123 protein-coding genes, 1 tRNA gene and 3 riboswitches (1 of these 127 only partly in view) are annotated in these 115,343 nt (G+C 32.5%); of the genes, 49 read left to right on the forward strand and 75 right to left on the reverse strand.

The genetic code is table 11. From position 1 onward, the window contains the following. Positions 1 to 183, reverse strand: the start of a protein-coding gene (locus SYNTR_RS07855) for a zf-HC2 domain-containing protein (protein ID WP_156203994.1). It extends 918 nt beyond the left edge of the window; 183 of the gene's 1,101 nt are visible here — the first part of the coding sequence; the start codon lies at positions 181 to 183; the stop codon falls past the left edge of the window. Between the two features lie 33 nt (positions 184 to 216). Beyond that, positions 217 to 798, reverse strand: a complete 582-nt coding sequence (locus tag SYNTR_RS07860; protein WP_156203995.1) for an RNA polymerase sigma factor — start codon at positions 796 to 798, stop codon at positions 217 to 219. A gap of 607 nt (positions 799 to 1,405) precedes the next feature. On the opposite strand from SYNTR_RS07860, the gene SYNTR_RS07865 reads away from it, so the two are divergent. From SYNTR_RS07865 to SYNTR_RS07880, 4 genes are all read left to right on the forward strand, one after another. Further along, positions 1,406 to 1,489 (forward strand) — tRNA-Leu (locus SYNTR_RS07865). Positions 1,490 to 1,812: 323 nt separating this feature from the next. After that, complete coding sequence (locus SYNTR_RS07870) at positions 1,813 to 2,115, forward strand: TOBE domain-containing protein (protein ID WP_156203996.1); 303 nt, start codon at positions 1,813 to 1,815, stop codon at positions 2,113 to 2,115. Between the two features lie 84 nt (positions 2,116 to 2,199). After that, positions 2,200 to 2,604 carry a hypothetical protein gene (locus SYNTR_RS07875; protein ID WP_156203997.1) on the forward strand — a complete coding sequence of 135 codons (405 nt, stop codon included), beginning with the start codon at positions 2,200 to 2,202 and terminating at the stop codon, positions 2,602 to 2,604. 382 nt (positions 2,605 to 2,986) lie between these two features. Further along, complete coding sequence (locus SYNTR_RS07880; protein ID WP_156203998.1) at positions 2,987 to 3,784, forward strand: enoyl-CoA hydratase/isomerase family protein; 798 nt, start codon at positions 2,987 to 2,989, stop codon at positions 3,782 to 3,784. 92 nt (positions 3,785 to 3,876) lie between these two features. Here SYNTR_RS07880 and pyk read toward each other — a convergent pair whose 3' ends face one another. From pyk to SYNTR_RS07920, 8 genes are all read right to left on the reverse strand, one after another. After that, positions 3,877 to 5,625, reverse strand: a complete 1,749-nt coding sequence (gene pyk / locus SYNTR_RS07885) for a pyruvate kinase (protein WP_156203999.1) — start codon at positions 5,623 to 5,625, stop codon at positions 3,877 to 3,879. Between the two features lie 11 nt (positions 5,626 to 5,636). Continuing rightward, entirely contained in the window at positions 5,637 to 6,593 is a 957-nt protein-coding gene (pfkA, locus tag SYNTR_RS07890) for a 6-phosphofructokinase (protein ID WP_156204000.1), read from the reverse strand. Positions 6,594 to 6,628: 35 nt separating this feature from the next. After that, positions 6,629 to 6,874 (reverse strand): trp RNA-binding attenuation protein MtrB, encoded by a 246-nt coding sequence (gene mtrB / locus SYNTR_RS07895; RefSeq protein ID WP_156204001.1) that lies wholly within the window; start codon positions 6,872 to 6,874, stop codon positions 6,629 to 6,631. Between the two features lie 31 nt (positions 6,875 to 6,905). Further along, positions 6,906 to 10,298, reverse strand: coding sequence for a DNA polymerase III subunit alpha (locus SYNTR_RS07900; RefSeq protein ID WP_156204002.1), 3,393 nt, complete (start codon positions 10,296 to 10,298; stop codon positions 6,906 to 6,908). A gap of 15 nt (positions 10,299 to 10,313) precedes the next feature. Further along, positions 10,314 to 10,781 carry a YbaK/EbsC family protein gene (locus SYNTR_RS07905; RefSeq protein WP_156204003.1) on the reverse strand — a complete coding sequence of 156 codons (468 nt, stop codon included), beginning with the start codon at positions 10,779 to 10,781 and terminating at the stop codon, positions 10,314 to 10,316. Between the two features lie 220 nt (positions 10,782 to 11,001). Further along, a complete protein-coding gene (locus SYNTR_RS07910) occupies positions 11,002 to 11,157 on the reverse strand; it encodes an alpha/beta-type small acid-soluble spore protein (RefSeq protein ID WP_243140161.1) in 156 nt (51 codons plus the stop codon). A 117-nt stretch (positions 11,158 to 11,274) separates the two neighbouring features. Next, positions 11,275 to 11,997 (reverse strand): HAD family hydrolase, encoded by a 723-nt coding sequence (locus tag SYNTR_RS07915; RefSeq protein WP_197079059.1) that lies wholly within the window; start codon positions 11,995 to 11,997, stop codon positions 11,275 to 11,277. 13 nt (positions 11,998 to 12,010) lie between these two features. Beyond that, positions 12,011 to 12,310 (reverse strand): carboxymuconolactone decarboxylase family protein, encoded by a 300-nt coding sequence (locus SYNTR_RS07920; RefSeq protein WP_156204006.1) that lies wholly within the window; start codon positions 12,308 to 12,310, stop codon positions 12,011 to 12,013. 456 nt (positions 12,311 to 12,766) lie between these two features. Between SYNTR_RS07920 and SYNTR_RS07925 the strand changes: the two genes are divergently transcribed. Next, complete coding sequence (locus SYNTR_RS07925; RefSeq protein WP_156204007.1) at positions 12,767 to 13,951, forward strand: hypothetical protein; 1,185 nt, start codon at positions 12,767 to 12,769, stop codon at positions 13,949 to 13,951. Between the two features lie 29 nt (positions 13,952 to 13,980). Here the strand turns inward: SYNTR_RS07925 and SYNTR_RS07930 are convergent, their stop codons facing one another. From SYNTR_RS07930 to SYNTR_RS07940, 3 genes are all read right to left on the reverse strand, one after another. After that, positions 13,981 to 15,744, reverse strand: a complete 1,764-nt coding sequence (locus tag SYNTR_RS07930; RefSeq protein ID WP_156204008.1) for a hypothetical protein — start codon at positions 15,742 to 15,744, stop codon at positions 13,981 to 13,983. A 31-nt stretch (positions 15,745 to 15,775) separates the two neighbouring features. Beyond that, positions 15,776 to 16,570 (reverse strand): sulfite exporter TauE/SafE family protein, encoded by a 795-nt coding sequence (locus SYNTR_RS07935; protein WP_197079060.1) that lies wholly within the window; start codon positions 16,568 to 16,570, stop codon positions 15,776 to 15,778. Between the two features lie 126 nt (positions 16,571 to 16,696). Beyond that, positions 16,697 to 18,301, reverse strand: coding sequence for an aldehyde dehydrogenase family protein (locus SYNTR_RS07940; protein ID WP_156204732.1), 1,605 nt, complete (start codon positions 18,299 to 18,301; stop codon positions 16,697 to 16,699). Positions 18,302 to 18,638: 337 nt separating this feature from the next. Between SYNTR_RS07940 and SYNTR_RS07945 the strand changes: the two genes are divergently transcribed. The 6 genes from SYNTR_RS07945 (at position 18,639) to SYNTR_RS07970 (ending at position 24,107) form a co-directional block, all read left to right on the forward strand. Next, the gene (locus SYNTR_RS07945; protein WP_243140162.1) at positions 18,639 to 19,094 is read left to right on the forward strand and encodes a complex I 24 kDa subunit family protein; all 456 of its coding nucleotides are present in this window, start codon (positions 18,639 to 18,641) and stop codon (positions 19,092 to 19,094) included. Positions 19,095 to 19,133: 39 nt separating this feature from the next. Continuing rightward, positions 19,134 to 20,357, forward strand: a complete 1,224-nt coding sequence (gene nuoF / locus SYNTR_RS07950; RefSeq protein ID WP_156204011.1) for an NADH-quinone oxidoreductase subunit NuoF — start codon at positions 19,134 to 19,136, stop codon at positions 20,355 to 20,357. A 23-nt stretch (positions 20,358 to 20,380) separates the two neighbouring features. Beyond that, the gene (locus SYNTR_RS07955; RefSeq protein WP_156204012.1) at positions 20,381 to 22,108 is read left to right on the forward strand and encodes an NADH-dependent [FeFe] hydrogenase, group A6; all 1,728 of its coding nucleotides are present in this window, start codon (positions 20,381 to 20,383) and stop codon (positions 22,106 to 22,108) included. 152 nt (positions 22,109 to 22,260) lie between these two features. Then, positions 22,261 to 23,451 (forward strand): [FeFe] hydrogenase H-cluster maturation GTPase HydF, encoded by a 1,191-nt coding sequence (gene hydF, locus SYNTR_RS07960; protein WP_156204013.1) that lies wholly within the window; start codon positions 22,261 to 22,263, stop codon positions 23,449 to 23,451. A 150-nt stretch (positions 23,452 to 23,601) separates the two neighbouring features. After that, complete coding sequence (locus tag SYNTR_RS07965; RefSeq protein WP_156204014.1) at positions 23,602 to 23,805, forward strand: spore coat protein; 204 nt, start codon at positions 23,602 to 23,604, stop codon at positions 23,803 to 23,805. Positions 23,806 to 23,819: 14 nt separating this feature from the next. Continuing rightward, positions 23,820 to 24,107 (forward strand): spore coat protein, encoded by a 288-nt coding sequence (locus SYNTR_RS07970; RefSeq protein WP_156204015.1) that lies wholly within the window; start codon positions 23,820 to 23,822, stop codon positions 24,105 to 24,107. A 39-nt stretch (positions 24,108 to 24,146) separates the two neighbouring features. Here the strand turns inward: SYNTR_RS07970 and SYNTR_RS07975 are convergent, their stop codons facing one another. The 13 genes from SYNTR_RS07975 to SYNTR_RS08035 all read right to left on the reverse strand — a co-directional run bounded on the left by SYNTR_RS07975 (position 24,147) and on the right by SYNTR_RS08035 (position 34,146). Next, positions 24,147 to 24,998 carry an ATP-binding protein gene (locus tag SYNTR_RS07975; protein WP_156204016.1) on the reverse strand — a complete coding sequence of 284 codons (852 nt, stop codon included), beginning with the start codon at positions 24,996 to 24,998 and terminating at the stop codon, positions 24,147 to 24,149. After that, entirely contained in the window at positions 24,976 to 25,839 is an 864-nt protein-coding gene (locus SYNTR_RS07980; RefSeq protein ID WP_156204017.1) for a nucleotide-binding protein, read from the reverse strand. The genes SYNTR_RS07975 and SYNTR_RS07980 overlap by 23 nt, the downstream gene beginning before the upstream one ends. A gap of 17 nt (positions 25,840 to 25,856) precedes the next feature. Further along, positions 25,857 to 26,204 (reverse strand): NifB/NifX family molybdenum-iron cluster-binding protein, encoded by a 348-nt coding sequence (locus SYNTR_RS07985; protein WP_156204018.1) that lies wholly within the window; start codon positions 26,202 to 26,204, stop codon positions 25,857 to 25,859. A 13-nt stretch (positions 26,205 to 26,217) separates the two neighbouring features. Next, positions 26,218 to 26,568: a NifB/NifX family molybdenum-iron cluster-binding protein gene (locus SYNTR_RS07990; protein ID WP_156204019.1), complete on the reverse strand. Its 351-nt coding sequence runs from the start codon at positions 26,566 to 26,568 to the stop codon at positions 26,218 to 26,220. After that, positions 26,561 to 26,944: a DUF134 domain-containing protein gene (locus tag SYNTR_RS07995; protein WP_156204020.1), complete on the reverse strand. Its 384-nt coding sequence runs from the start codon at positions 26,942 to 26,944 to the stop codon at positions 26,561 to 26,563. Before SYNTR_RS07995 ends, SYNTR_RS07990 begins: the two co-directional genes overlap by 8 nt. A 380-nt stretch (positions 26,945 to 27,324) precedes the next feature. Further along, on the reverse strand, positions 27,325 to 27,720 hold the full coding sequence (locus SYNTR_RS08000; protein ID WP_156204021.1) for a hypothetical protein: 396 nt from the start codon (positions 27,718 to 27,720) through the stop codon (positions 27,325 to 27,327). A 180-nt stretch (positions 27,721 to 27,900) separates the two neighbouring features. Then, positions 27,901 to 28,473 carry a DUF4013 domain-containing protein gene (locus tag SYNTR_RS08005; RefSeq protein WP_197079062.1) on the reverse strand — a complete coding sequence of 191 codons (573 nt, stop codon included), beginning with the start codon at positions 28,471 to 28,473 and terminating at the stop codon, positions 27,901 to 27,903. Between the two features lie 69 nt (positions 28,474 to 28,542). After that, complete coding sequence (locus tag SYNTR_RS08010) at positions 28,543 to 28,821, reverse strand: hypothetical protein (RefSeq protein ID WP_156204023.1); 279 nt, start codon at positions 28,819 to 28,821, stop codon at positions 28,543 to 28,545. Between the two features lie 16 nt (positions 28,822 to 28,837). Continuing rightward, the gene (locus SYNTR_RS08015; protein ID WP_156204024.1) at positions 28,838 to 29,119 is read right to left on the reverse strand and encodes a hypothetical protein; all 282 of its coding nucleotides are present in this window, start codon (positions 29,117 to 29,119) and stop codon (positions 28,838 to 28,840) included. 78 nt (positions 29,120 to 29,197) lie between these two features. Next, entirely contained in the window at positions 29,198 to 29,455 is a 258-nt protein-coding gene (locus tag SYNTR_RS08020) for a GIY-YIG nuclease family protein (RefSeq protein WP_156204025.1), read from the reverse strand. Positions 29,456 to 29,707: 252 nt separating this feature from the next. After that, the gene (locus SYNTR_RS08025; RefSeq protein WP_156204026.1) at positions 29,708 to 30,535 is read right to left on the reverse strand and encodes a pyruvate, water dikinase regulatory protein; all 828 of its coding nucleotides are present in this window, start codon (positions 30,533 to 30,535) and stop codon (positions 29,708 to 29,710) included. Between the two features lie 173 nt (positions 30,536 to 30,708). Then, positions 30,709 to 31,815, reverse strand: a complete 1,107-nt coding sequence (locus SYNTR_RS08030) for a S8 family peptidase (RefSeq protein ID WP_156204027.1) — start codon at positions 31,813 to 31,815, stop codon at positions 30,709 to 30,711. Between the two features lie 255 nt (positions 31,816 to 32,070). Next, entirely contained in the window at positions 32,071 to 34,146 is a 2,076-nt protein-coding gene (locus tag SYNTR_RS08035) for a transglycosylase domain-containing protein (RefSeq protein WP_156204028.1), read from the reverse strand. A gap of 512 nt (positions 34,147 to 34,658) precedes the next feature. On the opposite strand from SYNTR_RS08035, the gene minD reads away from it, so the two are divergent. The 3 genes from minD to SYNTR_RS08050 are packed head-to-tail and all read left to right on the forward strand — an operon-like array spanning position 34,659 to position 36,355. Continuing rightward, positions 34,659 to 35,471, forward strand: a complete 813-nt coding sequence (minD, locus tag SYNTR_RS08040) for a septum site-determining protein MinD (protein WP_243140163.1) — start codon at positions 34,659 to 34,661, stop codon at positions 35,469 to 35,471. Positions 35,472 to 35,486: 15 nt separating this feature from the next. After that, complete coding sequence (gene minE / locus SYNTR_RS08045; RefSeq protein ID WP_156204029.1) at positions 35,487 to 35,735, forward strand: cell division topological specificity factor MinE; 249 nt, start codon at positions 35,487 to 35,489, stop codon at positions 35,733 to 35,735. Between the two features lie 5 nt (positions 35,736 to 35,740). Next, on the forward strand, positions 35,741 to 36,355 hold the full coding sequence (locus SYNTR_RS08050) for a septum site-determining protein MinC (protein WP_156204030.1): 615 nt from the start codon (positions 35,741 to 35,743) through the stop codon (positions 36,353 to 36,355). Between the two features lie 106 nt (positions 36,356 to 36,461). Here the strand turns inward: SYNTR_RS08050 and SYNTR_RS08055 are convergent, their stop codons facing one another. From SYNTR_RS08055 to SYNTR_RS08080, 6 genes are read right to left on the reverse strand one after another with little or no spacing between them, the layout of a single operon-like run. Next, positions 36,462 to 36,665 carry a DUF1657 domain-containing protein gene (locus SYNTR_RS08055; RefSeq protein WP_156204031.1) on the reverse strand — a complete coding sequence of 68 codons (204 nt, stop codon included), beginning with the start codon at positions 36,663 to 36,665 and terminating at the stop codon, positions 36,462 to 36,464. A 38-nt stretch (positions 36,666 to 36,703) separates the two neighbouring features. Beyond that, positions 36,704 to 37,057, reverse strand: a complete 354-nt coding sequence (gene spoVAE / locus SYNTR_RS08060; protein WP_156204032.1) for a stage V sporulation protein AE — start codon at positions 37,055 to 37,057, stop codon at positions 36,704 to 36,706. A 14-nt stretch (positions 37,058 to 37,071) separates the two neighbouring features. Further along, positions 37,072 to 38,073, reverse strand: coding sequence for a stage V sporulation protein AD (spoVAD, locus tag SYNTR_RS08065; RefSeq protein WP_156204033.1), 1,002 nt, complete (start codon positions 38,071 to 38,073; stop codon positions 37,072 to 37,074). After that, a complete protein-coding gene (gene spoVAC, locus SYNTR_RS08070) occupies positions 38,074 to 38,553 on the reverse strand; it encodes a stage V sporulation protein AC (protein WP_156204034.1) in 480 nt (159 codons plus the stop codon). A gap of 13 nt (positions 38,554 to 38,566) precedes the next feature. Continuing rightward, positions 38,567 to 39,424, reverse strand: coding sequence for a DUF421 domain-containing protein (locus tag SYNTR_RS08075; RefSeq protein WP_156204035.1), 858 nt, complete (start codon positions 39,422 to 39,424; stop codon positions 38,567 to 38,569). Positions 39,425 to 39,440: 16 nt separating this feature from the next. Next, complete coding sequence (locus SYNTR_RS08080) at positions 39,441 to 39,647, reverse strand: DUF1657 domain-containing protein (RefSeq protein ID WP_156204036.1); 207 nt, start codon at positions 39,645 to 39,647, stop codon at positions 39,441 to 39,443. Between the two features lie 164 nt (positions 39,648 to 39,811). Next, a riboswitch (SAM riboswitch) is annotated at positions 39,812 to 39,915 on the forward strand. Between the two features lie 76 nt (positions 39,916 to 39,991). On the opposite strand from SYNTR_RS08080, the gene SYNTR_RS08085 reads away from it, so the two are divergent. Beyond that, a complete protein-coding gene (locus SYNTR_RS08085) occupies positions 39,992 to 41,275 on the forward strand; it encodes an O-acetylhomoserine aminocarboxypropyltransferase/cysteine synthase family protein (RefSeq protein ID WP_156204037.1) in 1,284 nt (427 codons plus the stop codon). Between the two features lie 37 nt (positions 41,276 to 41,312). Continuing rightward, the gene (gene metA / locus SYNTR_RS08090; RefSeq protein ID WP_156204734.1) at positions 41,313 to 42,230 is read left to right on the forward strand and encodes a homoserine O-acetyltransferase MetA; all 918 of its coding nucleotides are present in this window, start codon (positions 41,313 to 41,315) and stop codon (positions 42,228 to 42,230) included. Positions 42,231 to 42,311: 81 nt separating this feature from the next. On the opposite strand, the gene SYNTR_RS08095 is transcribed toward metA, so the two are convergent. Beyond that, complete coding sequence (locus tag SYNTR_RS08095) at positions 42,312 to 43,274, reverse strand: MBL fold metallo-hydrolase (RefSeq protein ID WP_156204038.1); 963 nt, start codon at positions 43,272 to 43,274, stop codon at positions 42,312 to 42,314. 149 nt (positions 43,275 to 43,423) lie between these two features. Next, positions 43,424 to 43,603 carry an H-type small acid-soluble spore protein gene (locus tag SYNTR_RS08100; protein ID WP_156204039.1) on the reverse strand — a complete coding sequence of 60 codons (180 nt, stop codon included), beginning with the start codon at positions 43,601 to 43,603 and terminating at the stop codon, positions 43,424 to 43,426. 203 nt (positions 43,604 to 43,806) lie between these two features. Here SYNTR_RS08100 and SYNTR_RS08105 point away from each other — a divergent pair, with 203 nt between their 5' ends. Further along, positions 43,807 to 44,211, forward strand: coding sequence for a Fur family transcriptional regulator (locus SYNTR_RS08105; RefSeq protein WP_156204040.1), 405 nt, complete (start codon positions 43,807 to 43,809; stop codon positions 44,209 to 44,211). A 103-nt stretch (positions 44,212 to 44,314) separates the two neighbouring features. Here SYNTR_RS08105 and SYNTR_RS08110 read toward each other — a convergent pair whose 3' ends face one another. From SYNTR_RS08110 to SYNTR_RS08120, 3 genes are all read right to left on the reverse strand, one after another. Continuing rightward, on the reverse strand, positions 44,315 to 45,043 hold the full coding sequence (locus SYNTR_RS08110; protein WP_156204041.1) for a flagellar motor protein MotB: 729 nt from the start codon (positions 45,041 to 45,043) through the stop codon (positions 44,315 to 44,317). Next, the gene (gene motA, locus SYNTR_RS08115) at positions 45,036 to 45,824 is read right to left on the reverse strand and encodes a flagellar motor stator protein MotA (protein WP_156204042.1); all 789 of its coding nucleotides are present in this window, start codon (positions 45,822 to 45,824) and stop codon (positions 45,036 to 45,038) included. Before motA ends, SYNTR_RS08110 begins: the two co-directional genes overlap by 8 nt. Before the next feature lie 134 nt (positions 45,825 to 45,958). Continuing rightward, a complete protein-coding gene (locus SYNTR_RS08120) occupies positions 45,959 to 47,632 on the reverse strand; it encodes a Na/Pi cotransporter family protein (RefSeq protein WP_243140164.1) in 1,674 nt (557 codons plus the stop codon). Between the two features lie 310 nt (positions 47,633 to 47,942). Here SYNTR_RS08120 and SYNTR_RS08125 point away from each other — a divergent pair, with 310 nt between their 5' ends. The 3 genes from SYNTR_RS08125 (at position 47,943) to SYNTR_RS08135 (ending at position 50,373) form a co-directional block, all read left to right on the forward strand. Further along, positions 47,943 to 48,443, forward strand: a complete 501-nt coding sequence (locus tag SYNTR_RS08125; protein WP_156204043.1) for an RNA polymerase sigma factor — start codon at positions 47,943 to 47,945, stop codon at positions 48,441 to 48,443. Further along, the gene (locus tag SYNTR_RS08130; RefSeq protein WP_156204736.1) at positions 48,433 to 49,764 is read left to right on the forward strand and encodes an anti-sigma factor C-terminal domain-containing protein; all 1,332 of its coding nucleotides are present in this window, start codon (positions 48,433 to 48,435) and stop codon (positions 49,762 to 49,764) included. Before SYNTR_RS08125 ends, SYNTR_RS08130 begins: the two co-directional genes overlap by 11 nt. Positions 49,765 to 49,851: 87 nt before the next feature. Beyond that, the gene (locus SYNTR_RS08135; protein WP_156204044.1) at positions 49,852 to 50,373 is read left to right on the forward strand and encodes a DUF6623 family protein; all 522 of its coding nucleotides are present in this window, start codon (positions 49,852 to 49,854) and stop codon (positions 50,371 to 50,373) included. A 144-nt stretch (positions 50,374 to 50,517) separates the two neighbouring features. Here the strand turns inward: SYNTR_RS08135 and SYNTR_RS08140 are convergent, their stop codons facing one another. The 19 genes from SYNTR_RS08140 to cobT all read right to left on the reverse strand — a co-directional run bounded on the left by SYNTR_RS08140 (position 50,518) and on the right by cobT (position 67,453). After that, on the reverse strand, positions 50,518 to 51,600 hold the full coding sequence (locus tag SYNTR_RS08140; RefSeq protein WP_156204045.1) for a DUF362 domain-containing protein: 1,083 nt from the start codon (positions 51,598 to 51,600) through the stop codon (positions 50,518 to 50,520). Between the two features lie 71 nt (positions 51,601 to 51,671). Continuing rightward, positions 51,672 to 52,175, reverse strand: coding sequence for a nitroreductase family protein (locus tag SYNTR_RS08145; protein ID WP_156204046.1), 504 nt, complete (start codon positions 52,173 to 52,175; stop codon positions 51,672 to 51,674). Between the two features lie 87 nt (positions 52,176 to 52,262). Further along, positions 52,263 to 52,610 (reverse strand): GlpM family protein, encoded by a 348-nt coding sequence (locus SYNTR_RS08150; RefSeq protein ID WP_197079063.1) that lies wholly within the window; start codon positions 52,608 to 52,610, stop codon positions 52,263 to 52,265. 77 nt (positions 52,611 to 52,687) lie between these two features. Next, positions 52,688 to 53,851 carry an iron-containing alcohol dehydrogenase gene (locus SYNTR_RS08155; protein ID WP_156204048.1) on the reverse strand — a complete coding sequence of 388 codons (1,164 nt, stop codon included), beginning with the start codon at positions 53,849 to 53,851 and terminating at the stop codon, positions 52,688 to 52,690. A gap of 362 nt (positions 53,852 to 54,213) precedes the next feature. After that, on the reverse strand, positions 54,214 to 55,353 hold the full coding sequence (locus tag SYNTR_RS08160; protein WP_156204049.1) for a DUF362 domain-containing protein: 1,140 nt from the start codon (positions 55,351 to 55,353) through the stop codon (positions 54,214 to 54,216). A gap of 46 nt (positions 55,354 to 55,399) precedes the next feature. Further along, the gene (locus SYNTR_RS08165) at positions 55,400 to 56,695 is read right to left on the reverse strand and encodes an acetyl-CoA hydrolase/transferase family protein (RefSeq protein ID WP_156204050.1); all 1,296 of its coding nucleotides are present in this window, start codon (positions 56,693 to 56,695) and stop codon (positions 55,400 to 55,402) included. 151 nt (positions 56,696 to 56,846) lie between these two features. After that, positions 56,847 to 57,407, reverse strand: a complete 561-nt coding sequence (cobU, locus tag SYNTR_RS08170; protein ID WP_156204051.1) for a bifunctional adenosylcobinamide kinase/adenosylcobinamide-phosphate guanylyltransferase — start codon at positions 57,405 to 57,407, stop codon at positions 56,847 to 56,849. Further along, complete coding sequence (locus tag SYNTR_RS08175) at positions 57,400 to 58,035, reverse strand: precorrin-8X methylmutase (RefSeq protein WP_156204052.1); 636 nt, start codon at positions 58,033 to 58,035, stop codon at positions 57,400 to 57,402. The genes cobU and SYNTR_RS08175 overlap by 8 nt, the downstream gene beginning before the upstream one ends. 29 nt (positions 58,036 to 58,064) lie before the next feature. Beyond that, a complete protein-coding gene (locus SYNTR_RS08180; protein ID WP_197079064.1) occupies positions 58,065 to 58,436 on the reverse strand; it encodes a sirohydrochlorin chelatase in 372 nt (123 codons plus the stop codon). A 42-nt stretch (positions 58,437 to 58,478) separates the two neighbouring features. Further along, positions 58,479 to 59,240, reverse strand: a complete 762-nt coding sequence (cobK, locus tag SYNTR_RS08185) for a precorrin-6A reductase (RefSeq protein WP_156204054.1) — start codon at positions 59,238 to 59,240, stop codon at positions 58,479 to 58,481. After that, positions 59,240 to 59,944, reverse strand: a complete 705-nt coding sequence (cobJ, locus tag SYNTR_RS08190; RefSeq protein WP_243140165.1) for a precorrin-3B C(17)-methyltransferase — start codon at positions 59,942 to 59,944, stop codon at positions 59,240 to 59,242. Before cobJ ends, cobK begins: the two co-directional genes overlap by 1 nt. After that, positions 59,908 to 60,969 (reverse strand): cobalt-precorrin 5A hydrolase, encoded by a 1,062-nt coding sequence (locus SYNTR_RS08195; RefSeq protein ID WP_197079065.1) that lies wholly within the window; start codon positions 60,967 to 60,969, stop codon positions 59,908 to 59,910. Before SYNTR_RS08195 ends, cobJ begins: the two co-directional genes overlap by 37 nt. Before the next feature lie 19 nt (positions 60,970 to 60,988). Further along, positions 60,989 to 61,735, reverse strand: coding sequence for a precorrin-4 C(11)-methyltransferase (cobM, locus tag SYNTR_RS08200; RefSeq protein WP_156204057.1), 747 nt, complete (start codon positions 61,733 to 61,735; stop codon positions 60,989 to 60,991). A gap of 99 nt (positions 61,736 to 61,834) precedes the next feature. Beyond that, the gene (gene cobI, locus SYNTR_RS08205; protein ID WP_197079066.1) at positions 61,835 to 62,539 is read right to left on the reverse strand and encodes a precorrin-2 C(20)-methyltransferase; all 705 of its coding nucleotides are present in this window, start codon (positions 62,537 to 62,539) and stop codon (positions 61,835 to 61,837) included. A gap of 1 nt (position 62,540) precedes the next feature. Next, the gene (cbiT, locus tag SYNTR_RS08210) at positions 62,541 to 63,131 is read right to left on the reverse strand and encodes a precorrin-6Y C5,15-methyltransferase (decarboxylating) subunit CbiT (protein ID WP_156204059.1); all 591 of its coding nucleotides are present in this window, start codon (positions 63,129 to 63,131) and stop codon (positions 62,541 to 62,543) included. Further along, positions 63,124 to 63,753 (reverse strand): precorrin-6y C5,15-methyltransferase (decarboxylating) subunit CbiE, encoded by a 630-nt coding sequence (gene cbiE, locus SYNTR_RS08215; protein WP_197079067.1) that lies wholly within the window; start codon positions 63,751 to 63,753, stop codon positions 63,124 to 63,126. Before cbiE ends, cbiT begins: the two co-directional genes overlap by 8 nt. Then, positions 63,746 to 64,825, reverse strand: a complete 1,080-nt coding sequence (gene cbiD / locus SYNTR_RS08220) for a cobalt-precorrin-5B (C(1))-methyltransferase CbiD (protein WP_156204061.1) — start codon at positions 64,823 to 64,825, stop codon at positions 63,746 to 63,748. Before cbiD ends, cbiE begins: the two co-directional genes overlap by 8 nt. Before the next feature lie 41 nt (positions 64,826 to 64,866). Then, positions 64,867 to 66,216, reverse strand: coding sequence for a cobyrinic acid a,c-diamide synthase CobB (locus tag SYNTR_RS08225; protein ID WP_197079068.1), 1,350 nt, complete (start codon positions 66,214 to 66,216; stop codon positions 64,867 to 64,869). Between the two features lie 187 nt (positions 66,217 to 66,403). Next, positions 66,404 to 67,453 (reverse strand): nicotinate-nucleotide--dimethylbenzimidazole phosphoribosyltransferase, encoded by a 1,050-nt coding sequence (gene cobT / locus SYNTR_RS08230; RefSeq protein ID WP_156204063.1) that lies wholly within the window; start codon positions 67,451 to 67,453, stop codon positions 66,404 to 66,406. Positions 67,454 to 67,666: 213 nt separating this feature from the next. Between cobT and SYNTR_RS08235 the strand changes: the two genes are divergently transcribed. The 11 genes from SYNTR_RS08235 to SYNTR_RS08285 all read left to right on the forward strand — a co-directional run bounded on the left by SYNTR_RS08235 (position 67,667) and on the right by SYNTR_RS08285 (position 76,238). Next, positions 67,667 to 69,202, forward strand: a complete 1,536-nt coding sequence (locus SYNTR_RS08235; RefSeq protein ID WP_243140166.1) for a cobyric acid synthase — start codon at positions 67,667 to 67,669, stop codon at positions 69,200 to 69,202. After that, positions 69,199 to 70,164: an adenosylcobinamide-phosphate synthase CbiB gene (gene cbiB / locus SYNTR_RS08240; protein ID WP_243140167.1), complete on the forward strand. Its 966-nt coding sequence runs from the start codon at positions 69,199 to 69,201 to the stop codon at positions 70,162 to 70,164. Before SYNTR_RS08235 ends, cbiB begins: the two co-directional genes overlap by 4 nt. Positions 70,165 to 70,168: 4 nt before the next feature. Continuing rightward, positions 70,169 to 70,732, forward strand: coding sequence for a cob(I)yrinic acid a,c-diamide adenosyltransferase (locus tag SYNTR_RS08245; RefSeq protein ID WP_156204064.1), 564 nt, complete (start codon positions 70,169 to 70,171; stop codon positions 70,730 to 70,732). 37 nt (positions 70,733 to 70,769) lie between these two features. Beyond that, on the forward strand, positions 70,770 to 71,513 hold the full coding sequence (gene cobS / locus SYNTR_RS08250) for an adenosylcobinamide-GDP ribazoletransferase (protein ID WP_156204065.1): 744 nt from the start codon (positions 70,770 to 70,772) through the stop codon (positions 71,511 to 71,513). Positions 71,514 to 71,610: 97 nt separating this feature from the next. After that, positions 71,611 to 72,699 (forward strand): threonine-phosphate decarboxylase CobD, encoded by a 1,089-nt coding sequence (gene cobD, locus SYNTR_RS08255; protein ID WP_156204066.1) that lies wholly within the window; start codon positions 71,611 to 71,613, stop codon positions 72,697 to 72,699. Beyond that, positions 72,696 to 73,289 carry an alpha-ribazole phosphatase gene (gene cobC, locus SYNTR_RS08260; protein ID WP_156204067.1) on the forward strand — a complete coding sequence of 198 codons (594 nt, stop codon included), beginning with the start codon at positions 72,696 to 72,698 and terminating at the stop codon, positions 73,287 to 73,289. Before cobD ends, cobC begins: the two co-directional genes overlap by 4 nt. A gap of 42 nt (positions 73,290 to 73,331) precedes the next feature. Beyond that, positions 73,332 to 73,517: riboswitch (cobalamin riboswitch) on the forward strand. A gap of 111 nt (positions 73,518 to 73,628) precedes the next feature. Then, entirely contained in the window at positions 73,629 to 74,243 is a 615-nt protein-coding gene (locus SYNTR_RS08265; RefSeq protein ID WP_156204068.1) for a CbiM family transporter, read from the forward strand. A 34-nt stretch (positions 74,244 to 74,277) separates the two neighbouring features. Further along, the gene (locus SYNTR_RS08270) at positions 74,278 to 75,009 is read left to right on the forward strand and encodes an energy-coupling factor transporter transmembrane component T family protein (RefSeq protein ID WP_156204069.1); all 732 of its coding nucleotides are present in this window, start codon (positions 74,278 to 74,280) and stop codon (positions 75,007 to 75,009) included. Continuing rightward, complete coding sequence (locus SYNTR_RS08275) at positions 75,006 to 75,614, forward strand: energy-coupling factor ABC transporter ATP-binding protein (protein WP_197079069.1); 609 nt, start codon at positions 75,006 to 75,008, stop codon at positions 75,612 to 75,614. The genes SYNTR_RS08270 and SYNTR_RS08275 overlap by 4 nt, the downstream gene beginning before the upstream one ends. Positions 75,615 to 75,626: 12 nt before the next feature. Continuing rightward, positions 75,627 to 75,809: a hypothetical protein gene (locus tag SYNTR_RS08280; RefSeq protein ID WP_156204071.1), complete on the forward strand. Its 183-nt coding sequence runs from the start codon at positions 75,627 to 75,629 to the stop codon at positions 75,807 to 75,809. A 6-nt stretch (positions 75,810 to 75,815) separates the two neighbouring features. Continuing rightward, complete coding sequence (locus SYNTR_RS08285; RefSeq protein ID WP_156204072.1) at positions 75,816 to 76,238, forward strand: hypothetical protein; 423 nt, start codon at positions 75,816 to 75,818, stop codon at positions 76,236 to 76,238. An 80-nt stretch (positions 76,239 to 76,318) separates the two neighbouring features. Here SYNTR_RS08285 and SYNTR_RS08290 read toward each other — a convergent pair whose 3' ends face one another. From SYNTR_RS08290 to SYNTR_RS08300, 3 genes are all read right to left on the reverse strand, one after another. Next, positions 76,319 to 77,488 (reverse strand): quaternary amine ABC transporter ATP-binding protein, encoded by a 1,170-nt coding sequence (locus tag SYNTR_RS08290; RefSeq protein ID WP_156204073.1) that lies wholly within the window; start codon positions 77,486 to 77,488, stop codon positions 76,319 to 76,321. A 22-nt stretch (positions 77,489 to 77,510) separates the two neighbouring features. Beyond that, positions 77,511 to 78,365, reverse strand: a complete 855-nt coding sequence (locus SYNTR_RS08295) for an ABC transporter permease (protein WP_156204074.1) — start codon at positions 78,363 to 78,365, stop codon at positions 77,511 to 77,513. 130 nt (positions 78,366 to 78,495) lie between these two features. Further along, positions 78,496 to 79,512 carry an ABC transporter substrate-binding protein gene (locus tag SYNTR_RS08300; protein WP_156204075.1) on the reverse strand — a complete coding sequence of 339 codons (1,017 nt, stop codon included), beginning with the start codon at positions 79,510 to 79,512 and terminating at the stop codon, positions 78,496 to 78,498. Between the two features lie 374 nt (positions 79,513 to 79,886). Here SYNTR_RS08300 and SYNTR_RS08305 point away from each other — a divergent pair, with 374 nt between their 5' ends. Further along, on the forward strand, positions 79,887 to 81,983 hold the full coding sequence (locus SYNTR_RS08305) for an S-layer homology domain-containing protein (RefSeq protein WP_156204076.1): 2,097 nt from the start codon (positions 79,887 to 79,889) through the stop codon (positions 81,981 to 81,983). Between the two features lie 59 nt (positions 81,984 to 82,042). Here SYNTR_RS08305 and SYNTR_RS08310 read toward each other — a convergent pair whose 3' ends face one another. The 3 genes from SYNTR_RS08310 to SYNTR_RS08320 form a co-directional block, all read right to left on the reverse strand. Beyond that, positions 82,043 to 82,603, reverse strand: a complete 561-nt coding sequence (locus SYNTR_RS08310; protein WP_156204077.1) for a hypothetical protein — start codon at positions 82,601 to 82,603, stop codon at positions 82,043 to 82,045. A 406-nt stretch (positions 82,604 to 83,009) separates the two neighbouring features. Further along, positions 83,010 to 85,733: a sigma 54-interacting transcriptional regulator gene (locus tag SYNTR_RS08315; RefSeq protein WP_156204078.1), complete on the reverse strand. Its 2,724-nt coding sequence runs from the start codon at positions 85,731 to 85,733 to the stop codon at positions 83,010 to 83,012. A 127-nt stretch (positions 85,734 to 85,860) separates the two neighbouring features. Further along, positions 85,861 to 86,139: a DUF1294 domain-containing protein gene (locus SYNTR_RS08320; RefSeq protein ID WP_156204079.1), complete on the reverse strand. Its 279-nt coding sequence runs from the start codon at positions 86,137 to 86,139 to the stop codon at positions 85,861 to 85,863. 171 nt (positions 86,140 to 86,310) lie between these two features. Between SYNTR_RS08320 and SYNTR_RS08325 the strand changes: the two genes are divergently transcribed. From SYNTR_RS08325 to SYNTR_RS08345, 5 genes are all read left to right on the forward strand, one after another. Continuing rightward, positions 86,311 to 86,895: a DNRLRE domain-containing protein gene (locus SYNTR_RS08325; protein WP_156204080.1), complete on the forward strand. Its 585-nt coding sequence runs from the start codon at positions 86,311 to 86,313 to the stop codon at positions 86,893 to 86,895. 135 nt (positions 86,896 to 87,030) lie between these two features. Beyond that, a complete protein-coding gene (locus SYNTR_RS08330; RefSeq protein ID WP_156204081.1) occupies positions 87,031 to 87,657 on the forward strand; it encodes a class I SAM-dependent methyltransferase in 627 nt (208 codons plus the stop codon). Positions 87,658 to 87,876: 219 nt separating this feature from the next. Further along, complete coding sequence (locus tag SYNTR_RS08335; RefSeq protein WP_156204082.1) at positions 87,877 to 89,199, forward strand: dicarboxylate/amino acid:cation symporter; 1,323 nt, start codon at positions 87,877 to 87,879, stop codon at positions 89,197 to 89,199. Between the two features lie 160 nt (positions 89,200 to 89,359). After that, entirely contained in the window at positions 89,360 to 90,766 is a 1,407-nt protein-coding gene (locus tag SYNTR_RS08340; protein ID WP_156204083.1) for a response regulator transcription factor, read from the forward strand. 100 nt (positions 90,767 to 90,866) lie between these two features. Further along, positions 90,867 to 90,942, forward strand: a riboswitch (cyclic di-GMP riboswitch). A 14-nt stretch (positions 90,943 to 90,956) separates the two neighbouring features. Further along, the gene (locus SYNTR_RS08345; protein WP_197079070.1) at positions 90,957 to 91,958 is read left to right on the forward strand and encodes a transglutaminase-like domain-containing protein; all 1,002 of its coding nucleotides are present in this window, start codon (positions 90,957 to 90,959) and stop codon (positions 91,956 to 91,958) included. A 187-nt stretch (positions 91,959 to 92,145) separates the two neighbouring features. Here the strand turns inward: SYNTR_RS08345 and SYNTR_RS08350 are convergent, their stop codons facing one another. The 7 genes from SYNTR_RS08350 to SYNTR_RS11565 all read right to left on the reverse strand — a co-directional run bounded on the left by SYNTR_RS08350 (position 92,146) and on the right by SYNTR_RS11565 (position 98,586). Beyond that, a complete protein-coding gene (locus SYNTR_RS08350; protein WP_156204085.1) occupies positions 92,146 to 93,363 on the reverse strand; it encodes an AfsR/SARP family transcriptional regulator in 1,218 nt (405 codons plus the stop codon). A gap of 61 nt (positions 93,364 to 93,424) precedes the next feature. Next, complete coding sequence (locus SYNTR_RS08355; protein WP_156204086.1) at positions 93,425 to 94,210, reverse strand: GGDEF domain-containing protein; 786 nt, start codon at positions 94,208 to 94,210, stop codon at positions 93,425 to 93,427. A gap of 370 nt (positions 94,211 to 94,580) precedes the next feature. Then, entirely contained in the window at positions 94,581 to 95,189 is a 609-nt protein-coding gene (locus SYNTR_RS08360) for a sortase (RefSeq protein ID WP_156204087.1), read from the reverse strand. 9 nt (positions 95,190 to 95,198) lie between these two features. Beyond that, positions 95,199 to 96,602: an LPXTG cell wall anchor domain-containing protein gene (locus tag SYNTR_RS08365; RefSeq protein ID WP_156204088.1), complete on the reverse strand. Its 1,404-nt coding sequence runs from the start codon at positions 96,600 to 96,602 to the stop codon at positions 95,199 to 95,201. A 72-nt stretch (positions 96,603 to 96,674) separates the two neighbouring features. Beyond that, entirely contained in the window at positions 96,675 to 96,920 is a 246-nt protein-coding gene (locus SYNTR_RS08370; RefSeq protein ID WP_197079071.1) for a hypothetical protein, read from the reverse strand. Between the two features lie 186 nt (positions 96,921 to 97,106). Then, complete coding sequence (locus SYNTR_RS08375) at positions 97,107 to 98,336, reverse strand: AfsR/SARP family transcriptional regulator (RefSeq protein ID WP_197079072.1); 1,230 nt, start codon at positions 98,334 to 98,336, stop codon at positions 97,107 to 97,109. A gap of 49 nt (positions 98,337 to 98,385) precedes the next feature. Then, a complete protein-coding gene (locus tag SYNTR_RS11565; RefSeq protein WP_197079073.1) occupies positions 98,386 to 98,586 on the reverse strand; it encodes a hypothetical protein in 201 nt (66 codons plus the stop codon). An 80-nt stretch (positions 98,587 to 98,666) separates the two neighbouring features. Between SYNTR_RS11565 and SYNTR_RS08380 the strand changes: the two genes are divergently transcribed. From SYNTR_RS08380 to SYNTR_RS08420, 9 genes are all read left to right on the forward strand, one after another. Beyond that, positions 98,667 to 98,834: a Flp family type IVb pilin gene (locus tag SYNTR_RS08380; protein WP_156204090.1), complete on the forward strand. Its 168-nt coding sequence runs from the start codon at positions 98,667 to 98,669 to the stop codon at positions 98,832 to 98,834. Positions 98,835 to 98,862: 28 nt separating this feature from the next. After that, complete coding sequence (locus tag SYNTR_RS08385; protein ID WP_156204091.1) at positions 98,863 to 99,348, forward strand: A24 family peptidase; 486 nt, start codon at positions 98,863 to 98,865, stop codon at positions 99,346 to 99,348. Continuing rightward, positions 99,342 to 99,761: a TadE/TadG family type IV pilus assembly protein gene (locus SYNTR_RS08390; RefSeq protein ID WP_156204092.1), complete on the forward strand. Its 420-nt coding sequence runs from the start codon at positions 99,342 to 99,344 to the stop codon at positions 99,759 to 99,761. Before SYNTR_RS08385 ends, SYNTR_RS08390 begins: the two co-directional genes overlap by 7 nt. Positions 99,762 to 99,771: 10 nt before the next feature. Then, positions 99,772 to 100,776, forward strand: a complete 1,005-nt coding sequence (locus tag SYNTR_RS08395) for a pilus assembly protein TadG-related protein (RefSeq protein ID WP_156204093.1) — start codon at positions 99,772 to 99,774, stop codon at positions 100,774 to 100,776. Positions 100,777 to 100,792: 16 nt separating this feature from the next. Beyond that, on the forward strand, positions 100,793 to 101,491 hold the full coding sequence (cpaB, locus tag SYNTR_RS08400) for a Flp pilus assembly protein CpaB (RefSeq protein WP_156204094.1): 699 nt from the start codon (positions 100,793 to 100,795) through the stop codon (positions 101,489 to 101,491). 16 nt (positions 101,492 to 101,507) lie between these two features. Next, positions 101,508 to 102,680, forward strand: coding sequence for a CpaE/TadZ family protein (locus SYNTR_RS08405; RefSeq protein WP_156204095.1), 1,173 nt, complete (start codon positions 101,508 to 101,510; stop codon positions 102,678 to 102,680). A gap of 10 nt (positions 102,681 to 102,690) precedes the next feature. Continuing rightward, positions 102,691 to 104,070, forward strand: a complete 1,380-nt coding sequence (locus SYNTR_RS08410) for a TadA family conjugal transfer-associated ATPase (protein ID WP_156204096.1) — start codon at positions 102,691 to 102,693, stop codon at positions 104,068 to 104,070. Beyond that, positions 104,070 to 105,038 (forward strand): type II secretion system F family protein, encoded by a 969-nt coding sequence (locus SYNTR_RS08415; RefSeq protein ID WP_156204097.1) that lies wholly within the window; start codon positions 104,070 to 104,072, stop codon positions 105,036 to 105,038. Before SYNTR_RS08410 ends, SYNTR_RS08415 begins: the two co-directional genes overlap by 1 nt. Before the next feature lie 79 nt (positions 105,039 to 105,117). Beyond that, complete coding sequence (locus SYNTR_RS08420; protein WP_197079074.1) at positions 105,118 to 105,954, forward strand: type II secretion system F family protein; 837 nt, start codon at positions 105,118 to 105,120, stop codon at positions 105,952 to 105,954. A gap of 70 nt (positions 105,955 to 106,024) precedes the next feature. Here SYNTR_RS08420 and SYNTR_RS08425 read toward each other — a convergent pair whose 3' ends face one another. Further along, complete coding sequence (locus tag SYNTR_RS08425; RefSeq protein WP_156204099.1) at positions 106,025 to 106,612, reverse strand: GNAT family N-acetyltransferase; 588 nt, start codon at positions 106,610 to 106,612, stop codon at positions 106,025 to 106,027. A 364-nt stretch (positions 106,613 to 106,976) separates the two neighbouring features. On the opposite strand from SYNTR_RS08425, the gene SYNTR_RS08430 reads away from it, so the two are divergent. Beyond that, positions 106,977 to 107,846, forward strand: coding sequence for a glycine betaine ABC transporter substrate-binding protein (locus SYNTR_RS08430; protein ID WP_156204100.1), 870 nt, complete (start codon positions 106,977 to 106,979; stop codon positions 107,844 to 107,846). Between the two features lie 20 nt (positions 107,847 to 107,866). Continuing rightward, positions 107,867 to 108,451, forward strand: coding sequence for a TetR/AcrR family transcriptional regulator (locus SYNTR_RS08435; protein ID WP_156204101.1), 585 nt, complete (start codon positions 107,867 to 107,869; stop codon positions 108,449 to 108,451). Positions 108,452 to 108,523: 72 nt separating this feature from the next. Here the strand turns inward: SYNTR_RS08435 and SYNTR_RS08440 are convergent, their stop codons facing one another. From SYNTR_RS08440 to SYNTR_RS08450, 3 genes are all read right to left on the reverse strand, one after another. Then, positions 108,524 to 109,888 (reverse strand): radical SAM protein, encoded by a 1,365-nt coding sequence (locus SYNTR_RS08440; protein WP_156204102.1) that lies wholly within the window; start codon positions 109,886 to 109,888, stop codon positions 108,524 to 108,526. 25 nt (positions 109,889 to 109,913) lie between these two features. Continuing rightward, complete coding sequence (locus SYNTR_RS08445) at positions 109,914 to 111,170, reverse strand: M24 family metallopeptidase (protein ID WP_156204103.1); 1,257 nt, start codon at positions 111,168 to 111,170, stop codon at positions 109,914 to 109,916. 245 nt (positions 111,171 to 111,415) lie between these two features. Next, positions 111,416 to 112,315, reverse strand: coding sequence for a PLP-dependent cysteine synthase family protein (locus tag SYNTR_RS08450; protein WP_156204104.1), 900 nt, complete (start codon positions 112,313 to 112,315; stop codon positions 111,416 to 111,418). 371 nt (positions 112,316 to 112,686) lie between these two features. On the opposite strand from SYNTR_RS08450, the gene SYNTR_RS08455 reads away from it, so the two are divergent. Then, positions 112,687 to 113,076, forward strand: a complete 390-nt coding sequence (locus SYNTR_RS08455) for a helix-turn-helix domain-containing protein (protein ID WP_156204105.1) — start codon at positions 112,687 to 112,689, stop codon at positions 113,074 to 113,076. A gap of 358 nt (positions 113,077 to 113,434) precedes the next feature. Here SYNTR_RS08455 and SYNTR_RS08460 read toward each other — a convergent pair whose 3' ends face one another. Continuing rightward, positions 113,435 to 114,235, reverse strand: a complete 801-nt coding sequence (locus SYNTR_RS08460; protein ID WP_156204106.1) for a GGDEF domain-containing protein — start codon at positions 114,233 to 114,235, stop codon at positions 113,435 to 113,437. Between the two features lie 328 nt (positions 114,236 to 114,563). Next, positions 114,564 to 115,298, reverse strand: a complete 735-nt coding sequence (locus SYNTR_RS08465) for a plasmid pRiA4b ORF-3 family protein (RefSeq protein WP_243140168.1) — start codon at positions 115,296 to 115,298, stop codon at positions 114,564 to 114,566. Positions 115,299 to 115,343: the final 45 nt, after the last annotated feature.

Below are 115,343 nucleotides of genomic sequence, written 5' to 3' on the forward strand. Positions count from 1 at the left end.
CTCTTCTGGAGCCTCTAGATTTTCAATATTACGCATCATAACGCATACCGTCTTTAGGTGATCAAACTCTTCACGACATTGTGAGCAGACGTTTAGATGAGCTTTTATAGCCTCGTTTTCTTTTTCAGTTGTCATTTCATCAAGATAAGGTGAAAATAATTCCCTTATATGCTCACATCTCATTTTAAGTCCTCCTCGCTAATTTAGACGAGGCAATTAAGGTAAAAGTTCCCTGTCAGATAATTTTTTCCGCAAAGCAGTTCGCGCACGGTTTAACCTGGATTTAACCGTACCCACAGAACAATTTAATACTTCAGATATTTCTTCATAAGTTAAATCCATCATATCTCTTAAAATAATTGCTGTTTTATGTTCAGGTTTTATTTGGTCCAATATGTGTTGTATGTAACCTGCAAATTCTTTTTGTTCATATAATATGTCAGCTGTTGGAGATGTGTCAGGAATTTCTTTTTCTACTTCATCACCTTCATGAGTCGCTAAAGGTTCATTGAGAGATAAGGGGGCAATTCTTCTTTTTCTACGCCGCAATTCATCTAAACATACATTGGTTGTAATACGATAAATCCAAGTGCTAAAACTTGCATCTCCTTTAAAAGTTCGCAAAGAACGAAAGGCTTTTAGAAAAGCTTCTTGGGCCATATCATAGGCATCTTCTTCATTACTCATATATCTAAACGACAAAGAATATACTTTATTTTTATATCTACTAACCAGCTCTTCAAACGCCTCAGAATCCCCATCTCTAGCTTTTTTAACTAGTTGCTCATCTGATATCATTAATATTCTCCCCTAAAGTTATAGCTATTAAATTTGTTAGGAACATATGGAATTATAAGTATATATTAAAAAATAAAAAACTAATTTGTTAGAAAAAACTTAATCAATATTCAACAAAACTACCTAAAATCCTTTGTTATTTAGCAGGCAATGTGTACACTAATTACCAAACAATTATTCTTTATCTTTATTATGTATAATACACTTATTTAAGTTTATTTTACCATTTTATAGCATACATTATAAATGCATTAAACTAACCAATATTTCATAATATATAGTAATAATGCAAAAATAACAGTAGTTCCACTGCAAAAAGCTAAACCTAGACTATGGAATCGGCTGAGCAAACATGTTTATCACGCCACTTATCAGTCTTTATTTCCATTTTGGCTTAGCATTTATTATCTAAGACGAAATTTTACCATTGCCTTGTTACTAAAGTACTTAGATAAACTAGTCTACTAGAACCTATATGCTCTAATAATAAATTACTAGTCATTGCTAAATCAACTTTTAATTATATATACATTTTAAGTGTATTTATACCTCCTTGACATCTAAATAAGTGACTATTATAATGTTTGTGCAATAAAGCTTTTAATAAGCCAGAGTGTCGGAATTGGCAGACGAGCGCGACTCAAAATCGTGTGCCTAGTGCGTGTGGGTTCGAGCCCCACCTCTGGCACCACTACAAAGCGAACAAGTTGTTTATATAGAATAACAAGAAAAATAGAGGGTTTTAAGCCCTCTTTTGTTATATTAAGCACTAAATTCGCCTTCAAGTATTAAGTTTTATTTAATTTTTTTAAAAAATGGTCCCACTGCAAAAAGCTAAACTTAAACTATGAAATCGGCTGAGCAAACATGTTTATCACGGTTTCCACCTCCATTTTAGCTTAGCACTTTTGTAGCAGAATCAAAAATTAATTATTTTTAATTGCTCATTTAATTGGAATAATACCTCCTTATTTTGAACAACCTATAAAAAATAAAAAAAGGAGGTTATTTTAAATGAGAATCAGTGATCCTAATAAGCTAGTAGGAAGGGTAATGAGTGTAAAAGCAGGCCAAGATATGACAGAGATTGTTATAGATGTTGGAGATCAGGCCGTAACTGCTACCATAACTAAAGGGGCATTTGATGCAATGAATCTAAGTGAAGGTGATGAAATTTTTGCAATGTTTAATTCAACATCAGTTAGCTTAATAAGAGGAGATGTTGATGAACATCACAGAGATAATAGAGCTTATAGAAAATATGGAGCTTATGGATCCGGAGCATATGCTGGAGATTATGGAGTATATGGAGTGTAAAAAACCAAGAATTTTACAATAGTTGACAATCCGGCATGATTAAGGTAATATTTACTTGAAAAAATTTGGGGGAAGATATTTTTTATGAAGTTAGAGGGGTATATATTTTTAGTTTTTGTTTTAACAGCAGCAGTAATAACTGGCTCAACTTTAGGCTTAATTAGTAACATTAAGTATTTGAACCAAAATACTGACCTAATTAGTATAGAAAAAGAAAATGTTGTTGGTAAAAAACAAAAAACAGATCAAGAAGTTAATATTACTAATAGTAATAAAATCCCAGATAAGCCTTATAAAGAATCAAGTAAAAGTCCTTTACCTGAAATTAACCAAAAAAAAATTGAAGCTATACTAGTTCAGTTAGACCAAGTTAGTAAAAAAGATGATAACGAGTATATCTTGAAATACCAACAAGATAATAATATAAAAACTTCGGGAATTTTAGATCCTATGACTTTAATAACAATAATCGAACAAAGCAAATATTAGATTAAATATAATTAGCGAACTCAATTTTTTAGTTCGCTTTTTTTTTAGTCAAAAAATTACTAATTTCATCTATTTACATAAATATAATATGATATATTAATGTGCAATAGGAAATTTCCACTAATGCATGCAAATCAATTAATTATAAAAAAATAACTATATATCTATAACTAAAACTAGGAGGTGGTTAGAGTATAAATCTGACAAAGAACAGGTATTTGGTTTTAGAGATTATAAGATTGCAGTTTAGGAGCAAAAACAATAGGCTTAGACATTGCTCGTGCATTAGCTAGTGCTGTTAAAAAAGTTGTTCTTTAAACTGGCAGAGGTTTTTAAGATTAAATAAAAAATAAAATGTTAAATATTCTAGGAGGACTCTATTATGTCATATAGGGATAAGCAATTTAAAACATGTATAGTATCTGTTGATGAAATAGGTATAGCAACAATTCAAATTAATCGCCCAAAAGCGTTTAATTCAGTAAATGTTAAGCTATTAGATGAAACTTTTGAGATACTTGAAGGATGTCATTATGACCCTGAAGTAAAAGTTATAATAATTTGTGGCAATGAGAATGCATTTGCTGCTGGTGCAGATTTAAAAACTATTAAAGATTATAATGCATTTGAAGCTCGCGACTTTTTAGATAAAGCTCATAAGACTATTTATGCAGTCGAAGATAATCATAAGCCAACTATAGCAGCTGTAAACGGATTAGCTCTAGGTGGGGGGTTAGAGCTTGTTATGGCTTGCGATATACGAATAGTTGCTGATAATGCTACTTTGGGATTACCAGAAATAAATCTTGGAATTTTTCCTGGTGCTGGTGGCACCCAAAGATTCCCGCGCAATGCATCAATATGTAAAGCCAAACAATACATATTTACCGGAGATTTCTTCGATGCTGCTACTGCTGAAAAGATGGGATTAATAAACATGGTTGTTTCAGCTGCTGAAGTTTTAGATACTGCTAAGAAATTTGCTAAGAAACTAACTAGAAAGTCACCATTAGCTTTACGGGAAGCTAAAAATGCTATTAATTTATCAATGGATACTGATATTAAATCAGGTTGCCGCGCGGAGCAACTAGGGTGGTCCATGCTCTTTTCATCTGAAGACCAAAAAGAAGGTTTTTATGCTTTTTTAAAAAATCGCAAAGCCGAATTTAAAGGAAAATAGAGAAAAAATTTCTCATATTAGAGTTTTAGGGAATCAAGTTATAGGTAATAAAAGGGACTTCAACAAATTAAGTCGAAGTCCCTTTTCTATTTTTAAAAAATTTTAGCTAAGCCCTTATATACTCTTCCGCTCGGTACATCCATAGTAACCATCATTTCATTACTTAATATAGAAACTGCATCTTTAGCTCCTACTATTACTGGTATCTTTGCATCAATTCCAATAATTGCTGCATTTGATGTCAAACCGCCTTCTTCCACTATCAAACCTGCTATTTTCTCTAAATAAGGACTAAAACTACTTTCCACGCTCCGAGCTACAACAATTTCACCATGTTGAATATTTTTTAAATCATCTTTATTTGCAACTATTCTAATTTGTCCTTTTAATGAAATTGATCCTATACCCATTCCTTCAACAAGTATATCACCTACTACGTGAACTTTTAGTAAATTAGTTCCACCTGAATGTCCTGTAGGATCACCCGCTGTTAAAATAACTAAGTCACCATTGCTAATAAGTTTATTAGTTAAGGATTGTTTTATTGATTCTTCTAACATTTGGTCTGTCCCTATGGTTTCCTCACTTAGTACTGGATATACTCCCCAAAAAAGTAGCAATCTATTTATGAGTTTTTTTTCTGGAGTAACTGCAATTATCTTGGCTTGAGGTCTATACTTTGCTACCATAGCCGCGGTATTACCAGTACGTGTTGCTGTTATTATGGCTGAAGCACCTAAATTCATAGCTGTAGCACAGGTAGCATAGCTTATAGCATCAGTTACAGAAAGTGTTTCCAAAGATCTTTTTTGTCTAAGTACTTCTCTATAAGGGTAAACTTCTTCAGCCCTTTTTGCTATACGAGCCATAGTTTCAACTACTTCAATCGGATACTTACCCGCAGCTGTCTCACCAGATAGCATAATTGCATCTGAACCACTAAAAATAGCGTTCGCTACATCAGAGACCTCTGCCCGAGTTGGACGGGGATTATTTATCATAGAATCTAACATCTGAGTTGCTATAATCACTATTTTTCCAGCAAAATTACATTTTTCTATCATGGTATTCTGAACTATTGGAACCTCTTCGGCTGGGATCTCTACTCCAAGGTCTCCTCTAGCTACCATAACTCCATCTGCTACTTTTATTATATCCTCTAAGTTATCAACACCAGATTGACTTTCTATTTTAGCAATTATACCAATATCAGCTTCTCTTTCTTCTAATATACGTTTTATCTCCAATACATCCTCAGCAGATCTCACAAACGATGCAGCAATAAAATCAACTTCATTATCTATTCCAAAATGAATATCTTCAATATCTTTTGTACTTAAAAAAGGAAGGTTAATTCGTATTCCAGGAACATTTACTCCCTTTCTCTCACCAAGTTCTCCACCATTGACCACCGTACAAATAATATCAGTTTCGGTTACCTGTTCGACTTGTAAGCTTATTAGGCCATCAGATAGTAATATAGATGTTCCTTCACTTACTTCATTTGGTAGATTAGGATAATTTATTTGAACTTCATTTTTATTACCTTCTATATCCCTATTAGTTAAAATAAATTTTTGTCCAGACTCTAGCATTACTTTTTTATCTTCTAATAAACCTGTTCTTATTTCTGGTCCACGAGTATCTAGCATTATAGCTACTGGTTGACCTTGTTTGTTAGAAGCTTCTCTAACATTATTTATTCTATTTTTATGTTCCTCATACGAACCATGCGAAAAGTTTAGTCTAGCTACATTCATTCCGTTATTAATTAACTGTTGTAATACATCTACTTTTTCACTTGCAGGTCCTATAGTACATATTATTTTTGTCTTTCTCATTAATAACCACCTCATATAGAAAGTATCCGAGCAATTTCAAACATTCCTAACTCTGGTGTTTTTACACCATTAATAACTTCGGCTAAAGGAATAGTAAGTATTTTATCTACTCTACCACCTATCATTATGTTCTTTTTACCTTCTAATATAGAATCAATTGCTTTTTTGCCCATGTAGGATGCAAGTATTCTATCTATAGCAGTTGGTGTCCCACCTCTTTGTATATGTCCTAGGATACTTATTCTAGTATCCTGCTCAGTTCTTTCTACTATTTCATTTTTTAACTCCATAATTGGATATATACCTTCGGCTACAATAATTATGCTATGACGTTTTCCTCTTTCAATCCCTCTGTTAACCTTATCAATAATTTTATCTAAGTCAGTTGCAATTTCAGGTATGATAATAGATTCAGCTCCACCACCTACTCCAGCAGCAAGTGCTAGTTCACCACAGTCTCTTCCCATAACCTCTATTATAAAAATTCTACCGTGGCTAGTTGCAGTATCCCTTATTCGGTTTATAGCACTAAGCACGGTATTTACAGCTGTATCATATCCTATTGAATTAGTGTATACTATATCGTTATCAATTGTAGCGGGAATACCAATTACATTTATACCAAGTTTTGAAAATTCGTAGCCACCTTTAAAAGTCCCATTACCTCCAATAACGACCAGGTTATTAACACCATGTTCATCAAGTATTTTTTTTGCTTTTTTCCTTCCTTCGTGTGTTTTAAACTCTTCAGATCTTGAAGTATGCAGTATAGTTCCACCTCTATGAATTATATCTGCTACAGAGCCAGCAGACATTTTCTCTAATTCTCCGGCTATAAGTCCCGCAAAACCTTGATAAACTCCATAAACTTCAATGTTATTAAAAATAGCCGATCTAACTACCGCCCTTATGGCTGCATTCATTCCTGAAGCATCACCACCGCTAGTTAATACCGCTACTTTATGCATAAAATTCCTCCCTATGGGGCGAAAATATAAAGTCACTAACCTTTTTTATTACTCGGTTCCCCACTAATAGTTGTCCCAAATTTATGAAATATCTCAGCATATCCTCTTATCTTCATTGCTGAAGTATGTTCAGTAAACTGAAGAACCATAACTTCGCCCTTATCTAATTTTTCGGTATGATGAAATTTGGTATCCTTACCTCTAGTAAGTCCAATTATTGTTACCCCATTTTCTAATGCTTTAATTACAATATAATCTTCTCCCATATAACTTGTATTCATGCATATAATCCTCCTTTAATATTGATTTTTTCTATAGAAACCATATATTATTCTTTCCATATATATCGATTAATTCTTTCTTTAACTCTATACTTGAAGCAACATTATACTTCTCATCTAAAACAATGCGCCTTTTACTAGAAAGATGTACTAATACCCCTGCATTACCAGGATGCTTTTTAAGTATGTTGATTAGTTTTTCCTTATGGTTAGCATCAGATAGGTCCGGGGATATACGTATATTCAGCTCTTTCACCTTATCAACTATAGGATAAGCTTTTCTCACTGCAATTTTAGGCTGATCTTCTCGATTATCAAAAAAACCTTCTATAATTAGTATAGTGTCTGGTTGAATACTATTAATATATTCCTTGTATGCCGATGGAAATAAAAACATATCCATTCGGCCAGTTAAGTCCTCTAGTATAAATCTTGCATAGTTTTCACCTTTTTTACTGATTCTTTTTACTAAATTTACTGCTAAGCCAGCTACTCTTACATAAGCTTCTTCATTACTATTATTTAATTCATTAATACTACATGTAGTAACTAGGTCTAATATATTTTTATACCTATCTAAAGGATTCTCCGATACATAAAAACCTAAAACATCTTTTTCTCGCGAAAGTTTATCATAAATATCCATTTCCCCACTAACTGTAGGTTTAGGTTCATCAATTTGTGAAGCCTCTTCGCCAAATAGTGTTAACTGATTACTATTTTCAGTTTGTTGTATAGCTATTGCTAAATTTATACACTCTTCCATAATTGATAGGTTTTGTTTTCTACTAATTCCTAATGAATCAAAACAACCTGCTAATATTAAATTTTCAACTGTTCTTTTATTTATTATTGATAAATCTACTCTACGGCAAAAGTCATAAAGTGATGTAAAATGCTCTTTTTTTCTAGTCTCCACTATGTTCTTAACAGCATTAAAACCCACATTTTTAATGGCTCCTAAACCAAATCTTATTCCATCCTTTGATACAGTAAAATTTTCAAAGCTTTCATTTATATCAGGAGGAAGTATGGAAATGCCTAATAGCTTACATTCTTGCAAATAAAAAACTACCTTGTCTTGATGGTCTATTACACTAGTTAAAAAAGCACACATATATTCAGCTGGATAGTGAGCTTTTAAGTAAGCTGTTTGATATGATATAACTGCATATGCCGCAGAGTGACTTTTGTTAAAACCGTACCCTGCAAAACTCTCCATATTATCAAATAATCGATTAGATGTATTCTCAGGGATATTATTTTCTTTGGCCGCTTTTACAAATTTATCTCTTTGAGTAACTAGTTCCTGTGGTTTTTTCTTCCCCATAGCTCTTCTTAGTATGTCAGCTTCTCCCATAGTAAAATTAGCTAAGTCATTTGCTATTTTCATAACTTGTTCCTGATATAATATAACTCCATAGGTTTCTTCTAATACTTCTTCAAGCATGGGGTGAATGTATTCTGTTTCCTGCCTTTTATGTTTACGATTAATAAAGTCTTCTACCATGCCACTTCCTAAAGGACCGGGACGATAAAGCGCTATAACTGCAACTAAGTCTTCAAAGCGGTTTGGTTTCATTTCAGTAAGTATTCTTCGCAGTCCATCACTTTCTAACTGAAACACCCCTACCGTTTTACCCGCAGATATTAATTCATAAACCTTAGGATCATCCATTTCTACACTATCTATATTAACCCTAATACCACGAGTTTTTTCTATTATATCTAAAGCCCTATCTAAAACAGTTAAAGTTCTTAAACCTAATATATCCATTTTTAATAATCCTATTTCTTCAACTGTTTCTTTACTAAATTGCGTAATAACATGTCCATCTGTTGTTTTTTGTAATGGCAATATTGTGCTTAAGGGTTGATTACCAATAACAACCCCTGCCGCATGAATAGAAGCATGACGTGGCATACCCTCTATAGCTTTTGCAATATCAATTATCCTTCTAGTGTTATAATCGTTTTCATATGCTTCTATTAACTCTGGTGATATTTCTAAAGAGCGATTAATAGTTACCCCTAGTTCAGCAGGAATCATTTTAGCTATCTTGTCTACCTCACCATAAGGTATATCTAAAGCACGTCCAACATCTCTTATAGCTGCTCGCGCAGCCATAGTACCAAATGTAATAATTTGTGCCACGCGATTAGCACCATATTTTTCAACTATGTAGTCAATTACCTTGTCTCTTTTTTCAAAGCAAAAATCTATATCTATATCCGGCATACTTACTCTTTCCGGATTTAAAAAGCGTTCAAAAATTAAATCATATTTTATAGGGTCAACTGTAGTAATATCTAGTATATAAGATACTAGGCTCCCCGCAGCCGAACCCCTCCCAGGGCCAACAGGCACACCGTTTTCGCGTGACCAGTTAACTAAATCTTGGACAATTAAAAAATAGGCAGCAAAGCCCATAGAATTTAATATATTAAGTTCATAATCAACACGATTTATTAACTCTTTGTCTGGTGATGGATACCTATCATAAAATCTCTGCCAAACTATTTCCGATAGGTAGCTTTCAGCAGTATGCTCTTTAGGGATGTCAAAATGTGGAAGAAAAAAGCTACCAAAATCAAATTTTACATTACACTTTTCACTTATTTTTAAGGTGTTAACCATTGCTTCGGGATAGTTAGGAAAAAGCTCTGACATCTCTTCTAACGATTTCATATAAAACTCGCTACCATAAAACCTCATGCGTTGCTCATCATCTACAACCTTACCTGTTTGAATACATAAAAGTACATCATGTACCGATGAATCATTGCGATTTATATAATGAATATCATTGGTTGCAACTAAAGGTATATTTAATTCTTCACTAAGTTTATAAATTCCCCTTAAAGCTATTTTTTGTTCTTCTAAGCCATGGTCTTGAATCTCAAGATAAAAGTTTTCTTCACCAAATATTTCTTGATAAAATAATGCTGTTTCTTTGGCTTCTTCATAGTTGCCTGCTAATATTTTTTGAGGGATTTCACCTGCTAAACAGCCACTTAAGGCTATTAAACCTTCACTATACTCCTTTATTAGGTCACTATCAACTCGAGGTTTATAATAAAAGCCTTCTAAATAAGATTTACTTACTAATTCCACAAGGTTCTTATACCCTGCATTATCTTTGCATAATAATACTAAATGATATAAATTATCATCTATTTTAGCTTCCTTATCAAAGCGAGTACGAGGAGCAACATATACTTCACAACCAATAATAGGCTTTATCCCCTGATTATTGGCTTCTTTATAAAAATCTATAGCTCCATATAGTACACCATGATCAGTAATTGCTACAGCAGGCATATCTAACTCTACTGCACGAGTAACTAAGTCTTTTATTCTACAAGCACCATCTAAAAGACTATATTCCGAGTGATTATGTAAATGGACAAACCCTTTACCCATTGAAAACTCTCCTCATTATTTAAATGATACATTACACGGACTGGCATCAGTAATATTTAGTAGTTGGTTAAAAGTAATTGGCAAAGCTGTATTAGCTGTACCTGCAGCTGCATAAACAACATCATATTTGGTTAAACTTTCATCAATATATATTTTAACAGGTATATTTAAAGCAAAAGGACAAACCCCTCCAATATCATATCCTGTAACTTCTTTAACCTCATCTGAATTTGCCATCCTAATCCTCGCACCTGCAAGATCCTTTATAGCCTTAAAGTCAAGTTTTACATCACCTGCCGCAACTATCATTAAGAAATCATCTTTTTTGGTTTTAAATAAAATGGATTTAGCTATTTGTCCCACTTCTGTCCCTAAAGCTTGTGCTGCTAACTCTGATGTAGAAGTATCGGCATCAAGCTCTATAATTTTAAGATTACTTTCTTTTTCTTTTAAAAAATCTCTAACTTTTTCAATCGCTTGCATATTCCCCACCTATTTTATTAATAAACTTATCCTACATTATAAAAGAAAATCTGGTAAGAATTAAGCAATAAAAACAAAATGCCTGAACATTATATGTTCAGACATTTTATTTATTAATAAAAATAATTAGCTTTCTTAACTCACTTAGTAGAGAATTCATTCTTTTGCCATTAATTAATTGAGCATACTTTCGGCAAATAAATTCGTCATAGAAAATAGCTTAATTTTCTGCTTGTTTTTGTTTTGCTGCTTTTTGCCGCAGGCGTTTACTCATGATTCCTCCGATTTTGCCACACATAGCATTACTAAGTGATTCCCATCCATCTTTTTCTACCTGTTCCCAAATACCTAGTTCTTTTGCTATTTCGATTTTCATTAAATCTTTTTCAGTAATAACTTTTTTCTTTTTTGGCTTTTTCTTTTCAGAAATGGATTACACCTCCACCCTATGTTTAATTATTTCATATAGTAGAGTCCCCATTTCTTCTACCTATTATTTAATTGATTTTAAATCATCAATAAATTTATATAAGTCTTCAACCATACCCCTATAGTCTGGAATATAGTCTACATCACCTTTATCAATTAGCATATTTTCAACTAAAAATGTTGTCATACCCATTTTTCCAGATACTATATCCTCTCCTCTATCATTCCCAATCATAATACAATCTTTAGGGTCAACTTGAATTTTATCTGTTATTTCTTGATAGTATTCTATGTGTGGTTTACAAAAATGCATCAATTCATACGAAGTAATTAAACTGTAATCAAACCCATCTAAACCAGCCCACTCAATTCTATTTTTTATTGCACTCATGGGAAAAACAGAATTTGTAGCTATTACAACTATGTAACCCTTTTCAAAGATCTTTGCCATCATATCTCTCATACCAGGAATTGGTTGACAATAATCCTTAAGCTGTGGAAATCCTTTTTCATAAAAATAATTAAAAAATTTTCTTATTTCATTTTCTGAATAAGGCCACCTGTTTAGAAAATCCTTCATGAAAACTTCTTCATTTGTTAATTTTGGATCTTTATTACCAATCATAACAGCAGTAGATTGAAAAACTTTTTCTGCTAATGTTTCAGAGTTTTCAAAACCATATTCATTAGCCATTATTGCCATTTTTTTGAAATACTTAGGCAAAAAGTAGTTCATATCTATGTTTAACAAAGTGCCATCTAAATCAAATAAAATTGCTTTAATCACTTTTACCCCCATTCTATTCAAAAGCATTTAATGAAGTTTTAACTACATCCATACCACTAACAAAATAAGCCAAGCGTAATGTTTCTTGTATTTCTTCATCAGAAGCACCCGCCATACGTGCTTGTTTTGCAAGAACCTTAACTCCTTCACTAGCACCTTTAATAGCATCAAGTGCAAGTACTATAAGAAGTTTAGTTTTATCATCTAGGGCTCTAGTATCTAAAGCCTTAGATACTACTTCATGTATAACCTCAGCATATTCCGGGTCATATTGCTTCATTTCCTCAACAAACCAAGGTAACTTTTGACTCATGATTTACCTCCTAATAATTTTATATATATGTTTTGATTCTGCTGCAAAAAGTAACTACAACAAACTTAAGGCTGAGCAAACATGTTTATCTAAGTCCTTAAGTAGCAAGGCGTGGTGCATAGATCACGGCTAAGTATAAATAAAAAATCATTTTAGATAATAAGTGCTAAGCTAAAATGAAGGTAAAGACCGATGAGTGGCGTGATAAACATGTTTGCTCAGCCGATTCCATACTCTAAGTTTAGCTTTTTGTAGTGGAATCTGTTTTTTAAACCGATTAAAATCCATATTAGCAATAATAAATTCAACTGTTTTATATTATAGTCAAATTAATTACTAAAATAAACCAAAGCTTAATGCAAATAAAGTTTTTTACACTTTTTCATCCTACAAGCAGGAATTTTTGGAAATATATAGAAATTATGTTTATTAATTAAATAATAAAGGAGGATTAAAATGTTTTTCACATTTCTCTCAAAAGAAAATGTTCACAAATTAGATACTTCAGTAATGTTTGAATATTCTCCAGAGCAAGTTTTATTTTATTACTACAATTCGTATATAAATATAAGTTTAAGCTCATATAATAACTTAAAAAATTATTGCTTAGAAGAAGATTATTCAAACAACTGTATCTATGAATGGATTTGTTTTTTAGATGAGGATATTAAGGCTATGGAAGATTTAGTTGCTTTTGAACAAAATGATTTTCTTGATTACATTGGACCTTATTATTACTTAAAGACTAACACACGAGTATACTTTTCTAAAACCGATTCAATAGAATCAGAACGTTTGACAGCAAAAGACTTAGATACTATCTTAGGGTTACATGTTACCCCTGAAACTAATATTGAAGCTCACCAATACAATAAAACTCGAAAAAACAATAGAAAAAACCCTCGCGGTAAATCAGAACTAATAAAAGATATTAATATGTGTTTAACTTCATTAAATGAAATAGAAAAAATTAATAAACACATAAACTATTTAAACAAAATATTAGAACAAAGAAACCAAATAATAAATCAAGAAGTTATTTCGCCTTTGGAACCTGATACTTTACCACTTAAACCAGAAAAAAGTGAAGATCCTGAGCCTCAAGAAAAAAGTAAGTTTTTATCTTTTCCACGTTTTAAACAAAAACAAGTATATCGTGATGGTTCACAATATAACCATGATATGAAGGTTTATATTATCCGTTATCGCGAATATGAAAAAGCATGTGACCGTTATAAAAAGGCCTTAGGCGATTGGAAAGAAGCCGAAAAGGAGTTTGAGAACAATAGTTTATCTGATATATATGACTTAGAAGCAAAGTTAAAGTCTACAAACAAAACTTTAAAGATTTATAATTCAATCTTAAAAAAATCATTTATTCATACAGATTATCAAGACTTAGTTACTTTAAACACCTTTAAAAATTATTTAGAAACTGGTAGAGCTAATGACATTCAAGATTGTATGAATCTTTATGAAGAAGAAAGACATTGGACAGAAATAAAGCTAAGTCAGGAGAGAATAGAGAATACTATCTATATGTTGCAAAATGATCATGAATATATTAAATTAGCAGATAATAAAGTAAATGATTTAATAAGCAAAATTAATAATAAAAATAAAGTAATGGTAGAAGCCTAATATAAAAAGGCTTCTATTTTTTACTTCTTTTAATAATTTAATTTAACCATTCCTTTTAATTTAAGTGACAATATTAATGATACTGCATCCTTAAAACAAGATCGCATTAATTCTATTTTTTCATTATCATTAACCGGTATCGGCTCACTTTTAAATGGATGGATATAAAGGTTCCTTAAACTATGTATTATTAATAATAATCCTATCAATTCATATAACCCTTCATCTACATTTTCTTTTTGTATAACACCCAAAAATAACATCCAAGCAGCTGTATTAATATCTTCTGGTTTTTCATTAATATATGGAATATTGCAAAATGTATAAAAATTAGATGGATGACAATTCTGTAAATACGTTAGCAAATCCGGATTTTTATTTTCTATTTTATTAACAATATTATCGAAACACTCCGTATAAGCACTATTTTTAACATTCTCTCTAATTTCTCTTATTTTACTTATACCTATATCATTAATAGAAACAGCTTTCTTTACTAACGATTCAACTACATTTACATAATTAAGTAATATGTATGCATCGTTGGTTATAACATTACTAAGTTTATTATTATTATAAATTTGATATATTACTTCTGTATCAACTACTAATTTATAGTGAAGGATACTTTCAGGTACAGTTTTCAAATCATAAAGTACCGGAATTTCTCTGATAATATAATTTTCAATATGTTCAGTAACATCTGGACTTAAATTTTCAAACACCATTTTTTTAACTTTATATATTTTTTCTAAGATATCTTGCCAACGTTTTTCCAATAAAATATCTTGCCATGCTATTGTCACAAGTAAACCACTTGATTCATCTTTCAGTTCGGTTATATCGGTTATTTTTTCTTCAAGCCTTTTTATTAATAAATTACTTTCATTTTTGCACATATCTAGTAAAGTAGTAATATCTTCTTCTAAATCAATAAACACGCTCGACAATTTTGAGGTAGTCATTTGCATTTGTCCAACCATATCTGCAGAATGATCTTCCATTTCTTGGTTGATTGTATTCTCAAATTCTTGCATTCTACTCTCTATTGATTGTTCAATTATTGAGTTAAATTGATCGCCTAATGTGTAGATATTGATATATTCAATTAATTCTAGTCCTTCTTCTTGAGTGTTTAATTGCTCTATTAAAAGTTCATTTACATAACCATAGAAAATTTCCTTTTCCTTTTCTAGTATTTGCTTTAATTCTGTTGATTTTTTATGTAAATATCTATCAATACTATTAACAGCTTTTTCTCTACTGCTAAAAACCTCATTGACTAGTCTTATTACATATGCATTATTGTTTTCTATAGATTCTAATATTTTTGTTCGCTCATCATTATAACTATAAACTAATTGTATAGTTGTTCTTATTCCGTTTGATTTTTCATTAACCTTTTGTAAAAAGTTTATATAATCCTGCCATAGCCATTCACTGCCTTTAATTATTTCTTTTTGTAAATTAGTTAAAAATAATTGCATATAATTATCTACTTTGCGATTAAAAATATCTTCACAGATTGGTTTTATTTGTTCCATTAAATCATTAACATTAACCTCTACTTCTTCTATTATTTCTTGTTCAGTAACTAAAGGTAAACTAGCAATAAATTTTATTATCATTAAACCAGCTATAACCAATAGTATAGTTAAGAAAAAATATGTCCATTCGAACCCTCTATAAACAAATGTAATAAGTGCAATATTCAACATAAACAAAACCCAAATACTCATCCAAAGATAAGAATTATTCACTATACTTACCCTCAAACGATATATATCAAACATTACAAATCCCCCCCAACCCATTATCATTTGTTTAAAACGATGAAGTTAAATAAACAAATGACATATAAGCAAAAATCACAGTAAACAATAGCCTAAAAATTAATGGACTAATAAATGACGAAATTTTAACTCCGATTTGAGCTCCAATAATCGTACCTATTCCTAGTAGTATTGCGGCTTGGATATCTACAAATCCTTGCATTAATTTTATAGCTCCCCCAAAAGCAGTTATCGGAAACATCGCCAGCAATGTAGTTCCAACAGCAACAGATGGAGATAGGGAAAGTATCCAAAGTATAGCTGGAACTAATATAAAACCTCCACCTAACCCCAACATTCCAGTAAGGCAACCTGTAACAATGCCTAGTATAAATAAAGGATATAAAAATTGTTTGTTGGTTTTTACTTTATTTAATAAATCGTTGTTTGTTTTTGCATTATAAATTTTCCATTCTTTATACGATTCATAAGCCATTCGTATACACATACCAAAAAACAATATACCTAATAACAGGGTTAATATGCTTACATCTTCAGTGAAATACTCCTTAAAAACAAAGGAACCCACGATTATACCTATTAATCCACCAGCACCTATAGTGATAGCTTTTTTAACTAAAACATTTCCAGCTCTATAGTGTCCATAAGCACCTGAAATAGAGGTAAAGACAATAGCCACTAAAGTAGTTCCAACTGCAGTCAGTGGCTCAAATCCTAATAATAATTGAATTGCTGGAAGCATAATAATGCCACCACCAAGACCTAGAATTGCTCCTAAGATCCCTGCTAATATTCCTGTTATAATCAGGTAAATTATTAACCCCATGTATAAATAAACCACCTTTGTTAGGCTATGGTTATATCTTATATCTTTTACATAAAACCGTACAGATGCGACAATAATAGTTTGCCGCATCTTATGTTGTAGTTACTTTTTGCAGCAGAATCTTTACTAAAATCTTAAAAACTCTGATTTATCGCTTGCTAAAACATTGCAAAATAGTTCTTTTCCTTGTTCATTAGCTACTACTAAAGATCTAATAGAAAAACATCTAAGTGCATCTGAAACAGATAGTGTACCTTCTCCAGAATTTTTCCGTCCAGTAAATGGCAGTTCATCAGGTCCTCGCCTACATTGTGCATTCAAATTTATCCTAGATACTTGATTTACTAATATATCTATTAAAGGAGCTGCAAAATCTGTAGATTTTGTAAATATGCTAGCTTGTTGCCCATAATCACTTTCTATTAAATACTCCACAATCTCGTTAATATCACTAAATGAGCTAATAGGTATAATAGGTCCAAATTGTTCAACATGATATAATTGCATTTCCTTTGTGACTGGATAAACAACAGCTGGATAAAAAATATTTCCTATATTATTACCTCCACCTTTATTAACAACCTTTCCTCCTTTTTCTATAGCATCTTCAACTAAACCTTTTAAATAATCTATTTTACCCGCCTCAGGTAGAGGTGTTATCAAAACATCTTTCTCCCATGGCATTCCACATTTGATTTTGTCTAATTCATCACATAATTTAGTTAAAAATTTTTCTTTTATATTATTATGAACCCATAAATGTTTAATAGAAGTACATCTTTGACCATTAAACTCTAAAGCACCTTTTAAACATTCTTCAACAGCTAAATCTAAATCAGCATCAGATAAAATGAAAGCTGAATTTTTTGCTTCTAAACCTAATATAGTTCTTAATCTATTAGGGTATGGATGTTGTTTAATTAAAAGATTGGCAACTTTAGTTGAGCCAATAAATCCAAGAACATCTATTTTACCGCTCTTAATAATGGGACTAATTATTTCTTCCCCATTGCCATTAATTATATTTATAACACCAGGAGGAAATGCTTTTGCAAAATCCTCCAATAAGGTTAAAGTGCATAATGAACCATAATCCGGTGGTTTAACAATTGCCGTATTCCCCATAATTAATGCCGGAATCAACATCGCAAATGTTTCATTTAAAGGATAATTAAATGGCCCCATACATAAGGTTGTTCCTAATGGACACCTTCTAATTTGAGCTATAAACCCATAAATTGTTTTTATATCACTAGTATCATCATGAATCATCCGCAATGTATTTATGGTATTTTCAATATACTTTACTGTTCTTTTAAATTCATCTTGGCAATCTTGATAACTCTTTGCTATTTCCCACATTTCAATTATAGCAAAGTTTTTTTCTTTCTTTTTAATCAATGAAAGAAAATATTCCATATATTCGATTCTTTTTTCAACCGGCATAGTAGCCCATTCACCTATTCCTAATTGATAGGCTTTATTAGCTGAATTCAATGCACTAATTGCTTCAAATTCTGTTAATAAAGGTCTCTCACCTAACTCAATCTGCTTAGTCTGTAAGCCTTCTTTTAATACAATAGGAGAAGTAATCTTTTGGGTTTTACCTTCCCATTTATAAACCTGACCATCAAGCAAATAGTTTAACCCATGATTTATTTTGGAAACAATAGTGTTTTCTAGCATAAATTCTTTAGGCACATTAGTTGTTTCGACATTTTTACCATCCATTGTAAGCAATGACTTTTACTCCTTTCATAACCTATTTAAATTAGTATTAAATATATTTATATTCGTCATGCATTTGCGTTTGATATAAATATATTTTATGCAAATTATAAACGAAAGTCCTATACAAATTTACATAATGTTTATATAATAAAAAAGTAAAATCGCAGTAAAAAACTCAGTATGTCTTTAACATGATGCCAACCATACGCACTAAGCACCTATTCACTACAATATACAAATTTTAATAATTTTATTTGAGTCTTGTAGCACCTTTGTTGAATAATATTTGTTAAACCAAAGTAGTTTTGTAAAATATACTCATATTTTTTAAAAGGAGGTGAATAGGTTGACTAAATACGCAAATCTAATTAATGACTTAAAAGAAAAGAAGGGAGGTATTATAGAAGCTTTTCATGCTATTGAAAAGGAATATAGCTACCTCCCTGAAGACGCTATTGTTGAAGCAGCAAAGACTTTCAATGTATCTACTGCTGAAGCATATGGTGTAGCTACCTTCTACTCTATGTTTTCCGTTAAACCCCGTGGTAAAAATGTAATCCGTTTATGTGAAAGTGCTCCTTGTCACATTGCTGGAGCTGATGAAGTTTTTGATGCATTAAAAAGAGAACTAGGAATTGATGTAGGCGAAAGCACTGAAGATGGACTATTTGCACTTGAGTTAACTGAATGTGTTGGACAATGCCAAGCAACACCTGTAATAACTATTAACGGCAAAGCATATTTAGATGTTAATCCAGCAAAAATACCTGAAATATTAGCAGAATATAAATAAAATAGTGTTAATTTTTCCGAAGGGAGGAGAAGAAAAGAAATGGCAGAAGAAATGCGCATAGTGTTGCGTAACTATGGTAAAATTAATCCTCTAAAAATTGATGATTATATTGCTCAGGGAGGATATAAACCATACGACAAAGCCTGCAACATGGATGCTTTTGAATTAATCCAAGAGGTAAAAAGCGCTAACCTAAGAGGACGTGGGGGAGCAGGATTTAACTGTGGCCAAAAGTGGCAGTTTGCCCACCAAGCTCAAGCAGATCAAAAATATGTAGTTTGTAATGCAGATGAAGGTGAACCTGGCACTTATAAAGATCGAATGATTATGGAAAATGACCCTCATGCCCTATTAGAAGGAATGGCAATTTGCGGTTATGCAATTGGTGCAACTAAAGGGTATATATATTGTAGAGGAGAATATCCACAAGTTGTAACAATACTAAACACTGCTATAGACCAAGCGCAAGAAAAAGGGGTATTTAAGAACTTTGATGTTGAAGTAAGAACTGGAGCCGGTGCATACGTTTGTGGTGAAGAGACTGCACTTATTGAATCATTAGAAGGTAATAGAGGAGAACCTAGGTACAAACCTCCATATCCACCAAGTGAAGGACTATGGGGCAAACCTACAATAGTAAATAATGTTGAAACATTTGCTAATATACCAATAATAGTTGAAAAAGGCGGGGACTGGTATGCATCAATTGGTACACCAGCATATCCTGGAACTAAAATATTAACATTAACCGGCGACATTAATAACCGCACATTTTTTGAAGTTCCTACAAATACAACCCTAAGAGAAGTTATTTATAAATATGGTGGTGGCATACCTGGAGGTAAAAAATTCAAAGCTGTTCAAACTGGCGGAACTTCCGGAGCCTTTATTCCTGAAAATTTATTGGATACACCAATAGCTTTTGATTCCATGAGTGAAATAGGAGCGGTTTTAGGTTCAGGTGCAGTTTTTGTACTTGATGAAACCCGTGATATTGTAGATGTAGCATGTCGTATATCTAAATTTTTTGAACATGAGTCCTGTGGTAAATGCGCTCCTTGTAGAGAAGGTACTATGAGAATTTATGATTTAATGACAAAAATTAATGGTGGTAAGGGATCTAAATCTGATACAGCACTTCTTAATAAACTTGGCAGAGTAATGTCTTACTCATGTTTTTGTGGACTTGGTCAAGCAGCTCCCGCCCCAGTACTTAGTACCATTAAGCATTTCCAGGCCGACTATGATGCTAAATTAATGTAGGAAAGAGCAAAGGAGTGAATTAAATGGTTAATCTTACTATAGACGGAATACAGGTATCTGTTCCCCAGGGCTCAACTATCCTGCAGGCAGCAAAGGAAGTCGGCATAAATATACCTACACTATGTTATCATCCTGACCAAGCAGTTAAAGCTAACTGTAGGGTATGTGTCTGCGAAGTTGAAGGGAACAACTGGGTATTACCAGCAGCTTGTTCACAACCAGTCTTTGATGGTATGGCTGTTAAAACTAAAACCCCAAAAGTAATAGAAGCTAGAAAAACTATATTAGAACTAATATTATCTAATCATTCACAAGATTGTTTAAATTGTATTCGTAACCAAAACTGTGAATTACAAGAATTAGCTGAAGAGTACTTTATCCGTGATAATCCTTTTGAATTAAAAACTAAAGGAATTGCAAAAGATTTTTCAACACCTTCTCTAGTCAGAGACCCTGATAAGTGTGTACTATGTCGTCGTTGTATTGACACATGTAGCAATGTTCAAGATGTTAAAGCACTTGGTGTGGAAAATCGCGGACATGAATCTATGGTGGTTCCTAGCATGGGTAAAGACCTTATCGACAGTCCATGTGTAATGTGTGGACAATGTGTACATGCTTGCCCTGTAGGCGCAATTAGTGAAAATGAACAAATAGATGAGCTACTAGAAGCTATAGCTGACCCAGATAAAGTAGTAGTAACTCAAATAGCTCCAGCAGTTAGGTTAGCAATTTCTGAAGAAATAGGTATGGATATTGGCTCTATGTCTATGGAGGTTTTTGCTAGTGGGTTAAAGCAAGTTGGATTTGACTATGTTCTACACACTAACTTTACAGCCGACCTAACTATACTTGAAGAAGGTAATGAGTTATTAGCTAGATTAAAAGAAGGTGGAGCTTTACCAATGTTTACCTCCTGTAGCCCAGGATGGATAAACTACTGTGAAACCTTTTACCCAGATCTATTAGATAATCTATCAACATGTAAATCACCGCAACAAATGTTTGGATCTCTTGCTAAAACTTATTGGGCAGAAAAAATGAATATTTCTCCTGATAAAATCTATTCAGTATCTATTATGCCCTGTACCGCTAAGAAATTTGAAGCATCACGCCCAGAAATGCAAGATAGTGGATACAGAGATGTAGATGTTGTTTTAACAACAAGAGAAGTAGGCAGATTATTTAGAATGAGCGGAATTGATTTTGAAAAGCTCCAAGGTACAAATCTAGATTCTTGGATGGGAGCGTATACTGGTGCAGCAGTAATATTTGGAGCAACTGGTGGAGTTATGGAAGCTGCTCTACGTACAGTATATGAAGTTGTTACTGAAGAAGATTTACCAAACCTAAACTTTACTATGGTTCGTGGAATGGAAGGAATAAAAGAAGCCGAAGTGGACCTTAAAGGAACCAAAGTAAAAGTTGCTGTTGCTCACGGTTTAGGTAATGCTAAAAAATTAATGGATCAAGTAAAAGCTGGCAACTCCCCTTACCATTTCATTGAGGTAATGGCATGCCCCGGTGGATGTATCGGTGGTGGAGGACAACCAATAACTAAATCTAATGCTAAGCGTCAAGAGCGTATAGACGCTATATATGTAGAAGATGAAAATTGTGCTATTAGAAAATCTCATGAGAATCCTGAAGTAAAAACCATTTATGATGAGTTTTTACAAGAACCTCTAGGGCATAAATCTCATGATTTACTTCATACCCACTACCATGCTAAGAACAAAAAGTTCTTATAAAATAATTGTTATAGATAGATAAAAGATATTAAAATATTAGAGAGATAAAATTAGCACATAAGCTTACCCATAGGGTAAGCTTATGTGTTTTATGGGTATATATTTTGTGGAATGTTAAGAATATAAATAAACAATATAAGGTGGTCTAGAATATGAATGAAACTCCACGTGCTAATCGATTACATATAGGTATATTTGGCAGACGCAACAGTGGAAAGTCTAGTTTAATAAATGCTTTAACTAATCAAGAAATAGCTTTAGTATCTGATGAGCCCGGTACTACTACAGATCCAGTTTATAAAAACATTGAAATACTCCCTATAGGTCCTTGTGTAATTATTGATACTGCTGGTATAGATGATATAGGAGACTTAGGCAATTTGCGCATTGAAAAAACAAAAGAGGTTTTAGAAAAAACAGATATTGCTATACTTGTTATTGACCCTAAATCAAGTATTAGTGACTTTGAGTCTCAGCTAATAGAACAGTTTAAAAAAATTAATATACCTTTTATAACTGTATTATCTAAGTTTGATATTTATAAACCTGACAAAAAAATTTTAGAAGAAAAATTAGAAAATGAACCAAAATTAATAAGTAGTAAAACTGGCAAAGGAATTGAAGAACTGAAAGAAGAATTAATCCAAAAAGCACCTGCTCAGCTTTTAGATAGACCTATTGTAGGAGATCTAATATCTGCAGGTGATGTGTTAATTTTGGTTACTCCAATAGATGCCGCTGCACCTAAAGGTAGACTCATATTACCCCAAGTACAAACAATAAGAGACATACTAGATCATAACGGGCAAGCTCTAGTTGTAAAGGAAACAGAATTGAAAAATGCACTTAAATCATTAACAAGTAATCCTAAATTAGTTATTACAGATTCACAAGTATTTAAGGAAGTAGATGAGATTTTAAAAAAGGATGTTCCGCTTACATCTTTTTCAATCCTTTTAGCTCGCTATAAATGTGATCTACAGTCATTAGTTGATGGAGTAAATGTTATTTCTAACCTTACACCCAATAGTAAAATTTTAGTAGCTGAAGCATGTACCCACCATAGACAAAAAGATGATATCGCTACCAAAAAAATACCCACTTTATTAAGAAAACGTATTGGAGAAAAATTAGAATTTGAATTTAGCTCTGGCAGCACCATCCCACAAAATATACGGGAATTTGATCTTATAATTCATTGTGGCGGCTGTATGCTTAATAGAAAACAAATGCTAAATCGAATAGAAAAAGCAAAATTAGCAGGAGTTCCTATAACTAATTTTGGAATTGTTCTAGCCTATTTAAACGATATTTTAGATAGAGCTTTAAAACCCGTATTATAGTCTCTATCGGTGAGTAATTCATTTAATTCATTTTTTAAATTTTTTGAAATTTAAGTAATGATTAACTACAAACCTTATTTTTTTCGTGATTATTTTATATTAAAGCTGAACAAGCTAAATATGAAAAAAGAAAAAGGAGGTTTTTTTTTAATGCATGATAGAGGATTGGCACCACATGAAATGCTCGAATTGCGAGAGATTCTTCAATTCAAAACAGTTTGTGCTACCAAAGCTGCTGCTATGAGTGACATTGTACAAGATTCAAGACTCCAACAATTATTAATGGCAGATGTTAGTAAGACAAAACAAGAAATACAGGCAATACAAATAATGTTAAACAATACTTTACAATAAGCGAGGTGGAAAATATGGTTTATAAAACTAGTGGTATGGATGTTCTTAATGATCAAATAATAGCAACAGATTTATTAATCACTTCAAAACAAGCAGTAAAATCTTTATCATCAGCTCTTACAGAAATTACTTCTCCTGAAGCAAGAAGAGCAGTTAAACAACAATTAGATGATGCAATCAGATTCCATGAACAGGTTTCAAATTATACTATGCAAAACGGATGGTACGATCCTTATGACTTAAATGAACAAATTAAAAGAGAAATGCAAAGTGCCCAAAGTGTAATGCATATAGAAGGGTAATTTTTTAGGAATAAGGCACCTTAATGTTAGGTGCCTTATTTAAATTTGAGCCATCACTTCATCCCATATAGGCTTTATTATTTTATATATTTTTGGATTATAAACTGGTATTTTTGTGTTTGATAATTGATCAACTATATCTAAACTAAATGGTATTTTACCTAATAGCTTAATATTATAATTAATTGCCCATTTTTCTATTTCCTTTGTTAAAACTTCATTTAAATCATATTTATTAATAATTAATGTAGTTTTAATATTATATTTTTCAACTAGCTCATATACTCTTTTCATATCGTGAAAACCAGAAATATTAGGCTCTGCAACTAATACAACAAGATTAACACCTACTAAAGAAGAAATAACAGAACAACCTATACCAGGAGATCCATCTGATATTATTAAGGGTATGTTTTTTTCATCTGATTTTTTAATAGCAGCTTGTTTTATCTGTGCCACTAATTTTCCCGAATTTTCTTCACCTGGACGCAACTCACCATAGAAAGTTAGTTTGTTTTCTTCTGATATAGATTCAAACCACTTACCAGAGGAAACACTTGTCATATATATAGCATTGGTTGGGCAAATTCTAGAACAAAAAGCACAGCCTTCACACAATAAATCATTTACCTTAAATTCTTCTATAGCATCAAATCTGCATAATTCAGAACATAACCCACATTCTATGCACTGTTCTTTTTTAATAACAGCTGTTTCAGCACCACTATATTCATGTTCTTTTTTAATATTTGGTTTTAGTAATATAGGCAAATTTGATGCATCAACATCGTAATCACAAGCTATACATTTATCAACTAAACTGATAAACGATGATGATAGTGCTGTCTTGCCGGCTCCTCCTTTACCACTAATAACTAATATTTCTTTCACGGCATTCGCTCCTCACTTGGTCCAATAGGCTTTCTATAATCTCTTGTAATTCTGGTAGAATGGTAAAAACATCTTCACCCTTGGCATAAGCGCTTGCTAACTCGACACTAAATGGGATTTTTCCCAAAACAGGTAAATTATATTTTTCTTTTAGTTCTTTAATTACGCCTTCATCACCATCCCATTTATTAATTACTAAGCCACATGGAATTTTTAACATATGCACTGCTTCTAAGGCTAAGTTTAAATCATGAAGACCAAAAGGAGTAGGTTCAACTGCTAATATACAAAAATCAACTCCTCTTATAGCTTCAATCATTGGACATGTTGTACCTGGTGGACAATCCATTATAACCACTGAGGCGTTAGTAGCATAATCTTTAACAGCATTTATTAATGGCGGGCTGTAAGCCTCACCAATTTTCAGCCTACCAGTAAATATCTGCCCTCCATGCACAAGCTTCGCTATTTCAATAGAACCAATGTAATAGTCAATTTCATTTATTGCATTTTCAGGACACAAATAAGAACATGCTCCACATGAATGACACAATTCTGGGAAAAGAGTAATTTCATCCGCCAAAACTGCCAATGCATTGAAGTTACATACTTCAGCACACTCCCCACATAGCGTGCATTTATCATAATCAATTCCCGGTACCGGTCTACTAACATTTTTAGTTTGTACAATGTTGTGTTGCAAAAATAATCCTATATTAGGTTCTTCAACATCTGTATCTAAAACTATTGGATCAACTTCGGCTAATTTTTGGGCTAAACACATAGCAAGAAAGGTTTTACCTGTCCCTCCTTTGCCACTAGCCACAGCTATTTTCACCACATATCTTCCTTTCTATTTTAGGAGTGACAATCACCTGCATGTTCATGTTCTTTACACACTGCACCAGTACTTTGCAACTCATTATTTAAATATTTTTTAATTGCCTCTTCTATTTCCCCTTTAATCCCTACTATTACTTCTATTCCTTCAGAATCAAATAAAATTTGAGCTCTTTCTCCCATACCTCCTGCTATAACTACATTAGTTCCCTGCTCTTTTAAGAACTTTGGTAGTTGCCCCGGTATATGTCCTGGACTTTTTATGATTTTTAACTCCCCTGAATCAATATTGTATAATGCAAATTCTTCACAATGTCCAAAGTGCTGACATATTAAGGCTCCTTCTTTCGGCAATGCTAATATCATTTTAAACCCCCCCTTAATTATTTGCTTGAAGCATTTCTTCTAATTCATTAGTTTTGTATTTCTCTACATTAGCTTTTATGGATTCTTCAGCTTTTGGTATATAAACCTTTATCCCAGCTTTTTGTAATGCTGCAAACGCTTTTGCTCCCACACGATTGGATATTACAGCTTTTACGCCTTTATCAACTACTATTTGTGCTGCTTGAATTCCTGCTCCCTGTTTACTATTACCAGCATTATTAGGAATTGATTCAAAATTGTTGCTTTCTAAATCCCCAATAATAAAATAGGCACATCTACCAAATCTTCCATCAATTTGACCATTTAAACTATCCCCTGAACTACAAACAGCTATTTTACTCATCTTTGTAAACACCTCCATCCTTTGATTCATTTACACAATCTTCATAAGGCTGTAAATAGCGTTCCTCCCTACGGCAATACCCTTTACCTAAACAATAATTGCCACCTTGAATCTTTATGGCTTTTCCATTAATCAAAGCATCTGCAATCTTTTTTCGGGCATCTGCCAAAATGCGCTGAAAAGTCTGTCTTGAAACCTTCATTACATTTGCACATTCCTCCTGTTCTAAACCCAAATAATCTTTTAGTCTGATAGCTTCTATTTCTTCGTAATAGACTGCTATATCCTCTAATTGTTGCATAGATATTCCTTGAGGTTTAAAAAAGTTAACTCCGGGTTCATTAACAATACGTCTACATCTCCTTTTCCTTGACAAAAATATCCCCCCCTTTTATGTTTTGGGCATATGCTCTTTTTTATTGTAATAATTTTGTTAGGATAAGTCAACATTAGTTCTGCAACAAAAAGCAAAACTTAGACTATGGAATCGGTTGAGCAAACATGTTTATCACGCCACTCATCGGTCTTTATCTCCATTTTTTCTTAGCACTTATTATTTAAAATGATTTTTTATTTATACTTAGCCGTGATCAATCACCACGCCTTGCTACTTAAGGACTTAGATAAACAAGTTAGCTCAGCCTTAAGTTTTTTGTAGTTGATTTTTGCAGCAGAATCAATTTTTAGAAATGAAAATTTATTAGAGGTAATAAGAAGGGTTATTAAAAAAAGAGCCAGTTTTTAACTTGGCTCTTTTTATACTTTTCCTCGATTTTTTCTTATAATCTGAATAGCTTGTTGCCTATTTTCTTTATAGGTAACTAGTGTAAGCATAAAAGCCTCTCCTCCTGCACTACCTGCATTAGGATTGCCAATTCCACTTGCTGAATCATGTGCAGCTAATAAAGGATTTGCTCCATCTTCTCCTGATTCATTTGATAATAATGTTATAGCACTAAGTGTAAGTGAATTATTGATAGGACTATTCATTTTAGGATTTTCAGATATACTAAATTGAGATATTTTATCAATTTGTGCTGCCCCAGGCTCAGGTACTAATCCTTGCTTTTTCAATTCATCTAACGCTTTTTGCGCTCTATTGCTAGTAGAAAAATACGCTAAGATACTGCTCTCATCCTTTTCTATTTGCAAAAGCAATCACCTCTACTTTACTTTACCCTAGTTTTTGTAAATACTTTTAATCTTATTCACCTTACACTTTTAGAGAAAAAATAAAGTATTATAACGATTTAAATTATTAAAGGCACCAGAACTATCAGAAAAAATAAAAAGTGTCTTAGTTTTTAACTAAGACACTTTTTATTAAATAAATTAATAAACTGTACCTACATAATGTGAAAAAACAATCCCTACATAAAAAACTAACAATATAGCGATAGCTCCTGCAAAGGGAATAGCTAATACTAAGCTTGAGCCAATATACGAAAGTAAAACAAATGCTAAGTAAGGGAATATAAACCTATCCATTTTCTCAGATAATTTTTTGTACACCTGTTGGAAGTCAAAAGCATCTGCAAAATTTTTGTTCACTGAGTAACTAGCAAGAGCAAAAAATATCATCATACCTGCAAAAATAGTAATAACTATAGACAATAAAACTCCTACAAATGGAATGTTAAACAAAGCAGCGCTTAATAAAATAGGCAATAGAAGATAAACAATAGTAATAAGAAATGAGTAAAGTCCGTCATTAAAAAGTTCACCCCACTCATTCCATTGAGGTAAGGTATAACTATTACTCATCCCTAGTTTTATGCACCTTATATAATAACCTAATACCAAAAGATTTATAATAGGAATGATTGATAAAAGACCTCCAATAACTATTTTCTTTCCCCATTCCCTATCATTTAGTGGAAATTTGATATAGCTTCTTATATCCATTTTTGTCCCTCCCTTTCCCATAACATTATATAACATTATGGCTTTGAGCTGAACAAAAAAAAGGGGCTTTTACTGCCCCTTATATGGTTCTAATTTAGGTTCCCTACTATACTGTTCTTTTATTAAATCTACTCTTTCTGCCCAATATTGAATCTTTCTAATGGCTTCGTCTTCCATAGTTGTATCAACAACTACTACTTCTTTATCATTTATTTGAACTCCTATGTTATAATAGCCATTATGATCTGATCTAATTAAAAGACCAGGAATACGGTCTTTTTCTAATAAACCAATGGTAAACTCATCTAAAGCCATTATGGGAGTTTCATAACTTTTAACATCACCCATTTAAAAACCTCCCTACTTAGTGGTCTTTTATATAGTTTTGTAGATCGGATCCTGCATTATATTTTTGTTTTATTGGTTCAATTTGTGCTACCCAATTTTGCAACTTTGTCTCCACCATACTTTCTTTAACATCTTTATCTACCACCATGATTTTGTCTTCATCCAATTGAAGCCCGAAATTATAGAAACCACTTTGATCATCAGCTGCCACTATTAAACCTTCATATTCTTCTTTTGCATAAGAGCTATTCTTTAGAAACTGTTCTTTATTAACAATTTGCCCTCTTTGTAATTGCATCTTATTGACCTCCTTTTATTTTTTAATCGCTTTAGTTTATTTTTTCCCGTTGAAGGTCTTTTATGTAACATAAAAATTTTAAATTAATTTTGATAAATATAAGCTAATAATATTTAGCTTCTCTTCACGTGTCATCGACTTAATCTTATTCTCTCTTTTTAGAGCCTCACTTTTACTAGTAAAAGACTCCAAATATACTAAATTTACCGGCTTTCTACCTCTAGTATATTTACTTGCTTTTCCAATATTATGTTGTTTTATTCTTTTTTCTATATCAACTGTATATCCGGTATATAGTGTTTTATCACTACATTCCACTATATAAACATATACCAATTGTTCATTCTCCTTTTTAATAAGCATGAAATAACATACTTTTTATTGTTTATGTTATATTATTTGCTTATAATATAAAAAATCCTGTTAATAATCTTTTTTTGAGTTATTAACAGGAGGTAAAATATGCTTATCAGGCAAAGCTTCTTATTAATAAAAATAATCCTTGTTTTTATATTTATATTATATTTGTATTTTTCGACTATCTGGAATTAAAAAAAGCGGGAATTTATCCCGCTTTTTCTTTATATTTTATAATCTACTATGAGAAACCTTTAACGGTAGTTTAAATTTATGAGTTATGGTATTACCTATCTCTTCTATATCATCTAATGTTACATCTATAACTAAACATTTAAACTTTTTATATATTCTATAAGCATTATCTAACTCTTCAGCTACTAATTGTTCTAGTGAATCAATATCTACTGGCAAATCACAACTTTCAAACTTTTCTTTACGTAATTCTATTAGTGTATCTGGATCTATAGTTAATCCTACCATTGGCACTTTACCTTTAAGTGCTATAATTTCATCAGGTATATCTTTTTCTAATTCGATATTGAAATTAGCTACTTTCAAACCTAAATTTGCAAGATGGGTAGAAAGTGGTGTTTTTGATGTACGTTGTAAACCAAGTATAATTAAATCAGCTTCGTGTATTGTTTCTAAGTTTTGACCATTATCATGATCTATTGTCCATTCTATTGCTTCTATACGATTAAAATAATGCTCATCTTTTTGATGCATAAGACCTGTTTTATATGATGGCTCTAGATTAGTTTTATCTTTAATTGCTTCTAGCAATGGTTCTAATGCGTTAATTGCTATAATACCTTTCTCATTAGCTTTTTCATCCATTAATCTAGATAATTGAGGTTTAATTAAAGTATAAACAATAATAGCATCTTCCTTAACAGCTTTTTCAACAACATCTTCTACCTTTTCTTCTTTATTAACTCTAGAAAAACGAGTTATATTACGATCAATTGCAAACTGTATCGCAGATGCTACCGCTATTCTCTCAGCAGTTTCTCCTACCGAATCTGAAACCGCAAAAACATGAATCTTTTCTTCCATTTCATCATCCCCCTTTGTAAGATCTAAAACTTCCTTGCGAGGTGCCTATGTAATATTATATTTCGACACTCTTTGAAGATTTTCCTTTTTTCCTCCCAAAAGAAATATACTTGGTTATAATATTATATGCTTAATCAAGGGAAAATGTTTCTATATTGTTTTTTTTTTTATTTCTAGGTGTATACTTCCAATTTATCCTTTTGTTCATTTAAATAATTACTATCACTACTTAGTATATCACTTAGATTTTGTATCGGTAAATATAGGTCACCTTGATATAAAAGGGGTGCTGATTTTAATAGTTTTGTTTTATCGTTAATGCAATACCTTTTTTCATTAGCTATAAAATTAATGTTCTTACCACCATCTGGATTAAAGCTGAATAACCCATAACCCACTAATTCATTAAAACCACTTTCTCCTAAATCTATGCTTTGGAAATGGAGTAATAATTTTACCCATTCTGGTGATGGATACATTTTAAAACGTTTAAAAAAGCGTGAATAAATAAGTGCTAGAGCTCCAGAAATATGTGGAGCTGCCATAGATGTGCCCGAAAGAAATGTATATTTGCCTCCCGGATAGGTTGAATAGGTATCAACGCCTACGGCTACCAAATCAATCATATCATTTGTGTTACTAAAGTTAGCGTAATTAGTTTTTATATCAACTGCCCCAACAGAGATACTTTCTTGGTAATAGGCAGGAAAGTTAATTATGCTCACCTCATTATCTATATCACTATCATTGCCTGCTGCACACACAATACTAATACCAGATTCATAGGCTTTTTTAATTTCTTTGTGCATTGCAGTGTTAGGAATTGAACTACCTAAGCTTAAATTAATTATATTAACTACTTCTCCTTTTTCCCCCCTCCAATTTCTAACCCACCTTATTCCATTAGTTATATCTTGAAATGAACCTATCCCATATCGATTTAAAACCTTTACAGCTAAAATTTTTGTTTCTGGTGCTACTCCTAATAACTTTTTATTCGCGGCAATTGTCCCAGCTATATGTGTTCCATGTCCATCATAATCCATATAATCTTTTTCATCTCTGATAAAACTAATTCCATCAATAATATTTTTTTCTAAATCGGGATGTGTATAGTCAATACCGGTATCTAGTACTGCAACAACTGTATTTTCACCACGAGTGGAGGGCCAAATTCTTCTAGCAGCTATTAGAGAAACACCAGGTGGACTCCATGGTCTTATATCAAGAGTATCTTCATAAACACCCTTTATTATATGTTTATATTTTTTAATTCTCATAATTTACACCTCCTGTTCTATCCTAGTCAGAAGGTGTAAATATAGTACTAATTCTAGCTAATTAATAGATTAGTTAGGTTGCAACAAACCAATTTTTTCTTTTTGTTAGTAATCCTAACTATAATAGGTTTGTCCGGCTAACTTTGGACTTTAAAACTTGAGATTTTATTTGTATTTCACTGTGATCTTACACCAAGAGCTATTCGAGAATTAGATAAAAAAGTTATCTCATCCTTAATTTTTTGGCAATTACTTTTACAACACAACCAAATTTTCTATTTCATTATCAATTTGATTTTCTTCATCTTCAATTTCATTATTTATTTCGTCTTCTATATCCTCAAACTCTTCTTCAATATCTTCAAACTCATCATATAGTTCATCCTCTATATCCTCAAGCTCTTCTTCAATTTCATCTTCAATAGCTTCTTCAATTTCATCTTCATTTTCTTCAGTTTCATCTTCAATATCTATTATTTCATCTTCTTCCTCATGTGCTTCTTCAGAAGGTAGCACTGGTGATGGTCTTTCTTCAAATATATTTAACCAGTATAAGGTATTCATATAATCTCTAAATATTGGGGCTGCAACCCCACCTCCAGATACACCAAATCCAGTTATTGCTCTGTTGTCAGTATTACCTACCCATAAAGAAGTTACTAATTCAGATGTATATCCTACATACCATAAATCTCGACTATCAGTTGTAGTTCCAGTTTTTCCACCACTAGTTATTGGAATTTGTGCAGCAGTTCCCGTTCCATAGTCAACCACATTCCTTAAGAGGCTATCCATTTGTGTTGCAGTATTACTACGGATAATATTTTTTGATTGATTTCTATGCATGTATAGCTGTCTACCATCTTCATCCTCTATTCTTTTTATTGTATATGCTTTAACCAACTGTCCTTTGTTAGGAAATATAGTATATGCAGAAGTTAACTGAAGTGGCGATATACCTTTAGTCATACCACCTAATCCTAAAGCTAGATGTATATCATCTTCTTCTATAGAAGTTATATTCATTTCTCTTAAATAGGATACCGCTCTATTAACCCCTAACTTACTTAGTATTTCTACTGATGCTACATTATGTGATCTAACTAAAGCCTCTCTTATAGATACCTCTTCCGGAGCTGCAGCACTATAATTTACTGGTCTATAGTCTCCAAAGTCTGTTTCTTTATTATTAACTACACTATCAGGCTCAATTAATAGATGTTCCATTGCAGCAGCATAATAAAGTGGTTTAATTGCAGATCCTGGTTGTCTAGGTCTTACTGCCATATTAATTTGGCTTCGACTAAAATCTACCCCTCCTACCATAGCTCTAATGCTACCATTCCTTGGATCAATAGATACTAGAGCTATATCATTAGCATCTATACCACGATTTTTAATTTGGTTAGCATGATTTTTAACAGTAGTTTCAGCAGTATTTTGCATCTGACTATTTATTGTTGTATATATTTTCAGCCCACCACGATGAAGTTGTTCATTGTCAATATCCTTTTCTAATATCGAAGTTAAGTAAGCCATGTAATAAGGGTGTTTAGTTTGAATCGACTCTCGAGGAATTATGTTTAGGTCTTGTACAGCTATTTTTTTTCCTTCTTCTTCAGATAAAATTCCATCATCAACAAGTATATTTATTACAGTTTGTTGTCTACTTCTAACACCTTCGAAATTATTTTCGGGATTATAAAATTCTGGAGCTTGAATTATACCAACTAACATTGTTATTTGAGCACGATTTAAATCCATAACATCCTTAGCAAAATAATAGCGCGCAGCAGCTCCCATACCAGAAGAACCGCGCCCCATATATATTTCATTTAAATAAATATTTAGTATTTCATCCTTTGAAAACTTCTCTTCTAAAGCTGTAGCAATAAATATTTCTTTAATTTTTCTAGTATAGGTTCTCTCTTGCGTTAAAAAAACTGTTCTAGATAACTGTTGCGTAATTGTGCTACCACCTTCCGCCTTTGTCCCTGTCTGTATGTTCATCCATAAGGCTCTACCAATACCCTTAGCATCAAAACCTAAGTGTTGATAAAACCTCCTATCTTCTACAGCAACAATTGCATCCTTCATAAACTGTGGAAATTCATCACTATATAAACGCTTATAACCAATTCTCTCCATCTCAGTTTCATCATTATAATAAATAATGCTTTGTTCCTTAGGTATATATTCCCAGTCATTAATTCCCGTTGCCATTAGTATTAGACGGGGTGTAGTTTGCGTAATAGATGCCCCTATAAAAAAAAATAAAACGAAAATTACTACTCCCGCTATCATCACGGCTATTTTCGATATAATTTTCATCTTAATTTCTCCTATCTGCAACTTATTTTAGTTAACTAATGCTTACTTTTTTGACTACTTTAATAAGATTATACCTATTATTTAGTATGAACTTATATAAATAAAAAATTACCAATTCTTTAAAAGATATTTAACAAAAGTATTGAATGTGCCGTCTTTTCGAAATAAGATATAGTTGTAAATAAACTTATTATAAATACTACAATCATTTATAATATCTCGATTATTGAAAAATAATGTCTAATCGTGTAATAATATAGTTAAGCCAAAACCCCCTTTAAAATTTAATATAGTAATACCATAATATTTCCCTCTCAAATGAGTCTGTTGCCCCCAACAGACTCATTTTTATTTTGCTTCATTTTTTTCTACTCATAAAATTCTTAGTTTTTCCAAAGTTAGCAGTTTATCCTGATTAAAATATGTTTTACAATAAAGTAAAGTTTGTTTATGTCGAAATAATAAATAAGTGATAATAGAACAGGCATTAACTTGTTTGAAGGAGGAACCTTATGGAAAAGAAAATGACTGACAGTCAAGTGATAGTTGTAACCTCTGGTAAAGGAGGCGTTGGAAAAACAACTACTGTAGCAAATATCAGCACCGGTTTAGCTAGATTGGATTTTAAAGTAGTAGTATTAGACTTAGATATAGGATTAAAAAAACTTGATTTAATACTTGGGTTAGAAAACCGCGTTATTTACGATATAGTACAAGTAATAGAAGGGGAGTGCTCATTAAGGCAAGCCTTAGTAAAAGATAAACGATTCCCATCTTTATATATGCTCCCCGCTGCTCAAAGCCGTAATAAAAATGATATTACATCAGAGCAGGTAATAAATATATGTGATCAACTAAGAGAAGATTTTGATTATATTATTATTGATTGTCCAGCTGGAATTGAGCAAGGCTTTAATAACTCTATCGCGGCTGCTGATAGAGCATTACTAATAACAAACCCTGAAGTTTCCGCTGTTAGAGATGCAGATAGAATTATTGGAATACTTGAATCTAGTGGATTTACTGACATAAAGCTAATCGTTAATAGAATTGAACCAGAAATGGTTAAAAAGGGAAATATGTTAAGTATTGAAGACCTTTTAGAACATTTGTATATAGAGCTAATAGGTATTGTTCCTGAAGACAAAAATGTAATTATTTCAACCAATAATGGAGAACCAATTATATTAAATAATCGCACCTCTGCTGGATTGGCATTTTCTAACATAGCTCGTCGTATAACTGGTGAAGACGTTGAATTTTTAACGATGGAAACTGACAGCTTTTGGACAAAGCTTAAGCGCAACTTATTTGTAAGCAAATAAGAGGAGGGAAAATAAATGATAGAATTTCTCAAAAAATTTTCTAAAGGAAAAGACTCTAGTCGTACAAAAGCAAATCAAAGATTAAGATTAGTTCTAAGCCATGACCGATTAGGGGCTTCTTCTGCTTTAATGGATAATCTAAAAGAAGAGATAATTCAAGTAATAGCTAAACACGTCGAAATAGACGGCACACCACAGGTTAACTTTATTTCTAAAGGCAAACACTCTGCATTAGACATAAACATCCCTTTAAAAGGTAGGTAATAGTATTGGCACTTGTAAACATAAAAGGAATTAACGGCAATTTAGTATTTATATTTGAAAGCGGAAGTATAGATGAAATAAAAACTTATTTAAAAAATAAATTTGATGAAACTCCTAATTTATTCAAAGGTTCTCCAGTTGTTTTTACAGGTAATGCCTTAAATGATTTAAGTTTAGAAGAAGTTATTTCATTGCAAAAAATGTGCTTAGATCATGGAATGGTTTTAAATAATACTCAAAATATAAAAACTTCTAAACACAAATCTAATGAAAAACATCAATTTATATATAAAACTATCAGAAGTGGGCAAAAAATACATAGTCAAGGATCACTAGTTATTTGGGGAGATGTTCACGAAAGTGCTGAAGTTACTGCTGGAGGAGACATAATAATACTAGGTAAATTAAAAGGTATTGCTCATGCAGGTATTTATGGTGATATGGAAAGTATTATTTTTGCATTAAACTTTAATCCAAGCCAAATACGAATAGCGAATAAAATATCACGTAATTCTGATGAAGAAATTGATAGAAACACTTCAGAAATTGCTTTTTTAGAAGATGGTAGTATATGTGTAAAACCTTATAATTCAAGAAACAATAACACTAAAAACATGTAAATACTGTAAAGTCAGAATATAAACCGGGTAAGCGACGTAATAAACGCGTTTGCTCACCCGCTTAGTAGATTTATGGTTTATATTTTATTTTTAAAACAATAGAAAGCTATTGCTTGTATTGAGGTTCTTGTTCCTCAATATAGTTTTGCCTTTTTTTCATTTGCTTTAGCATAGTATCTAAATCTTGAGCATACTTGTTAAATTCGTTTTTTACTTGTTGATCTTGAACCTCTAAGGCAAAAATTTTCATTTGAGATGAAGCACTTTGAAGACCGGCAATTGCTTGTTGAAATTGTGTTCCTACTGTCATTTATAAATCCTCCTTTCTTTTTTATTAGATATTTATATTTAACCCTTAGGCTTAAAGAGTAAAGCTGCTATAAATCCAAAGATTATAGCTGCTGATATACCTGCACTTGTTACTTCAAAAATTCCAGTTAATACCCCTATAATGCCATTTCTATCTGCTTCAGCTAAGGCGCCTTGTACTAGTGAATTACCAAAACTACTAATTGGCACTGAAGCTCCTGCTCCCGCAAATTCTATTAAGGGTTCATATAACCCAAACCCTCCAAGAACTGCACCACTTACAACTAATGTAACCATAGTATGTGCAGGTGTTAGTTTTGCTACATCCATAAGTAATTGACCTATAACACAAATTGCTCCTCCTACTAAAAATGCTATTGCAAATTGTTCCAAATTATATGACCTCCTTAAGCCTCTATTGCTACTGCATGAGCTACACAAGGAATACTTTCTTTTTGTTGATACGACATTGGTGATAATAGGGCTCCAGTTGCAACTACTAAGATTTTTTTAAGCTTTCCTTTTTTCATCTGTTTTAGTAAATGACCATAAGTTACTGTAGCAGAACATGCACAGCCACTTGCGCCCGCAAATACCGGTTGGTCTTGTCTATATATCATTAATCCACAATCATTGAATTTCTCATCCGGTAGTTCAACTTTATGTTTTTTTAACAAGTCAGAAGCAATATTAAAACCAACTCTTCCTAAATCACCAGTTACGATTAAATCATAATAGGTATGATCTCTATTTAAATCTCTAAAATGAGCTTGGATAGTATCTACTGCTGCAGGTGCCATAGCTCCCCCCATATTAAATGGATCTGAGATGCCCATATCAACTACCTTCCCTATTGTTGCAGTTGTTATTTTAGGCCCATCTCCTTCTTGGCTAACTAAAGCAGCTCCTGCCCCAGTAACACTCCATTGAGCTGTAGGTGGTTTTTGAGCACCATATTCGGTAGGATATCTAAATTGCTTTTCAGCTGCACCATTATGTGAAGAAGTACCTGCTAATGCATAATTAGCAGCTCCACAATTTACCATGGTAGCGGCTAACGATAAACTTAGCATCGAACTAGAACAAGCACCAAATACACCTATATAAGGGACTGCTAAAGTACGTGCAGTAAAACTAGAGGATATTATCTGATTCATTAAGTCTCCGGAAAAAAATAACTGAACATCATTTTTTGAAACTCCAGCCTTATCTAGAGCTTTTTCACACGCCTGTTCCAAAAGTTTCTTTTCTGCCTTTTCAAAGCTATCTTGTCCTAACCATATATCATCATGGAGTATATCAAAATCATCGGCAAGATTTCCTTTGGCTTCAAAGGGTCCCCCAACAGCTGCTGCTCCTTTAATAATTGGTTTGTTATCAAAAACCCACGACTGATATCCTGTTAACACTTACATCCCACCTAACGCTTGTATAGTTAATTTAATCAGTGCTACAACAAAAGCAGCAAAAACCCCAAAGACGATAACTGAACCAGCTAGTTTAAACATATTGCCTCCTACACCTAAAACAAACCCTTCACTACGATGCTCTATTGCGGATGAAGCAATTGAATTAGCAAACCCTGTTACAGGTACTGCAGTGCCGGCTCCAGCCCATTGAGCTATATGGTCATAAACACCTAGTCCAGTAAGTAAAACTGCTATAATTATTAAACTAGCCACAGTAGGGTTACTCGCTTGAATTTGAGAGAAACCAAACTGTGTCATATAAAAATATTGAAATGCTTGTCCAATAGTGCAAATAATACCTCCAACTAAAAATGCAATAACACAGTTTTTAAGCACAGGTCTTTTTAATTCTCTTTCTTGGGCAAAATCCTGGTATTCTTGTTGAGTAGGAGTTAGGTTTTTACGCTGTTTATTTGACATATATCTCTCACCTCTAACGTAGTAAATAAGGTCTTAGTTTATTTATAAGTTGCTCTATAATTTGTGCATTTTTTTGATACATTTTCTTAGCCTCTTCATTTTCGGTTTCTAAGTAAAAGGACATTAGATTAGCATGAATGTTTTCTAAATTAGCAAAAACTAATTCTTTTACATTTGTTTGATCTACCTCTATAGCATCATCAAAAAGATCTAAATATAGGTTTCCTGAAGTATCTACTTGGCCAACAAAAACATTATCTAGCGAAACACCCGATGTTTCTAGTTGTTGTTTAATCCATTCCTTATTTAACCCTAAAGAAGTTAGGCCTTCATTTATTATGCTCCCATCAAGGATAACTGTTTCTGGTTCAGTTTCAGGTGCAACTTTACGTTCCATGTCGTGTGCAGTTATAGGTTTTTTGTTAGCCTTTAATAATACATTTATATTGCCCGTGTTTTCCATTACCGCAAACTCTATATCCGCTAAGTTAAAAATATCTTTTTGTCTTAATTCGCGTGTAAGTTCCTCTGCTGAATATCTTACCCGCATTAGGTTTTCTTCTAAAATTTTGCCCTGCTTTATAAGTATTGTTTCTCGTCCGTAGAATATATCATGTACAACTTTGCTTTTAATAGAAAGATAATCTAAGGCTATAGGTAAAGCAAACCAAATTCCTAAAGCTATTAAACCATGCACTATCGGGATCATATTTACAGATATTAAGGCAGCTAATATTGCTATAACTACATAGGTAACAAAATAAAATGGAGTTGTTCGAACTGGGTGTCTTTTACCTAAAATTCTTAATATAAAGAAGGCTAGAAAAAATATTAATACTGAGCGTAATAAGATTTCAATCCAAGGTTCCATATATCCACCTCACCTTTTAGTTGCCTTTATAATCAGGTTCTTGATATTCTAAAGATCTTACTCTATCTTGCAAATCACTTATAACTTTATCTATAGTATCTACAGACTCTTTATAAACTTCTTTTTCTTCAATTGATTTAGTCTGCTCTGCATAAATTTTCAAGGTGCCTTGAACACTTTTAACACTTGCTAAAGTTTGTTTAACTTTTGATCCAACTGTCATATTATCACTCCTATCTTGATTAATTTTTACATAGGACATAGATTTAATTCATAAGTTTAGCATTTAATATTTTTCCAATATAAATTTAATAATAAATATAGTGACATCTAAAAAAAAATCTTATATACTACTAAACAAGTAAAAATTAAATAAGAACAAAAGGATTCTTATCGAGAGTGGTTGAGGGACTGGCCCGATGACACCCAGCAACAGCTAGTTAAACTAGTAATGTGCTAATTCCTGCAGGATTAATCCTGAAAGATAAGAAGGCTTCAGCATAAACTGATGTCACTTCTTATCAAGAAGTGATTTTTTGTTTTTTAAATTATAAGGAGGATTTATTTATGTCTGATAAATGGGGCTTTAATACCAAATCAGTCCAAGGAGGATGGCAACCCAAGGCTGGTGAACCCAGAGTACTTCCAATTTATCAAAGTACAACCTATAAGCAAGATGACCCTGACTTTGTAGCTGACTTATTTGATCTAAAAGAAAACGGGTTTTTCTATACCAGGCTAGCAAATCCTACATTATCTGCTTTTGAAGAAAAAATATCTCTTTTAGAAGGTGGCGTAGGTGCAGTATCAACTTCTTCAGGTCAAGCTGCAATTATGTATGCACTTTTAAATATTTGCCAAGCTGGAGAACATATAGTTACTGCTTCAACACTTTATGGTGGAACACATACTCTTATGGCATCCACTTTTAAAAAATTTGGAGTTGAAGTAACCTTTGTTGACCCTGATTTAGATGCAGAAGAAATAAAAAAGCATTTTAAACCGGAAACTAAAGCATTATATGGCGAAACAATAGGTAATCCTCGTTTAAATGTATTAGATTTTAAAAAGTTTAGTAAAATTGCTGAAGAAATGAAAGTACCTTTAATTGTTGACAATACCTTTCCAACCCCTTATTTATGTAGGCCCTTAGAACATGGTGCAAATATTGTTGTTCATTCCGCAACTAAATATATAGATGGTCAAGCAACCAGTTTAGGTGGTGTAATAGTTGACGGAGGAAACTTTAACTGGAATAATGGAAAGTTCCCTGAATTATCAGAACCAGACCCTAGTTACCACGGATTAAAATACTGGGAAACATTTGGTAATCAAGCATATATAGTTAAAGCTAGAGTACAACTTTTAAGAGATATGGGTTCTGTATTAAGTCCCTTCAACGCATTTTTATTAAACTTAGGAACTGAGACCTTATCATTAAGAATGGCTAAACATAGTGAAAATACTTTAAAACTAGCTGAGTATTTAAATAATCATGATAAAGTAGAATGGGTTTGGTATCCACTACTAAAAAATCATCCATCATATGAATTAGCTAAAAGATATTTGCCATTAGGAGCTAGCGGTATGTTAAGCTTTGGCATAAAAGGTGGGAACCAAGCGGGCAAAAAGTTTATTAGTAATGTAGAGTTAGCTTCTTTAGTTGTACATTTAGGTGATGCTAGAACATCAGTTATACATCCAGCTAGTACAACTCATCGACAACTAACCAAAGCAGAGCAAGAAGCTTCTGGAGTAGCCGAAGACTTAATTAGAGTATCAGTAGGTATCGAGGATATTGAAGATATTATTGCTGATTTTGAACAAGCCTTAAATAAGGCTGTAGGATAATTTTTATTTAGTACTACGTTAAGAAAGGAAAATGACTATGCCTATTATAATACCACAAAATCTCCCAGCAGCTGAAACTTTAGTTAAAGAAAATATTTTTGTAATGAATGAACATCAAGCTATAAAACAAGATATTAGACCACTGCAAATTGCAATATTAAATCTAATGCCAACTAAAGTGGTTACTGAAACACAATTATTAAGAGTATTATCAAACTTTCCAGTTCAGATAGAAATAGATTTGATTTCTACTGAAACTTATGAGTCGAAAAATGCACCTGAAGATCATTTAAAAAATTTCTATAAAACATTTAATCAAATAAAAAACAAGAAATATGATGGTATGATAATTACTGGGGCTCCAGTAGAAAAGCTGCGTTTTGGAGATGTGATTTATTGGAAAGAGTTAAAAGAAATAATGAATTACACAAAGTATAATGTAACTTCTACTTTCCATATTTGCTGGGCTGCACAAGCTGCACTATACTATCATTACGGTGTTCATAACTATGTAGTAGAAGACAAAATTTTTGGCGTTTTTGAACACAGAGTTCTAAACCCTAGATCAGAGTTATTACGTGGTTTTGATGATGTTTTCTACTTACCACATTCTAGATATTCAGAAATGCATCGTGATGAAATAGAACAAATTGATGAAATAGAAATTTTAAGTGACTCTGATGAAGCAGGTATATTCTTAGTAGCAAGCAAAGATGGAAAATATGTTTTTGCTAGCGGACATGCCGAGTACGATCCTTTTACATTAAAACTCGAATATGAAAGAGATATTGCTAAAGGGCTTGATATACATGTACCAAAAAATTACTTTAAAGACGATAACCCTGAACTTGATCCTATTGTTAGATGGCGTGCCCATGGCAGTCTTCTGTTCACAAATTGGCTAAATTACTTTGTATATCAAAAAACTCCATTTGATATTAACGAAATTAAGTAAAAGGTGCTAAAAACACCTTTTACTTAATAATTAAAAACTGGTTTCACAGTATTTGTAGTTACTTTTGCAGCCGAATCAAAACTATATTAATATGTAAGCTAACTTATCATTTACTAAACTCCTTTTAACCATTCCACGATTTTCCAGGTATTTTAAATGTGAAATGACCTCGCCAGTAGCAAACCATTTTTGAGGTGTTGGAAATTCATTCCAATCACTATAACTTAAATCCCAATTAATTTTTGATGCTACCTGAAAAGCATTTAAAGTATTATCCTTAATAACAGCCATAATATCCCTTAGTCGTTTATTATGATGATCTTTTAGTTCCTCAACTCTTTTATTAAGATCATTAAATATCATTCTATGTGCAGGAAGAACTAAATCAACATTTAATTTCCTTGTTTTTTCTAAGCTGGCTAAGTAATCCTTTAAGGGATCATCCTCATCTGTCCATAATGAAATATTAGGAGTAATTTTATATAGTATATGATCACCAGAGACTAAAATTTTTTTATATGGTTCATATAAGCACATATGTCCTCTAGTATGACCTGGTGTAGAAATGCAAGTAAATTTATAATCACCAATTATTATTTCATCCTTTTCTTTAACTATAGTAAAGTCTATTTTACTACCAGGTGCATATTTATAACCAGGATGTTTTAAAATAGTATCTTCATCAGCAGGAAAACCATTCTTTAAAGCATAACCAAGCATACCCTGCCAGTTTCCACTACTGTTTATATATGCCGCATCTACTCTACTACAATATACCCTAGAATTTTCTTTAGCCAAATATGGAACAAGTCCAGTATGATCTGAATGTAAATGAGTTATAAAAATATCAGTAATATTTAAATCTATTTCAAGTTGTTCTAAAGCTTGTTCCATTGCAGTAATACATTCTTCTCTATTCATACCAGTGTCTATTAAAAGATTACGATCTTTGGATTTTATTACATAGGAATTAAGAGATTTAAGCGGATTATTTGGTAATGGTATTTCAATTTTATATAATTGTGAATTTATAACTTCAATCATCGTATCACTCCCTTCAATTAATTTTACATCATTATAATTACATGTTATATAATCAAAGTAAATTTTTGCAAACAGAAAAATAGGTATTGAAAATATCAATACCTATTTTAAAAAGACACCACAGTCAAACTACCCATGATATCTTACTATTAGTTTACTAAGACTTCATTAAGTTCATTTAATGGCACCACAATTTTCTCGTCAGTATTTAACAATCGTACTTCTGCTTTATTATTTTTTACTCCTTCAATCCAAACAAAGTTATTTTCATGTAATACATCTATAATCTGTGGTGAATCTATTATTTCTTTAGCTCTACTAGAATCCAAATAATCACCTCGTTCACCTTTTTTATTATAATGCCTCTAAATATTTATTTTTATAAATTATTTAAAATTTTATTTTTTTATATTATTTGACAACCAAATAATTTTTTATATATGTTATTTGTAATAGTTTCATGTTTGTTGTATTTACATCAAAAAGGTGCTATTATCAGATTATAATGAATACAAAAAGGAGGGCTAAAGTAATGACAAACAATGCATATTTAGGACAGCACCTATCTGATTATGGTATAAAGCCCTCATATCAGCGTATAAAAATATTAGAATTTTTATTAAACAATCGTATACATCCTAATGTTGACCAAATATACAAGGAACTAGTTTCAGAATTACCAACTCTATCAAAAACAACTGTCTATAATACTCTTAACTTGTTTATTGAAAAAGGTTTAGTACAAATGCTAACTATAGAAGAAAATGAAACTAGATATGATATAGATACTTCTGTTCACGGGCATTTTAAGTGTAACAATTGCGAAGAAATATATGATTTTTCAGTAAGTCTATCAACAGATGAACTTAAGGATTTCAAAATTAAAGAGAAATACGTATACTTTAAAGGTGTATGCAAAGACTGCAGTACCAAGTAATTTTTAATAGTGGTAGGGAAACTCTAAGTTAAAATTTAGCTCAGCCTTAAGTTTTTGTAGTTACTTTTTGTAGCATAATCAAAATTAATAATTTATAATTCATTTACGGCGTATGTATTCTTTGAATTAGTAGTTCTACTCTCCTATTTAAGGCCCTTCCTTCTGCTGTTTCATTTGTTTCCCTAGGTCTATACTCTCCGTAAGCTACTATTGAAAACCTATCTGCTTCTAATTTATCATTATTTAACATAAAGTACATAACATTTATTGCTCTATGAAAACTTAGCTCCCAATTTGAAGGAAATTGCCTTGTATTAATAGGTACATTATCAGTATGTCCTGCTATTTGGATAGGATTTTCTAATTCAGTTAAAATATCAGCTAAATCTTTCAGAACATCCTTAGCTTCAGGGTGTAATTCTGCCCTCCCCGATTCAAATAAAGCTACATCTTGAATGGTTATTAGAAGCCCCTGTTCAGTTACGACATTAGAAACAAAACCATCTATACCTTTTTCTTTGAAGTAATAGTCTAGCAGCACCTTATATTGGTGTAGCTGTCTATCTTCTTTTGCATAATCACTTGGTTCAGCTTCATCAATCATTTCTGTTATACTATCATCAACAATTCCAATGTCTTTTTCCATAACCCCCGCTCCACCTACAAATACTGTTTCTAAAGTACGTCTTATTTCATCAAATTTATCTTGATCAACTTGGCTTATAGCGAAAAGTATAACAAATAATGCCAAAAGTAATGTTAGCATATCAGCATATGGAATTAACCAGCTTTCATCCATATGTTCTTCATGCTTTTTTTTCCTTTTAACCATCTATATCTGAACCTTCCTCCATTAATTGCCTTTGTTCAGGAGTTAAAAAAACCATCATTTTTTCTTTAATTTGCACTGGGTTACTACCACTTTGAATAGATATTAATCCTTCTAAAATCATAGTCTTAATAACAATTTCTTCTTGAGACTTACGTTTCAATTTGTTAGCAAATGGATGCCATAATACATAACCAGTAAATATTCCAAAAAGTGTTGCAACAAATGCTGCTGCAATTGATACACCTAATGCATCAACATCATCTAAAGATCCTAAAGCACCTATAAGTCCTATAACCGCACCTAAAACTCCTAAAGTAGGTGCATAAGTACCAGCTTGGGTAAAAACTAAAGCACCACTAGCATGTCTTTCCTCCATCATTACTATCTCTGTTTCCATATAGTCTCTTAAAAATTGCTCATCTTGTCCATCAACAATCATTTGTAGCCCTTTTTTAATAAATGGATCATCTATTTCTGCCATTTGCGTTTCAAGTGATAACAAACCATCTCTACGAGCTTGATATGCTAAGTCTACAATCATTTGTATTATATTTGCAGGTTCATATAATTTTTGTTCAGTAAATAATATTTTAAAAAGTTTAGGAACTCTTTTGATTTCTTTCATGGTAAAAGCATTTAAAATACATGCTATTGTACCAACAAATATTATTATTAATGCAGCTGGATCAATTAATACAGCCGGGTTTGAACCTTTAGCCATAATTCCTCCTAAAAGAGTTACAGCTGCAAGAATCATCCCCAAAATAATAGGTCTATCCATATTTCTCCCACTCCACAACAACTTTAATTATTACAATATCTTTCTTTATATAAATAAATATCGAAATATACCAGAAAATACTTAAATATTTTGTCTTTATCTAATACTTTTGTTCGTTTATTTGATTAATAAATTTAAGCCTCCCCCATAATATATTGAGTAATGTTTTTACAATGATCAGTAATTCTTTCTAAGTTACCTAATATATCTAAGAAAACTGCACCATTATTTCCATTACATATTCCTTCATTCAGTCTTCTTATGTGATTTTTTCTATAGTCTATTTGCATTTTGTCCATAATTTGCTCATTTTGATTAACACGCCTTGCCATAGCTTTATCGCGTCTTTCAAGAGCTATTAAAGTTAAATTTAAGGTTTCATTAGTAAGCTCTATCATAGTGTTTAATTCTTCCTTGGCTTCACCCGAAAACTCAACATTGTGTTTAGTTGCATAATCCGACTGATTAATAATGTTTTCACATAGATCAGCAATACGCTCAATATGATTAAGTGACTGTAATATTACATAAGCATAATTTGAATCTTCTCTTGATAAAGGCTTTTGAGATGCTAATACAACATAATCAGTAATATCTCGTTCTAAAGCATCAACAATATCTTCTAATTCCATACCTTTAACTACTAATGCCTTATTTCTCGTTTTTAAATAATCAATTGCATTTGTAAAGGCTTCTCTTGCAAGTTTGCCCATACGAACTGTTTCACGTGTAGCCTGAGCCAATGCAACTGCAGGATTGTTCAAGAATCGTTTATCAATAAATTTAGTTTTGTATTCATATGCTTCTTCTTCTTCTTTACCTGGGATAACTTTAGTAACTATTAAAGCTAAAATAGTTACAAGTGGTAGATGGATTAACATATTACTAAGATTAAAAACTGCATGGGTCTGAGCTATCTGTAATTTTATGTTAAGTGTTTCCCATACACCAACCGAATCTGGTAAAATGGCAAAAAAGTAGTTGGTAAATAATACCACCATTTTTTCAAATATCCCTAAAGCAAATAATGGAAGGAAAATTAAGGTTCCTGTTAAATTAAATAAAAAGTGGGTTACTGCTGCTCTTCTCGCTGCAACACTTGCACCAATAGCTGCTAATAAAGCAGTAATAGTAGTACCTATATTGTCTCCAAATAAGATAGGTATTGCTTGTTGATAGGTTACAGCACCTTGGTAAGCTAATTCTTGCAGAACCCCTATTGTAGCACTACTACTCTGGACTACAAATGTAAAAACCATTCCTATGAAAACACCTATAAGAGAATTGTTATCTATACTCATCATAAGGTTAGTAAATATTTCCCAGTCTTTAAGTGGACTCATACCATCTCCCATAATTGTTAGACCAAAAAAGATTAAACCAAAACCAAAAATAGCTTGTCCAATTAACTGAGCTCTTTTTTGCTTTGCAAATAGAAATGTTAAAACCCCAATTGAAATTATAGGCAATGCATACTCTTTTAAATCCAAACCAATTAAATAAGCGGTTAATGTAGTACCAATATTAGCCCCCATTATTACACCTATTGCCTGTCTTAGGGTTAGTAACTGTGCATTAACTAGACCAACAGTAAGAACAATAGTAGCACTACTACTCTGAATTAAAGCAGTTACAATAGCTCCAGTTATCACTCCTCTAATAGGACTTTTAGTACCTTGCTCTAAAATACTGCGCATTCTATCCCCGGCAACAGATTGCAAAGCTTCAGACATAAATCTTAAACCAAATAAAAATAGCCCTAAACCACCAACAAAAGCGAACAAAACGTCGCGTATTGAGATATCCATTACTACCTCCTAAAAAATCAACCTTCTATAACTTTAAAACCATCTCTATCTTAAAATAAATAATCATCCAATTTATAATTTTATATTAAATTTTTGTTTTTGTGACATGTTAATTATTTAATTTACAAAATATTAATAATTATTAAGAAAAATTAGAAACAAGTAACTTTTTAAAGACTAAATCACCAGTTTTTTCTTTACCCTTACTTTCCCTTAATTGTAGTAACATTATAATTATATAAATTATTTTTTTTTTTGGTTATGTAACTTTTTTACTTTTAAAACGTTATTTTAGTAAAGGAGGGCGGAAATGAAAGCAGGTTCATTAGAAGATGTTTATCGACACCATATGAATGAAATATATCGTTACCTGTTGCAACTTTCTAGCCACCCTCAAATTGCAGAAGATTTAGTACAAGACACCTTTATAAAGGCATACGAATTTTTAGAGTCTTATCAAGGTGAAAAAGTTAGGCCATGGCTTTTTAGAGTAGCTCATAACGCGTATATTGACTGGTATCGAAAAGAAAAAAGGCAAGTACAAACAGACCCACAAGTTTTAGCAAAATTAAATAAAGATTTTGACTTAGGACCTGAAGAACATTACTTAAAGCAAGAACAGATTAATAAGTGGTTTGAAGTTATAAATAGCTTACCCGAAAAAAGCCGACAAGTTATATTGTTGCGTGACTACTATGACTTTACGTATGAGGATATCTCTAAAATACTAAATATTAATATTTCTAATGTAAAAACAACCTTATTTAGAGCAAGGCAAAAAGTAAGAGAGGTGATGAAAGATGAATTGTAAAGAATTTGAGCAGTTAAAGAATAACTATCTTAATGGTAAATTAACCGCAGAAGAGGAAAAGACAATAGAAGAACACTTAGAAATATGTACTAATTGTCAGGAATCATTAAATAAGTCACTAGAAGATGACAAAATACAAATACCTAAGATTGATACCCATAATTCTGAAAACATTTTAGATGAAAAAAAACAAAAAAAGATTTTACGTAGGGCAAAATATAAAAACCGCTTTAGTATAACTGTATTTTTACTCCTGCTTTTTATTCTATTCAATATCGCAGGAAGCTTTTTATCTAGCTTCTACTTTAATGTGGGTGGAGAACAAGGCAGATTATTTAAAGCACAGCAAACAGCAGCTTTATTAACTGAGTTTACTTTTCCAAATGTGAATATGCCACTTACTTTTAGACCAATGAATATACACTTTTCTAGAGCAGGCTTCGGACATAGTAGTGTGGAGATAAAGCCCTATTTTGTTGCCCAAGGTGAATACGCTTTAGAGAAAAGAATTGGTAAGAAAACTTATATTATCGGACACTTAAATATAAATCAATTATTATCAGGTATTGCTACTGAGTGGAATTGGAAAGATGATTCATATCAAAATTACTTGCATTTTTATCATCCAAGCCAAATTACAAGCCAAAATAATTCACAGCTTGATAACTTAAAACTTAGTAACACTAAACAAGTTGTTTATGATTCAGATGAGATATGGAATGCACTTGATATCTTACCTGAAGGTACTGTAGCCGAAATGTCAGTTTCATTTTTACAAACCTATACTATTGAAGAGGTTAAAATGCTACTAGAAGATTATGATTTGGATATAACCTGGTATGCAATATCAACTGGAATTGAAAGTCAAAGTAGATACAAAGACCACCCAGAACCATTAACTGCATTCCGTGGAGCTTGGGGTATGCCAGATTACTCTAGAAATATGATGATTATCGGTGGAGAGAAAAAAATAGTTTCTCAAACAAATCATATAGGAGGTGTAGAAGAAGTAGTTGAAACTAAGCCTCTTACATTAAATGATGAATTTAGAGAAGAGTATTTCCTTAGTTCTTTAGAAACTTTAATTGAAAATGAAGATTTAGCCAAGAAAATATACCGAGGCAATCCTAATGATCTTAGGTTAACTGAAAAATATGATTATGTAAAAGAAAACGGTATTGAAGTATATGGTGTGGTGGTAACTGGTCCAACCAAGGAACTTTTAAAATTACGTGATTTAGATACCGTGCATTCCCCTGCCTTAGGTGAAGTTGAACTGTGGAACTGGTTTAATCGCGGTTTTGAAGGGAATTTATATTAGTGCTATTATTTAAACTCCTATAAACAGTAACATTATTAATAAAATTATCATATTAATAATAAAAACACCAGAAAAGGAGTTAAACGTATGAAAACTACATCCTTATGGATTCATGGGCATAGTTTAGAAGTTAAGTATCCTGAAAGGCTTTTAAGTATACAACGAACTAACGCTTATGCTTTGATTGAGGGTCAGCCTGGAACAACAAATTGGTTTCAATTTGCGATACCAAGTCCAGTTATTATGGATAATAAACAATTAAAAATAGCAGCTGTATTTATTCGTTTCAAAACCCAATCAGAAAATGTTTATATTAAAGCAGTAAATCTTTATGATGGGGAAACACTTATTGAAAAATTTGACTTTCACCATACCCAACAGGATTTTGATACTATTCGTATTGATCCAGCATTAGTTGCCTTAAATTGGGGTTTAGGAGTTTCAGTAAATGTTGCATTCAATGAACAAGCAGATCCTGCAACAATAGCTTTTAGTGCGGCAGGATGTAATTTTATATCATTACCTGAACCAAAAATGGGAAAAAAATCTAAAGTTAAAGCTAGGAAAAAAACATCTGTAAAAAAACCTAAATTACAACGCAGAAGATAACCTTATAATTTATTGTCAGGAAGCTCATAGCCTTAAAAAGAGCTTCCTTTTTATTTTGCAAATCAAAAAGAATGTTTAATTGAATAATAAAGAGTAAATGCAAATAATAAAAAGATAATTATTGTTCTATTCAACACAATTTTCCTATTTTTTTATAAATTTTATTATATCCCTTGCTTTAGGGGGACATCCTTTAATATGATTACTAAAATTTTCTGTACATTTTCCCACACCTAAACCTTCACATTGACTATCCTTAAATCCTTGACCAATATGTATTTTGCCTTCGAGTTTATTTAACAAACCTTGATTATGTAATCTATCTAAAGCATGAACAAGGCTACCATAGCATGCAGAACAGGCTTCTTTTTCTTCAATATGTTCAGTTAAATGTTTTATGCTTCTAGGTGGATCAATATTTCTTATTTTTTCATCTTTATTGTACTCAGTTATATTAGCATTATTAAGGTCACTAATACCAACACCTATTTCCTCAGCAATTTCTATATAAGGGACATCCTCTAACTCATACCCCATTATTTCAGCAACAAAAGAATCTACTAATACAGGATCCTTTCCTATGATAATACGATTCATCGTTACTGGTGTTCCACCTTCTTCATAGCACAAATCTCCCATTATGCCATCAACAATTACCAAGTCTGTTTCTATAACTTTATTTAAATATGCAATGGGTTTGTGTAAGCCTAAGGTATGGAATCTACGTTTTTCCCTATCCGGTATACACCCCTTTATGTTCTTTAAGGCACAGGTCATGTTGGTCTGACAATGTCCCTTTAAAACAGGGACATTAATCATATAATCTAATTTAAGCATTTTACTGCAAACATCAAAAGATATATCCCCTACTTCAAAAACATTACTACTATCTTTTTTAAGATCTACTAACTCCACTCCATATTTTTGCGCAATATCTTCATATCCACAAACTCTAAATGATCTTACTGTACTATCTCCTATCCATGAGCTTTCTAATATAATTATATTTTTAAATCCTTCTGACTGTAAGTATTCTATGGTCCCTGCAATTATTTCTGGAGAAGTTGTTGCTCCAGATGTTGCTGGTTTGGCCAATACTAAATTAGGCTTAATTCCAATTAAACTATCCTTAGGTATTTCATCTGCAACTTTTATATCATCAAGCAAATGCATTATCATTTTTTTTGGTTGGTCTCCGTATATAACATAAAGGTCATTGTTTTGCACCAAATCCCCCCTTTACTGGGACATCTATTGTTTGCTATAGCTTCAGTAAATTGATTTATAATCTATTAAAATCACCAAGTATTTATATGCACTCTGTTGGTATCATATCTATCAGATGGGCCTTTTTCTTCTGCTGGATAGCCTAAAGATACTAATGAAATTGGAACAGCATGTTCAGGCATATTAAATAGTTTTTGTAAGGCTTTTACTCTTTCCTTTCTTGGGTATACACCTAGCCATACTCCCCCTAATCCTTCTTTATGTGCAGCCAGTAATATATTTTGAGTTGCAGCTGCACAATCCTGTACCCAATAATCCACCTCATATTTGTTTGTACTTAAGTCAGCACATACTAATATAGCTACACTAGCTTCTGTTAACATTTTCGCATTTTGGTGATAATCAATTATTTTATTTAATTTTTCTTTATCTTTTATAACGATAAAGTGCCATGGCTGCCCATTCCCTGCTGAAGGAGCACTCATTGCCGCTTTTAGTAAGTAATTAATCTTTTCATCTGACACCGGTTGATCAGTATATTTTCTAATACTACGTCTAGTTAAAATGAAATCCATAATTACTACCTCCCATTATATGATTTATTATGCTTTTCAAGCATAAAGGTTATACAATAACTTTCCAATTAGCAAATATATATAAAATCAACGCAAAAACCTACTACCTAATAACGCTGCCGGTACTGCTATAGCACTCCACACTAATATTCCAGCAATAAGAGAATAAACAATAGGTAACCTATGAATTGTAAAATACAAAGCTAGTAAAAACCCTAAAACAGCTGGTAAGGCAAGCAGACTAAATTGTACTTGCTTTTGTAATATTTGAGGCTCAGATGTAAAGCTTAAAAAATAATATCCAACTACAGTAACTATAGGAAAAAGAACTGCTATTCCAGCTAAAAATTCATTCTTACTTTTACCCAAAAGACTTATTAAAACTATTACTACTCCTCCCGCAATAAATCTAAAAACCAACTCATTTAAGCTCAATAAACGCCCCTCCAATACTCTCTATATAAATTTAGGCCAAACAACTTTAAGCTGTTTGGCCTAAATAGATTTATCTATTATGCATAGGCTTTTTTGAGTATTTCTAATACATCACTAGTTTCTAGTTTTTTGAAATTACCTAAAGGACCATATTCAGTAGCTTTCTTAGCCATAGTTTCTAAAGACTCTTCCTTTACACCCTCTTCTTTAAGCGTAGTAGATAATCCTAAAGATTTAAAAAATTCCTGAGTGTTTCTAATACCCTCTCTAGCTACTTCATAATTATCTTGCCCAGATACACCCCAAACATTTCTAGCATAATCAGCTAGTTTTTCTACAGTACTATCATCTAATACATACTCCATCCAATATGGAGTTAAAATAGCTAACCCTAACCCATGGGTCATATCATAAATCGCACTTACTTCGTGTTCTATCATATGAGTAGCCCAATCAGTTCGTTTACCTGTACTCAATAAGCCATTTAAAGCTACAGTACTCGCCCACATTAAATTTGCTCTAGCCTCATAATTTTCAGGTTCTTTTAATGCTATGGGGCCATAGTGAATACATGTTTTTATCACTGCTTCACACATTCTATCCTGCAAATATGCATCATTATTAGCACTAAAGTATGTTTCAAAAATATGACTTATAATATCTACTACACCAGCAGCAGTTTGGTTAGCAGGGACTGTAAAGGTATATGTAGGATCAAGAATTGAAAACTTAGGCACTAACCTAGGACTACCTATTCCTTTCTTATCCATAGTGTCATCATTATTTATTACTGTATTACCGTTCATCTCTGAACCGGTTGCAGCTAAAGTTAAAATTACCCCTATGGGTAATGCATTAGTCACTCTAGCTTTGCGTATAAAAAAGTCCCATGGATCCCCATCATGGTAAAATCCACATGCAATTGCTTTAGCACAATCAATAGTGCTACCTCCACCAACAGCTAAAACCAAGTCTAAATTATTTTCTCTACAAAGCCTTATACCTTCTCTTACACTAGTTATGCGTGGATTAGCCTGAACACCGGGAAGCTCTTCATAGTGCACACCATTTTCTTTAAGAATTTGAGTAACCTCATCATAAAGTCCTGATCGTTTAATACTTCCTCCACCATAAACTAATAATATACGCTCAGAAAACTTCTTTACTTCCTTTCCTACTTTAGGAACTTGATCTTTACCGAATAAAATTTTAGCTGGATTTTGAAAAGTAAAATCTAGCATACATATTCCTCCTTCAACAATTTAGAATTTCTACTGTTTATGCTTTCCAAAATGGCTTTAATTTAACTATAATCCTTAATATTTATTGTAATGGAACTAAATACATATGAAAACATTCTTCTTCCATTTTTTATAACATTAGGCATAAAAAAAGCTTAACATCAGGTAATTCTACTTTACTCAGTTAAACTATCTTTATCTCCATTTTAGCTTAGCACTTATTATCTAAAATGATTTATTATTTATACTTAGCCGCGATCATTCACCACACCTTGCTACTTAAGGACTTAGGTAAACATGTTTGTTCAGCCTTAAGTTTGTTGTAGTTACTTTTTGCAGCAAAATCAAAATTGTTCTATTAATTATCTTCTCATAAACTTTGAAAAAACTTTACCCAATAAAGGCATTTTTAATTCTATTGCTCCTTCAGGACACAACTCTTGACAACAGTAACATCTGATACAGCGATCGTAATAATATAAAGGGGGTAAAGACTTTTCTTCCTCTTGCCAATCTACTGCTGAAGGTTTTACTGGACACATCTTTATACAAATTCCACATTTTATGCAGTTCTCATTTTTTATTTCTGGTCTAGAAATAACATGGTTTCTCAATCGACTTTGAGTTAAATTAAATGCTATGCTTTTATTTGCCTGATTAAAGTTGTTTTGTACAAATTCGTCTAAAGAATCACCCACAATATCAATTTCTTCAGCACGATATTTTCCTAATCCATGCCTTTCACCCCATATAAGCAAAGGATTTACTTCTGGACGTATTCCAATTAATCTACAAACACATGAATCTAAGGCCACAGGATCAGTAGAAAGCAAAATCACATTCATTGGGCGTGGAGTCCCACCCCTAGGACCATTACCTTCCATGGCCATAATTCCATCCATTATGTATAATCTCGGGTTTAATAGCATATTTAGATCTACTAACATTCGGGCAAACTCATTTACTTGAGGAAGCCTTACATGAAATTCACCCTTTAATAAACCAGGAATACAGCCAAACTGGTTCTTTATTGCTCCTGTCATTGCAGTTAGGCCATGAGTTTTGAGCTTAGAAATACTTACCAAACCATCGCTTTCTAAAACTCCATTAGCAATAGTGAATATCTTGTTTTGTTGTCCTTCTAAAAAAGAGCACTCCTTACCACTTTCAAAATCAGCTAATTTCATACCTAATTGATCTGCTACAGCTTTAATTCCTGTTTTTTTAGCTGCTTTTTCAGGACTTCCTAAAGCAGGTGAATCACCATAACTTAATTTCACACCACAGTCTTTGAGCACATTACCAACTGCTTGAAATACGTACGGATGAGTTGTTACACATTTTTCTGGAGGCTCAGGGGCTAACAGGTTTGGTTTTAATATAATTTTTTCTCCTTCTAAGAAAATTTTGTGACCACCTATTAAATCAAACCCTTTTTTAACAGCATTATTTACCTGCTCAACTTCATAATTATCACATCTAATGCAGGCAACCTTAACCAAAAATTTTTCCCCCTTTAAATAAATAAGGCTGTCTCAAGGACAACCTTTACCATATTAGTTTTCTCTTTGCTTCACTTCTTAAGTAGTCTCTAAAATTTGGGTGAGCAATATTAATTAACTCTTTAACCCTTTCCTGTACTGACCTACCCCTTAAACAGGCTACTCCATATTCAGTAACTATATAGTCTACATCTACCCTTGAGGTTGTAACTATAGTACCTTCCTCAAACAAAGGAACTATCCTAGAAATAGTGTCCTTTTTAGTTGATGAATGGAATGCCAATATTGACTTTCCTCCTAGTGATTCCTGCGAACCATTAGCAAACTCTTTATGTCCACCAGTTCCACTAAACTGCCGTGCTCCAACTGATTCAGCACAGCATTGACCGGTTAAATCCATTTGGAGAGCTGAATTAATTGAAACCATTTTGTTATTTTTAGCAATAACTCTAGGATCATTAACTACACTAGAACGATGAAATTCTACTAGCATATTATCATCTAAAAAGTCATATAAACGACGGCTCCCTAGTGCTAATCCAGTTATAATTTTGTCCTTCCATAAGGTTTTTCGCCTATTAGTTATAGCACCAGCCTCATATAGATCTAATATACAATCAGTTAACATCTCAGTATGAACACCCAAATCCTTTTTGTGACTAAGACTTAATGCTACTGCACCCGGAATACTACCTAAACCTATTTGAATAGTAGATCCATCTTCTATAAGGTCTGCAACATATGAACCAATTATATGGTCCTTTTCATCTATTTTCATTGCAGGTAATTCTGGTATGCTTCTATCAGTTTCTACTATATAATCAATCTCAGAAATATGAACATGTGTATCCCCAAAGGTTCTTGGAAGATTTGGATTTGTTTCTAGTATTACCAAATCGGAATTTTCTATAATATCTTTTTCCATTACCGTACTTAGTGATAAGGATACATAACCATGTTTATCCATTGGTGAAGCACAGCCTAAGAAAACATTTGGTTTTCTATAAGCCAAGCGTTTACTACTAAACTGATGCAATTGCATTGGAACATAAGAAACAGTACCTAAAGAGTGCGCCTCTCTGGGTCCATCAGTATAAAACCAGTTGTTTAATAAAAAGTGTCCTTTCATTTCAGGATTCATATAAAATTCATATTTACCCATTAAAAGGGCCGTTACAACTGATACATCCTCCACCCTGTCTTTGATAGTATGTAATTCACTTAAAAGTGCAACAGGTTCACAGGCTGCTAATCCACAAACAACTTCATGATGACTTTTAATCTCTTGTAAAGCCTCCTCAACAGAAACAACTTTTCTACGATATAACTCTTTATAATTCATGACTCACCTCATGCAATTAATTCCTAATTAGTATCGCATATCAATTAGTGTTATTTCAATATAAAAATAAGATATATTAACAGGAACACACGGGGAAGGTTCGACTATAAGATATAGTCAAACCTTCCCCGTGTATTCCCCATCATTTTGTTTATTTTAGTTTAAGAGAAAGACCACTTACTATAAAGTATGCATCATCTACTATATCAGCTAGGTGTTGATTAGTAATTCCATTTAAATCTCTAAATACTCTTGCTTCTTTACTTATAGGAACTACATCCATCCCTACTTCATCAGCTACAATAATAACAATACCTTTTATTTGTTTGAGAACCTTAAGAAATAAATTAAGTTGATTGTAAAAAAGGGTTTCTTTCTCTTTATTCCAATCAAATGATTCTATAGAGCCTATATGATACATTAGGTTTGTAACCCAAGTACCTATTCCATCAAGTAGGAATATTGCCTCTTCATCCTTTTTAGAATGGAAAACTTCATATAAGCTTAAGGGTTCTTCAATCGTTTTCCAACTACTTGGTCTTCTAGCTTTATGTTTTTCTATTCGATTTAAAAATTCTTCATCACATTGAATACCTGTAGCGATATAATACACAGGAATATTTAATTGATGAGCGTATTCAGCTGTCTTTTTTTCTGCTAAACTGCTCTTTCCACTACTGCTTCCTCCAATAAACATAATTGTTTCATGCATTATTGTTTCCTCCTAAACGCAGAATAGCGTTCATAACAGCAGCAGCTATAGGACTTCCACCCCTTGTCCCAGTAACGGTTATAAATGGTATATTATTCTGCTCTATTAACATTTCTTTTGATTCTTTTGCCCCTACGAAACCTACTGGAGTTCCAATAATTAAAGCTGGCTTGATTCCTTCCTCAGCCATTTGCAATACTTCAAATAATGCAGTAGGAGCATTACCAATAGCTATAATCGCTCCATTTAATTCTCCCGAATGACTTCTTATAGCTGCCGCAGCTCTACTGGTATTTAAATCTTTGGCAATCTGTTTAATATATTCATCAGCAATTGAACAAACTACCGAACCACCATATTTTTGTAGTTCATTTAATGAAATACCAGCCTTTAGCATATTAACATCAACAAAAATATTAGATTTGTTTTGTAAGGCTTCTATTCCTTCATTGATCGCATCTGGATGAAATACTATATTGTTAACTAGATCAGGATCTCCAGTAGCATGGACAATTCTTTTTATAATAGCTTTTTGATCTGGTGGAAATTCAGGAGCATTTTCTAATAGTTCATCAACTATCTCCATACTCTTCTTTTCTATTGCAAAAGGATTCCAAATTATTTCCATAAGTTCACCCACTTTAACATCTTTTGTATTTAGCTTCCTGCCGCTTCATCAATTCTTTCTTGAACAATATTTACTAAACTAGGATGAGGACCAATGTGTTTAGCTATAAGAAATTCTATATTTGGATACTTGTTTTTTAATTTTTCAATAACTTCAGGAATATCTTCTTTGATATGTATTCCTTCTACTAAGAAAACTGGCATCATAACTATTTTCTCTATACCTTTACTTACTAAAATATCAGCAGCTTCCTCCATGTCGGGTTTTGCATTTGATAAAAATGCAGTTTCATATACCTTGTCGTTGTTGTTCTTTTTAAAAAGTTCAGTAATCTGTCTTATTTCTTCATTAGCTTCTTTTCTCCGACTACCATGCCCTAATAAAATAATTCCTTCTTTCACAATTCTCTCCCCTTTCGGTGCTGTCACCTTCAAAATTCAATGTCAATATATGTTACTTAAGTACTTAATTACATCTTCATAGGAATTGTAGGCTATTGGATAATTTATGTTAGGTCTTGCTAAAATTAAATGAGGAGTTTTTAAGGCTTTAGCAGCAGCTATTTTAGTGTCTAAGCCGCCTTCTACTCCGCTTTCTTTACTAAGAATTAGATTTGCGTTTACATGTTTAAACATTTTCATATTATCTTCTATACTAAACGGTCCCTGTTTAGCAATTATTTGATTCTTGTTTAGGCCTAATTTTTCACATTGTTTTAATATTTGTGAATTGGGGATTACTCTTATAAATAATTTTGCATTTTTACTTTTAATTATAGGAATTAAAGCAGGTAAACTATTAGACCCTAAGGTGCTAAAAACAGTGAGTTCATTTAACAAATATGGTTTAATTTCTTCTAATGAATGTATCTTTTTTACTAAAGAACTCTCCTTAATATCAAATTGTTTTCTTTCTAGTCTAATATAAGGTAACTTTAGTTGTTTAGCTGTATTAATAGCATTTTGGCTTATTTCAGTTGCAAATGGATGAGTAGTATCTACAATAACTTTTATTTGTTTTTCTATAACCAGTTCACTTAAACCTTTTTTTCCTAATGGTCCATTTATTAGTCTATCTTCATGAACCTCACTTAGTATTTTAGCTCCATAATCACTATATAATGATGCAATATAAGGCCAACCACGTGCTTTTATTTCCAGTAAAATTTCTCGCCCTTCAGTTGTTCCGGCTAATACCAGAATCATTATTTATATCCTCTTGCTGTAACCATTTTGCCATTTATTATTCTGGTGTCTGAGTTTCCTATAATAACAGTTGTTAGCATATCTATTTCTTCTTGTAGCATTTTTCCTAATGTTGTTATAACTGCTTTTGTTTCACCTCTTTTTGCATTACGAACTATGCCTACTGGAGTCTTAGGATCTTTATATTTCAAAAGTATTTCACAAGCCCATTCTATTTGCTCCCTACGCCCTTGACTGCGTGGGTTATATAAAACTATTGCAAAATCACCCTGTCCTGCAGCATTTAAACGTTTATTAATTAACTCCCATGGAGTAAGTAAATCACTTAAGCTTACTACCGCAAAATCATTTATAAGAGGTGCTCCTAATATTGAAGCTGCTGCAGATGCTGCCGTAATACCAGGAATTATTTCTACTTCCAAATTGGGTGGAGTAAGCTCTAATAATAATCCAGCCATTCCGTAAATTCCTGGATCACCACTGCTTACAACCACAACGTTTTTACCTTCATTGGCTAATTCAATTGCTTTCTCGGCTCTTTTTTGTTCTTGTTTCATGCCAGAACTAACTACTTTTTTATTTTCAACTAAATTTTCAATAAGTTTAACATAACTTTTATAACCTACAACTGCATCCGCCATTTTTATAACTTCTATAGTCTTACCTGCTAAGAATTCTTGATCTCCGGGTCCCAATCCCACCACCAAGATTTTTCCATTGCTATACTTATAGTTACTTTCTCCATTTTTTGTTTGGGAACTACTATTATCCCCTGTCCGGCTGATATTTTGGCTGCTGGTTCGCACACTCCACCAACTCCTATTTCATTTTTAACCCTTTTTGAAGCTTCATAACTTCCATCTAAAAGTGCTATTTCTTCCTTAGAAACAGACATCAACGGCACGTTTAAGAAATTAGCAGCACTTCTTAGTCCTTGTTCTTCTGTTTTAAAGTCAATACTACTTAAAGCCTTTATACACTTTAAATCTAGATTAAAGTTGTAAAATACAGATTCAATAGCATCATGAATTTCTTCTGCCGAAAGTCCCTTACGGAATCCTATCCCTACTATTAAATTGCGAGGTTTAACTAAAAGTATTTCATCACTTTTAGATTCAAAAATATAAGGGCTTACTATTACTGCGGGTTCTTTTATTTTTTCGTTTTCGATTGACCAATTCTGCCAAGTAAAATCCTTCTTTAAGTTTTTTGCTATATCCCATGGACTATAAATATATACAGTTTCATCCTCAATTAGGTAACGAGAAAATTTCTTTATAAATGACATAGGTTCTATAAAGGCATCCATTTCTACACCTAAAACATCTAAGGCTGGCTTTTTATGCACATCAGATGAAGTTGTAATAATGGCTTGACCCCCTATTAATTTTGCTATTTCCTCTGCTAAGTGATTAGCCCCACCTATATGCCCTGATAGTAAACTTATAATATGTTCACCTTTTTCATCAATAACTAAAATAGCCGGATCTTTTTGCTTTGATTCTATAATTGGTGCTAAGTGTCTTACTACAATTCCACTAGCCATAATACAAATCAAAGCAGTACTAGACTTAAAAGCTTGACTAAAAGTTTCTTTAAATTCATGGAAAAATTTAGTACTATTATCTAATTCTCTATAAATAAGTTTCAATCTATTAGGTAGATATATATCTGCGTTTTCTAATTCTTGAGCAATTTGAAACCCTAGATTTGCTCCTTTTTCACTCAAGCACAATATCGTTATTTTGTTATTTACTTGCTCTGTATTCATGTTCAAAATCCTTACTGTATAGCTTTGATACACCAGTCTTCTCTAGAAATTCTCCTACCAAAATTAAAGCTGTTTTAGTTATTTGGTTTTCCTTAACCAGCTGTGCAATATTAGATAATGTTCCTTTAACTACTCTTTCATCCGGCCAAGATGCTTTTTCTACTACCGCTATTGGCGTATCTGGTTTATATTCTTGCAAGAGCTCTTCTACTACGTTATCTATCATACTAACTGAAAGAAATATGACCATTGATGCTTGATGCTCAGCTAATTTAGATAATTGTTCTTTTTCGGGTACCGGTGTTCGACCTTCTATACGTGTTATAATCACAGTTTGACTACCATCAGGTATAGTATATTGACGTTTTACACTTGCTGCAGCTGCTAAAAAAGAGCTTACTCCAGGGATATTCTCAAAAGGTATGTCTTTTTGGCTTAATATATTAGCCTGTTCACCAATAGCCCCATATAAGCTAGGATCACCAGTATGTAGGCGCACAACATATTTGCCCTCATTATTGGCTTTTTCCATTAAATCAATCATTTCTACAAGGTCCAATCCAGCACTATTAATTAGTTCAGCATCACTACGACAATACTTTAAAAGCTCTTCATTTATTAAGGAGCCAGTGTATATTACTAAGTCTGCAGCTTCCAAAGCATTTTTACCTTTTACCGTAATAAGTTCAGGATCTCCAGGACCTGCTCCTACAAAATAAATCATATAACCCTCCCCCATTATTAAAAATACGTCTTTATACAGAGACACAAGGGAAGAAACCGTCCTTCTTTGTTCCTTTCCTTGTGTCTCTATACCTGTTGGTCATTTTTTTACTAACAAACTTGTCAAGTAATCTAATTCCTTACCATTAAGTTCGTTTAAGTCCTCGGTGTAAAACCCATCTTCAAAACCAAATCTACTAGCTAAAGTAAGTCTAGCAGAGATTCCTTTTTGCTTTAGTATCTCATCAATTTCCCGATATTTTTTTCCTGCCTTTAAAAAAACTATATTATCAAAATTATCCAACTGAGTAGATATTTTTTCTCTATTTTGTACTGCTGGTACAATAGTTAAATTTTCTTGACCTTCAACTAATGGTTTATTTACCCATGCAGAAATAGCTTGATAAGAAGTAATACCAGGAATTATTTCTACTTTTAAATTAGGCATTAAAGCTACTAATGATTTATGTATATAACTAAAAGAGCTGTAAGTCCCAGGGTCTCCTAGGGTTATATACGCACAATCCCTTCCCTGATCTAATACCTCGCTTATTTTTTTGGCAGTTTCATCCCAACTTTCTTGTAAAATAACCAAGTCATTTGTCATTGGTACTAGAACCTCTATAATTTTCCAGTCCTTTTTCACTACTTTTGTAATAATTGAAAAAGCTATACTTCTTTTGTCCTCCCTAGATACAGGAATAAAAAGATAGTCAACTGCCTCTAAAATCCGTTTTGCCTTTAATGTTAGTAATTCAGGATCCCCAGGTCCAACACCTATAGCATAGAGCTTGCCCTTATCCAATTTAGCTTTCCTCCTTTTCAGCTGTAATAATGGTAACAGGGTTTCTAGCCTCCCAAATAAGTGCCTTTTTATCTGATGAAGTAATTGAAATGTTAACTGTTGCTGCCTGCCATTTATAACTCTTTTCTTGCCAAAATGAAACAGCCTGTGGCCCTGTATTCATAGTTACAGAATTTAATACTATTTGACCACCCGGTTTTAACTTTATATCACAAAGATTAAGTATGTCGATTAAGTTTCCTCCACTTCCCCCAATAAATATTCTATCTGCAGGAGGTAAATCTAATAGGGCATCTGGTGCACTACCCTGGATTGTATTTATGTCAACTCCAAATTTATTGCAGTTTTTTTCAATCGCTTTAATTCCATTAGGGTTCTTTTCTACTGCATAAACTTCTATTTTAGGATCAATTAATTTGCTTTCTATGGCAATAGAACCTGAACCTGAACCTATATCATATAAAACAGCTTCTGAAAAAAGCTGTAGTTTAGAAAGAACTAATACCCTTATTTCTTCCTTAGTTATAGGTACACCATCTAATTTTTCAAATAATTCATTACTAATGCCAGGAACTAATAAATGTTTATTCATTAAATATCACCATTACAGAATTGTTATAATCTGCCCTATCTTTCGTAAGTTCTTCTAAATTAGAATATATTATCTGTTCCTCTGGATAGGATAAATCTTTCCCTACTGCTACATCTAAGTTTGGCACTCCATGTTTTAATAAATGCTTAGAAATTTCAGTAACTGTCCATGGATTACCTGTTAATACAGCTGAAATTGGATTGCTTTTTATTTTTTGGACTAAATTTTCATCATTTCTACCATGCACACTAATCATCTGTGCATTTTCCCAAGATCGCTTTAAACGAGCAAACATAAGCTGTACAGAACTTATACCCGGAATTATTTCTAAGTATTTAGCTTCTATATAACTACTTAAGTAGTTAGCATAACTAAACAATCCAGTATCACCACTGACCATTACTACTACTTTTTTGTTGTTTTGATACTTATATATATTTTCAGTGATTTCTTTTAAATTTTTGTTTAAGAAAATTTGAATTTGTTGTGGTGTGGCAAGTTCATCTAATAGTCTTTTAGGTCCTACTAATACATCAGCATTCTTAATTTTTTCAAGTGCCATTGGAGTAATATACCTTATATCACCTGGACCTGTGCCCACTATTGTTACTTTGTTACTCAAATAAATCACTTCCTATATTTAAAGCCTCTTCATTAAAAGCAATTAAATCACTATTAATATTATATAAAATGGTACCTACCTTTAGTTGATCACCTGTTCTTTCTCGAATACGTTCACTTGCAGTATCAGCTATAGTACGAAACACATCTAACATTCCATGTTTTCCTAATATTTCCAAGGAAGCCTCAATAGTATTTAGCCTCATTATTTCCTTTATCAAAGATACAGGAGCTCCTTGCATTGCTAAGTGGGCAGCTAAAGTTTCTCTTCTGCCATCTGCAAGTCTGCTATCAGTTTGAAAAATACCTGCTGCTACTTTTATTAACTTCCCTACATGCCCCATTAGAATAACAGCTTCTATTTCTAAATCAACACAATGATCAATCATTTTCCCTATATAATTTCCAGTTTGTACGATTGCTTCTTGTGGTGCTCCCATTTCAATAGCCTTGTTATTACCTTTTCCTCCAGGTGTTAGGATTATGGTTTTATATCCCATTGCTTTTGCTTGTGTTATTTGAGGTAATAATGATTCAATATAAGCTTCATTAGACATTGGACGAACTATTCCTGATCTTCCTAAAATTGATATACCTCCCATAATTCCCAAGCGTTTATTCAGGGTTTTTTTAGCTATTTCTTCTCCAATAGGAGCAGAAATTATTATTTTAGCTCCTTTTCCCGGTGGTAAAAGTTCACCTACATTGTCTTTAATCATTTTTAGTGGTACCGGGGTAATAGCAGGTTGTCCTACTTCAACTGATAGACCAGGTTTAGTCACTACCCCTATTCCTTCTCCACCTTCAACTAATATTTCTTCGTGGGGAAGTAATAGCACATCAGCTAAAATACTTATCCCATTTGTAACATCCGGATCATCCCCAGCATCTTTTATAACTTCTGCACAAGCCCAATTATTTTCTAATTTGAAGCTTTGTACAGGAATTTCTAGTTTGCCACCATTAGGAAGATCAATTTCTATTTTATTTTTTTCTTCATTATTTAAAAGATAGTTAACCGCCGCTTTTGCCGCAGCCGAAGCACAACTTCCAGTAGTATATCCTAACCGCATATTACACCTCCGGTGCTGTAACCTTTAATATTTTTAACATATCAATTATTGCAAGACCTTAAATAGTTTATTGCTGACTCTGGATTAGAACGGAAATGTAGATGTAAATAAGATCCTAATAAATTGCCATCTATATATCCTTCATTTTTGTTTTCTCTGTTTACTTGTATATATGCTGAACTCTCTTCTTTTAAATTTGTAATCTGAGAATAATGAAACTCATGTCCCTTTAAAAGATTACCCTTCTTACCAAGAATGGAATCAAATCTAGCCTCTGCTGTCACATAACCCAACGCAGCTCTTCCACCAGTTATTTCCACATCATACGGAATAATTCCTGCTCCATTCCATTTTTTCTTGTTTTTGTCTAAAATGTTTTTACATAGATAAATGTAACCACCACATTCAGCGTAAATAGGTAAGGAATTCTTATGTGCCCTAACAACGGATTCAATCATACTATGATTATTAGCTAATGAGGATAAATATTGTTCTGGAAATCCTCCCCCCAAATACAATCCATCTGCTAATGGTACATGTTTATCTCTCATCGGACTAAAATAAATCAGTTTGGCTCCTAACTCCTCTAAAAAATTCAAGTTATCCTGATAATAAAAAGTAAAAGCTTCATCTCTTGCTACTGCTATTCGTACTGGTATATAAGGATATTTTTTTAATGAAACTTGGTTATCTATTTGATCTAGATTTGAGGCAATTTTAAGTAGTGAAGATAAATCAATTTCTTCTTCAACAAATTTTGCCATTTGATCAATAGATACCCCCAGTTGATTATTTTCTTCTGCTGGAAGTAAACCTAAATAGCGCTCAGGCATCTTTATTTTCTCATTAGCCCTCAGGCATCCTAATACAACTATGCCCAATTCTTCTTCTATTCTGGTTTTTAGATATTTTTTATGATAATCACTACCAGCATGATTTAATATAACTCCCTTTAAATTTAATCGTGGTTCATAATCCATAAATCCTTTTATTAATGCTATGCAACTAGCTGCCATACCCTTAGCATTTATAACTAAAATTACTGGGGTGTTCAGTTTTATAGCAATATCCGCACTACTACCTTTGATTTTCTCATTACGCGCACCATCAAAGAGCCCCATAACCCCTTCTATAACTGCTATATCGGCATCTGCTATCTCCTTGAAAAATATATGCTTAATTACTTCTTCAGAACTCATCCAACTATCAAGGTTATGTGACTTGCGGTTACAAGCATGATAATGCAGACTCGGATCAATATAATCCGGTCCTACTTTAAACGGCTGTACCTTTAAGCCTTTTCTTTTTAAAGCTGCTAAAATCCCCAGAGTAAGAGTAGTCTTGCCCACCCCACTCTGCACCCCTGCAATTAAAACCCGAGGCTTACTCACAATTCCACCCAATTTCTATAGTTTCCTTACCTATATCTTGATTTTGGCTTAGCACTTATTATCTAAGTTATATTTTAACGTGTTCTATGCACCACGCCTTGCTACTTAAGGATTTAGATAAACAAGTTAGCTTATTATTAAGTTTTTGTAGTTACTTTTTGCAGCAGAAACAATATTTTTTAATAAACTAAGAACTTATTCCCGCTTCATCAAATGTAGCCATTTCGTGGACTATTTTTATGGCTGCTTCTAGTTGATTAGTTGCTAGAACTGCTCCAGTTCCTTCTCCTAAGCGTAAATCTAAGTATAGCATTGGCTTTAGCTCCATAAAATCTAACATAACCCTATGACCAGGTTCTTGAGATAGGTGAGATGCAAAAAGATAGTCCCTACAGTAAGCATTAAACTGTACCGCTAATAATGCCGCAGCACTTGAGATAAATCCATCTATTATTACTGGAGTTTTTCGAGCTATAGCTCCAAGTATTACCCCTGTTAAAGCAGCTATTTCTAGTCCACCTACTTTACTAACAATATCAAGAGGGTCTAATTTATTGGGTTTGTTTAATTCTATAGCTTTTTTAATGCTGTTTTTCTTTAGTGTAAAGCTTTCATTATTTACCCCTGTACCTCTACCTGTTATTTCATCTAGGTCATTTTCACTAACACAAGCTAAAATAGCACTACTAGCAGTAGTATTCCCAATACCCATTTCACCAGTTGCTATTAAGGTTGAACCATTATCTATTTCATCATTTACTAATTTAATTCCAATTTCTATTGCTTCAATAGCTTCCTCTTTAGACATCGCTGGCTCACGAGTCATGTTTTTAGTTCCTGACGCTATTTTATGCTGTTTAATTTTAGGAATCATAGATGTATCAGTTGCAACACCTATATCCGCAATAGCTATATCAAAACCTGCATGTTTTGAAAAAACATTTATTGCTGCACCTTCATTGGCAAAATTTTGTAACATTTGAGCTGTTACTTCTTGTGGAAATGCACTAACACCTTCTTCTACTACCCCATGATCAGCAGCCATGATCATGACCGTTTTCTTTCCTAGTTTGGGCTTATGATTTTCTTGAACAGATGCTAATTGGATAATTATCTCTTCTAAAACCCCTAAGCTTCCTGGAGGTTTAGTTAGGTTGTCCAAATGCTCTTTAGCCCTAATTCCTGAATCCGATTTAACCCTATGTATCTTGAACAAAGTACTTTTTAACAGCTCCATTACCCCTCATTCCCCTCATAATAATAAAGTAAATTTTAAAAAAACTCTGTCACCTTTCTCTTTATTCAGTTATTATTAAGAGAAAGATCCCGTACCAATTATTGTAATACTTTTACTAATAATAACAATAGTTATATCGAAAAAATATTTCTTAAATCTTTGTGCAAATAATTGTATATGTGAAATTCATTGTAATTAATAGGAGGAAAAAAAATGAGAGCTAAAACAATTATGTTACAGGGTACCTCTTCTAATGTCGGTAAAAGCCTTTTATGTACAGCTTTATGTAGATTTTTCAAGCAAGAAGGTTTTAAAACAGCTCCATTTAAAGCACAAAATATGGCTCTAAACTCTTTTGTAACTCCAGATGGTTGCGAAATTGGTAGAGCCCAAGGTATACAGGCTATAGCAGCTGGAGTTTTACCAAAACCAGAAATGAACCCTTTACTATTAAAGCCTAAAGAAGACATGGTAGCTGAAATAATTGAACTAGGCAAACCAGTAGCTCAATTGTCTGCAAGAGAATATAGAAGTTCTTACTTAAGTAATGCAGAACCATTGATTTTAGATTGTATTAATAAATTAAGAAGCGAATTTGAAGTATTGGTAATTGAGGGAGCCGGTAGCCCTGCAGAGATCAACTTAAAAGATAAAGATATAGTAAACATGAAAACCGCTGAATTAGCTGAAGCACCTGTATTATTAATAGCTGATATTGATCGAGGTGGTGTCTTTGCCTCTCTTATTGGAACTTTAGAGCTACTTGAACCAAAAGAAAGAAACAAAATTAAGGGCTTTATTATTAATAAATTTAGAGGAGACTTATCTTTACTACAGCCAGGTTTAGATTTTTTAGAAGCAAGAACTGGTATACCTGTATTAGGGGTTCTACCATATATGCATAATCATGGAATAGATGAAGAGGATTCTGTAAGCCTAGAAGAAAAAAGGGTTCTAGGAGATCCAAATGGTAATGTTCAGATAGCTGTAATCCAATTACCACGCATCTCTAATTTTACTGACTTTAACCCTTTATCTAGAGTTCCTGATCTATGTGTGCGATTTATTAAAGAAGGAGAAAAAATTGGAGATGTCGATGCTGTAATAATACCAGGAACTAAAAGCCCTATTGAGGATATGCAATATTTACGCAGTAATAGTTATGATCAAGAAATAATAGAATTATCAAACCAGGAACGGTTTGTCATAGGTATTTGTGGAGGATATCAAATGCTAGGTAATAAACTAATCGATCCTTTCGAGGAAGATTTACAAACTAGTGAAACTGATGGTTTAAACTTATTTAATTATGTCACCGAATATAAAAAAGATAAAACCGTACACCAAGTTGAAGCCATAATGGAATGTAATCAAGGATTTTTTAAATCCTTAAAAGGTGAAAAGGTTTTTGGCTATGAAATCCACCAAGGACACATAAAAGAAGATAACCTTAACCCTCTACTACATATTTATTCTCAGTCAGGAGAAAAAGTTAGGGTTATGGATGGACGAGCTAATAATACTGGAAAAGTTTTTGGAACCCATGTTCATGGTTTATTTGAAAACACAAATATTTTATTAGCACTAATCAATTCAATTCGTTATCAAAAGGGGCTTTCTCAGTTTAATGAAAGTGATCTAGGTCAATCCTCAGAAGATGAAAATTTTGATCAACTAGCTAATACACTAAAAAAATCCTTGAATATGCATAAAATTTTTGAGATTATGAATTTAGGGGATTCCAAATGATGGAAATAATTATAATATGTGCATTTATTCTTGATTTTATAATAGGTGATCCTCGATTTATTCCTCATCCAGTTATATATATTGGGAAAATCATAAATAAAAGCGAAATTTTCATTAGAAAAGTAGCTAAAAATACTTTAGCATTGAAAGTTAGTGGGGTGCTTTTAACCTTAGTTATTGTTTTAGGCACTTATATCTTTTTTGCCTCAATTATTTGGTTAGCTTTTTGGATACATAATTATCTAGGTATTATCATAAGTATCTTTATTCTTGCTCAAGCTCTAGCTGTAAAAAGTCTATATCAACACGCAATTAATATAACTAAACCCTTATCAAAAGGAAATCTCCCCCAAGCTAGAGAAGCCTTATCAATGATTGTGGGTAGAGATACTGATAATTTAGATGAAAAAGATATTACCCGAGCAACAGTAGAAAGTGTATCTGAAAACACTGTTGATGGTATAACCGCTCCACTTTTCTATGCTTTTTTAGGCGGACCACCATTAGCTATGGCATATAAAGCAATAAATACACTTGATTCAATGATTGGTTATAAAAATGAAAAATACCTACACCTTGGATGGGCTGCAGCTAGGTTAGATGATTTAGCCAACTATATTCCAGCTAGAATAACTGCTGCTTTATACCTATTAATTTCACCATTCACTCCAGGTGGATGGACTGGTGTTTGGCATACTCTATCTAGAGATGGTCAAAAACACCCAAGCCCTAACAGTGGTCTCTCAGAAGCTGCTGTAGCAGGAGCTTTAAATATTAAACTTGGTGGTAATAGTTGTTATAATGGATTAGAAAGAAGCTCCCCAGTTATTGGTAATGGAAATCATATATTACAGGTTAATCATATTAATCAATGTTTGAAAATCATGCTAGTAATTTCTATTTTAATGCTAACATTAGGGGTACTCACTACTTTTTTTATCCATAATCTTATAGGAGTTTGATGAAATGATACACATATATACAGGCAATGGAAAAGGTAAAACCAGCGCTGCATTTGGAGTAGCCATTCGAGCACGAGGTCATGACTTTAGGGTCCGAGTAATTCAATTCTTAAAAGGCAGCACCTATACAGGCGAATTATCTTCAGCTGAAAAACTAGGGATTGAAGTATTTCAGTTTGGTCGCACTTGTCCACATGCTGCAGTAATAAAAAGTGGATTTTTAAATTGTCAAAAATGTGGACAATGTTGGATTAAATTGGATAAGGCTGAAACAATTGATATAGAAAAAACCCAGATGGCATGGCAACTAACTTTAGATACGGTTACTAACGGCAAACATGATTTATTAATTTTAGATGAGATAATGAACGCTTATAATAAAAATTTAATACCACTTAACGATATCTTAAAACTATTAGAAGTGCTACCAGATAATTTAGATATTATATTAACTGGGAGAAACCCACCAAAAGAATTAATAGAAAAAGCCGATTTGGTTTCAAATATAACAGAGGTTAAGCACCCAGCCCGCATAGGTGTTCAAGCCAAACGAGGACTTGAATATTAACTAAATAAAACAAATTTAAAAAGGAATATTAAAAATTATGCTAAAAAGCTTTATATCAGCAACAACCTTTTTAACAACAATTCCAATTAAAGAAAAACGAATAGCCACTGAAAAAGAGCTGGCTAACTCACTATATTTTTACCCAATTGTAGGATTTATAATTGGCAGTATCTTGTGTATGCTTATTTTCTTAACTGAACCACTATCTCTAGGCCTAGCAGGTCACATGATTATTCTAACTATTTGGATCTTACTCACTGGCGGTCTCCATCTTGATGGACTTATGGATAGTGCTGATGGTTTATTAAGTCACCGAGAACAGAAGCAAAAGCTAGAAATTATGCACGATAGCCGGGTAGGAGCAATGGGAGCAATTGCATTAGTAATAATACTTCTACTAAAGCTTTCAGCATTAAACAGCTTAATGTTATTAGAATATTGGTGGGTTTTGCTTTTAGCACCTGCTATGGGAAGAACAGCTATAGTATTTGTTATTTGGATTTTTCCTTATGCTCGCAAGGAACCTGGTCTAGGATCTGTATTTGGGAAAACTTTATGGTATAAGCCTATTATAGCTTTAATAATTTTATTAATAGGAACTATTTTTTCTGCAGGTTATCTAGGTATAATGATTATTATTATCACCTTAGCTCTAGCATTATTAATAGCTTTATGGATTAATCAATCATTAGGAGGTCATACGGGTGATACTTATGGGGCTATGTGTGAAGTAACCGAGACGGTTTTCTTATTACTCACAATAATAATTCTTAAATTATAATGTACTTGAAAAAAGAATAAAATGGATTACGAGGTCTCTGCTCGTTTATATCCAGCCAAATTAAAATTAATAAATATATTATAATGGAGATTGTATTATGAATAATAATTTAGAGAAAAATTTATCACATGGTGGAAATGTATGGAAAGCAGCTGAAGAATTAGGGGTTAAAGTTCATGATATTATTGATTTTAGCGCTAGTATTAATCCTTTAGGCCCACCTACTTATGCTATAGAAGCTATACAAAACTATCTTAGATTAACTGAACACTATCCAGAACCCAGTGGCAAAGAATTTAAACTTACCTTAAAAAAGCATTTAGAAATAGATCCTAATAATATTGTATTAGGTAATGGTAGTATGGAATTAATCTATCTTATAAGTCGCCTATTTTATAAAAGACGAATCCTTACTTTAGCACCATCATTTTCTGCATATGGCAAAGGAATTAACAATCCTCAAATTATAAGAATCCCATTAGATAACAACAAGAATTTCAAATTACCTATTGGTGATTTGATAAGCAACATCCAACAAAATGACCTTATATTCATAGCTAACCCTAATAATCCCACCGGAAATGTATTTAAACGAGAAGACTTGCTTCACATTTTGCAAACTGCAGCTAAACTACAAGCAATACTAGTAATTGATGAAGCATTTATGGATTTTGTTACAGAGCAAAATGAATCATTGAAAGATTTAGTTTACAAGTATGATAATTTAATAATACTACGATCAATAACTAAATTTTTTGCATTACCTGGATTGCGTCTTGGTTATGCAATTGCTTCAGAAGAAATTATATCACTAATGGAAGATATACTTCCACCATGGCGCGTAAACACTCTCGCCCTAGCAGCAGGAAAAGCCTCTATTGAAGATTATGAATATATAGAAAAAAGCCACAAGTTAATAAAACAGGAAAAAGAATACTTACAAACACAATTAGAAAATCTAAAAGAATTGAAAGTTTATCCTTCAACTGCTAATTTTTTATTAATAGAAATATTAAATAGTAATATAACAGCAAATAGCCTACAGCAACATATAAAAAATAATAGTATACTAATTAGAGATTGTAGCTCTTTTCCAGGACTTAGCCCTTATTACTTTAGAATTGCAGTTAAAAGTAGAATATATAATGAAAAGCTAATAGAGCAAATGAGGTGTATTTTTAAGTGAAGGTTTTTTTATTAAGGCATGGAGAAACAAATTGGAATTATGAACAACGATATCAAGGACATACAGATATTCCCCTTAATGATATTGGTAAAGAACAAGCAAGAACTGTTGGTAAATACTTGTATAAAAAAGAAAAAATTGAAGCTATCTACTGTAGCGATCTTTCAAGAACAAAGGAAACTGCTGAAATTATAGCAGACTATTTAAGACTGCAAGTAAAATGTGATGCACGTTTTAGAGAAATGTCATTTGGAGATTGGGAAGGCAAGACTTTTACCGAAGTACACAATAATTATAAGGAAGAATTTAATGAGTGGGTTAAAGATACTCTCAACACAGTAGTACCAGGAAGTAAAGAATCATTTACTCAAGTTAGAGAGCGAGCCTTTACAAGCCTCGAAGAAATTAGCAAAAAACATAATGGAAATGTATTAATAGTTACTCACGGAGGAGTAATAAAAACACTTCTTTACTATATTGATCCCAAAAACGACATGTGGGAAACCTATATACAACCGAGTTCACTTTCAATAATAAATATAGAAAATGGTAAATTTCAAGTAATTTCGACTGGAATAACAGTAAAATAAGACAATTTTTTCTTGTTTTCCAAAACATAGTCATGCTAAAGTTAAGCATATAAAAAATTTGATAACTTTAATATCAAATTTAAAACAGGGAAGCTGGTGAGATTCCAGCACGGTCCCGCCACTGTATTGGGGAATTTTTTCACTCAAGCCACTGGTTATTTATTAACTGGGAAGGCGTGAAAAATAATGAACCTAAGTCAGGATACCTGTTTAATAATACTATCTCCTTAGTAGTACCTACGGTGTATAGGTAGGAGAAAACACATGCTATTTATACCCTGTACTACTTTGGTACAGGGTATTTTATTTGCACTATAATAAAAAAAGGAGGATAAGTCTTTGCACTTAAGTGATGGAGTTTTAACACTGCCTATTGTTGTAACTACTACTGTTGCAGCCGCTGGTCTTGTAGGATACTCATTAAAAGGAATTGAAGAACAAGATATTCCTCGTATTAGTCTTTTAACTGGTGCATTTTTTGCTCTTTCATCTATAAGTGTTCCGGTTGGCCCTAGTTCTGTTCATCTTTTACTAGGCGGTTTACTCGGTATCCTCCTTGGAAAAAAAGCTTGTATTGCCGTACTCATAGGCTTATTACTACAATTATTCTTGTTTCAGCATGGCGGACTGACAACACTAGGAGCTAATATGTTATTAGTTTCAATACCTGCATTAGGTGCATATTGGCTTTATAAAACCATAAAGATTAAATCCCGCTTTGCAATAGGATTTTTAGCTGGGTCTTTGGCAGTTATAGGAACATTAATACTAGTAATCCTTCTGTTATTTTTAAGCAACCCGGTCTTTGGTGAAGGATTATTTTCCGTAATAAATATCTTAGTTATAGGTCATTTACCTATTCTTTTAATCGAAGGTATAGTAACCGGTTTTGCAATTCAGTTTTTCTATAAAGTTAAACCTGATATATTAGAAACCCAAAAAGAAGCTATGTAGTTATAAGAAAAATTACAAAATTGGAGAGAGACAAATGATTTTAACAAGTCAAAATACCTCAGAATTCCATAATCATTTATGGGATATTCGAATTAAAATAGTTACACTTTTCCTGTTAGTGTTAGGAATAATAAGCTTAAATACACCTATAATGCTATTATTATCTCTTGTTTTTCTTTTGCTTTTAGCATTATACTCTGGCTTAACTATAAAATTTATGCTAACAAGAGTGACTGTTTTACTTCCTTTTCTTATCTTAATGTCAATACCTCTCTTGCTAGGAGGAGGCATTAGTGAAATACATTATCGCTATGAATTTGTCCTCTTACTTGTTTTAAAAGCATTAAGTTCTTTTATTGCTATGTTAATTATGGTTGCTACACAGCCCTTAGAAGAATTTTTACATGCATTAGGCCAATTAAAAGTACCAGCACCACTCATAAGTATTATTTTTTTAACATATCGTTATACTCTTCTTTTTATTAGTGAAATTAAAAGCACAAAAAATGCACTCCAAGCCAGACTATTTAAACCTAGTCTGCAAAATAATGCATTGCAAGTTTATGGAGAAATCTCAGGGGGGATGATTATAAAAGCTATAGATAGATCTGACCTCCTATATAGGGCTATGAGTACACGATGTTTTAATGGTACTATGCCTTTAGATAATCCTAAAAAGATATGTAAAAAAGACATCCTCACTTCTTCCATAATAGGAGTTTTGCTTATAATAATGTTTAGTGCAGAACGGTGGTGGATCATGTGAAAACCGTTGAAATTAATAAGTTAACTTTCAAATATCCTGATCAAACAATTGGAATCAAAGATTTAAATTTAGAAATTAATTCAGCAAAAAGGGTTGCAATACTAGGATCTAATGGAAGTGGAAAAACTACTTTGTTGTTTCACCTTTGCGGAATATTTATTCCCCAAAAAGGAAAAGTAAAGGTCTTAAACGAAGAAGTAAATAAATCAAATTTGAGAAAAATACGCGAAAAAGTTGGCTTCGTTTTTGATCATCCAGATTATCAATTATTTTCTACAAGTGTTTACAACGACATTGCCTTTGGCCCTATAAACCTAGGTTTAGATGAAAAAACAATAAAAAAAAGGGTGCAAAAAGCAATGAAACTTGTAAATATAGAAGATTTAGCAGCAAAATCCCCTTCTCGTTTAAGCTGGGGACAGAAAAAAAGAGTTGCTATTGCAGGTGTATTAGCTATGAATCCAAGCTTAATAATTTTTGATGAGCCATTATCAGGTCTTGATCCAGCCTCAATGCAAAGCTTTACCACAATTTTAAATCAGGTTTATGATCAGGGAAAAACAGTTTTTATAAGCACACATGATGTAGACTTTGCCTATAGCTAGGCAGACCATATAGTGATATTAAATAATGGAAAGATACTTGCTGAAGGCGCATCATCTTTATTAACAAATAAAAAGCTAATGGAAAGCGTTAGTTTAGACATTCCAGTATTAGTTAAAGTTTTTGAAGGGGTAGACTATTCACCTCGCACTATTACAGAAGCAAAAAAAATTATAAATAAAAAAATGGAGGCTTGATATTTAATGAAACGGATTAATATTAAAAAACTTACTACTATTTTTCTACTAAGCTTTTTTTGCTTAGCAGTACTAACCGCCCCAGTTTTTGGGCATTGTTTGCTTATTGAAGAAATTGAAGAAGGTAAAGTTAAAGTTTACTTTGATGATGGGACTACTAGTGAAAATATCGAAGTAACAGTTTTTGATGAAAAAGGAACAGAACTAACTATAGGAAATCCTGATGAAAACGGTTATTTCCGTTACTCTACCGATCTGGATGCATATGCTATTGTAGCAAATGATGGTGTAGGACACCTTGCTACATTAACTTTAGGTGAAGGTAAATCTGTTTCTCACTCTCATGGTAATAGAACCGTTCAAATAATTAGTATTGTCTTGATTTTTTCAGCTGTAGCTTTTTATTTTTATCGCAGAAAAAGTAAATAATAAATTATATAACTAATAAAGCGAGATATTTATTAAACATCTCGCTTTTTATTGTTAAAGTAACCTTGCTTTTTTAAAGACTAAGTTAAACCCGAAAGAATAGATACCCTTACTATAATTCCTAAAAATCTGTTGTTTTCATCTAATACTGCTATAGGATATTTGGTGTCTGTAGCAAGTGGTATAAGATCTTGAATATAGGCTTCCGGTTCTGTGGTAAAATAATCATGTTTTAAAATTTGTTCTAAAGTATAATTATTCTTGATTGCATCAATAGCATCATCCACAGTAACTATTCCTTTGAGTTCTCTGTTTTTATTAACTACAAAAATACTAGAAATATTATTTGCTCTCATTTCCTGCAGTGCCACACGGGGACCAGAATTAATAAAAGTCATTGCACTTGGTTTTACCATAATATTTTTAGCTTGCAAAACTTTAGAGCGGTCTATATCCTGTAAAAAATCTTTTATATAGTCACTAGCTGGTTCTGCTAATATTTCTTCCGGAGTACCTATCTGCTCAATTATCCCATCTTTCATTATCGCTACCCTATCCCCTAATTTAAATGCTTCATTAATATCATGAGTAATAAAAACTATAGTCTTTTGCAATTTAGTCTGTAAATCAATTAATTCTAGCTGCATATCACGACGAATCAGTGGATCAAGAGCACTAAAGGGCTCATCCATTAGCAATATACTAGGATCTTGGGCTAAAGCTCGAGCTAAGCCTACTCGTTGTTGCATACCACCACTTAGTTCATGAGGATAATGATATTCCCAACCTTCTAATCCCACTACTTTCAAGACATCGAGCACAACTTTTTGTCTTTCTTCCTTAGGGTTTTTTTTCACAGACAAACCATACTCTACATTTTCCATTACTGTCATGTGAGTAAATAGTCCAAAATTCTGAAAGACCATAGCCATTTTATTCTGTCTTAATTCCTTTAATTTTGCTTTGTTGTACTTTGTTATATCTTCACCATCAATATAAATACTGCCTGTTGTAGGTTTGTTCAACAGATTTAAACAGCGAATTAATGTAGATTTACCACTACCAGAAAGCCCCATGATTACAAAGGTTTCCTCTTCTTCTATGGTAAAAGAGGCATTATGCACCCCTATAGTATGCCCTCTGTCTTTTAAGATCTTTTCTTTGGATATCCCTTTGTTTAACTGCTTCAATACTGATTTAGGGGAGGGACCATATATTTTTGTTAAATTTTCAACCTTTATCTTTTCCATGTTTATATTCTCCTAAGTTTTCTTAGTTATTTTCTGAAGTTTGATTTTTTTGGCTTATCCCCTGGGTAAGCCTATCTATTACTATCGCTAAAATTACTATAGCTAGACCTGCTTCAAAACCTCTAGCTATATCTATTCGATTAATGGAAATCAGTACTTCTGAGCCTAAACCACCAGCTCCAATCATGGAACAAATAACTACCATAGCTAATGCCATCATAATAGTTTGATTAATACCTGCCATTATAGTAGGCATTGCTTGAGGTATTTGCACCCGAGTTAAAAGCTGCAAGGGGGAGGAACCAAAAGATATTGCCGCTTCCACCATTTCTTTGGATACCTCGCGGATACCTAAGTTAGTTAGCCTAATTACCGGGGGAATTGCATAAATCATAGTAGCAAAAATCGCCGGCACCTTACCCATACCAAATAACATCATAGCCGGAATCAAATAGACAAAACTAGGCATAGTCTGCATGGCGTCTAGTATTGGTCTCATAGCAGTTTCTACACCATCCTTATAAGCCATAAGTATACCGATAGGAATACCTAAAATAATTGATATTAAAACTGCTGTAAGAACTATAGCTATAGTTAACATCAATAGTTCCCATAAACCAAAAGATCCTATCAATGTAAATAGTCCGGCATATAGAAAAGCAGATACTAATCCTTTTATTCTCCAACCAAAAATAAACACTAGAGCTATAAATACCCACCAAGGTACCATTAAAACAAATTTTTCAATATTAATTAAGACATAAAGCACCCCTGAGGTTATAGCATCAAAAATATTTCCGTGTTCTAAAATTAGCCACATTATGAATTTTTCTACATAAATACCTAGTTCAAATCGTAAAAATTCGGGAAATTCCATTTTTTTGGTATTAAATTACGCCTAATTTAATACCCTCTCACCTCTCCCAGTTTATAATTTAATTGGAAATAGTTGGCCACTTATAACTGACCAACTATTTCTACATTATTTAACTAAATAAAAATTATTGCTATAGAGCTTGTTTTACCTTGTCTGCAACTTCAGCAGGAACCCAAGAGGTCCAGAGATCTTCGTATTCATTGAGGAACCATATTGCAGCTTCCTTTTCATTTGCATCATTTTCTTGCATATATAAAAGGGCCTCCCCTGTCATTTCACTACTAGTTTCATAATTTTTCAAAAATTCCATTACTTCGGGTTTTCTTTCTGGAAAATCCTGATGAACGTCAACATATACAGGTTGAGGTGGTAATTCACATAGATATCCTGAATCCCACAGCTCTTGATCAAAAGGCTCATCTTCTAGTAAAGTCATATCTAGCATACTTATTACCCAAGTAGGCTCCCAGTAATATCCAACCCAAGGCAATCCTCTTTCATAGGCTGTAATCATTGAAGTAGCTAAAGCTGTATCTGAACCTGGACTAAAATAGTTGTAATATTCTAACAGACCATAATTTTCAAGCTTCTCCCTAAAAATTTCATCTGTAGTCCAACCAGGTATAGATCCGTATATTCTGCCTTTGCCCGGCTCTTCTGGATCCTCAAAAACTTCCCAGTAATCCTTTAAATCTTTTACTGTCCTTAAGTCTGGAGTCATAGGTTCTATTCCTCTATCCGGATCCCCTTCAATCATATATGTAGGAACCCATAATCCCTCATAAGAACCATCAAAATTCAAAGAAGCCTGAACCACATCTCCTCTTTCTAGTGCTTCTTCATATATGTCTATACGATTATTACTCCAATTCTCCATAAATACATCTACATCGCCATCAGTCAATGCTTGGAAAATAGCATCACTAGAACCGCTTATTTCGTCAGTATTGTAATTATACCCTTCTTCAATAATAATACGGGCTACATGATTATGAACTTTAATGCTATCCCAATCTGCATTTCCAAAAGTTATCGTAGCTTGTCCATCTGTATCTTGTCCTCCACAGCCGGCCGTAAATAATAAGGCTGAAGATAACAAAATAACTAGCAACAAACTAAGATATTTTTTCTTTCTTAGACCAATCATACAAACTCCTCCTTAGTTAATTTTCTACAAAATAACACTTAATACATCATAGTTTATTTATTCTGTTTTGCATAATCATTAATTCTAGATAATAACTGTATTAAGTATTGAATCAACAATTTATTTTTAAATATCTCTGTTTCTTATTGCTTTTTTTTGGATTTTAAGTCAATCTGTAGCTTGTTACATTTAATTCCATATAGATATAGAATTATATAATCCTTTATTCTGCTGCAAAAAGTAACTACAACTTAAGGCTGAGCTAACTTTTTTCGCAGTGAAATCAATTATTTAATTTTTATTGATTTAGTGAAAGGATCCATCCATTTATGCATATAAACTAGTAAAGGATAATGTTGGGAGTGAAAAATTAAATGAAAAAATATCAAATCCTCATTGCATGTACTGTGTGCTTTTTCTTTTTTTTTCCGAGTATTGCTCTTGCCGATAAAGAGCTTACTGTTAGAGAAGCAATTGAATTAGTTAAAACAAAGATCGATATTCCTGAAGATGCTACTGAATTTAGGTCAAATTACAATGAAGTTAATGAAAGAGGCCAATGGGAATTAAATTGGCAAAGCGAAGATCAGCATATAAGGGTAAATGTTGATCAACAAACCGGTAATATTCATCGCATGTATAGTTATGACCGTACTGATGAAACTACACCTACTTTATTACCAAATGTATCTGAAGAAAAGGCATTTGAAACCGCTTATGAATTCATGAAACTAGCAATACCTAATCAGGTAGATCAATTAAAGTTTAAAGAAGAAAAAAACATAGAGCCTAGACCTCTAAGATTTAGGTCTCAATACACATTTCATTTTGAAAGAATAGTAAATGACATTACTTACGTTAATAATAGCGCTTCCATAAGCATTTGTACTACCACCGGAAACATAACTAATTATAATTTCAATTGGAACTATGATGCAGATTTTGTTTCCCCTGATAACTTAATTACCAAAGAACAAGCTAAAGAAGCTTTAGAGAGTGAAATATTTGAACTTATGTATTATAAGCCTTCTTATGCTGATGAAAAAGTAGTTTTAATCTACGGAATTAGAAATGTAAATCAAAAAATGGTTGATGCCAAAACTGGTGAACTTTATGGTTCTAATCAATATAGAAATTATGATAAAAGAGAGCTAGACGGTATGGTTGAGGAAGCAGCAGAAGGTAATTTATCACCTTTAGAGCTAGAAGAAGTTGAATTAATCGAAGGAATTATTCCTCAAGAGGAAGCAATAAAAGAAGCTTTTAAGTATTTTCCCCTTCATGAAGGTTTCGAATTAAGCCAAACTAGAATGTATGAAGATTATAGGGACTCTAGCAAAAGAAATTGGCACTTTCAATGGCGTAACAACGAAAATGCTACTGATATAAGTGGAAGGGTAACAGCAACAGTTGATGCTAACACTGGTGAAGTATATGCCTTTTCTAAAAATATTCATGATCGTGACAACCAAAGACCCCGCTACTCAAAAGATGAAGCATTAAAAATAGCTGATGAGTTTTTAAAAACCCATCAGCCACAAAAAAATAAAGAGATAAAATTACTTAATGATAATACAACTAATGTGATAGATGATTCATCACAAACTGCTAACTTCCGATATGTAAGATTAGTTGATGATATACCCTTTTATAATAATGGTTTTAACCTAAGTGTTAATCGAGTTACTGGTGAAGTTACTTCATATAGTTTTAACTGGTCAGATTATAACTTTCCTGATTCTAGTAACATAATTGATAAAGAAAGTGCTTTCAAAAAAATATTAAAGGCAAACCCTTTAGTGCTTAATTATGTTAATACTACTAATAATAATAAAATAAATTTATATTATCACCTTTCTAAAAATGAACCAGTTTATATCGATGCAGTTAATAAAGATTTATTAACAAATTCAGGTCAAATTTATGAAGAAAAAGACCTGGTTAAGTTTACCGATATAAAGAACCATCCTGCAGAACAAGATATTTCGTTACTTACACAGTTAGGTGTAATTAGTGGTAGTAACAACAAATTTTACCCTGACCAAAATGCAACCAATGCTGAATTTATCAAAATGTTAATTTTAGCTATGGGCGCTTCTCCAGGTGAAGGTAAAGAATTAAATTTATATAATGATGAGTGGTATGCACCCTATTATCAAACTGCTATTAATAGAAATATTATAGATTTAGATAATTTACCTGCACCCAATGATGACTTTAAAAGAATTACAGCTGCTCAGTTAATGGTTAATTCAAGAGGTTTAAATGAAATAGCAAGTTTTCATGATATTTTCAAATTTAATGTCAAAGACGCCAACAATATTACCAACGAAAACACAGGATATGCTGCCCTTTCATACAAATTAGGATATTTAAACATACAAGACAGCAACTTTTATCCTCAAAACGTTTTAACTAGAGCAGAAGCAGCTAGTACTATTATCGAATACATGCGTAATACTGAACGCTAATAGAGTGAACAAGGGACATGGGTTGTTATTTACTGCCCATGTCCTTTACTTATTAGACATTATCTTCGAACAACTCCCATCAAATCTTCAAATGCTCTTTTCATTTCTACACTAGGATATAAATCAGCTAAAGCTTCATAAGCCCTTACACTGCTATTATTAATTTGATTCTTTGTTTCACTAAAACTCAAAGCACCATTTAAAGCCTGTTGTTTTAATTCATCCACCTCTTGTAAAAACTCTAACAAGATATTTGTATAATATGGCTGAATCTGTTTAGCTTGCTCTTTGGATATAGTATCTTCTATAATTTTACCGCCATTTTCATAATATTTACGTAATACATTGTTTAAGTAGTTATCACTTAGTTTTTGAATTTCATTTTTAGTATCTAATTGATTAAAACCTAACTTTTTGTACAAATTGCTTTCAGGCTTTTGTTTTAATGGAGCTAATTCAAGATATATATCACCTGTACAATACTGAAAACTAATACCTAGAGCATATATTTCTCCTACGTTTCTAGGACATCTTACAGGAAGCCTACCTGCAATACTCGAAGTAGTCATTTTTTTAGTTTTTCTTTCTCCGCTCTTTCTTTCTTTTTGTAACATATTCATATATAAACCTCTCCTTTCAAATCTTAATGTTTCATCACTGCTTATTTGCCATATTATAATTGCAAGTCCCGTGCCAAAAATTAAGATTCGAAAGTGAAAATGTTAGCAAAAATTAAAAACGCCCATACATGAGCGTTTTTAAATAAAAAATTATTGAATTAAAAAGTTCAATAACAAAATTTCTTTATGATTAATATGTTAAAGTGTAATATAAGTGTAACAAAAGTGTTAACTCGAGAAAGCGGTGTTACACTTTTGTTACACTTTTTGTAACATATTAGGTTATTAACATAATAGGGTTTGGTTTAACTGCGAAAAGCTAAACTTAGACTATGGAATCGGCTGAGCAAACATGTTTGCTCAGCCTTGTGTTTTTGTAGTTACTTTTTGCAGCAGAATCAGGGTTTTAATTTCTAATATTAAATTCTTTCATTTTTCTATAAAGAGTAGTTCTGGAAACACCTAACTCAGTAGCAGTTTTACTAACATTTCCAGCATTTAAATTTAACGTATTGATTATTTTTTCCTTTTCTTGTTCAAATGCCACTAATTTACGTGCTTTTCTACTAGATAATGATTCTGAATTATCTAATGTAAATTCAGAGCTATTATTGTTTTCATTTTCTAGTTCTTTAATAGTAAAAATTTCTTTAGGAAGATGCCCTAAAGTTATAACACCATCATTAGCAACTAAAAGAGTTCTTTCTACTACATTTTGTAATTGGCGAATGTTCCCCGGCCAATTATATTCTTCAATTTTTTCTATTACCTCATGATCTATATGCCTTATAGTCCTGTTAAATTTAGGAGCCATTTCCTGCAAAAAGTGATTAAATAATATTTTTATATCACTTGATCTTTCTCTTAATGATGGAATATTTATTTGTATTACATTAAGTCTATAATATAGATCTGCTCTAAAACGTCCTTGTTCTATTAGTTTAAGCAAATTTTGATTAGTAGCAGCTATTATTCTAACATCTATATTTATTAGGTTGTCTCCACCCACCCTAGTTATCGCCTTTTCTTGTATAGCACGTAATAAGATAGCCTGCTTTTCTAGAGGCATATCTCCGATTTCATCTAATAAAAGTGTTCCTTTGTTTGCCAATTCAAATTTACCTGGTCTTCCACCTCGTTTTGCCCCTGTAAAAGCACCTTCAACATAACCAAATAGTTCACTTCCAACTAACTCTCTTGGCAATGCAGCACAGTTAACAGCTACAAATGGCCCATTACTGCGTGGACTAGCATTATGAATAGCTTGAGCAAATACTTCCTTACCTGCCCCACTTTCTGCTTGTAATAGGACATTAGACATATTAGTTGATGCTACCTTAGCTATTTCTATAGATTTTTTTATTTTTTCATGCTCACCAATAATGGAATTAAAATTAAAGTTAGCTTGTGCACCAGTAAATCTGTTTACTAGTTTCTGAACTTGAGTCATCGGTCTTATAATTAATGTAGCACCAATTATATTTTTATTAATATCTAATATTGGCTTACCTGAGCCAGTTACGTGGATTTTACTAGCTTTACTATCTATTAAAATTTCTACGTCATAAAATTCCTTTCCGGTTTCTAAAAGGTTACTAATCATAGATGCTTTATCTCCAACATGTGATCCCAATAGATCCTCAGCTAAACATCCTATTACTTTTTTAGCAGCCGGATTATAACGTGTAATTTTACCTTCATTATCTAATACTATAATTCCATCTGATATAGTATCAAATACATTAGTTAGCTCATTGTGTAGCTTAAACAATATATCCTGTTCAATACGCAATTCTTTTTCTTGATATAAATGACAATTTTCAGCCTTATTTAAACCATTAAATATAGCAACAGCCATTTGATAACATGAATTATAGCCACAAGCAGCACAATTTCTAAAATCTTTTTTCTCTTCTTTTTGTTTGTGCATCTTTTTATAAATCGACTCTAATTCATTTTCAGACGGTAGCTTCATTTTGTTACAATTAGATAAATCATGATAGTGCTGATAGCTAAAATCATATTTATTAATTACATTTGTTAAAAACTCTTGCAGCTCTTGTTTAGACTTATTATCTTTAGTACCCATCTCTGACCTTAAAGCTACAGCATGTTCAATCTCATCTATTGATTTGTCATGATTAATACAGCCTACTCCCATATTACAACCCTTTTCACATCCTAGGGCATCAACTATTAAAGGTACATTATTACTACCTTTAATAATTAACTTTTCTAAATCACTTAGATATTTTTCAAATACAATCGGTCCCTCAACCTTAGTAATTGCACTAGCAGGTGTATCAGGATAATGATATAGATAGCTTTCCTTTAATCCTCCAGGAGTAGAAAATTTAGTAGTAACTCCTGCCTGAGCAACAGAATCAAACTTACCATCATCTAGAGTTTCTATATTGATATTATTATCCTTAAAAATTCTGTCTAAGGATTGATAAGTTACATTGTAATCAACAGTTTTACTATCATCAAACTCCCTTCGCTTAGCTAAACAGGGAGAAATAAAAGCTAATTTTGCTTCAGGGTGAAGTGCTTTAACATAAACCGAAAGATTATAAACTGGGCTTCCTATAGGAGCCAAATGCTCTATTAAACGTGGATGTTGCAATTCAATATATTTGACCACAGCAGGACAGGGCTGTGCTATAATAGGAAATTTCACTTCATTATTTTTAATTGCTTTATGATAACAAGCTATTGCAATCTCTGCTCCAAGTGCTACATCATAAACTTTATTAATTCCTAGTTTTTTTAAAGCTGTAATTAATTTATTTAAATTAAAATTACTTTGGGCTGAAGGTGCAACTAATGCTATTACTTCTTCTTTATTCTTCAAGGTAGCTGTAAATTGGGCAACATCATCTATGGGTAGTCTAGCACTTTTTTCAGCATGCCCTTCTTGGCTCCTTATACATACTTCAATACAGCGCCCACAACCTATACATAAATTATTATTAAATCTTATTACATCCCCACTGCCATCACTACATATTTTAATTGGACAAACAGATATACATTGATGACAATTAGTACAATTTTCTTCTTTTATACCTATAACATCAACTAAATAATTCATGTTTTCACCTGCCCAACAACCCACATATATATTCAAAGTAATTGTACCTCACTAAATAAATTCTCTCAATAATAAAGAAATAGCTGCATTTCCTTTATTTATTGAATTTGGGGACGTTTTTCTTATTCTTTTTTGCAAATGATAAGAGAAGCTCCCCCTTGTTCTAACCTATAGTAAAAGCTAGTAGAACCAACTGAAAAAAGAATATAGATACCATATAAAGAGAAAATTTAATATGTCTAGTTTTATGTCTAAATATACGCATAGAAACTAACCCACCTAGTGCCCCACCTATAATAGAGCAAAAAAGAAGCTGGGCTTCGGATATTCGCCACCCTCCAACTATTGCTTGGTTTTTATCCCAAGCAAATATAACAAAGGTAATTATATTTAGAAAAGCTAAGTAAAAAAATAATGCCTTACCAGCTAATTCATTTAACATAAAACAAACCCTCAAAATTTCATTTCATGCAAATTATACCATAAAAACCAAAAAGCTATGGGGAAAACTCTTTTTTATAACTATATTTTTGTAAATATATACATTAAAAACTAATAATTGTCACATATGGTGGTCGGTTTCCATAAGTTAAATATGTAAGGAGGTGAAAAAATGAGTAATAACTATATCTCATCATGCGAAATCTACTTTCATCCAATCCAGGATGTTTATATTGCTGAATTTTTCCCTAATCAAAATTTTATTCAATCGGAGTTTTTATACGCTAATCGCTTCCAAGGAGAAGGTGATATTTACAGAAGCTTAGTTCAATTTGATTTATGTAGCTTGGTTTGTAACTATATACCACCTTGTAGCTCTATTAAAGGCGCATGGTTGGAACTGCCAATTCATAGAAATGAAGTTCCAGAAACGGATAATGTTTTTTATGTTCTTAGAGTAAAACAAGACTGGAATGAAAACACTGTAACTTGGGCTACTCAACCAACTTTTGACCCAACACCAGTAGGTGCAATAACAGTTGAGGCAGGATTTTTCGGAACTCTTTATATTGACTTAACAGATTTAGTTAGAGGTTGGTATGAAGGCTATTTTGTAAACCAAGGAATACTGCTAACATGTAATGAAGACTTTGACAGCTTGTTAGGATTTTTTAGTACTAGATATCCAGATAGTGATTTATGGCCAAGACTAGCAGTTGAATATGAAAAAGAATGTCCAGTAAATTTTAATTTATAATCCACGGACAGAATAACGAGACAGGGGGACATATTTAAACTCCCTCTGTCTTGCATTAGTTGATTATAATAGTCTAATATTGTAATATTATCTGATGAAAATATTAAACAAAGCTGGAAAGGATACTGTTTATTTATGGTTTGCAGTCTATGTAGTGGTCCTACCTCTTGGTTTTATAATTTCAGAAATAAAGATTACTATAAATGTGAAAAGTGCGCATCAATACTACTACACCCCAAATTCTTTCTCTCTTTAGAACAAGAAAAAGCACGCTATGAAGAACACAATAACTGTGTAGATGATTTAGGATATCAAAGATTTGTTTCTCCTATTGTTAATGCGGTTAAAGAAAACTTTGACAACAAAGCTAAAGGACTTGATTTCGGGGCAGGTACTGGCCCCGTTATTACAAAACTTCTAAGTGATGAAGGCTTTAACTTAGCACTATATGACTCATTTTTTTGGAATAATCCAAAGGTTTTAAACTCGCAATATGATTATATTGTTTGCTGTGAAGTAATTGAACATTTTAGGAATCCATTAAAAGAATTTAAACTATTAAGATCTCTATTAAACCCAGGTGGTATTATATTTGTTATGACTGAAATATATTCAGAAGATATAGATTTTAGGAAATGGCGCTATAAAAACGATGCTACCCACGTTTTTTTCTACCATAACGATGCTTTTAAGTGGATTAAAGACAATTTAGATTTTTCCAGATTAGATATTAATGGTAGGTTAATAGAGCTAGAAAGATAAGCAGAACAGGAGACCAGAACAGGGGACGGTTCTTTGTTCCAGAACAAAGAACCGTCCCCTGTTCTGGTGTTTATATAAAAAAACCAAAATTGTCTTCTGTAATTGTCTTTTGTATACTATTAAGCATATAGCAGGACCTACTGTGATTAATATTGAAGGAGAAAATTAATGTATGAATAAGTAATAGCTTCAGCAAAGATAAAAAAGGAGACATATAAAATGAAAAGTTATCTAGAATCATTAGATCCTAGACCACTAAAAAACCTAAATGAGCATTTGCAAAATCTAATAAATGGTAGGTTATGGGTTAAAATATTAATTGCCCTTGCTTTAGGTTTGATAGTAGGGACTTTATTGGGGCCAGAATTTGATTTAGTACGAGAGGATAGGGCGAAAACAATTGGAAATTGGCTAGCTTTACCGGGACACATATTTTTAGGAATGATTCAAATGATAGTTATTCCGCTTGTCTTTACTTCAATTATTACAGGGTTATCTGCAAGTGAAAACATGGAGCAATTAAAAAAGCTTGGAATTCGTGCGGTAGCATTTTTTGTTATTTTTACTGTTATAGCGATAGGAATAGGAATATCTTTAGCTTATGTAATAAAGCCAGGTGAATATTTGGATATGGCTACAATACAGGTGGAAACAGAGCATACACAAACACCACAAGTTGAGGAACCGCTAGAAACTCCTTCGTTTGGTCAGGTTCCAAGTGTAATAGCAGATGTTTTGCCAAGTAACCCATTAGGATCAATGGTAGAGAAAGAAATGTTTCAGGTAGTTCTTTTTGCAATTATTTTGGGTTTGGCTATCCTAGCTATGAATCCTAATCAGTCTAATGTGTTGCTAGAATTACTTAGTTCGATACAGGAAGTCTGTATGGTTGTGGTAAGGTGGGCAATGGTAATAGCTCCACTGGCTGTTTTTGGTTTAATAGCCAATACTGCAATAAAGACAGGTATTGATGCATTATCAGGAATGGCCGCTTATATGGGTACGGTGTTACTTGGACTACTATTGTTATTAGTTCTTTATTTGATAGTGTCCAAAATAGCTACTCAAACAACATTTAAATCATTATTATCTTCTAAAAGAGAGGTACAACTATTAGCTTTTTCTACTTCTAGTTCAGCGGCAGTAATGCCATTATCAATTCAAACAGCAGAAGATAAATTAGGGGTACGGTCCTCTATAGCACAATTTTTAGTACCCTTAGGTGCTACTATCAACATGAGTGGAACTGCACTTTATCAGGGAGTAGCGACTATTTTTTTAGCTCAGGTGTATCAAGTAGAGCTGAGTATAGCAGCCTTAATATTAATTGTTGTGACAACGGTAGGAGCTTCAATTGGTTCACCTGCAACCCCCGGAGTGGGTATAATCATTTTAGCCATGGTTTTAAACTCAGCAGGTATTCCGGTAGAAGGAATTGCACTTATTCTAGGTGTAGACAGGATATTAGATATGTGTAGAACAGCAATTAATGTAACAGGTGATTTATCTGCTTGTGTAGTCATAGATAGATGGACAAATTAAGGACAGGGGAAACGTCAGACAGTGCGAGAAACAACAATAGCTTTCACATGTTTGAACGCCCCTTGTTCCTAAGACAAAAGGCTAATTAGTTATAAAATTATATGCTATAATTATATTTAAGACATCACCCTTAAGGGGTGATTTTTAGTAGGTGAGGGTTATGCAAAGTTGGCCTATAGGACTTGGGTTTTGGGCTGGTTGGCTATGGGTAACTTTTTTAAATGGTCCATTTTTATATAAGCTTTTATTAACAACTGATTCATATCAAATCAATATAGTTATGCTATTATTTTTGTTTTTAAATGCCATTACATATTTGGTTTTGGCTAATGAGGATTATTTAAAAAAGTTTAATAATAACTCAATAATTTTTTGTGGCATGATTTTAATGGTGTGCTCTACATTGCTTATTGTTGGAGTTGCTTTTAGTACAGTTTTAAGCCTATACACACTATATTTAGCAGCTATTTTAGGCGGCATTGGTTCTGCAATAATTCTAATATTTTACGGTGATTTATATAGCCAATATAGTATAAAACATGCTGGATTATATTATGGAATATGTTTGGCTATTGCAACTTTGGTTTATTTGGGAATATCTTTTATACATTTAAACCTAGCTATTCTTATAACTTCACTTTTACCTTTGTTTGCTACCTATTATCTAATTAAAGGGATGAGTAATACTAACATAAATAAAATAGTTGATAATGAAGACTATACTAAATTAGGTAAGATATCTTTCATCCGTTTAGCTATTATGTTCTTTTTATTTTACTTTGTTGGTGGGCTAATGTATAACATTTTGAGCCTATTGCCGAATTTACCTAAACAACAACTATTTTGGTATAGTAGTATAATATATTGTGTAGTAATATTTATTGCTGTTGTAAGTATATTTAAGGATGAATTCACTTATCTTCGCTATTCCCATAATCTTGCATTACCACTATTAGGCATTGGCTTTTTGCTAGTACCTTTTTTAAGTGGAGGAAGTATTCTAATTTCGTTTTTGTTTTTTCAAATGGGATTTGCTGTTTTTGATTTTTTTGTTTGGATGATCCTTTGTTATATTGCTAAAACAACTGCAAATAAACGTCAAGTGTTTGCTTTTGGCTTCTTTATAATTACTTTATCTATGTTTGGCAGTTCTTTCTTTCATCAAGGTATAACTTTATATGTAACTAATGTTATTCAACAAATTAACACCCTGTCCATATTAGCCGCAATTTTGATGTTTGTATCAGCACCCCTATTTACAAATCTTTTTTCTATAGTTAACACAAATCAAGATAGTTCTGATGACATTATTTCTTTAGCTGAATCAGGAGCAACTTCTGATAATATAGCTGATCCTACCAACGTTTTTTCTGAATATGGGTTGACCGCACGCGAACACGAAGTATTAGACTTATTATTAAAGGGATATAATAACCCCAACATATGTAATTCTTTAAACATAAGTAACAATACTGTAAAAACTCATTTACGAAATATCTATAGAAAAGTTGAAGTATCAAATAGACAAGAACTTATCAATATTTATTATTCTCAAAAAAGAATATAAATGTCCCCTTGCCCTTAAACTTAATGTCACTTTATGGCAATTTAATGCTATAATAAATTAAGAATCTAAAAATTTAATATATGGTGTAATTAAAACTTTTCACCGATAAAGGCAAACCATCAGAAATGATGGGACGCAAAGCTAGAGGGCCTGTAAAATGGCAGCCAGCTACCGAAAGGGGAGTTTTTTTGTGTTTAAACGTTTTATATTTATAAAAATAATTGCATTAATCATAGCACTACTTTTTACCATATCTACAAATGTCTACGCAGTGGTACCAGGGTATGATTCTAATAAAACAATAGAACAAGCTAACTTAGCAGACGATGTTTTTACCCTCCAAACTAAAATTGATATAAAAAACAACAGTAATAACACTATAAATAATGTAAAAGTTAATCTCTCACTATTAGGAATAGATGATTCATTTCAAGAGCTTTTAAAAGAAGAGTTTTCTAAAAAACCTACTCAAATTGGTGAAAAGCAGTATCATGCTAGAGTAGCTACTTTTTCATTTGATTCTTTAGAACCTAAACAAACTAAAACTTTAGTTATAGAAAATGTGATTAATATTCACAGTAAAAATAATGGAATAGTCGAGGAGGACATACTAGAATATCTTGAACCTGCTAATAAAATCGAAAGTGACCATCCAGATATTATTAAACAAGCTCAAGCACTAACTAATAACCTAGATAACGATTATGAAAAAGCAAAATCAATATACGCTTTTGTACGAGATAATATTAATTATGACCTGCAATCACCCTATAGAAACAAAGGGGCATTAAGTGCATTTGTTACTCAAGAAGGGGTTTGTGAAGAATATGCTTCTCTTTTTGTGGCACTTTGTAGAGCATCTGAAATCCCTGCACGAATAGTAAATGGATTCGCTGACCCTAAAGCAAATGGTGAAACCTGGAATAAAAGTGCCAATGAAGCACTATCACTTAACCAATATCGTCATAGTTGGGCTGAATTTTATACAGAAGATAAAGGATGGCTACCAGCTGATCCAACATTTGATAGTCCTAATAAAGGTATGAAATACTTTGGCTCTATACCTTATCCTAGTCACATTGCACAAAACTATCATGACCTACCTTTGCAATTAAGCTATCAGGGGCCTAGAGGTTTGCCACTAGAGGTTAATTGGGATAATAAAATGATTTTCAATAAATTTGTTAACTAAAAATCTAATGACCTATAACAAATTACATCCTATATTTTTAAATAGCATAAGTCTTATTCGCTATTGACAAAATTTTCCTGCGCATATTACATTAAACTATGTAAAGTAGCCACATAAAAAGTTTTAAATTTAGTTCAGTTTACTAAGCAAGCTTTCTCTAGAGTAGTGATAATCTATACCCCTTGTCTCACAAGATGCTTTGAGTAATTTTTTTCATTTCAATACGTAAAAATACCTTTTCCTCGCTAGATTTGGTTTTAAAAACTTTATCAATCCTTTTTAATACATTCTCAGCTTGTTTTTCATTTAGGCTATTTAATATTAACAGGCACTGTCTGTCATTCCAACAAGTAACTGTATCACCTTTTCGAAGATTTTTTACCAATAATTCCTGTAAGTATCCAAGTATTTCTTTCATTTTTTCATTATTTCTACCCTGATATTTTAAATCTGTTAAAGATAATGCTACTAATATGGCTTTCGATTCATTTCTTTCAGAACGTCGACATTCAAGTTTGTATAAGTAGTTAAATATATCTATATCACATAAAAATGCTCCTATGCTTTTTTCTTTCTCTTCATTTAATCTTTTTTCTATATCTAATAACCTAAGTTCGGTATTGTTTGTTTCACCATTTAAATACCCCTTAATGTTTTGCATTTCAACAGAAGGTTTTACTCCTAATTCTTTATAAAAGCTTTTACTCATGTTTTGATAATGTTGTTCTGCTTGTTTTATTCTACCATCTTTTACTAAGGCATCTAAGAAGAATAAGTGGATACTTTCATCGTAATAATCTATTTCCAGCGCCTTTTCACAAGTAGAAATAATGTTAGTGTATTGTTTTTCTTTTTTTAACAAATTTAATAGTCTTTTTGAACCCTCTAAATATCTTCTTAGATAATAATGTCTTATTGGTATAACCCATTCTTGATATAAATTTTCTGCTAGGTAATCACCTTTATATAATTCTAATGCTTGTGTATATTTGTGAATTGAACCAGTAGGATTATTTATTTCTTCAGAGTTCGCCTCATTTAGCAATCTTTCAAATTCTTCAGTATCTAACTCGTAGTTAGACTCTTTGTTCCAGCAGTAACCACCCTGATTAAATTTTATACAAGTAAATTGTTTGAGTTCTTCCATATCTAAAATATTGCGCAAACGATAAACGAGTGTACGTAATGCATGCTTTGAATCAGTGTATTCTTCCTCCGGCCACAATGTATCCATAATAGCTTCTGGTAAAAGAATCCTGTCACGATAGGTGATTATGTATTTTAGTAGCTCCCACATTTTATAGGATCGCGTATGACTCTGTGAATACACCTGTGTACCTCTGCTAATTTCAAATTTTCCAAATGTTTTAATAACTAAAGGATTTATAGTTTCTTGCTTTAACATAAATCTCCCCCCCCCTTAAACATTTCTCAAATTTCATTCACTACACTATAGGTTTGCTCTATTACAATATTTTCTTAATATTGTTTTTAACAGATAGCTTGTGTTGATACATTCGACTATCAGCTATATCAATTAAATCTTCAACAAGCTTAGCATCTTCAGGAAAGCTTGCCACACCTAGACTTAGGCTTATTTTATGATTTATTTTTAGATTATCTATTTCTTGTCCTAACCGTAATGAAATTTGTTCTGCATTTTTTTTATTAGTATCGGGAAGTATTAATATAAACTCATCTCCACCATATCTGATAAAAACATCTGATTTTCTAATATGCTTTTTTATCTCTTTTGCAATACGATATAAAATCAAATCACCGGCTTGATGCCCAAAGTCATCATTAACACTTTTAAAATTGTTTATATCCATAAATACTATAGAAATTGGTTTATCTATTTTTTCTGCCGATAATATATTGTTTTTCAGTATTCTAAATAAAATATTTTTATTATATATACCTGTCAATAAGTCATAATTAGCTTGGTATATTAGATTACTTAAAGTTTTATGTATAAATATTGTCATTATAGTAGTACCTAGTATTAATAAAATATAAAACAAAATATTATATACTATTGAGTCAGAAGCTGCTATATTAGCAAAAACTCCTATAACTACCGCTAGTGCTATTAATGACAAACCGATTGCTATTAATATTATTAATGGTTTATCTTCCCTTAATATCTCAACTTGTACTAATTTCACAAGAATACTTGCAAGAATTACTGAACTTATTAGTGCTACCATAATGTATACATTTTTATCTATTAACAAAATTTCATTAAACATCAAATCACTCCTACTCAATAAGTTGGGTTCAATTTAAACTAATCATTTAAGAGGTTCATTAGTTTTAAACATCCTATAATAACTTGTAAATTTTTGATTTCGAAGCAATTATTTTACAATATTATATGCTGTTTTTTCATTAAGCACATCACCTTAAAGGGGTGATTTTAAGTGGGTGAGGGGGTTATGTACGGGTGCTAATACAACTTGGGTTTTAAGCTGGATAGCTGTGAGCAACCTTTCTAATTAGACCACTTATTTATAAATTGTTATCAACTTCTGATTCAATAAGTATTGTTTTGTTATCATTTTTGTTTTTAATATAATTGTTCGTATACAATCACAAGATGTTAGAAACTAAAAAACCAGTTTACTTAACTGGTCTTTTAGTTTCAGTTAGATATGCTCTAACAATTAATCGATCATTTCTGCCACCTGGTGGTCTTATTAGTGGGTCACAAGTAGTTAAGGTTATTGCTGGTTTAGGTGTTGGGTCAATAACACTCCAATCACGATTATGTGTTACAAAAACATTTTCTACAGAGTAAACATATTTTCTTTCTCTATAGTAAAGTTTTATAGAGTCTCCTGTATTAAGCTGGTGTAAATTTAAAAATGATTGATTACGGTGACCAGCAATACTAACATTGCCATTATCCGGGTAACCACTTTGTGGATAAAAACATAAACCTCTATCTAAATCCGACTGTTCCACACCATAATATATTTTTTCACTTAATTCTAAAGAGGGAATTTCTAAAACTCCTTTATCTTCTATTAATTTATCCGGTATAATCTCTTTTTCATTTTCAATTTCTTCATCTATGTTATTAGTAACAGTTAATTTTTCTTCCTCTATTACGTTCCTACTACTTAATTTGTTATAGTGATAATCGATATATGGAGAAAAGATAAATCCAATACCGACTAGTAATAAGAGTACACCAATAAATAAATACGTTTTACCTCTAAAACTCATAGAATTTTATTAAACCTCTTTACGTGACCTATTGATAAACCACATTCCACTTCCAGCTAATAAGGAACCAATAATGAATGCTACTGAGCTTCCACCTGTTTGAGGAAGTTTTGGAATAGGTTCATCTTCTGGAACTGGATCGTCTTCAGGATCAGGTACAATAGCTGGTGGATCAGGAGGTATTTCAATTTTCTCTTCTTCATCTTCAGGCTCTGGATCAGGCTCTACTCCTGGTGGTGTTGGGTCAACTGGTGTTATGGTTGTTCCACCGCCTCCACCGGAACCGCCTCCAGGTGTAGTGGTATCGTTATCAGATTTGTCATTGCCATTCTCGCCATTATCTCCGTTGTCTCCATTGTCTCCATTATCTCCATTATCTCCATTATCTCCATTATCTCCATTGTCTCCATTGTCTCCATTGTCTCCGTTGTCTCCATTGTCTCCATTGTCTCCATTGTCTCCATTGTCTCCATTGTCTCCATTGTCTCCATTGTCTCCATTGTCTCCATTGTCTCCATTGTCTCCATTGTCTCCATTGTCTCCGTTGTCTCCATTGTCTCCGTTGTCTCCATTGTCTCCATTGTCTCCATTGTCTCCATTGTCTCCATACCAGATATGGCTAAGAACTAGTTTTCCTTTTCCATCTGGTACACATACATATGCATCTTCTAGTGTATCAAGATTAGAAGTACCTACAAAAAAATGTTGAACTCCACCCTGGTCATTATTACCAGCAATAATACCTTCAACTTGTATCGAACCCGCAGTCTCAAATTCTGCATCTAATGTTAATGGCTCTTTATTAATACTAAGTTGATTTAAAACAAAGTGCCAAACGACTTCATATCCTTCATCACCAAGACCACCATGATCATTTTTTTCATTAATTTTTTTATTATCATCATTAGGTAATAATCCTGTTTTACTATTTGCTCCCCTGTGTGGTGAATGCAATTCTACTTTATCACAAGTATTTTCCATGTTTAATTCTTCATCCTCAACAGCTGTTGATTCAGCTTCATCTGATGAATCTGTGTCATTTTCATTGTTATCTTGACCAGGTGGTTCTGAGTCACTTTGTCCTGGTGCAATACTTTGCCCTGGTGGTTCTGAACTACTTTGACCCGGTGCATTGCTTGAACTGGCTTCACCATTTCCAGAGACTCCACCTGAGTTGTTACCGCTAATGCCCGGTGATTTGCCTGGGTTTGATCCGCTAGTACCGGGATTATCGTTTGAACTTGCTCCTCTAGCATCACTAGAAGATTCATGTACACCTCCAGGGCCATGACCTTGTCCTTTGTTGTTTCCTACTGAGTTATCTGCTATAGCAAAACTACTTGAAAATAGCATCATAAAAACAACAAATATAGCTAGAAATTTTCCTTTTTTCAATCCTCTAAATATACCCAATCCCTCCTTTTCTTTTTTATTAATTAATCCCCGTTTTTACTACTTTACATACATACTGCTAAGCTCTTAATCTTAGAACGATTCTTTCTTATCCCATTTTCTAAATTCATTGTCTGTTTCTGGTGTATCAGCTTCATTTAAGGCATCTTGTAAAAGCATGATCATTTCTAGTTCACTGCGAAATGGCATACTTTTTCTCCCATCAAGCCACTGAATTACCCCTTGCCAGCTCATATTTTGTCTGTAGTATATCCGAATTAAAAATGTAGTACCCCCTGTAGTTTCGAAGAATTCTTGCTCGAGGCTCTTGTCTTTCATATATTCCTCCTTTCCTATTTAATAAAGAATCCTTACTAAATAGTAAGCAGTGGTCTATTTAGAACTTTACATTTGAATAAATACAGGTGAATCATCTAAAAGTCACAACAAAATCACATCTAATAAAAAACACAAAAAAAGCCGTTAACAACGGCTTTTTTAAAGCAATTATTTTTTTATCATAATTTATGCATTCAAGGTGTTTTGAGAGATGTTTTTCATTTCAATTCGTAGGAAGACCTCTTCTTTACTAGATTTGGTTTTAAATCTTTTATCTATCCTTTTTAGTACACTCTCTGCCTGGGCTTCATTCAGACTATTTAATATCAATAGGCATTGTCTATCATTCCAAGAGGTAATAATATCACCTTTCCGAAGATTTGTTACCAATAATTCCTGTAAATGTTCCAGTATTTTTTTCATATTTTCATTATTTCTACCCTGATATTTTAAATCAGTTAAGGATAATGCTGCTAAAATGGCTGTAGATTCATTTCTTTCAGCACGTCGACATTCAAGTTTGTATAAGTAATTAAATATATCTATATCACATAAAAAAGCTCCTATACTTTTTTCACTCTCTTCATTATCCTTTAGCCTTTTTTCTATATCTAATAATCTAAGTTCGGTATTATTTGTTTCACCATTTAAATGCCCCTTAATGTTTTGCATTTCTATAGAGGGTTTTACTCCTAGTTCCTTATAAAAGCTTTTACTCATGTTTTGATAATGTTGTTCTGCTTGTTTTAATCTACCATCTTTTACCAAAGCATCTAAAAAGAATAAATGAATACCCTCATCGTAATAGTCTATTTCTAGTGCCTTTTCACAAATAGCAATAATGTTAGTGTATTGTTTTTCTTTTTTTAACAGGTTTAATAACCTTTTTGAACTTTCTAGGTATCTTCTAAGGTAATAGTGTCTTATTGGTATTACCCATTCTTGATATAAGTTTTCTGATAAATAATCACCCTTATATAATTCTAATGCTTTTGTATATTTATAAATTGCATTAGCAGGGTTTGTAACTTCTTCTGCACTAGCTTCATTTAATAATCTTTCAAATACTTCAGTATCTAACTCGTAGTTAGAATCTTGGTTCCAGCAGTAACCACCCTGGTTAAATTTTATACAAGTAGATTCTTTGGGCTCTTCTATATCTAAGATAGTGCGTAGACGATAAACAAGTGTGCGCAATGCATGTTTTGGATCAGTGTATTCTTCCTCAGGCCACAGTGTCTCCATAATTGCTTCTGGTAAAAGAATCCTATCACGATATGTGAGTATGTATTTTAACAGCTCCCACATTTTATAGGATCGTGTGTGACTCTGTGAATACACCTGTGTACCCCTACTAATTTCAAATTTTCCTAATGTTTTAATAACTAGAGGTTTTAAGGTTTCTTGCTCAATCATAAATCTCTCTCCATAAACACTTTTTTTAATATTATTCACCATTGTAATTTTATTTCCATTTTTTGTAAATAAAATTTTGCCATTTTTTGTATGCAGTTTGCATATATATAATTGAAGCTTTTCGTCCATCATGTGAAATTTTTTTATTGTTGTGACTGTTTTGTGATTTTGCAGTGATTTGACTATATTTTGATAGTTGTATATTAAGTTCAACAAAACAATTACTTAAATGGTCAGAGCGCTCAGCCATAAAAGTAGATGTACTGAAATAATGTATGACTATTTCAGTTAAAAAGTACTTAAAAAAAATATTAAAGGAGATGTGTATTAATGGAAATTTTAAAAAGGTTAGTTAGAGAAGAAGAAGGACAAGGAATGGTGGAGTATGGACTGATAATAGCTTTGGTAGCAATAGCTGTCATTACTGCATTAACTGCTGTTGGTGAAGAAGTTGGAACGGTATTTGATGACATAGTTAAAGGTCTTAAAGGTGACTAAATTACTTAGATAACTGAGGTGTTTTTACATGATTCTTACACCACTTACACTACTAGTGGTTGGGATAGCTGCCGGGTATGATTATATGACCCGGCGCATCCCTAATTTTTTAACTTTCCCAGCCATTATTTTGGGGTTGGGTTTAAATGCATATTATTATGGTTTTCCAGGTTTAGGTAATGGAGCACTGGGTATGCTCCTTGGTATAGCACTACTACTAATCCCCTTCTTTATCGGAGGGATGGGTGCTGGAGATGTAAAGCTTTTAGCTGCAGTAGGTGCTATAAATGGTACAGCTTTTGTACTAACTACATTTATTTATTCAGCTTTAATAGGTGGAATTATGTCTATCATAGCCATCATTTTAAAAAGGCAATTTAAAGCAACGATGAGTAATATGTTTTTGTTTATGGTACCCGGAGCAAAGATGTCACAGCCCAAAACAGGTATTCCTTATGGAATAGCGATATTTTTAGGCACAATACTATCCTTTTATACGGGGGTTATATGGTGAGAAGATTTAAAAGAAATGAATCTGGACAAAGTTTAGTTGAAATGGCACTAGTTCTTCCCATTCTATTAATGCTGCTTTTAGGCATTATAGAATGTGGAAGAATTTTTGGTAGTTATATGGAGCTACAAAGCACCGCCAGAGATGCGGTTAGATATGCGGCTGTGCATAATATTGCTGAGGAAGAGGACCAAGCCCCTGCGATTTTAACTTCTTTAATTGAAGGTCGTTTAGTGTTACTTGATCCTAATAATTTACGAATTGAGTTTGAACAAGAAGAATCCAATAATCAGAAGGATAAATGGGCTACTGTTAGTCTCGAATATGATTTGGATATTATTTACCCTTTTATTGGTTTAATAACAGATAACACCATTCTCGTACTAAACAGCGAAATGGTTATGAGAGTGGAATAGGAGGATAGAAATGAAAAAATTGATTAAGAAAGAAAAGGGTTCAGTGACTATTTTAACTGCTTTAGCCATGGTAGTACTTATTGGTTTTTCTGCCCTTGCTATAGATGGAGGTAATTTATATTTTAGACACATGAATTTGCAAGATATATCAGATGCTAGTGCTTTAGCAGGTTGTAAAGAGTTAATAAAATCTCAAGGTAATGATAATAAGAAAAAGGAAGACGCATTTGATAAAGCAATAGATTATATGGAGCATAATGGAATAACGGTTATAAGCCGTAATAAACATAACTATACTGCAATGATTAAGTTAAATGACAATGAAACAGGTGAAGTACTAGTATCCTTTCCTGATGGTACAAAAGAAGTCAAAGTAGACCTTAATATAGATACTACACTTTATTTCGCAAGGATTTTTGGTTCAAGTTCTAGTGAGGTTGCAGCTTCGGCTATAGCTAGCTCAGGTGGTGCAAGTCAATACACAGGAGGTTTGGTTCCTTTATCATTCTTTTGGGGAAAAGAAGAAGGAGAAGAAGAATATAAAACTGGTATAGAATATGAGTTAAGCTTGACATCAGGGGACGGTGAAAGCGGCAACTACGGGTTTTTAGATATAGATGAAAACCCTAATAAATTTTATGAATACTTAGCTGATGGTTATCCTGGCACATTAAGTGTAGGTGATGAAGTGCAAACCTACCCTGGTGTTAGTGCAGGTCTTATTGATAGGGGTATAGAGGATAGAATCTCTAATTGTTGCGGTAATTGTGACGAAGAAGAAAATTTCGACCCAGATTGTTCTAGAGTTGTAATTGTACCCATTGTCAGTGATTTCTTCGAGGATAACAATGGTAAAACTTGGATTGAAATTGTTGGTTTTGCTCAGTTTTATATCATTGACTATGACAAAAAAGATAAAATTTTAACTGGTGTATTCATTGAGGATGTTACTCATTCTCCTAGTCTATTTGACGCTCCTCAATACATGGTCCAATCAGTAAGACTAGTTCAATAAGAAAGGGAGGGTAAAAATGGAAAATATTAAGCCAAGAGTGTGGGTAATTATTACTGTAGTTATAGCGTTAATAACTAGTCTACTAATATATACCTATTTAGAATCACTGCAAGCGGCAGAGGCAGTGGAGAAAGCTGAAGTAGTAGTAGCTAGTCGTATATTAGAAGAAGGTACTAGAATTAATAGCGATATGTTAGAGACTGTAACAGTACCAGTCCAATATGCCCACCCTGAAGCTTTAACTAATACAAGTGATGTTGTAAACAAATATGCAGCAGTAAATCTTTATCCTGAGCAAGCTATTTTAGGTAGACAGCTAGTAAGTCATGATAGTCGGGAAATGCCTTTTAGAATACCAGAAGATATGAGAGCAATTACGATTGATATTAATACTACCAGTGGAGTAGCTGGTTTTATAAAGCCTGGATATAAGGTAGATATAATTTATACCGTTAGAACGGAAAATGATGAAACCAGAACAGTGACTTTATTAGATGAAATATTGGTTTTAGCTGTAGGTGAAGAGATTACTAAAGTTGAGGATAATATGTCCTCTAGTAATGTTACTCTTGCTGTTAAGCCAGATGATGCTCAACTTATTACTTTAGCCGAAAATACTGGAAATTTAAAGCTTAGTTTAAGACCTATTGAAGATAATACTCAAAAGCCAACTACATTTAGTGATGTAAGAAGAATACTTAACAACTATCAGTAAGGAAGGGGGTTAAATAATGGAAAAAGCTACAATTTTACTTATAGATTTTATGGTAAAAAACGATTTAAAGGATTATTTAGATCAACAAACTGGTATTTCTGTGGTCGGTATTACAGATAATGTGGATATTGCTTTTACTATGGCAGAACGATATGAACCTACAATAATTATTCTTAACCTAGACTTAACTGTTGATGAAGTAGGATTAGATATTGCAGAAGCCTTTGCTTTAGAGTTTACTTCTTCTAGCTTAATTTTAATGAGCAGTTTAGATAATAAAAAAATTCTGCGTCATGCACTTAAAGTAGGTGCTAAGGATGTAATTACTCTACCTATTGAAAACAAAAAAATATTAAAGATTATACAACAAGTAGCTAAGTATGACTTAAAGCGTAGAGAATTGTTTTCTATAAAAAAGAAAGTTCAACCCCAATTTAAAGTAATTACAGTCTTTAATACTAAAGGGGGTGTAGGTAAAAGTACGGTCTCACTTAATCTAGCTATTGCTATCCAACAATTAACTAAAGATAGGGTGCTTTTAGCTGATTTAGACCTTTTTTCCGGAAACTTATCATTAATGGCGGGAGTGGATGCAAGGCGAACTATAAAAGATATGATAGATGAATTAAATAACTTAGATAAAGAATTTTTGGATGAATTTTGTATTAACCATTATTCTGGAATAAAAATTTTAACTGCTCCAGCCCATCCTGAGTATGCTAGCTTTATTGAAGCTGAGCACATTGAAAAGATTTTAAATCTAGTATCACAGGTTTTCAACTATGTTGTTATAGATGCCCCAACCCATTTTTCAGATACAGTTATTCCAGCTCTTGAATTTGCCCAGGAAATTATAATTGTGGCAAATCCCGATTTAGCATCTATACAAAATCTAAAACAATGTCTAGACCTTTTAAATAGTTTATCTATGCAATCTAAAGTTAAAGTAGTATTCAATAAGGTTGGTAATAATGGTTATTTAGATGTTAAGGATTTAGAAAAACAATTAGGTGTCGATGTTCAATGTAACATTCCTAATTGTGAAAAGGAGGCCCTTAATGCTGTTAATTTAGGAGTACCCTTGATACTAGAGTATAAGAAAATACCTGCATCACAAAAAATACGCGAATTCGCTGCAAAGCTCGTAGGTGATAATAAATCTAAATCTTTTGTAGAGCTTAGAAGGTAGGTGAGTCTAAATGTCATTATTACAAAAGCGTTTAAATCAACAACGATCTAATTTACAGGATGACAATCAAGTAAATGAGCTAGGACCCCTGGTTTCTGTTAAGCGTGAAAACTGGACTTTGGCTAAGGAGAAAATAATAGGTAAACTTGCTGATAGTGTAATGGATGAATTTTGGGAAGAAAACGATGATCAAGAAAAGGAAAAATATATTTCTCAACAAGTAAGAAAACTTGCTCAAGATATATTAAAGGAAATGAATTATACTTTAAACCCTTCAGAAAACCAACGATTGATTACTGAAGTAGTAAGTGACATCATTGGTTTTGGCCCTATAACTCCACTTCTAGGGGATAATAGTGTAAATGAAATCATGGTTAACGGAGCTATGGATGTCTATGTAGAACGTTCTGGTAAGGTTGAATTAACAGATATTAAGTTTAAGGACAACCAGCATATAATGCATATAATTGAACGTATTGTCTCTCCTTTAGGTAGGCGAATTGATGAAAGTTCACCAATGGTAGATGCTAGATTACCTGATGGATCAAGGATAAATGCAATTATACCCCCACTTGCTCTTAATGGACCTGTACTAACTATAAGGAAATTTTCTAATCGTCCGTTTATGATAGCAGATTTAATTAATCATAGTACTCTTTCACAAGATATGGGTTTCTTTTTAAAAGCATGTATGGAAGGAGAACTTAACACCATAGTTGCTGGTGGAACAGCAAGTGGTAAAACAACAACTTTAAATGTGCTATCCTCTTTAATTCCTAGTTCTGAAAGAATTATTACTATCGAGGATGCAGCTGAATTACAGTTGCAACAAAAGCACTTAATACGGTTAGAATCTAGAACAGCTAATATAGAAGGTAAAGGCACGGTTACCATAAGAGATTTAGTAATAAATTCATTGCGTATGCGACCTGATCGTTTAGTGGTAGGAGAAGTTCGAGGTAGTGAAGCTTTAGATATGCTTCAGGCTATGAACACGGGGCATGATGGGTGTTTAACTACTGCCCATGCCAATTCAGCTCGGGATGTATTATCAAGGCTTGAAACTATGGTGTTAATGGCAGGAGTTGAATTACCTATTAAGGCTATTCGAGAACAAATAATGTCTGCCTTAGATTTAATAGTATTTCAATCAAGACTAAAGGATGGTTCACGCAAAATTACTAGTATTACAGAAGTTGTAGGAATGGAAGGAGATGTAATTACCCTACAGGATATATTTTTATATGAACCTAGTGGAATAAATGAAAAGGGGAAAATAATTGGGAGTTTTAGGACCACGGGAGTTATCCCTAAATTTCTTTCTAAGCTTGAAGCTAGGGGAGTTCATATCCCTCTTAGTATTTTTAATAGAGAGGGGAGAAACAATTAATGTTGTTGATAGCTATAAGTATTAGCAGTTTTTTATTGGTTATAGTCATAGCTTACCAATTAAAAAGCTTGCTTACACGGAAAGAAAATCGCATTAAAAAGCGATTACTTTTAACTATAGGCACACAGGAAGTTGAATCAACTAAAAAAACTAGCTCAGTTCCCACAAGGGAAAAATTACATTCTAAACTCGTATCTTTTACAACATTAATTATTAATAGTAATTATCTTGAGAATAAAAAGCAAAACTTAGAAAAAGCCGGGCTTTTATTAAAAGTTGAAGAGTTATTATTTTTCAAACTGTTATCTGCAGTAGTTGTAGGATTTTTTGGTCTTTTAATCTTTAATCAATTTATTTTCTTTATAATCACAGGAATATTAGGCTGGCTATTACCTGAGCTATTGATTGTCTATTTAAAAAGGAAAAGAATCGCAGCTATTGAAGCACAGCTTTTAAATGCTGTAATTATTTTAGCTAATTCCCTTAGAGCCGGCTATAGCTTATTACAGGCTATTGATATAGTAAGTAAGGAAACTCCAAAGCCTTTAGGTCATGAGCTAAGCAAAGTTGTTAAAGAAATGCAGGTAGGAGTTAGACCCGAAGATGCACTACTCAATCTGCAAAAGCGTATTGAGAGTAATGAAATAGAACTTTTGGTTACTGGGATTTTAGTTCAACGTGAAGTAGGGGGAAATTTGGCCGAAATTTTAGATACTATAGCCGAAACTATTGATAAAAGGATTAAAATGCGTGCTAAAATTATGGCTCTTACTGCTCAAGGCAGGATGTCGGCTTGGGTAGTATCTATTTTACCATTTGCCCTAGCCCTATTCATTTTTGGAACCCGTCCTGATTTTGGTATGATAATGCTTACTGAGCCATTAGGTATTACTATGCTAACAATAGGTTTTGTCATGCTTGTTTTAGGTATATTACTCATAAGAAGGATTGTGAATATTGATGTTTGATTTAAATACTTTGCCATATATTATTACATTTTTTGTCTTTATTCTAATGATACTGTTATTTATAACTATCTCTAATGCCTTGAATTTTAAACGTAATTTAGCATTATCTCGTTTAAAGAACTTAGGCTACTCAGATAATAATCATATTTCTGATGAAAGTGAACTTATGTCTATGTCTTTAAAAGACAGAACAATAGGTGTGTTAGCCAATAAGTTTATTAACAAAATAAATAATATAGCTCCTTATCAATTAAAAGAAGAAATAAGTGAAAAACTAGAAAAAGCTGGTAATCCACAAAATATGAAAGCTAGCGACTTTTTAGGATTACAAATTATTTCAGGTTTCACAACATTCATAATTACATGGAGCTTAGTAGGTATTCAATCTATTTTGCTAATACTAATAATGGTTATTTTAGCATTTTATATACCTTGGTTTATTTTAAGTATTTTAGTAACTAAAAGACAGCAAGAAATTCAACAACAATTGCCTGATGTAGTAGACCTTTTGGTGATAAGTATTGAATCCGGACTTGGTTTTGATCAAGCTCTTGCAAAAGTAGTTGAAAAATATCCAGGAGCACTAGGCAAGGAATTGCAACAGGTTTTAAGAGACATGAGCTTAGGAAAAACTCGTAAAGATGCGTTAAGTGATATGGCAGAGCGAGTAGGGCTTGAGGATCTTGAATTACTTGTAAATGCATTAGTACAATCTGATAATTTAGGGGTAGGAATAGGTAAATTACTTAGAATTCAGTCAGATTTAATTCGTGAAAAGCGTCAACAAAGGATTGAAGCAGAAGCTATGCGTATACCTATTAAAATGCTTTTCCCATTAGTTTTTATGATTTTCCCTTGTATGTTTATTATTATTTTAGGTCCAGCTATTTTAAATATTATTAAGGCATTGGGCTAAGTTATAATTTTTAGAATAATAGGATACTGTTTTTTCATTTAATGGGCACTTTATAAATCTACCTTGCTCTCTACTTTCTTTCCATTAAAAAAGTGCCATATTTTTTACCTTTATGTGTTATAAATTGTTTGTTTTTCGAGTTAAACCCTAACCTCTTATAAAAATCATAGGCTTTTTGATTATTTATATTTATATGAAGATATATTATATTTTCATGTAATGCCTCAATTAGTTTTCTACCAATTCCTGTTCCTTGATAATTAGAGTCTACACATACAGCAACAATGTAATATCCTTTTTGATCCATTTCTCCTCCAGTAATTCTTCCCATCTTATTATAAAGGGGTATTTTTTTTAAAAATGCCCAGGTTCCCATTACCTTTGAATATGAAAGTCCCGTACCTTTGTCTAAGTCCTGTTTTTGTTCAAGGGGATAACCAACAATAACTCCAATTACTTCATCTTCAATAATTGCTAATTTAACATATTGAGGATTATAATAATTGTTTTCCATAGCTAAAAGCTCTGTAATAATTCTTATCCCTTCTTCTTTTTTTCCATAAACTAAGGAATTCATCTCTATATCAGAATCAAATATAAGTTTAGCTATACTGCTTCTATCATGTTTATTTAGACTAAATTGCTCAATTTGTATCATTTTTTTTCACAACCTTTTCTAGTTTGTGTTACTAACAATAATACTAGATTGTATAGGGTTTCCAAATAAAAACAATTATAAGTTACTTTAATCCACTTGATTTTTTAAATCCTGTTCTAATTATGGTGCAAATTCCCAAAGGAGCTATCGTTGCTAACAATGGTTTTGAAACCTATTATAAGGACAGGAGAAAACGCCCCCTTGTCCTCTGCCCTGTCCTATTGACTTCTTAAATAATTAACTGTACCATATATTTATACCAAACCTTCCGGAAGGTCGTCTTTGGAGTTAACACTTAAGTTTAGGGAGATTTATAAGTCTAACAGGTTATGGTATTATAAAAATTATTAAAGGGGAGAAGAAAATGAAGAACAAAAAATTGAGTTTGTTTCTTGTGTTTCTTTTTGGCATGCTTGTGATTGCTGGCTGTGGACAAGTTGATGAGCCTGCGGAACAAGTAGAAAGTAAGGGTACGATCAAAATAGGTAAAAACAACTGGGCCGAAAATATAGCTGTCTCAAATATGTGGAAAATATTATTAGAGGAAAAAGGCTACGAAGTAGAATTAGTAAGTGCTGATAAATCTGTTGTGTATTTAGGTGTGTCTGAAGGAGAACTAGACATTGGTATGGAAGTATGGCTACCAATTACTGACGCGCGTTATGTTGAAGAATATGGACATGGCTTTACTGTTCAGGATATGTGGTACGAAAACACTAGTCTGGGTTTAGTGGTGCCTTCTTACATGGAGGTTAATTGTATTACCGAACTTAACGATTATGCTGATGAATACGGTGGCAGAATTGTTGGCATTGATCCTGGCTCTAGTTTAATGCAACTAACTGAAGAAGCCATCGAACATTATGATTTAAATTACGAACTTATTGAAAGCTCTGATTCAGCCATGATGGCTGATCTAGAACGAGCCTATGGAAATGATGAACCAACCGTTGTTACTTTATGGAGTCCTCACTATGCTTTTGCATATTATGATCTTAAATATCTTGACGATCCTGCTGGTATTTATGGTGAATCAGACGATATAGTTTTCATTACTCGGGAAGGTTTTGAAGATGATCATCCCGAAGTACTAAGTTGGATGAACACTTGGTTTATGGATGACGACAGCTTAGGTGAACTTATGGGAATTATTGAAGAAGTCGGAGATCCAGTAGAAGGTGCTAACATGTGGATTCAAGATAATCAAGATTTAATAAGCCAGTGGATCAACTAATATTCTAAGGAGGATATGTCTTGAGTCAGACAAAAGAAAAAATAAAGAATGTAGCCTTTGGTTTGTTTGCTCAATACGGTTACAGTAATACAACAATGAATGAAATAGCTGAATTAGTAGGAATTAAAAAAGCTTCTCTTTATGCACATTTCAAGAGCAAAGACGACCTTTTTTTAACTATCTACCAAGAGCTTGTAGCTGAGTTTGATGCTAGAATGGAGCAAACTGCAGAAGAAATCAAAGATTTGTCCTTTGAACAAAAGCTTTATATTGGTTATGAAAAATATATCGAATACTTTTTAGAAGACAGGAAACGCGTAGATTTTTTCTATCAGGTATTGTACTTTAAACCAACTAATTTATACGATAAGATTGAATCTCACATACACAACTACCAACAACAATACCAAGGAAACCTAGAGCAGCTTTTTGAAGAAGGGATGACTCAGGGCATTATTCGCCAAGGTAATGCCTTTGAAATGGCTATATCATACCGGTGCTTCCGAGAAGGTGTACTGCTTTTTCTCATCTTAGACATCGGATTTACTAAAGATAAAATGAAGCAGGTCTGGGATAACTACTGGAATGGGATTAAGAAAACATAGTTTCCACTAAAATAAAATTAAACGGAGAATTTTGAAATATCACAGTTCTCCGTTTTTTTGTAGATTACTATATTATAAACGTTGTATGGTATATAGATATGTTGGAATTCGGCTTAATCGTTTTAATTGATTAAAATGAAAAAGCATACTCCGGGAAGGTATTTTTGAAAACAGTGGGGATAAATAAACCGCACCTTTATTTTGTGGAACATTAAGTTCATCACGAGTTAGCTTAAGAAAAGCATTGTAATGTTCAGGTGATAATTCATCTCCTATGATAAAATTAGCTGTTATCTCTATATTATTAAATTCTTGATTTATAGCTACCATTCTTTTAAAACTTTCCTTAACCTTTTTAGCTGATATGGGTTTACCAAGATAATCAAGTGTTGTCTGATCTGCAGATTCTAATCCTAAGTTTATAAAAGTACGACATTCCATTTGTTCAAGTTTTTTAAAAAAGAAATCATTCTTATTTAAAAATGAATTTACACTTCCAAAAAGATAAATGCTAGAGCCTTGCATATAGGAGTTATCAAACCCAAACTGCTTAATAGCTTTTTTTGCATTCTCAATGATAAAGTCTTCTTCTGAGTTAAGTGTGTCATGATCACCTAAAAAAATAGCATTATAGTTAATAAGATTACGACCATAAAATTGCTTTAGATCTTTTATTTGTTTATCGACGTCCTCCGTAGTCCTAGTTGAAAACGGACGTTTATTTTTTATTTTACAAAATGCACACTTATGAAGACATCCCTCGGAAAGAGAAAGAGGTATCACATTATAATCAACATGTCGAGTATCTGGTGGTAAAACCGAAGGTCTTGAACCAATAATATTAAATAACACTTCAGCTCTATCTTCCAGAATTTCCGGTGTTGTTTTTAGTACATCATCAATAAAACTAGCAAAGGACTCTTTGAAATCAAAAGAATTAAGATGTGATTTTAAAATATCGTACCAAGAGTTAACTAAATTTTGTACAGATGTTTCCTTAAACGGATCAAATCCCAAAATTGAGTTTGAATTATAAGAGAAGTTTGGAATGTAATATTCTCCTGTGGCTTTATATATCTCATTATAAGGACTAGGTATTCTAAAATGAATCGGCTCAGCAAGAAAACCATTGCCAAAACTTTCATAAGTTCCACTATAACCACCAGTTGAATAATATACCCAATCATTGCCAGCAGTTCTTTTAAGCCATTCTTGTGAACTTGGCCAATTGTCTTTTTGGCCTTGCATACCAATAATTTCATTATTCATATTAAATTGAAACACCGCTTCATCAGTTTCAATTTCTGAGTAACATCCATACTTTATTGGATGACGACTCTTTACATATATATTTTCACCTTGTTTATTTAAAGTAATGCGAATCCCGTTTCGTGAACAAGTTAGCTCCTGTATATTCATATAAATATCCTGTTGCATGTTAATATTTCTCCTATGGTTTTTATCAAAGTAGGTCTTCTTCAAATGGATAATTAGACAATAGTTCTGTACCCTGCTCAGTAATTAGTAATTGCTCTTCTAACTTTACACCTTCACGGCCACCTTTTTTACCTATGTATGATTCCACACAAACAACCATGTTTGGTAATATTATTCCGTCATATCCTGCATCAGGAAAATCGGCATGGTGATAAAGATAGGGGTATTCACCTGTCATACCACATCCATGAGCAGATAAATAGTACCGATTAGCATGGTATTCATCGGGTATATTCCATGCCTTTTCAGCATATTCACGAAAGCTCATACCCGGTTTTAAAATATTAATATTGTGCTGTATCTGTTCATAAGCAGTTTTATAGAGTGTTTTTTGTTCTTGAGAAGGTTTATCTGGTCCAGAATGAAAAGTTCTTGAAAAATCCGAATAGTAACCATGACAACCCACAACATCTGTATCAAGTCCAATCAATTCATTTTCACCTATTATCTTATGTGATGATTCCTGAAACCACGGATTTGTTCTTTCCCCTGAATTCATAAGCCTAGTTTCAATATAATCACCATTTTGTGCAATAATCTGTTGGTGAAAAATAGACCATAGCTCATTTTCAGTAATTCCTGGTCTAATATTTTCTCGCAATATACCAACAGCTCTTTCAGTTGCCTGAAGTGAAGCTATAACACATTTTAGCTCTTCATTTGATTTAATACTTCTAGCCATCTCAACTGGTTCTTGTGCGTCAACAACTTTAACACCTAGAGCTGCCAATTCAATTGCTACTCCTGCATTCATCCGCTCCAAACCAATTTTTAATTTGCTTTCACCAACAAGTTGAGTAATCATAGATAATGTTTCTCGTGCCCATACTTTTTCTTGTTCAACAATATGGGGACCAGCCGCTACAAAACTAGCTGTTTTAGCTGGTCGTACTTCATCAATTGTTTCTAAACCATTAGCTAAATGCAGGCATCCAGTGAATTCATAAAGTATTGTTTTATCAGCTGTTACTATAAGATAGCGAGATGGAGTATTTCGAGCTGAAAAAACCTGCATATTTCTAGCTCCAGTCGTATAACGAATATTTACTGGATCAGAAAGAATAAGAGCTGAAATATCTCGATTTGCCATTTCTTTTCTAACCTGTTCTAATCTATATAAACGAACACTTTGTAATTCTATCCCTATGTTTTCAGGTGCATTTTCATTTATATCTACTCCTGCTTGATCTGTATTATCTAAATGCCATTCAACAAGCGCCATAATTACACCCCAATCTATAAAACCTAAAAACTAGCAAACCTACTGGAAGGTAGGTGCTTATTTAATATTTTAATGTTTTTTGCTTTAAGCGTCAACAACGCTTTAGCTAAAAGCATAAGCTTTCCCCTAGTCATCTAAAACACCAAAGAAATAACCTTTAATAATTAGGGTTATTTCTTTATAATCTTAATAAAGTGTTTAGTTTTTTGTATAGATAGATATAAGTAGTATTTAGTTACTGCCCATCAGGTAGTAGTATTAAATAGATTTGTGCTCAAATATTTTTCCCCTCGGTCGGGGAACACCACAACAACAAAGCCATCCTCTATGTCTTTGATACATTCCAGAGCTGCAAGCATAGCCGCTCCACTACTCATACCCACGAAGATACCTTCCTGCGACACAATAGTTCGGGCCATCGCGAAAGCAGCATCAGTTTCAATCATTACCGTCCTATCAATCTTTGTAGGGTCATAGATTTCCGGCACTATAGCCTCTTGCATGTTTTTTAGCCCTTGAATGTAATGACCTGAAACGGGATGTGCCTCAACTATTTGAATATCAGAATTTTTATTTTTTAATCCCATACCAACTCCCATAATGGTTCCTGAGGTTCCAAGAGCAGAAACAAAATGGGTAATCTTCCCATCAGTTTTCTCCCAAATCTCATTGGCCGTGGTTAAATAATGTGTTAACTTGTTATATTCGTTAGAAAATTGGTTGGGCATAAAATACTTTTCAGGATACATGCGGCACAGTTCGTGGGCTTTCCTAATAGCTCCGTCTGTGCCTAAGGAAGCTTCCGTCAGCACTATCCTTGCTCCAAAAGCCTCAATCATCTTGCGGCGCTCGAAGGAAACTGCTTCACTCATGACTATTTCAACTGCATATCCTTTTACGGAACCTATCATCGCCAGTCCAATTCCTGTATTACCAGAGGTAGGTTCGATTATTATTTTACCCTTCGTTAGTGTGCCATTTTCCTCAGCCTGCTCAATCATATTTATTGCAATACGATCTTTGATGCTTCCTGTTGGATTAAAGCCTTCCAGCTTTGCGTACAGTGGGATATTTGGCTTAGGATTTAACTTATTTACTCTGACAAGTGGTGTATGACCAATAGTATCAATTATACTGTTGTACATGCTTATTTATCCTCCCAGATTAATATCATAACTATATCATAGATTATCTTTAACAAAAACAATTAAGGAAAGTATATAATAGTTTAATAGGTCGACGTGCTTTTAGCCAGGAGGGAAACGCTTTTCAGTTTGCTCGTTTCTAGTGAAAAGTAAGGTGGTAAAACACCCATGAAATGCCTATTAGCACGAGACGAGACAATTAAGCAAAATGTCCTCTTACTCTGGAATCTTTACCGGAACTGAAATGCTGGTAAACTTAAAAAAGCATATTAAATGCTATTGCATTTTTTAACAAGGTGTTCATTCTCACAGCACACCATTACCATATCTAAAATATTGTAATAAACAAAAAGGAAGCTTATAATTAGCTTATGAGTAATTTAAATAATAATAATTTTGGCAAACGTCTAAAAATATTAAGAGAAGCACACTACCTTAGTCAAGCTGAATTGGCTAAGGCTTTATCTGTTTCTAGATCCACTATATCTAGTTATGAAAATGACGCGCGTCATCCGGATTATGATACCTTAATAAAAATAGCTGAATTTTTCGATGTTAGTATTGATTACTTATTAAGAAATGACTTAGCCGTTATAAAAAAATCCGAACAATATTTGAATATATTACAAGAAATAAATGATTTACTTACAACTTCTCCTATTGAAAGTGAGAAAAAAGATGAAATAATTAAGGAAGTACGTGACTTCTTTATTTGGAAAGTTCGTCAGTTTCGAGAATCTCGTTCTTCTCAAGAAGAATAACAACGTTTTTTGTTTTTATTATAGTTATTTCTGTTTCATTTACTTCCTCTAACTTATCTAATACTACACCTTCCCACATCTCTCCTTCATTCCAGAAGCATCCTATAATTTTTTCAAATTTAGTGTCTTTATTTGCAATTTTGTACACCTCCTTGTTAAATATTGGACATGATACTAATATACTACATTGTTTGCTATAAAAGCACCATAACTATAGTCCTGTTTTTTATTTTTTAAAATATAGGACTTTATGCTTAACAAGGCTTCAGAGCTTTTACTCTTTCATGGCTATTAACACTTACTTTTAAAATCGCAGCTATCTAGTTTTAGAAAGTAAGAAAATAAATTTACTTATAAATTATTGTCTGAGGTTTACCTTACTATGTTCATTTGGTTGTGCTTTAATATAATTCTTGTGTTGATACATTCTGCTATCAGCTATTTCTATTAACTCATTGGTATGTTTAGCATCTTCAGGAAAGTTTGCTATGCCATAGCTAATACTAATATTTAAATCTATTTCTAAGTTTATAATTTGTTTTTCTACTCGTAATGCAATTTGTTCAGCATCATCTTTATTAGTTTCTGGTAGTATTAATATAAACTCATCCCCACCATATCTTATAAATATATCCGTTTTTCTAATATGCTTTTTAATTTCTTGTACCACACTATACAAAATGATATCGCCAGCTTCATGCCCTAAGTCATCATTTATACTTTTAAAATTATTTATGTCAATAAATAATATAGACAGAGGTCTATTCCTTTTTTGTGCAATCATAATCTTGTTTTTAAGCATCTTATGTAAGTTATTTTTATTATAAATCCCTGTTAATTGATCATAAGTAGCTAAATATATTATTTCTCCTAATGCTTTATGTATATAAATTATTATAGTAGTAGCACCTAATACTAAGAATATATAAAACACTAAATTAAACACAATTGATTGAAAATATGATTTATTAGCAAAATTTATAGCTAATGATGCTAGTAAACAAAATAAACCAACAACTAATAACGCTATCAATACTTTGTCTTTCATTAATAGATCAACTTTTACTAATTTTAGTAATATGTTGGCTAAAATGGCTAAGATTAAAAGTAATATCACTGTATCGGTGCTTTTAAAAGTTATTAATAGTTCATATAGCATTTAAATCCCTTTCTTCTTAAATATACTCAAACAAAATTTTAAGCAATTGCACTCTAACTGTGACTATTTGCGTGTTGCAGTCACAATCTGCGTCTTTTTGGCTCAAAAAAAAGCGCTTACTTTAAGTTCGTAGAACCCTCCTAATATATGTAAATATAACCATATCATACAGTATTTAGTTCTAATGTGCCATAACTTTGAACTAGTTTGTTGATTTAGTTTAACTTATTAATTATTATAATGAATAGACATAGACAATATCTGTCCTTTAGTTAAAACTTTTTTTTATAAACATTTTTCCTTAACCATATTTGCCAAAACACTATCTTTAATTCTTTCTGTACTTATCTTTTATAATCTGATACCGTTCGTGGTTAATTTTATCCCATTGTGTCTTCTTATAATTAAGCCCCTTTAGTCTCTTATTTATCCAGTCAGGATCATACTCTTTGAAATATATCGATTCCGCCCATTCCTGCATAGCTTTATGTTTTGGATGGTTTTTATCACGATATATTTCCATAAATTCATAAAAACCATGTATCCCGCCCACATCTTCAGGTGGTGCTGTTTCTGCTCCATCAAGAAGTGAAGGAAAACCGAAGTAGTAATCGTTAACAATCTTCTCCAGTTTCACCTTAAAATGCCAACCATCTCCGAAGTCATAGGTATATCTGATTTCTTTATACTTCTCAAGGTAGTCATCTACCTTAATGCCCGTTGGTTTACGAACCTCAATTTTCAATCTTTCTTGGTAACGCTTTTCAAACTCAAGCATTTCAGGTGACATCGTTTTTAGCCGTTCATCGTACATCTTTCTGTTTTTCTTGTAGTGCTGGTGCTCAAGGTAAGCTTCTTGATCATCAGTGACAACCTTATTCTCCTCAGTTAAATCAAACTCATAAAGGTGGTATCCCTCATTAGGGTAGCCGCTTTGAAAGTTGGTTACGTTTTGTATAATATCATGAAGCCTTTTGAACGTCGCTCCAGACGGCATTACAACTCTTCTCCATATCAACGGATTTGATTCTTCTAGTTCGATTCTTATGATATATGATTTCAATTTATAGATACCTCCAGTTATTAATTCACAAACAGCGCTGACAAC

Source organism: Candidatus Syntrophocurvum alkaliphilum (assembly GCF_009734445.1).
GTDB lineage: Bacteria > Bacillota > Syntrophomonadia > Syntrophomonadales > Syntrophomonadaceae > Syntrophocurvum > Syntrophocurvum alkaliphilum.

What these genes read in the sequence shown, in the direction of transcription:
- SYNTR_RS07875 (WP_156203997.1), top strand. Translation starts at nt 2,200, where the DNA reads ATGAAGTTAGAGGGGTATATATTTTTAGTTTTTGTTTTAACAGCAGCA.
- SYNTR_RS08455 (WP_156204105.1), top strand. Translation starts at nt 112,687, where the DNA reads ATGAGTAATTTAAATAATAATAATTTTGGCAAACGTCTAAAAATATTA.
- SYNTR_RS08350 (WP_156204085.1), bottom strand. Translation starts at nt 93,363, where the DNA reads ATGTTAAAGCAAGAAACTATAAATCCTTTAGTTATTAAAACATTTGGA.
- cpaB (WP_156204094.1), top strand. Translation starts at nt 100,793, where the DNA reads ATGGAAAATATTAAGCCAAGAGTGTGGGTAATTATTACTGTAGTTATA.
- SYNTR_RS08330 (WP_156204081.1), top strand. Translation starts at nt 87,031, where the DNA reads ATGGTTTGCAGTCTATGTAGTGGTCCTACCTCTTGGTTTTATAATTTC.
- SYNTR_RS08130 (WP_156204736.1), top strand. Translation starts at nt 48,433, where the DNA reads ATGAATTGTAAAGAATTTGAGCAGTTAAAGAATAACTATCTTAATGGT.
- SYNTR_RS08235 (WP_243140166.1), top strand. Translation starts at nt 67,667, where the DNA reads ATGAGAGCTAAAACAATTATGTTACAGGGTACCTCTTCTAATGTCGGT.
- SYNTR_RS08360 (WP_156204087.1), bottom strand. Translation starts at nt 95,189, where the DNA reads ATGAGTTTTAGAGGTAAAACGTATTTATTTATTGGTGTACTCTTATTA.
- SYNTR_RS07955 (WP_156204012.1), top strand. Translation starts at nt 20,381, where the DNA reads ATGGTTAATCTTACTATAGACGGAATACAGGTATCTGTTCCCCAGGGC.
- SYNTR_RS07935 (WP_197079060.1), bottom strand. Translation starts at nt 16,570, where the DNA reads ATGGGGTTAATAATTTACCTGATTATAACAGGAATATTAGCAGGGATC.
- SYNTR_RS08385 (WP_156204091.1), top strand. Translation starts at nt 98,863, where the DNA reads ATGATTCTTACACCACTTACACTACTAGTGGTTGGGATAGCTGCCGGG.
- SYNTR_RS08410 (WP_156204096.1), top strand. Translation starts at nt 102,691, where the DNA reads ATGTCATTATTACAAAAGCGTTTAAATCAACAACGATCTAATTTACAG.
- SYNTR_RS08320 (WP_156204079.1), bottom strand. Translation starts at nt 86,139, where the DNA reads ATGTTAAATGAATTAGCTGGTAAGGCATTATTTTTTTACTTAGCTTTT.
- motA (WP_156204042.1), bottom strand. Translation starts at nt 45,824, where the DNA reads ATGGATAGACCTATTATTTTGGGGATGATTCTTGCAGCTGTAACTCTT.
- SYNTR_RS08005 (WP_197079062.1), bottom strand. Translation starts at nt 28,473, where the DNA reads ATGGATATAAGAAGCTATATCAAATTTCCACTAAATGATAGGGAATGG.
- SYNTR_RS08030 (WP_156204027.1), bottom strand. Translation starts at nt 31,815, where the DNA reads ATGAGAATTAAAAAATATAAACATATAATAAAGGGTGTTTATGAAGAT.
- cbiB (WP_243140167.1), top strand. Translation starts at nt 69,199, where the DNA reads ATGATGGAAATAATTATAATATGTGCATTTATTCTTGATTTTATAATA.
- SYNTR_RS08270 (WP_156204069.1), top strand. Translation starts at nt 74,278, where the DNA reads ATGATTTTAACAAGTCAAAATACCTCAGAATTCCATAATCATTTATGG.
- cbiD (WP_156204061.1), bottom strand. Translation starts at nt 64,825, where the DNA reads ATGCGGTTAGGATATACTACTGGAAGTTGTGCTTCGGCTGCGGCAAAA.
- SYNTR_RS08415 (WP_156204097.1), top strand. Translation starts at nt 104,070, where the DNA reads ATGTTGTTGATAGCTATAAGTATTAGCAGTTTTTTATTGGTTATAGTC.
- SYNTR_RS08430 (WP_156204100.1), top strand. Translation starts at nt 106,977, where the DNA reads ATGAAGAACAAAAAATTGAGTTTGTTTCTTGTGTTTCTTTTTGGCATG.
- SYNTR_RS08460 (WP_156204106.1), bottom strand. Translation starts at nt 114,235, where the DNA reads ATGCTATATGAACTATTAATAACTTTTAAAAGCACCGATACAGTGATA.
- SYNTR_RS08405 (WP_156204095.1), top strand. Translation starts at nt 101,508, where the DNA reads ATGGAAAAAGCTACAATTTTACTTATAGATTTTATGGTAAAAAACGAT.
- SYNTR_RS08335 (WP_156204082.1), top strand. Translation starts at nt 87,877, where the DNA reads ATGAAAAGTTATCTAGAATCATTAGATCCTAGACCACTAAAAAACCTA.
- SYNTR_RS08425 (WP_156204099.1), bottom strand. Translation starts at nt 106,612, where the DNA reads ATGATACAAATTGAGCAATTTAGTCTAAATAAACATGATAGAAGCAGT.
- SYNTR_RS07910 (WP_243140161.1), bottom strand. Translation starts at nt 11,157, where the DNA reads ATGAAAATCGAAATAGCAAAAGAACTAGGTATTTGGGAACAGGTAGAA.
- SYNTR_RS07880 (WP_156203998.1), top strand. Translation starts at nt 2,987, where the DNA reads ATGTCATATAGGGATAAGCAATTTAAAACATGTATAGTATCTGTTGAT.
- SYNTR_RS08055 (WP_156204031.1), bottom strand. Translation starts at nt 36,665, where the DNA reads ATGACAGTAGGAACACAATTTCAACAAGCAATTGCCGGTCTTCAAAGT.
- SYNTR_RS08310 (WP_156204077.1), bottom strand. Translation starts at nt 82,603, where the DNA reads ATGAATATGTTACAAAAAGAAAGAAAGAGCGGAGAAAGAAAAACTAAA.
- SYNTR_RS08145 (WP_156204046.1), bottom strand. Translation starts at nt 52,175, where the DNA reads ATGGATTTCATTTTAACTAGACGTAGTATTAGAAAATATACTGATCAA.
- SYNTR_RS08095 (WP_156204038.1), bottom strand. Translation starts at nt 43,274, where the DNA reads ATGATTGAAGTTATAAATTCACAATTATATAAAATTGAAATACCATTA.
- hydF (WP_156204013.1), top strand. Translation starts at nt 22,261, where the DNA reads ATGAATGAAACTCCACGTGCTAATCGATTACATATAGGTATATTTGGC.
- SYNTR_RS08300 (WP_156204075.1), bottom strand. Translation starts at nt 79,512, where the DNA reads ATGATTGGTCTAAGAAAGAAAAAATATCTTAGTTTGTTGCTAGTTATT.
- SYNTR_RS08395 (WP_156204093.1), top strand. Translation starts at nt 99,772, where the DNA reads ATGAAAAAATTGATTAAGAAAGAAAAGGGTTCAGTGACTATTTTAACT.
- SYNTR_RS07925 (WP_156204007.1), top strand. Translation starts at nt 12,767, where the DNA reads ATGTTTTTCACATTTCTCTCAAAAGAAAATGTTCACAAATTAGATACT.
- mtrB (WP_156204001.1), bottom strand. Translation starts at nt 6,874, where the DNA reads ATGAATACAAGTTATATGGGAGAAGATTATATTGTAATTAAAGCATTA.
- SYNTR_RS08295 (WP_156204074.1), bottom strand. Translation starts at nt 78,365, where the DNA reads ATGGAATTTCCCGAATTTTTACGATTTGAACTAGGTATTTATGTAGAA.
- SYNTR_RS07905 (WP_156204003.1), bottom strand. Translation starts at nt 10,781, where the DNA reads ATGCAAGCGATTGAAAAAGTTAGAGATTTTTTAAAAGAAAAAGAAAGT.
- SYNTR_RS07860 (WP_156203995.1), bottom strand. Translation starts at nt 798, where the DNA reads ATGATATCAGATGAGCAACTAGTTAAAAAAGCTAGAGATGGGGATTCT.
- SYNTR_RS08390 (WP_156204092.1), top strand. Translation starts at nt 99,342, where the DNA reads ATGGTGAGAAGATTTAAAAGAAATGAATCTGGACAAAGTTTAGTTGAA.
- SYNTR_RS08285 (WP_156204072.1), top strand. Translation starts at nt 75,816, where the DNA reads ATGAAACGGATTAATATTAAAAAACTTACTACTATTTTTCTACTAAGC.
- pfkA (WP_156204000.1), bottom strand. Translation starts at nt 6,593, where the DNA reads ATGCATAAAGTAGCGGTATTAACTAGCGGTGGTGATGCTTCAGGAATG.
- pyk (WP_156203999.1), bottom strand. Translation starts at nt 5,625, where the DNA reads ATGAGAAAGACAAAAATAATATGTACTATAGGACCTGCAAGTGAAAAA.
- SYNTR_RS08325 (WP_156204080.1), top strand. Translation starts at nt 86,311, where the DNA reads ATGAGTAATAACTATATCTCATCATGCGAAATCTACTTTCATCCAATC.
- SYNTR_RS08155 (WP_156204048.1), bottom strand. Translation starts at nt 53,851, where the DNA reads ATGCTAGATTTTACTTTTCAAAATCCAGCTAAAATTTTATTCGGTAAA.
- SYNTR_RS08165 (WP_156204050.1), bottom strand. Translation starts at nt 56,695, where the DNA reads ATGAATTATAAAGAGTTATATCGTAGAAAAGTTGTTTCTGTTGAGGAG.
- SYNTR_RS08120 (WP_243140164.1), bottom strand. Translation starts at nt 47,632, where the DNA reads ATGGATATCTCAATACGCGACGTTTTGTTCGCTTTTGTTGGTGGTTTA.
- SYNTR_RS07920 (WP_156204006.1), bottom strand. Translation starts at nt 12,310, where the DNA reads ATGAGTCAAAAGTTACCTTGGTTTGTTGAGGAAATGAAGCAATATGAC.
- SYNTR_RS08110 (WP_156204041.1), bottom strand. Translation starts at nt 45,043, where the DNA reads ATGGTTAAAAGGAAAAAAAAGCATGAAGAACATATGGATGAAAGCTGG.
- SYNTR_RS08015 (WP_156204024.1), bottom strand. Translation starts at nt 29,119, where the DNA reads ATGCAATTACAAAGAGGGCAAATTGTTAATAAAGAACAGTTTCTAAAG.
- cobD (WP_156204066.1), top strand. Translation starts at nt 71,611, where the DNA reads ATGAATAATAATTTAGAGAAAAATTTATCACATGGTGGAAATGTATGG.
- cbiT (WP_156204059.1), bottom strand. Translation starts at nt 63,131, where the DNA reads ATGAATAAACATTTATTAGTTCCTGGCATTAGTAATGAATTATTTGAA.
- SYNTR_RS07870 (WP_156203996.1), top strand. Translation starts at nt 1,813, where the DNA reads ATGAGAATCAGTGATCCTAATAAGCTAGTAGGAAGGGTAATGAGTGTA.
- SYNTR_RS11565 (WP_197079073.1), bottom strand. Translation starts at nt 98,586, where the DNA reads ATGGCTGAGCGCTCTGACCATTTAAGTAATTGTTTTGTTGAACTTAAT.
- SYNTR_RS08075 (WP_156204035.1), bottom strand. Translation starts at nt 39,424, where the DNA reads ATGGAACCTTGGATTGAAATCTTATTACGCTCAGTATTAATATTTTTT.
- spoVAC (WP_156204034.1), bottom strand. Translation starts at nt 38,553, where the DNA reads ATGTCAAATAAACAGCGTAAAAACCTAACTCCTACTCAACAAGAATAC.
- nuoF (WP_156204011.1), top strand. Translation starts at nt 19,134, where the DNA reads ATGGCAGAAGAAATGCGCATAGTGTTGCGTAACTATGGTAAAATTAAT.
- SYNTR_RS08025 (WP_156204026.1), bottom strand. Translation starts at nt 30,535, where the DNA reads ATGGAAGAAAAGATTCATGTTTTTGCGGTTTCAGATTCGGTAGGAGAA.
- SYNTR_RS07985 (WP_156204018.1), bottom strand. Translation starts at nt 26,204, where the DNA reads ATGATATTAGCATTGCCGAAAGAAGGAGCCTTAATATGTCAGCACTTT.
- cobM (WP_156204057.1), bottom strand. Translation starts at nt 61,735, where the DNA reads ATGATTTATTTTGTAGGAGCAGGTCCTGGAGATCCTGAACTTATTACG.
- SYNTR_RS08035 (WP_156204028.1), bottom strand. Translation starts at nt 34,146, where the DNA reads ATGAAAATTATATCGAAAATAGCCGTGATGATAGCGGGAGTAGTAATT.
- SYNTR_RS08440 (WP_156204102.1), bottom strand. Translation starts at nt 109,888, where the DNA reads ATGCAACAGGATATTTATATGAATATACAGGAGCTAACTTGTTCACGA.
- SYNTR_RS08305 (WP_156204076.1), top strand. Translation starts at nt 79,887, where the DNA reads ATGAAAAAATATCAAATCCTCATTGCATGTACTGTGTGCTTTTTCTTT.
- SYNTR_RS07970 (WP_156204015.1), top strand. Translation starts at nt 23,820, where the DNA reads ATGGTTTATAAAACTAGTGGTATGGATGTTCTTAATGATCAAATAATA.
- SYNTR_RS08105 (WP_156204040.1), top strand. Translation starts at nt 43,807, where the DNA reads ATGACAAACAATGCATATTTAGGACAGCACCTATCTGATTATGGTATA.
- SYNTR_RS07930 (WP_156204008.1), bottom strand. Translation starts at nt 15,744, where the DNA reads ATGTTTGATATATATCGTTTGAGGGTAAGTATAGTGAATAATTCTTAT.
- SYNTR_RS07990 (WP_156204019.1), bottom strand. Translation starts at nt 26,568, where the DNA reads ATGAGTAAAATAGCTGTTTGTAGTTCAGGGGATAGTTTAAATGGTCAA.
- minD (WP_243140163.1), top strand. Translation starts at nt 34,659, where the DNA reads ATGGAAAAGAAAATGACTGACAGTCAAGTGATAGTTGTAACCTCTGGT.
- SYNTR_RS08340 (WP_156204083.1), top strand. Translation starts at nt 89,360, where the DNA reads ATGCAAAGTTGGCCTATAGGACTTGGGTTTTGGGCTGGTTGGCTATGG.
- SYNTR_RS08370 (WP_197079071.1), bottom strand. Translation starts at nt 96,920, where the DNA reads ATGAAAGACAAGAGCCTCGAGCAAGAATTCTTCGAAACTACAGGGGGT.
- SYNTR_RS08010 (WP_156204023.1), bottom strand. Translation starts at nt 28,821, where the DNA reads ATGGGTGATGTTAAAAGTTATGAAACTCCCATAATGGCTTTAGATGAG.
- SYNTR_RS08375 (WP_197079072.1), bottom strand. Translation starts at nt 98,336, where the DNA reads ATGATTGAGCAAGAAACCTTAAAACCTCTAGTTATTAAAACATTAGGA.
- cobT (WP_156204063.1), bottom strand. Translation starts at nt 67,453, where the DNA reads ATGGAGCTGTTAAAAAGTACTTTGTTCAAGATACATAGGGTTAAATCG.
- SYNTR_RS08135 (WP_156204044.1), top strand. Translation starts at nt 49,852, where the DNA reads ATGAAAACTACATCCTTATGGATTCATGGGCATAGTTTAGAAGTTAAG.
- cobS (WP_156204065.1), top strand. Translation starts at nt 70,770, where the DNA reads ATGCTAAAAAGCTTTATATCAGCAACAACCTTTTTAACAACAATTCCA.
- SYNTR_RS08290 (WP_156204073.1), bottom strand. Translation starts at nt 77,488, where the DNA reads ATGGAAAAGATAAAGGTTGAAAATTTAACAAAAATATATGGTCCCTCC.
- SYNTR_RS08175 (WP_156204052.1), bottom strand. Translation starts at nt 58,035, where the DNA reads ATGGAAATAATTTGGAATCCTTTTGCAATAGAAAAGAAGAGTATGGAG.
- SYNTR_RS08450 (WP_156204104.1), bottom strand. Translation starts at nt 112,315, where the DNA reads ATGTACAACAGTATAATTGATACTATTGGTCATACACCACTTGTCAGA.
- cobK (WP_156204054.1), bottom strand. Translation starts at nt 59,240, where the DNA reads ATGATTCTGGTATTAGCCGGAACAACTGAAGGGCGAGAAATTTTACTG.
- SYNTR_RS08445 (WP_156204103.1), bottom strand. Translation starts at nt 111,170, where the DNA reads ATGGCGCTTGTTGAATGGCATTTAGATAATACAGATCAAGCAGGAGTA.
- SYNTR_RS08085 (WP_156204037.1), top strand. Translation starts at nt 39,992, where the DNA reads ATGTCTGATAAATGGGGCTTTAATACCAAATCAGTCCAAGGAGGATGG.
- metA (WP_156204734.1), top strand. Translation starts at nt 41,313, where the DNA reads ATGCCTATTATAATACCACAAAATCTCCCAGCAGCTGAAACTTTAGTT.
- SYNTR_RS08245 (WP_156204064.1), top strand. Translation starts at nt 70,169, where the DNA reads ATGATACACATATATACAGGCAATGGAAAAGGTAAAACCAGCGCTGCA.
- SYNTR_RS08355 (WP_156204086.1), bottom strand. Translation starts at nt 94,210, where the DNA reads ATGTTTAATGAAATTTTGTTAATAGATAAAAATGTATACATTATGGTA.
- SYNTR_RS07965 (WP_156204014.1), top strand. Translation starts at nt 23,602, where the DNA reads ATGCATGATAGAGGATTGGCACCACATGAAATGCTCGAATTGCGAGAG.
- SYNTR_RS07940 (WP_156204732.1), bottom strand. Translation starts at nt 18,301, where the DNA reads ATGGATGGTAAAAATGTCGAAACAACTAATGTGCCTAAAGAATTTATG.
- SYNTR_RS07900 (WP_156204002.1), bottom strand. Translation starts at nt 10,298, where the DNA reads ATGGGTAAAGGGTTTGTCCATTTACATAATCACTCGGAATATAGTCTT.
- SYNTR_RS08380 (WP_156204090.1), top strand. Translation starts at nt 98,667, where the DNA reads ATGGAAATTTTAAAAAGGTTAGTTAGAGAAGAAGAAGGACAAGGAATG.
- SYNTR_RS08080 (WP_156204036.1), bottom strand. Translation starts at nt 39,647, where the DNA reads ATGACAGTTGGATCAAAAGTTAAACAAACTTTAGCAAGTGTTAAAAGT.
- cobU (WP_156204051.1), bottom strand. Translation starts at nt 57,407, where the DNA reads ATGCATGAAACAATTATGTTTATTGGAGGAAGCAGTAGTGGAAAGAGC.
- SYNTR_RS08125 (WP_156204043.1), top strand. Translation starts at nt 47,943, where the DNA reads ATGAAAGCAGGTTCATTAGAAGATGTTTATCGACACCATATGAATGAA.
- minE (WP_156204029.1), top strand. Translation starts at nt 35,487, where the DNA reads ATGATAGAATTTCTCAAAAAATTTTCTAAAGGAAAAGACTCTAGTCGT.